General features: G+C 60.3%; 104 protein-coding genes, 1 tRNA gene, 1 rRNA gene and 1 pseudogene (1 of these 107 running past the window's edge). 77 read left to right on the top strand and 30 right to left on the bottom strand.

The genetic code is table 11. From position 1 onward, the window contains the following. The first annotated feature begins 1 nt into the window (after position 1). Positions 2-117 (top strand): 5S ribosomal RNA (gene rrf, locus ACP7EW_RS18825). 283 nt (positions 118-400) lie between these two features. Continuing rightward, positions 401-2281: a methyl-accepting chemotaxis protein gene (locus ACP7EW_RS18830; RefSeq protein WP_426218894.1), complete on the top strand. Its 1881-nt coding sequence runs from the start codon at positions 401-403 to the stop codon at positions 2279-2281. 45 nt (positions 2282-2326) lie between these two features. Here the strand turns inward: ACP7EW_RS18830 and ACP7EW_RS18835 are convergent, their stop codons facing one another. The 5 genes from ACP7EW_RS18835 to ACP7EW_RS18855 form a co-directional block, all read right to left on the bottom strand. After that, on the bottom strand, positions 2327-2785 hold the full coding sequence (locus ACP7EW_RS18835) for an SRPBCC family protein (protein ID WP_426218896.1): 459 nt from the start codon (positions 2783-2785) through the stop codon (positions 2327-2329). Positions 2786-2803: 18 nt separating this feature from the next. Next, positions 2804-6181: an amino acid adenylation domain-containing protein gene (locus ACP7EW_RS18840; protein ID WP_426218898.1), complete on the bottom strand. Its 3378-nt coding sequence runs from the start codon at positions 6179-6181 to the stop codon at positions 2804-2806. Continuing rightward, the gene (locus ACP7EW_RS18845) at positions 6178-7125 is read right to left on the bottom strand and encodes a diiron oxygenase (protein WP_426218900.1); all 948 of its coding nucleotides are present in this window, start codon (positions 7123-7125) and stop codon (positions 6178-6180) included. Before ACP7EW_RS18845 ends, ACP7EW_RS18840 begins: the two co-directional genes overlap by 4 nt. Beyond that, a complete protein-coding gene (locus ACP7EW_RS18850; RefSeq protein ID WP_426218902.1) occupies positions 7122-7880 on the bottom strand; it encodes a DUF3050 domain-containing protein in 759 nt (252 codons plus the stop codon). Before ACP7EW_RS18850 ends, ACP7EW_RS18845 begins: the two co-directional genes overlap by 4 nt. 315 nt (positions 7881-8195) lie before the next feature. After that, positions 8196-8906 (bottom strand): GntR family transcriptional regulator, encoded by a 711-nt coding sequence (locus ACP7EW_RS18855; protein ID WP_033900080.1) that lies wholly within the window; start codon positions 8904-8906, stop codon positions 8196-8198. Between the two features lie 366 nt (positions 8907-9272). On the opposite strand from ACP7EW_RS18855, the gene ACP7EW_RS18860 reads away from it, so the two are divergent. The 13 genes from ACP7EW_RS18860 (at position 9273) to ACP7EW_RS18920 (ending at position 23544) form a co-directional block, all read left to right on the top strand. Further along, on the top strand, positions 9273-10166 hold the full coding sequence (locus ACP7EW_RS18860) for a TauD/TfdA dioxygenase family protein (RefSeq protein ID WP_269132446.1): 894 nt from the start codon (positions 9273-9275) through the stop codon (positions 10164-10166). Positions 10167-10180: 14 nt separating this feature from the next. After that, on the top strand, positions 10181-11206 hold the full coding sequence (locus ACP7EW_RS18865) for an ABC transporter substrate-binding protein (protein WP_426218905.1): 1026 nt from the start codon (positions 10181-10183) through the stop codon (positions 11204-11206). A 1-nt stretch (position 11207) separates the two neighbouring features. Next, positions 11208-12059, top strand: a complete 852-nt coding sequence (locus ACP7EW_RS18870) for an ABC transporter ATP-binding protein (RefSeq protein WP_426218907.1) — start codon at positions 11208-11210, stop codon at positions 12057-12059. Positions 12060-12070: 11 nt separating this feature from the next. Further along, entirely contained in the window at positions 12071-12919 is an 849-nt protein-coding gene (locus ACP7EW_RS18875; protein WP_133076601.1) for an ABC transporter permease subunit, read from the top strand. A gap of 131 nt (positions 12920-13050) precedes the next feature. Then, positions 13051-13677 carry an energy transducer TonB gene (locus tag ACP7EW_RS18880; protein ID WP_177074385.1) on the top strand — a complete coding sequence of 209 codons (627 nt, stop codon included), beginning with the start codon at positions 13051-13053 and terminating at the stop codon, positions 13675-13677. Positions 13678-13729: 52 nt separating this feature from the next. Then, entirely contained in the window at positions 13730-14650 is a 921-nt protein-coding gene (locus ACP7EW_RS18885; RefSeq protein WP_033900092.1) for a LysR family transcriptional regulator, read from the top strand. A gap of 102 nt (positions 14651-14752) precedes the next feature. Further along, positions 14753-16288 (top strand): MFS transporter, encoded by a 1536-nt coding sequence (locus tag ACP7EW_RS18890; protein ID WP_426218911.1) that lies wholly within the window; start codon positions 14753-14755, stop codon positions 16286-16288. Between the two features lie 15 nt (positions 16289-16303). After that, positions 16304-17362: an HlyD family secretion protein gene (locus tag ACP7EW_RS18895; protein WP_033900096.1), complete on the top strand. Its 1059-nt coding sequence runs from the start codon at positions 16304-16306 to the stop codon at positions 17360-17362. After that, positions 17359-18804, top strand: coding sequence for an efflux transporter outer membrane subunit (locus ACP7EW_RS18900; RefSeq protein WP_426218913.1), 1446 nt, complete (start codon positions 17359-17361; stop codon positions 18802-18804). The genes ACP7EW_RS18895 and ACP7EW_RS18900 overlap by 4 nt, the downstream gene beginning before the upstream one ends. 74 nt (positions 18805-18878) lie before the next feature. Then, entirely contained in the window at positions 18879-19388 is a 510-nt protein-coding gene (locus tag ACP7EW_RS18905; RefSeq protein WP_038842405.1) for a sigma-70 family RNA polymerase sigma factor, read from the top strand. After that, a complete protein-coding gene (locus ACP7EW_RS18910) occupies positions 19385-20335 on the top strand; it encodes a FecR domain-containing protein (protein WP_426218915.1) in 951 nt (316 codons plus the stop codon). The genes ACP7EW_RS18905 and ACP7EW_RS18910 overlap by 4 nt, the downstream gene beginning before the upstream one ends. 92 nt (positions 20336-20427) lie before the next feature. Further along, positions 20428-22881: a TonB-dependent siderophore receptor gene (locus ACP7EW_RS18915; RefSeq protein WP_426218917.1), complete on the top strand. Its 2454-nt coding sequence runs from the start codon at positions 20428-20430 to the stop codon at positions 22879-22881. 99 nt (positions 22882-22980) lie between these two features. Beyond that, positions 22981-23544, top strand: coding sequence for a hypothetical protein (locus ACP7EW_RS18920; RefSeq protein ID WP_426218919.1), 564 nt, complete (start codon positions 22981-22983; stop codon positions 23542-23544). Between the two features lie 12 nt (positions 23545-23556). Here ACP7EW_RS18920 and ACP7EW_RS18925 read toward each other — a convergent pair whose 3' ends face one another. Both ACP7EW_RS18925 and ACP7EW_RS18930 read right to left on the bottom strand, forming a co-directional pair. Further along, positions 23557-24261 carry a DUF3142 domain-containing protein gene (locus tag ACP7EW_RS18925; protein ID WP_426218921.1) on the bottom strand — a complete coding sequence of 235 codons (705 nt, stop codon included), beginning with the start codon at positions 24259-24261 and terminating at the stop codon, positions 23557-23559. Beyond that, complete coding sequence (locus ACP7EW_RS18930; protein WP_426218923.1) at positions 24258-26426, bottom strand: outer membrane assembly lipoprotein YfiO; 2169 nt, start codon at positions 26424-26426, stop codon at positions 24258-24260. Before ACP7EW_RS18930 ends, ACP7EW_RS18925 begins: the two co-directional genes overlap by 4 nt. A 168-nt stretch (positions 26427-26594) precedes the next feature. Between ACP7EW_RS18930 and ACP7EW_RS18935 the strand changes: the two genes are divergently transcribed. From ACP7EW_RS18935 to ACP7EW_RS18945, 3 genes are all read left to right on the top strand, one after another. Beyond that, positions 26595-28199 carry a glycosyltransferase family 39 protein gene (locus ACP7EW_RS18935; protein WP_426218926.1) on the top strand — a complete coding sequence of 535 codons (1605 nt, stop codon included), beginning with the start codon at positions 26595-26597 and terminating at the stop codon, positions 28197-28199. Positions 28200-28232: 33 nt separating this feature from the next. Then, positions 28233-28478, top strand: a complete 246-nt coding sequence (locus ACP7EW_RS18940) for a DUF2789 domain-containing protein (protein ID WP_033900115.1) — start codon at positions 28233-28235, stop codon at positions 28476-28478. 97 nt (positions 28479-28575) lie between these two features. Then, positions 28576-30072: a Fic family protein gene (locus ACP7EW_RS18945; RefSeq protein ID WP_426218928.1), complete on the top strand. Its 1497-nt coding sequence runs from the start codon at positions 28576-28578 to the stop codon at positions 30070-30072. Positions 30073-30076: 4 nt separating this feature from the next. Here the strand turns inward: ACP7EW_RS18945 and ACP7EW_RS18950 are convergent, their stop codons facing one another. Continuing rightward, a complete protein-coding gene (locus ACP7EW_RS18950; protein ID WP_426218930.1) occupies positions 30077-30370 on the bottom strand; it encodes a type II toxin-antitoxin system RelE/ParE family toxin in 294 nt (97 codons plus the stop codon). After that, the gene (locus tag ACP7EW_RS18955; protein WP_426218932.1) at positions 30367-30645 is read right to left on the bottom strand and encodes an antitoxin of toxin-antitoxin stability system; all 279 of its coding nucleotides are present in this window, start codon (positions 30643-30645) and stop codon (positions 30367-30369) included. The genes ACP7EW_RS18950 and ACP7EW_RS18955 overlap by 4 nt, the downstream gene beginning before the upstream one ends. A 295-nt stretch (positions 30646-30940) precedes the next feature. Between ACP7EW_RS18955 and ACP7EW_RS18960 the strand changes: the two genes are divergently transcribed. The 32 genes from ACP7EW_RS18960 (at position 30941) to ACP7EW_RS19115 (ending at position 68417) form a co-directional block, all read left to right on the top strand. Continuing rightward, positions 30941-31351 carry a MarR family winged helix-turn-helix transcriptional regulator gene (locus tag ACP7EW_RS18960; protein ID WP_033900120.1) on the top strand — a complete coding sequence of 137 codons (411 nt, stop codon included), beginning with the start codon at positions 30941-30943 and terminating at the stop codon, positions 31349-31351. Then, entirely contained in the window at positions 31348-33426 is a 2079-nt protein-coding gene (locus ACP7EW_RS18965) for an FUSC family protein (protein WP_426218935.1), read from the top strand. The genes ACP7EW_RS18960 and ACP7EW_RS18965 overlap by 4 nt, the downstream gene beginning before the upstream one ends. Further along, positions 33423-33632: a DUF1656 domain-containing protein gene (locus tag ACP7EW_RS18970; RefSeq protein WP_010214247.1), complete on the top strand. Its 210-nt coding sequence runs from the start codon at positions 33423-33425 to the stop codon at positions 33630-33632. The genes ACP7EW_RS18965 and ACP7EW_RS18970 overlap by 4 nt, the downstream gene beginning before the upstream one ends. After that, on the top strand, positions 33629-34519 hold the full coding sequence (locus ACP7EW_RS18975; RefSeq protein WP_038842430.1) for an efflux RND transporter periplasmic adaptor subunit: 891 nt from the start codon (positions 33629-33631) through the stop codon (positions 34517-34519). Before ACP7EW_RS18970 ends, ACP7EW_RS18975 begins: the two co-directional genes overlap by 4 nt. After that, the gene (locus tag ACP7EW_RS18980) at positions 34516-35958 is read left to right on the top strand and encodes an efflux transporter outer membrane subunit (protein WP_426218937.1); all 1443 of its coding nucleotides are present in this window, start codon (positions 34516-34518) and stop codon (positions 35956-35958) included. The genes ACP7EW_RS18975 and ACP7EW_RS18980 overlap by 4 nt, the downstream gene beginning before the upstream one ends. An 81-nt stretch (positions 35959-36039) precedes the next feature. After that, complete coding sequence (locus ACP7EW_RS18985; RefSeq protein WP_426218939.1) at positions 36040-36672, top strand: NADH:ubiquinone oxidoreductase subunit N; 633 nt, start codon at positions 36040-36042, stop codon at positions 36670-36672. Between the two features lie 145 nt (positions 36673-36817). Then, entirely contained in the window at positions 36818-38314 is a 1497-nt protein-coding gene (locus ACP7EW_RS18990; protein ID WP_426218941.1) for a YdgA family protein, read from the top strand. Between the two features lie 300 nt (positions 38315-38614). Continuing rightward, the gene (gene pgaA, locus ACP7EW_RS18995; RefSeq protein WP_426218943.1) at positions 38615-41095 is read left to right on the top strand and encodes a poly-beta-1,6 N-acetyl-D-glucosamine export porin PgaA; all 2481 of its coding nucleotides are present in this window, start codon (positions 38615-38617) and stop codon (positions 41093-41095) included. A gap of 12 nt (positions 41096-41107) precedes the next feature. Next, entirely contained in the window at positions 41108-43105 is a 1998-nt protein-coding gene (gene pgaB, locus ACP7EW_RS19000; protein ID WP_426218945.1) for a poly-beta-1,6-N-acetyl-D-glucosamine N-deacetylase PgaB, read from the top strand. Between the two features lie 2 nt (positions 43106-43107). Beyond that, the gene (gene pgaC / locus ACP7EW_RS19005) at positions 43108-44448 is read left to right on the top strand and encodes a poly-beta-1,6-N-acetyl-D-glucosamine synthase (protein ID WP_426218947.1); all 1341 of its coding nucleotides are present in this window, start codon (positions 43108-43110) and stop codon (positions 44446-44448) included. Between the two features lie 2 nt (positions 44449-44450). Next, a complete protein-coding gene (gene pgaD / locus ACP7EW_RS19010) occupies positions 44451-44933 on the top strand; it encodes a poly-beta-1,6-N-acetyl-D-glucosamine biosynthesis protein PgaD (RefSeq protein ID WP_426218949.1) in 483 nt (160 codons plus the stop codon). 366 nt (positions 44934-45299) lie between these two features. Then, positions 45300-47024, top strand: coding sequence for a ShlB/FhaC/HecB family hemolysin secretion/activation protein (locus ACP7EW_RS19015; RefSeq protein WP_426218951.1), 1725 nt, complete (start codon positions 45300-45302; stop codon positions 47022-47024). A 30-nt stretch (positions 47025-47054) separates the two neighbouring features. Further along, positions 47055-55577, top strand: a complete 8523-nt coding sequence (locus tag ACP7EW_RS19020) for a hemagglutinin repeat-containing protein (protein WP_426218953.1) — start codon at positions 47055-47057, stop codon at positions 55575-55577. Continuing rightward, complete coding sequence (locus tag ACP7EW_RS19025) at positions 55565-56083, top strand: hypothetical protein (protein ID WP_426218955.1); 519 nt, start codon at positions 55565-55567, stop codon at positions 56081-56083. The genes ACP7EW_RS19020 and ACP7EW_RS19025 overlap by 13 nt, the downstream gene beginning before the upstream one ends. A 120-nt stretch (positions 56084-56203) precedes the next feature. Beyond that, complete coding sequence (locus tag ACP7EW_RS19030; protein ID WP_426218956.1) at positions 56204-56398, top strand: hypothetical protein; 195 nt, start codon at positions 56204-56206, stop codon at positions 56396-56398. After that, on the top strand, positions 56395-56757 hold the full coding sequence (locus ACP7EW_RS19035; protein WP_426218958.1) for a hypothetical protein: 363 nt from the start codon (positions 56395-56397) through the stop codon (positions 56755-56757). Before ACP7EW_RS19030 ends, ACP7EW_RS19035 begins: the two co-directional genes overlap by 4 nt. 36 nt (positions 56758-56793) lie before the next feature. Further along, positions 56794-57048: a hypothetical protein gene (locus ACP7EW_RS19040; RefSeq protein ID WP_082461618.1), complete on the top strand. Its 255-nt coding sequence runs from the start codon at positions 56794-56796 to the stop codon at positions 57046-57048. 308 nt (positions 57049-57356) lie between these two features. Then, entirely contained in the window at positions 57357-58031 is a 675-nt protein-coding gene (locus tag ACP7EW_RS19045; protein WP_033900135.1) for a hypothetical protein, read from the top strand. Positions 58032-58684: 653 nt separating this feature from the next. Continuing rightward, positions 58685-58957 carry a transposase gene (locus ACP7EW_RS19050; RefSeq protein ID WP_237142538.1) on the top strand — a complete coding sequence of 91 codons (273 nt, stop codon included), beginning with the start codon at positions 58685-58687 and terminating at the stop codon, positions 58955-58957. Between the two features lie 361 nt (positions 58958-59318). Next, the gene (locus ACP7EW_RS19055) at positions 59319-59714 is read left to right on the top strand and encodes an SMI1/KNR4 family protein (protein ID WP_426218960.1); all 396 of its coding nucleotides are present in this window, start codon (positions 59319-59321) and stop codon (positions 59712-59714) included. Positions 59715-60361: 647 nt separating this feature from the next. Continuing rightward, positions 60362-61147: a signal peptidase I gene (gene lepB / locus ACP7EW_RS19060; RefSeq protein WP_426218962.1), complete on the top strand. Its 786-nt coding sequence runs from the start codon at positions 60362-60364 to the stop codon at positions 61145-61147. After that, positions 61144-61554, top strand: a complete 411-nt coding sequence (locus tag ACP7EW_RS19065; protein ID WP_426218964.1) for a hypothetical protein — start codon at positions 61144-61146, stop codon at positions 61552-61554. The genes lepB and ACP7EW_RS19065 overlap by 4 nt, the downstream gene beginning before the upstream one ends. Before the next feature lie 69 nt (positions 61555-61623). Continuing rightward, a complete protein-coding gene (locus tag ACP7EW_RS19070) occupies positions 61624-61932 on the top strand; it encodes a hypothetical protein (RefSeq protein WP_426218966.1) in 309 nt (102 codons plus the stop codon). 17 nt (positions 61933-61949) lie between these two features. Then, complete coding sequence (locus ACP7EW_RS19075; RefSeq protein WP_426130720.1) at positions 61950-62423, top strand: RDD family protein; 474 nt, start codon at positions 61950-61952, stop codon at positions 62421-62423. 7 nt (positions 62424-62430) lie between these two features. Then, positions 62431-62865 (top strand): RDD family protein, encoded by a 435-nt coding sequence (locus ACP7EW_RS19080; RefSeq protein WP_426218968.1) that lies wholly within the window; start codon positions 62431-62433, stop codon positions 62863-62865. 260 nt (positions 62866-63125) lie between these two features. Beyond that, positions 63126-63707 (top strand): hypothetical protein, encoded by a 582-nt coding sequence (locus ACP7EW_RS19085; RefSeq protein WP_133076580.1) that lies wholly within the window; start codon positions 63126-63128, stop codon positions 63705-63707. A 40-nt stretch (positions 63708-63747) separates the two neighbouring features. Beyond that, positions 63748-64428, top strand: coding sequence for a CsgG/HfaB family protein (locus ACP7EW_RS19090; RefSeq protein WP_010214228.1), 681 nt, complete (start codon positions 63748-63750; stop codon positions 64426-64428). A gap of 29 nt (positions 64429-64457) precedes the next feature. After that, positions 64458-64820, top strand: coding sequence for a DUF4810 domain-containing protein (locus ACP7EW_RS19095; RefSeq protein ID WP_025855472.1), 363 nt, complete (start codon positions 64458-64460; stop codon positions 64818-64820). Then, positions 64817-65467 carry a DUF799 domain-containing protein gene (locus ACP7EW_RS19100; RefSeq protein ID WP_012721604.1) on the top strand — a complete coding sequence of 217 codons (651 nt, stop codon included), beginning with the start codon at positions 64817-64819 and terminating at the stop codon, positions 65465-65467. The genes ACP7EW_RS19095 and ACP7EW_RS19100 overlap by 4 nt, the downstream gene beginning before the upstream one ends. 112 nt (positions 65468-65579) lie before the next feature. Beyond that, on the top strand, positions 65580-67232 hold the full coding sequence (locus ACP7EW_RS19105; protein WP_426218970.1) for a vWA domain-containing protein: 1653 nt from the start codon (positions 65580-65582) through the stop codon (positions 67230-67232). Positions 67233-67254: 22 nt separating this feature from the next. After that, complete coding sequence (locus ACP7EW_RS19110; RefSeq protein ID WP_016976659.1) at positions 67255-67827, top strand: RNA polymerase sigma factor; 573 nt, start codon at positions 67255-67257, stop codon at positions 67825-67827. Then, on the top strand, positions 67824-68417 hold the full coding sequence (locus ACP7EW_RS19115) for a hypothetical protein (RefSeq protein ID WP_426218973.1): 594 nt from the start codon (positions 67824-67826) through the stop codon (positions 68415-68417). The genes ACP7EW_RS19110 and ACP7EW_RS19115 overlap by 4 nt, the downstream gene beginning before the upstream one ends. Before the next feature lie 56 nt (positions 68418-68473). Here ACP7EW_RS19115 and ACP7EW_RS19120 read toward each other — a convergent pair. Beyond that, positions 68474-68550, bottom strand: a tRNA-Arg gene (locus ACP7EW_RS19120). 371 nt (positions 68551-68921) lie between these two features. Here ACP7EW_RS19120 and gabD point away from each other — a divergent pair. The 3 genes from gabD (at position 68922) to ACP7EW_RS19135 (ending at position 73175) form a co-directional block, all read left to right on the top strand. After that, a complete protein-coding gene (gene gabD / locus ACP7EW_RS19125) occupies positions 68922-70364 on the top strand; it encodes an NADP-dependent succinate-semialdehyde dehydrogenase (protein ID WP_338573956.1) in 1443 nt (480 codons plus the stop codon). Between the two features lie 185 nt (positions 70365-70549). Beyond that, positions 70550-71827: a 4-aminobutyrate--2-oxoglutarate transaminase gene (gene gabT, locus ACP7EW_RS19130; RefSeq protein ID WP_033898922.1), complete on the top strand. Its 1278-nt coding sequence runs from the start codon at positions 70550-70552 to the stop codon at positions 71825-71827. Between the two features lie 139 nt (positions 71828-71966). Further along, entirely contained in the window at positions 71967-73175 is a 1209-nt protein-coding gene (locus ACP7EW_RS19135; protein WP_426218976.1) for an HDOD domain-containing protein, read from the top strand. Positions 73176-73177: 2 nt separating this feature from the next. On the opposite strand, the gene ACP7EW_RS19140 is transcribed toward ACP7EW_RS19135, so the two are convergent. Both ACP7EW_RS19140 and desA read right to left on the bottom strand, forming a co-directional pair. After that, positions 73178-74179, bottom strand: coding sequence for a sensor domain-containing diguanylate cyclase (locus ACP7EW_RS19140; protein WP_426218979.1), 1002 nt, complete (start codon positions 74177-74179; stop codon positions 73178-73180). Between the two features lie 188 nt (positions 74180-74367). Beyond that, a complete protein-coding gene (gene desA, locus ACP7EW_RS19145; protein WP_426218981.1) occupies positions 74368-75552 on the bottom strand; it encodes a delta-9 fatty acid desaturase DesA in 1185 nt (394 codons plus the stop codon). Positions 75553-75718: 166 nt separating this feature from the next. On the opposite strand from desA, the gene dibA reads away from it, so the two are divergent. From dibA to ACP7EW_RS19175, 6 genes are all read left to right on the top strand, one after another. After that, the gene (gene dibA, locus ACP7EW_RS19150; RefSeq protein ID WP_426218983.1) at positions 75719-77635 is read left to right on the top strand and encodes a phosphodiesterase DibA; all 1917 of its coding nucleotides are present in this window, start codon (positions 75719-75721) and stop codon (positions 77633-77635) included. 235 nt (positions 77636-77870) lie between these two features. Then, positions 77871-78053 carry a sulfur starvation response protein OscA gene (oscA, locus tag ACP7EW_RS19155; RefSeq protein WP_003170956.1) on the top strand — a complete coding sequence of 61 codons (183 nt, stop codon included), beginning with the start codon at positions 77871-77873 and terminating at the stop codon, positions 78051-78053. A 69-nt stretch (positions 78054-78122) separates the two neighbouring features. Continuing rightward, entirely contained in the window at positions 78123-79133 is a 1011-nt protein-coding gene (locus ACP7EW_RS19160; protein ID WP_426218985.1) for a sulfate ABC transporter substrate-binding protein, read from the top strand. Positions 79134-79210: 77 nt separating this feature from the next. Beyond that, positions 79211-80029 carry a sulfate ABC transporter permease subunit CysT gene (gene cysT / locus ACP7EW_RS19165; RefSeq protein WP_016975029.1) on the top strand — a complete coding sequence of 273 codons (819 nt, stop codon included), beginning with the start codon at positions 79211-79213 and terminating at the stop codon, positions 80027-80029. Positions 80030-80042: 13 nt separating this feature from the next. Beyond that, on the top strand, positions 80043-80915 hold the full coding sequence (gene cysW / locus ACP7EW_RS19170) for a sulfate ABC transporter permease subunit CysW (protein ID WP_178950417.1): 873 nt from the start codon (positions 80043-80045) through the stop codon (positions 80913-80915). Between the two features lie 3 nt (positions 80916-80918). Next, complete coding sequence (locus ACP7EW_RS19175; protein ID WP_314524277.1) at positions 80919-81899, top strand: sulfate ABC transporter ATP-binding protein; 981 nt, start codon at positions 80919-80921, stop codon at positions 81897-81899. A gap of 126 nt (positions 81900-82025) precedes the next feature. On the opposite strand, the gene ACP7EW_RS19180 is transcribed toward ACP7EW_RS19175, so the two are convergent. Further along, positions 82026-82550 carry a DUF962 domain-containing protein gene (locus ACP7EW_RS19180; RefSeq protein ID WP_426218987.1) on the bottom strand — a complete coding sequence of 175 codons (525 nt, stop codon included), beginning with the start codon at positions 82548-82550 and terminating at the stop codon, positions 82026-82028. An 83-nt stretch (positions 82551-82633) separates the two neighbouring features. Here ACP7EW_RS19180 and ACP7EW_RS19185 point away from each other — a divergent pair, with 83 nt between their 5' ends. Continuing rightward, entirely contained in the window at positions 82634-83326 is a 693-nt protein-coding gene (locus ACP7EW_RS19185) for a Crp/Fnr family transcriptional regulator (RefSeq protein WP_426218988.1), read from the top strand. A gap of 1 nt (position 83327) precedes the next feature. Here ACP7EW_RS19185 and uraH read toward each other — a convergent pair whose 3' ends face one another. Further along, the gene (gene uraH / locus ACP7EW_RS19190) at positions 83328-83738 is read right to left on the bottom strand and encodes a hydroxyisourate hydrolase (protein ID WP_426218990.1); all 411 of its coding nucleotides are present in this window, start codon (positions 83736-83738) and stop codon (positions 83328-83330) included. A 10-nt stretch (positions 83739-83748) separates the two neighbouring features. Further along, complete coding sequence (locus ACP7EW_RS19195; protein WP_426218992.1) at positions 83749-84222, bottom strand: GlcG/HbpS family heme-binding protein; 474 nt, start codon at positions 84220-84222, stop codon at positions 83749-83751. Positions 84223-84320: 98 nt separating this feature from the next. Here ACP7EW_RS19195 and ACP7EW_RS19200 point away from each other — a divergent pair, with 98 nt between their 5' ends. Next, complete coding sequence (locus ACP7EW_RS19200; RefSeq protein WP_426219576.1) at positions 84321-84686, top strand: response regulator; 366 nt, start codon at positions 84321-84323, stop codon at positions 84684-84686. Between the two features lie 128 nt (positions 84687-84814). On the opposite strand, the gene ACP7EW_RS19205 is transcribed toward ACP7EW_RS19200, so the two are convergent. Continuing rightward, entirely contained in the window at positions 84815-85819 is a 1005-nt protein-coding gene (locus ACP7EW_RS19205; RefSeq protein ID WP_426218994.1) for an AraC family transcriptional regulator, read from the bottom strand. Between the two features lie 101 nt (positions 85820-85920). Here ACP7EW_RS19205 and ACP7EW_RS19210 point away from each other — a divergent pair, with 101 nt between their 5' ends. After that, complete coding sequence (locus tag ACP7EW_RS19210; RefSeq protein ID WP_426218996.1) at positions 85921-87015, top strand: fatty acid desaturase; 1095 nt, start codon at positions 85921-85923, stop codon at positions 87013-87015. Here the strand turns inward: ACP7EW_RS19210 and ACP7EW_RS19215 are convergent. The 3 genes from ACP7EW_RS19215 to ACP7EW_RS19225 all read right to left on the bottom strand — a co-directional run bounded on the left by ACP7EW_RS19215 (position 86906) and on the right by ACP7EW_RS19225 (position 89553). Beyond that, positions 86906-87841 (bottom strand): LysR family transcriptional regulator, encoded by a 936-nt coding sequence (locus ACP7EW_RS19215; protein WP_426218998.1) that lies wholly within the window; start codon positions 87839-87841, stop codon positions 86906-86908. The two genes, ACP7EW_RS19210 and ACP7EW_RS19215, sit on opposite strands and share 110 nt — an antisense overlap. Before the next feature lie 97 nt (positions 87842-87938). Next, the gene (locus tag ACP7EW_RS19220) at positions 87939-89108 is read right to left on the bottom strand and encodes a CynX/NimT family MFS transporter (RefSeq protein WP_426219000.1); all 1170 of its coding nucleotides are present in this window, start codon (positions 89106-89108) and stop codon (positions 87939-87941) included. After that, positions 89095-89553: a nucleoside deaminase gene (locus ACP7EW_RS19225; RefSeq protein ID WP_038850320.1), complete on the bottom strand. Its 459-nt coding sequence runs from the start codon at positions 89551-89553 to the stop codon at positions 89095-89097. The genes ACP7EW_RS19220 and ACP7EW_RS19225 overlap by 14 nt, the downstream gene beginning before the upstream one ends. Positions 89554-89659: 106 nt before the next feature. On the opposite strand from ACP7EW_RS19225, the gene ACP7EW_RS19230 reads away from it, so the two are divergent. The 11 genes from ACP7EW_RS19230 to ACP7EW_RS19280 all read left to right on the top strand — a co-directional run bounded on the left by ACP7EW_RS19230 (position 89660) and on the right by ACP7EW_RS19280 (position 98794). Continuing rightward, positions 89660-90511 carry a LysR family transcriptional regulator gene (locus ACP7EW_RS19230; RefSeq protein ID WP_426219003.1) on the top strand — a complete coding sequence of 284 codons (852 nt, stop codon included), beginning with the start codon at positions 89660-89662 and terminating at the stop codon, positions 90509-90511. A gap of 240 nt (positions 90512-90751) precedes the next feature. Further along, positions 90752-91564: an energy transducer TonB gene (locus ACP7EW_RS19235; protein WP_426219005.1), complete on the top strand. Its 813-nt coding sequence runs from the start codon at positions 90752-90754 to the stop codon at positions 91562-91564. 54 nt (positions 91565-91618) lie between these two features. Then, positions 91619-92338, top strand: coding sequence for a MotA/TolQ/ExbB proton channel family protein (locus tag ACP7EW_RS19240; protein WP_426219007.1), 720 nt, complete (start codon positions 91619-91621; stop codon positions 92336-92338). Between the two features lies 1 nt (position 92339). Then, on the top strand, positions 92340-92741 hold the full coding sequence (locus ACP7EW_RS19245) for an ExbD/TolR family protein (protein ID WP_010565408.1): 402 nt from the start codon (positions 92340-92342) through the stop codon (positions 92739-92741). A gap of 173 nt (positions 92742-92914) precedes the next feature. Then, on the top strand, positions 92915-93496 hold the full coding sequence (locus ACP7EW_RS19250) for an alpha/beta hydrolase (RefSeq protein WP_426219009.1): 582 nt from the start codon (positions 92915-92917) through the stop codon (positions 93494-93496). Positions 93497-93546: 50 nt separating this feature from the next. Then, the gene (locus tag ACP7EW_RS19255) at positions 93547-94473 is read left to right on the top strand and encodes a sigma 54-interacting transcriptional regulator (protein ID WP_426219011.1); all 927 of its coding nucleotides are present in this window, start codon (positions 93547-93549) and stop codon (positions 94471-94473) included. Between the two features lie 126 nt (positions 94474-94599). Further along, a complete protein-coding gene (locus tag ACP7EW_RS19260) occupies positions 94600-95382 on the top strand; it encodes a MetQ/NlpA family ABC transporter substrate-binding protein (RefSeq protein ID WP_033898862.1) in 783 nt (260 codons plus the stop codon). A gap of 488 nt (positions 95383-95870) precedes the next feature. After that, complete coding sequence (locus tag ACP7EW_RS19265) at positions 95871-96536, top strand: amino acid ABC transporter permease (protein WP_426219013.1); 666 nt, start codon at positions 95871-95873, stop codon at positions 96534-96536. Continuing rightward, positions 96517-97176 (top strand): amino acid ABC transporter permease, encoded by a 660-nt coding sequence (locus tag ACP7EW_RS19270; protein ID WP_426219015.1) that lies wholly within the window; start codon positions 96517-96519, stop codon positions 97174-97176. The genes ACP7EW_RS19265 and ACP7EW_RS19270 overlap by 20 nt, the downstream gene beginning before the upstream one ends. After that, positions 97173-97949, top strand: a complete 777-nt coding sequence (locus tag ACP7EW_RS19275) for an amino acid ABC transporter ATP-binding protein (RefSeq protein WP_426219017.1) — start codon at positions 97173-97175, stop codon at positions 97947-97949. The genes ACP7EW_RS19270 and ACP7EW_RS19275 overlap by 4 nt, the downstream gene beginning before the upstream one ends. Continuing rightward, a complete protein-coding gene (locus ACP7EW_RS19280; RefSeq protein ID WP_426219020.1) occupies positions 97946-98794 on the top strand; it encodes a transporter substrate-binding domain-containing protein in 849 nt (282 codons plus the stop codon). Before ACP7EW_RS19275 ends, ACP7EW_RS19280 begins: the two co-directional genes overlap by 4 nt. Before the next feature lie 127 nt (positions 98795-98921). On the opposite strand, the pseudogene ACP7EW_RS19285 reads toward ACP7EW_RS19280, so the two are convergent. Further along, a pseudogene (locus ACP7EW_RS19285) lies at positions 98922-99098 on the bottom strand (AAA family ATPase); the annotation flags it as partial. After that, positions 99083-99235 carry a hypothetical protein gene (locus tag ACP7EW_RS19290; RefSeq protein WP_426219022.1) on the bottom strand — a complete coding sequence of 51 codons (153 nt, stop codon included), beginning with the start codon at positions 99233-99235 and terminating at the stop codon, positions 99083-99085. The pseudogene ACP7EW_RS19285 and the gene ACP7EW_RS19290, both read right to left, overlap by 16 nt. A gap of 95 nt (positions 99236-99330) precedes the next feature. On the opposite strand from ACP7EW_RS19290, the gene ACP7EW_RS19295 reads away from it, so the two are divergent. The 4 genes from ACP7EW_RS19295 to ACP7EW_RS19310 are packed head-to-tail and all read left to right on the top strand — an operon-like array spanning position 99331 to position 106716. Next, a complete protein-coding gene (locus ACP7EW_RS19295; RefSeq protein ID WP_426219024.1) occupies positions 99331-100413 on the top strand; it encodes an efflux RND transporter periplasmic adaptor subunit in 1083 nt (360 codons plus the stop codon). Then, on the top strand, positions 100410-101480 hold the full coding sequence (locus ACP7EW_RS19300) for an efflux RND transporter periplasmic adaptor subunit (RefSeq protein ID WP_426219026.1): 1071 nt from the start codon (positions 100410-100412) through the stop codon (positions 101478-101480). The genes ACP7EW_RS19295 and ACP7EW_RS19300 overlap by 4 nt, the downstream gene beginning before the upstream one ends. Further along, entirely contained in the window at positions 101477-104530 is a 3054-nt protein-coding gene (locus ACP7EW_RS19305) for an efflux RND transporter permease subunit (RefSeq protein WP_033898837.1), read from the top strand. The genes ACP7EW_RS19300 and ACP7EW_RS19305 overlap by 4 nt, the downstream gene beginning before the upstream one ends. A gap of 2 nt (positions 104531-104532) precedes the next feature. Continuing rightward, positions 104533-106716, top strand: coding sequence for a glycoside hydrolase (locus tag ACP7EW_RS19310; protein ID WP_426219028.1), 2184 nt, complete (start codon positions 104533-104535; stop codon positions 106714-106716). Between the two features lie 40 nt (positions 106717-106756). On the opposite strand, the gene ACP7EW_RS19315 is transcribed toward ACP7EW_RS19310, so the two are convergent. From ACP7EW_RS19315 to tcyN, 9 genes are all read right to left on the bottom strand, one after another. Continuing rightward, positions 106757-107383 (bottom strand): class I SAM-dependent methyltransferase, encoded by a 627-nt coding sequence (locus tag ACP7EW_RS19315; protein ID WP_426219030.1) that lies wholly within the window; start codon positions 107381-107383, stop codon positions 106757-106759. Between the two features lie 39 nt (positions 107384-107422). Further along, positions 107423-108067 (bottom strand): methionine ABC transporter permease, encoded by a 645-nt coding sequence (locus ACP7EW_RS19320; RefSeq protein ID WP_033898824.1) that lies wholly within the window; start codon positions 108065-108067, stop codon positions 107423-107425. Further along, positions 108057-109172 carry a methionine ABC transporter ATP-binding protein gene (locus tag ACP7EW_RS19325; RefSeq protein WP_426219032.1) on the bottom strand — a complete coding sequence of 372 codons (1116 nt, stop codon included), beginning with the start codon at positions 109170-109172 and terminating at the stop codon, positions 108057-108059. Before ACP7EW_RS19325 ends, ACP7EW_RS19320 begins: the two co-directional genes overlap by 11 nt. Then, entirely contained in the window at positions 109169-109984 is an 816-nt protein-coding gene (locus tag ACP7EW_RS19330; RefSeq protein WP_016974992.1) for a MetQ/NlpA family ABC transporter substrate-binding protein, read from the bottom strand. The genes ACP7EW_RS19325 and ACP7EW_RS19330 overlap by 4 nt, the downstream gene beginning before the upstream one ends. Beyond that, complete coding sequence (locus ACP7EW_RS19335) at positions 109981-111360, bottom strand: LLM class flavin-dependent oxidoreductase (protein WP_426219034.1); 1380 nt, start codon at positions 111358-111360, stop codon at positions 109981-109983. Before ACP7EW_RS19335 ends, ACP7EW_RS19330 begins: the two co-directional genes overlap by 4 nt. After that, complete coding sequence (locus tag ACP7EW_RS19340) at positions 111360-112553, bottom strand: SfnB family sulfur acquisition oxidoreductase (protein WP_426219037.1); 1194 nt, start codon at positions 112551-112553, stop codon at positions 111360-111362. Before ACP7EW_RS19340 ends, ACP7EW_RS19335 begins: the two co-directional genes overlap by 1 nt. Positions 112554-112579: 26 nt before the next feature. Continuing rightward, a complete protein-coding gene (locus ACP7EW_RS19345; RefSeq protein ID WP_426219038.1) occupies positions 112580-113821 on the bottom strand; it encodes an SfnB family sulfur acquisition oxidoreductase in 1242 nt (413 codons plus the stop codon). A 187-nt stretch (positions 113822-114008) separates the two neighbouring features. After that, positions 114009-114773, bottom strand: coding sequence for a hypothetical protein (locus ACP7EW_RS19350; protein ID WP_426219040.1), 765 nt, complete (start codon positions 114771-114773; stop codon positions 114009-114011). Between the two features lie 313 nt (positions 114774-115086). Next, on the bottom strand, positions 115087-115343 hold the 3' end of the coding sequence (gene tcyN, locus ACP7EW_RS19355; RefSeq protein ID WP_133076547.1) for an L-cystine ABC transporter ATP-binding protein TcyN. It continues 490 nt past the right edge of the window; only the last 257 of its 747 coding nucleotides appear in the window; its start codon lies beyond the right edge, outside the window; the stop codon is at positions 115087-115089.

Genomic DNA, 115343 nt, shown 5'->3' on the forward strand with positions numbered 1-115343 from the left:
TCTTGACGACCATAGAGCATTGGAACCACCTGATCCCATCCCGAACTCAGCAGTGAAACGATGCATCGCCGATGGTAGTGTGGGGTTTCCCCATGTGAGAGTAGGTCATCGTCAAGATTGAATTCCGAAACCCCTGTCTGCTAACGCAGACAGGGGTTTTGTCGTTTAGGGCCAGAAATAACTACGCTTGGTAACCCCGTTGCTTAGGTGTACCGCTGGTCGGTTTCCTACATAAAAACAGGAAATGACTCACAAATCCCTAAGATTTGCCAAAGCGTGGCCGAAAGCCTGACGAGCCATGCGTGCACCGAAATAGAGCGGCCAGAGAAGCCGCCTATACCGCTACATGGAATGTTCCACTCGGCACGCTCACCCCCCTTTGGCAAAAGAAGTCGATGAAATGAATCTCAAGTTCAGTCATAAAATTCTGTTGGCCGCGTCAGGCGTCGTGGTTCTGGCCTTCGCGTTATTCACCCTCTACAACGACTACCTGCAACGCAGCACTATCAAGCAGAACCTGGAGTCGTCCATCCAACAATCCGGTGAGCTCACCGCCAGCAGTGTGCAGAACTGGCTAAGTGGTCGAATACTGGTGCTTGAAAGTCTCACGCAAAACGTCGCTCATCAGGGCAATAGTGCTGATCTGCCTGGCCTGGTCGATCAATCGGCATTTACCTCGAATTTCCAATTCACCTACGTTGGCCAAACCAACGGTGTGTTCACCCAGCGTCCGGACGCAAAAATGCCTGACGGCTACGACCCCCGTCAGCGTCCTTGGTACAAGCAGGCAGTGGCAGCCGACAAACCCATGCTCACTCCGCCCTACATGGCAGCAGTGGGTGGGCAGATCGTGACGATTGCCATGCCGGTGAAAAAGAACGGCGAATTGCTCGGCGTAGTCGGTGGCGACCTGAGCCTGCAGACCCTGGTGAAGATCATCAACTCGGTGGACTTCGGCGGTATCGGACATGCGTTCCTGGTCAGTGGCGATGGCCAAGTCATCGTCAGTCCTGATCAGGACCAGGTGATGAAGAACCTCAAGGACATCTACCCCGGCACCCAGGTACGCATCGAGAAGGTGAACCAGGACGTCGTCCTCAATGGCCAGGACCGCATCCTGTCGTTCACTCCTATCAGTGGGTTACCCGGCGCAGATTGGTACATCGGTCTGTCGATTGATAAAGACAAAGCCTACGCACCGTTAGGCAAGTTCCGCACGTCTGCACTGATTGCCATGCTGATAGCCGTGGTCGCGATTGCAGTGCTTTTGAGCTTACTGATTCAAGTCTTGCTGCGCCCGCTCACCACCATGGGTGTAGCGATGCAAGACATTGCCCAGGGTGAGGGCGACCTGACCCGTCGCCTCGCTGTGACTAGCAAGGACGAGTTCGGCGAAGTCGGCAGTGCCTTCAATCAGTTCGTAGAACGCATCCACGCTTCGATCTCGGAAGTGTCTTCCGCAACCCGTCAGGTCCACGATTTGTCCCAACGCGTAATGGCCTCGTCCAATGCCTCGATTATTGGTTCTGACGAGCAAAGCGCGCGTACCAATAGTGTGGCTGCCGCGATCAACGAACTGGGCGCTGCCACCCAGGAAATCGCACGTAACGCCGCTGATGCTTCACAGCACGCCAGCGGCGCCAGTGAGCAAGCCGACGACGGGCGCAAAGTGGTGGAGCAAACCATCCTTGCAATGTCGGAGCTGTCGCAGAAAATCAGCCTGTCCTGCACCCAGATCGAGACGCTCAACGCCAGCACCGACAACATCGGCCATATCCTTGATGTGATCAAAGGTATCTCGCAGCAAACCAACCTGCTGGCACTCAACGCCGCCATCGAGGCGGCCCGTGCCGGTGAGGCGGGTCGAGGTTTCGCAGTGGTCGCTGACGAGGTTCGTAACCTGGCTCACCGCACCCAGGAGTCGGCCGAGGAGATCCACAAAATGATTACTTCGCTGCAAGTGGGCTCGCGTGAAGCGGTCACCACCATGAATGCCAGCCAGGCCTCCAGCGAAGAAAGCGTACAGGTCGCGAACCAGGCCGGTGAGCGCCTGGTCAGCGTGACACAGCGGATTGTTGAGATCGACGGCATGAACCAGTCCGTAGCTGCAGCTACTGAAGAACAGACGGCCGTGGTGGAAACCCTCAATGTGGATATCAACCAGATCAATCTGCTGAACCAGCAGGGCGTGACCAATCTCAATGAAACCCTGAAAGATTGCGATGCGTTGTCGCAACAGGCTAATCGATTGAAGCAATTGGTTGATAGCTTCAAGATCTGATCCGCTGATCAATCAGGCAGGAGCGAGTCATCTCGCACCTGCCACTTAGCCAAGTATCCGGCGGAGATTTTCCAGTGCGCTATCGGCGAAGTCCTGCACGAACTGTTCAAACCCTGTGTTTGCCCTGTCAACGGGCTCGGCAATGATTGTCCATGTCACCTTGGAACGCGCTTCTCCAAGAGCTTCCACACGGATCGCCGCCCACAATCTGGCCACACCGAGGGTGTTGTAGATCGTGGTCCAGGTCATTTGCATGGCCTGCTCGTCCCGGCTATTAAGTTGCTCCACCACACAGTTGCCATCGCGGAATAGCTTTGTACGCAAGGCGCCCACACCTGTGCCCCTCATTTCGATATGCGTCAGGTCAGGAATGAACACATCGAATCGGGCAAATTGTCCCACCATGTCCCACAGGCGAGGGGCAGGGCATTCGACCACGACGCATGCCACTATCGGCAGGCCGTTCGGGTTGCGAATTAACGTATCGGGTTGCAGCGCTTTCATAAGGTTGTCCTGAGGCGTTCAAAGAAAGCCGATGGCCTTGAGGTAGTTGCAGCCTTTACTCAACAGCGCCGGGTCTTTTTCGGGATAGTGGGCCCCCATCTGCTGCACACCCTGGCGCGCGTTGTCGTGACGAATCATTGAGGTGTCACCGATATCTTCGTCGAGACGGTCGAGATAAAAACCCAGCACGCCAAACAGTGCGTTGTCCCGGCTGATCGATCGTAGCGACTGTTGCCATTGCGCAACGCTCACCCGCCTGAAACGGTGCCCCGCCCGGCTAAAGGCATCCAAGTAATGCGCCCAGCTCAAAGGCTGTGGGTTGTGCAGGTTGAACACGCTCCGGCCGGCTTGAAAGCGATTGCAGTGGAACGCGATAAAACGAGTCAGGAAGTCCACTGGCATCAGGTCGAAGTTCAGCGCCAGTCTTGGTAGCAGGCCCAATTGCAGTGATCCCTTGAGCATCAGCATCAGGCGATTCTTCTGTGGCTGGCAGACGCCCGTAAGGCTGTTGAAACTGATATTGCCGGGACGATGGATGTTGACCCAGGCCCCGCGTTCCACCGCGCGCCCCAACTGCCGTTCGGCGACCCACTTGGACAAGTTGTAGCCATTCTTGATGTAAAGCGGCAGCGTGGTCGCGGCGGGCGCTTCGAGGACATAGCCCTGGGCGTCGATACTGCTAGAAGCTGACAGTGTTGAGATGAAGTTGAAGACCTTCTTACAGTGCGTCTCACACAGACGCAGGCATTCGAGTATGGGGTCAACGTTGTCCCTGGTCAGTGATGCGTAGTCCTTCACGTGGTTGACCTGTGCCGCGTTGTGCACCAGTACGCCAAAACGTTTAGCGAGGGTCTCATAGGTATCGTTGGCCAAACCCAATCGGGGCAGGCTGATATCAGCCGCGAGTACCTGCACTCTGCTCAAGTCCAGATGCTCCAGGCGATATTCGCGTAATGCTTGGGTGAATCGCGCCATTGCCGACTGTCCGGGTTCCTCTCGCACCAGGCACGCTATCTCAGTTGCTCCGGTGGCCAGCAATGCTTCGACGATATGGACACCCACAAAACTGTTAGCCCCTGTAACGATCATTTTATACGGATCGCCCACGCAAGCCTCGGGCAGTGTGTTGAATGGCCACTCTTGCTGAGCGTCGCGAATCGCGTGGTTGTAGGGGGCGTCGGGTGGTTCGCCGTTCTCCACCAATGTTGCAAGCGTACGAATTGTCGGCGCCTCAATGAAGTGACTGAGCGAGAAGCTACGGCCGAATTGTTCGCGAAAACGCAGTAACAGGGTGGACAGCAAAATCGAATGGCCGCCCAGGTCGAAGAAGCTTTCGTCGATAGAAAACTCTCCTACGGGCAACGCCAGCAGCTCGCCCCACAAGCGGGTCAATTGGATCTGATGCGAGGTTTGTGCGATGCTCCGGGCAGCCAGCAAATTAGGCTGGAGCGGTAGTGCCAGCAATGCCGAGCGGTCAATTTTGCCGTTGCTGGAACACGGCATGCGTGGCAAAACGTCCCAGAAACCGGGCTGCATATAGTCCGGCAGCCACTTTCGCGCGTGTTGCTGCAGGGCAGCCATGGTAGCCCCAGGTTGCGGTTGGGCAACAAAGCCACGGATCCTGCGGTTACGGTCGATCACCACCGCCACCTGGCGGTACAACCGGCTGTTGCGCAAGCACTGTTCAATCTCCTGCGGCTCGACCCGAAAACCACGAATTTTCACTTGATCATCACGCCGCCCCCCCATCACGATCCCATCGGCAGTCCACTGTGCCAGGTCGCCGCTACGGTAGGCACGCAAGGGCTGGCCACCTGGGATTGCCAGCTCCACGAAAGGGCTGCTGGCCTGTGGTGGCGCGTTTACATACCCAAGACTCACGCCAGGGCCGACGATATACACCTCGCCCATCACCTGTTCATCCACCGGTTGCCGGTGTTCATCAAGAATCAGAACCTGGCTGTTGGCGATGGGGTGGCCGAGATTGCGGTTGCTGTCACTGGGGCACAACGTCCGATGGGTGACCAGCACCGTGGCCTCCGTAGGCCCATAGAGGTTGTGAAGCTGGCACTGCTTCGCCAGATGCTCGATCACATGAGGCTCGCACACATCACCTCCGGTCAGCAGGTGCGTCAGGCCCAACGGTTGACCGAGCGGCAGAATGCTCAGCAGCGCAGGCGGCAGAAAGGCGTGAGTGACGCGCTGCCGATGGAGAAGATCCAGCAGTTGCTGAGGGTCTTGTCGTTGTTCTGCGCTGGGGACAATCAACGTGGCACCCGCTATCAGGGCGGGGAAAATATCGATCAGTGATGAATCGAAGCTCAGCGGCGAGAACTGCAAGACGCGCCCCTGTTCATCCAGGCTCACGCAGGACCTGAACCATGCTGTGAAATGTGCCAGGTTGGCTTGGCTGAGCAACACGCCTTTGGGTTGGCCGGTGGTGCCTGATGTAAAAAACATCATGCAGGGCGCATCGATATGAGGGTGAACGTGTACCAAGGGGCGTGCGATGGCGGCGTCGTGGTGGTCGTTGCTGCTGACATCCAATGAAGTCAAACGCCCGCGTAATGGGTGCTGGCCGGTATCCAGCAATACCCGAGCGCCTGCGATGTCGAGCATGGTCTGCTGGCGATGAGTCGGGTGCTCCGGATCCAGGGGGAGGTACACTGCACCACAGCCCAGCACCGCAAGAATGCTGGCATACAGTTCGATAGATTTTTCCAGGCACACCCCCACCACTGCTGGCGTCTGCGCAGTCTCCAGCAAGGGACGTAATTGTTGCTGGATTGCTGAGGCCCGAGCATGCAGGTGACGATAGGTCACTTCGCTGGCACCTATGTTCAAGGCGGCCCGGTCTGCGAAAGTGTAAAAACTTGCCTGCAACCGATTGATCAACGGCAACCTGGCTTCCTCTATCACAGCAGGGTCTGCGGTGTGGTTGAAGCGGTGGGTGAATGCCAGCGCTTCCAGTACTTCCAGACCTTGTTCAGGCCAGTCATTGGCGACGCCACTCAGCGTGAACTGCCCAGGGTCCCGTGCGAAACCACTGACGTGCAGCGCAACCCATTCCACCAGCGCATGCGTTACCTGCTGGCGGAGCCGCTGGCCATTACCACTAGGCTCGTCGGCGATGTTCAGTACCGCCACGAACTGTCGGTCGGGTCCATAGGCGCGCAGCTGCAGAGCGGGCAGCCCATAGCCGGTTAACGGGCCAACCCCAAGGCGTAGACTTAAGCCTGGCGTGTGATGATTTTGGTCTCGCAGCGACTGACTGCCGTCTTCGATCCACAGGTCGATGCCTTCATCACTCGAGATATGCCCATACTGTTCCAACTCCTGCCTGACAGCGCGCAAGGCGTTGCTGGCGCCGGCAAAGCTGATGGTCAGTCGCCTCATGCCACCCTCCCGGACGCTGGCAAGTAGTCGTTCAACGCTTGCGCCACACTCGGCGTTTGCAGTAAACCGCTGTGTTGGAGGAAGCCAAGAATATTGGCCATCAATGGATGCTGACGTGTGATGGGGAAGGCCAGCGCCGCGACTTCATCGCGTAATTCGCTGCGCAGGTGGGTGCTGATGTCGAGATGTTCGATCACGTACAGGTCGAAGTCTTTTTGCAGGTCGTTCGTCAGGTACTGGGCCAGTAGAACCGGCAGCACCTTGGCAATGCTGTTGCGGTCGTCCGCGCTCGCGGCCTGCCAGTACAAGCGTACGAGCCGTACCCAGAATTGTGCGTGACGGCCTTCATCAAACAGGTGGTCGGCCATCAGGCCGCGGATGGAGGCTTTGACACTGGTGTCCTTGGAAAACGCGGCCACATCGTGAGTCACCGTGTTTTCGGCAATGGCCACCCCAATCAACGCGACGGCATCGCGCAGGTGAGCTGGCGCCTGTGCCTGTGCCGCCGGCAGCGCGCGGCTCAACTCGATTTCCCTCGGCAGTTCCAAGGGTTGTATACCGGTCATGGCCACGGTTTGCTGCAGGAAATCCAGCGCAACCAATGCGTGGTAGTCCTCGTCCACAACGACAGTCATTGCATCAACACGACAGGTCAGCGGGAAGTGCACCGAAAAGCGATTCTTGGCGATGCTGCGTGCAGTCTCGTCGACGATCTCGGTCTCGAATATCACCACGTCGTTGATGAATTTGTAGAAGCTCTGCACCAGTACAAAATCGCGCCACTGCGGGCAGTGTTCAAGAAAGGTCGCACTGAGTACCAAGGGCTGGCGGCACAGGGGATAGATCAGCTTGTCATCGCTCTCCAGCAAGCGGCGCGGGCGTGTGCGAATGGTTGCTCGACGTTCCCAGTCGTGGGCAATGGGTTGGTAGTCGGTGGCGTTCATGGGTGCACCTCCTGCAGTGAGGCGCGAACCTCATCCCACAACGCGATACGCCCCTCCACGGCAGCGAGCGCGGCGTCGTTGGCCTGTTGCGGGTATGCCGGGTCAGCGTTGGCCAGGCGTTCGAGCAACTGCTCTGCCGCCGGTCCATGATCCTGGGTGTCCAGTTCGATGTGACGCTTGAGATAGGCGCACAAGATAGGCGCCTGGCGATGGATGAACTCATCAGATTGCAGGATGCGCTCGAACATTCCTGGGATGACATGCTCGCGACCATGCAGGAAGGTGGCCGCCACACAATGGATAGGCGCATTTAGCGCAAGCTGCAATGTATCGCTGACTAAGCGAGCGACGCCGGGAAGGACCTCGATCGCCTGCAAGGCAGCAGTTGCTTCCAGGCCTTGACGTTGCAGCGCAACGAAGCGGTTGATCGACGAGGTATTGGCACCTACCTCCGCCATGGCCTCCAGATAGAGTTCGAAGTGGCTGCAATAGCCTGTCTCGGGATGCAGGTCTGATTCCTCACCCAGTATGACCTCATTGATCAAGCGCGCTGCGTGTGGGTCGGCAGGCGGTAGCCAGGGCAGGCGAGTGCAGGTCAGGTCCTGTTGCAGGCGTTTAGCGAGGGTCATGAAATCCCAGACAGAAAATACGTGGCTTTCCATAAAAAGTTGTAACTTCCGCAGGGAAGTTATTTCTGAAAATAACGAATGCCCGCATAACTGAAGTTTTGCTGTTTCAAGTAACGGTTGATGCATGGTTGGTGCCTATAAGTTGCCGCGTCTGCTGTGAAAACAGCGATGAGTATTTGTAGTTGGCAAGAGGTGAGTAGCAGTAGACCAGTTGCTGGCGTGCAGGAGGACTCGATATGGGCGCTGCAACGTCTAGCGAAGTGTCTGGTTTAGTAATAAAAGATAATAAGCGGATTAAACAACTTTGCGGGCATACAAATGTGTTAGAAGTTTTGCTAAATAATATTTGCTGTAATCTAGTTACTTTGTTGGAAGTGGGAAGTTTCTTCGGGGCGGGGCGCCAACCGTTACTTGGTTCGCCCCGCAATAGGAGATGACGCCTTAGTGCGTGCCTTTCTTGGCGGGGGCACCCAAGCCGTTGAGGTATGCCGTGATCACCTCCATGCCTCGCATCAAGTGGTTACGCAGGGTCAGGATGCTTTCCTGGGTTTTTTTCTGCGCCACGAGGTTCAGTAGTTCGCGGTGATCTTCCTGGGATGTCTCGCCCAGCCCCATGGCCTCAAGGTTGTAACGCAGGAAACGCTCCTCTTCGTTCAAACCGTGCTCCACCAATTTGAGCAGCCGCTGGTTCGGGGCCTTGCCATAAAGTGCCATGTGAAACAGGCGATTGAGGCGTCCTATCTCTGAGTAGTCTTTTTCTTGTTCGAGGGCACAAATAAAGGCCTCCGCTTCGACGATATCGGTGTCAGTGAGCAAGGGAATTGACAGGCGCAGCGCTTCAGACTCCAGCAACATCCGCAGTTCATAGGTCTCGGCCGAGTTGTCTTCGATCAACGGAGCAACGACGGCGCCCTTGTGCGTCACTACATGCAGCAGTGACTGGGCTTCCAGCTGGCGCAAGGCTTCACGCACCGGCATGCGGCTGACCCCGAACAGGCTGGCCAACTCCTGTTGGCGCATGGCAGTACCACAGGGCAATCGACCATCCAGGATGGCGTTGCGCAAGGTTTCTTCAATTACGGAACGCGCGAGATGGGCGGGAATAGGTCCGCTGATCTTGATGCTGTTCAAAGGGGTCGGCTTCTGCGTCACGGTTACGCTATCCTCCTTATTAGAATGGACGTGGCTAATTGGATCCAATGCACACTAGAGACTGCCCGTAAGCTTGTCAAACGGGCACAGTTTCGGCTTGTAAGCGTTTCAACATAGCGCTCCCAACGCCCACAGCCAGCATTTAAGGCGCCTTACGCATCCAAGTTCATCCCGCCTGCTTCAAGCGCCGACAATTGCAGCATAAGGTGTTTGAACTGAACACTTTACTGCGGTGATTTATTCCCCAGGGCCAAGCAGCATGAGGTTGAGCCGGAACATTCCCGCATATCGATATTCATTAACGGTATTTAAATAGCCGTTCTTATATCTATAAAGTCAATCTCCTGTCTGACCGGGAGTGACCTCATGTCCGCCACCTCTACTGTTCCAACAGCGAACGCTACCGCCCAAACCTTCGAGATTCGTCCATTGCCCGGCAGCGTCGGCGCCGAGATCATAGGCTTGGACTTGTCGAGACCGGTCAACGACCAGGATTTTGCACGTATCCACCGCACGCACCTGGACCATCACGTCGTGGTGTTCCGCGACCAGCGCATCACCCCCGAACAGCAGATCGCTTTCAGCCGCCGCTTCGGTGTGCTGCAGATCCACGTGCTCAAGCAATTCCTGCTGGCCAACCACCCGGAAATCCTGATCGTCTCCAACATCATCGAAAACGGTCAATCCATCGGACTGGGAGACGCTGGAAAATTCTGGCATTCGGATCTGTCCTATAAAGAACTGCCCAGCCTAGGCTCGATGCTTCACGCCCAAGAGCTGCCCTCTGAAGGTGGCGACACCCTGTTCGCCGACATGCACAAAGCCTGGGACCAACTGCCCGCGCATCTGCGCACCGCCGTTGAAGGCCGCAGTGCCGCGCATTCCTACACCGCGCGCTACAGCGAAACCAAATTCGAAGGCAATTGGCGCCCCACACTGACCCCCGAGCAGCTTGCCCAGGTCGCGGAAGTTGTGCACCCCATCGTGCGTACCCACCCGGAAAACGGCCGCAAGGCGCTGTTCGTCAGTGAGGGTTTCACCACACGCATCGTCGGTCTGCCGGAAGACGAAAGTCGCGACCTGCTGGCCCAGCTTTACGCCCACAGCGTGTTGCCGCAAAACATCTACCGCCACCCATGGCAGCCCCACGACCTAGTGTTCTGGGACAACCGCTCGCTGATTCACCTGGCTGCCGGTTGCCCTAGTCATCTGCGCCGCAAGCTGTTTCGCACCACCATCCAGGGCGACGCGCCTTTCTGATTCGGAGCATGACCATGTCCAGGAAAATACCCTTCGCACGGCTGGCCGCGACTGTCGGCCTGGGCGTCAGCCTGCTGGCTGGCAGCCTTGTTGCACCGACAGCCGCGCAGGCCGAAGGTGAGATTCGTATCGCCGAACAGTTTGGCATCGTTTACCTGTTGCTCAACGTGGTGCGCGATCAGAACCTGATCGAAAAATACGGCAAGCAGGAAGGCATCGACATCAAGGTCGACTGGACTCAGCTGTCCGGCGGCGCCGCCGTCAATGACGCGCTGCTCTCCGGCTCCATCGATATCGCCGGTGCCGGCGTCGGCCCCCTGCTGACCATCTGGGACCGCACCCACGGCAAGCAGAACGTCAAGGCCGTCGCGTCCCTGGGTAACTTCCCGTACTACCTGGTGAGCAACAATCCCAAGGTCAAGACCATCGCCGATTTCACTGAGAAGGACCGCATTGCGGTGCCTGCGGTCGGCGTTTCTGTGCAGTCGCGCTTCCTGCAATACGCCGCCGCCAAACAGTGGGGCGACAAGGAATTCAATCGCCTCGACAAATACACCGTCGCCGTCCCGCACCCGGATGCAACCGCCGCCCTGATCGCTGGTGGCACCGAGCTGACCGGGCACTTCTCCAACCCGCCGTTCCAGGACCAGGCCCTGGCCAACCCGAATGTGCATGTGGTGCTGAACACCTACGACCTGCTCGGCCCGAACTCGCCGACGGTGCTGTTCGCCACCGAGAAATTCCGCAATGACAATCCGAAAACCTACAAGGCATTCGTCGAGGCGTTGACCGAAGCCGCGCAGTTCGCCCAGAACGACAAAGGGGCTGCGGCCGACACCTATATCCGCGTGACCAAGGCCAAGATTGACCGTGCCGAACTGCTGAAAATCATCGACAACCCGCAGTTCGAATTCAGCGTCACGCCCAAGAATACTTATCCGCTGGCGGAATTCCTCTACCGCGTCGGCGCTATCAAGAACAAGCCTGAATCGTGGAAGGACTACTTCTTCCAGGATGCCAAGCCCCTGCAAGGAAGTTGAGATGAACGCGCCCTTGCAAGGCCACACGGCCAGCAACCTGAACACCGCCTTGCCGTTACTGGCGGTGGATAACGTCAGCCTGGAATACCGCACCCCCGAGCGCGTGGTGCGGGCCACCCATCAGGTGAGTTTCGAGATCGATCCCGCCGACCGCTATGTGCTGCTCGGTCCGTCGGGCTGTGGCAAATCCACCTTGCTCAAGTCCATCGCCGGGTTTATCAAGCCCTGCGAAGGTGAGATCCGTCTGCTCGGGCAAAAGGTCGAGCAACCGGGCCCGGACCGCATCGTGGTGTTTCAGGAGTTCGACCAGTTGCCGCCGTGGAAAACCGTCAAACAGAACGTGATGTTTCCACTGCTGGCCTCGAAAACCTTGAAGCGCGCCGAAGCCGAAGAGCGCGCGCGGCACTACCTCGACAAAGTTGGCCTCACGGCGTTTGCCGACGCCTATCCCCACACGCTTTCCGGCGGGATGAAGGCCCGTGTCGCCATCGCCCGTGCCTTGGCCATGCAGCCGAAAATCCTGTTGATGGATGAGCCCTTCGCCGCCCTCGACGCCCTGACCCGGCGCAAGATGCAGGAAGAACTGCTGCTGCTTTGGGAAGAAGTGCGCTTCACCTTGTTGTTCGTGACTCACTCCATCGAAGAAGCGCTGGTGGTGGGCAACCGTATCCTGTTGCTGTCGCCTCATCCGGGTCGCGTGCGCGCGGAAATCCACAGCCATCAATACGACCTGCACAGCCTCGGTGGCGTGGAGTTCCAGGCGTCGGCGCGACGCATTCATCGCCTGTTGTTCGATGAAGCGCCAGAGGCCGAACGTGAGTTGGGTTTCGCTGATATCCGCATCGCGTATTAAGGGGAATATCCATGCGCCAGGAATATGAAATCACGCTCGAACCGCTGCTCAGCGTCCCCGTGGAGCGCGAACTGCCTCTGCGTCAACGCCTGTGGCAACAAGGCTGGCTGCGCAAGGGCCTGATCCTGATCGTGCTCGCGATCCTCTGGGAAGCGGTTGCGCGTTATCAGAACAATGACCTGCTGTTGCCGAGCTTCTTGCAGACATCGGCCGCACTTTATGACGGCCTGCTCAGCGGCGAACTGCTGAGCAAGGTAAGCATTTCGCTGGTGGTGCTGATCAAGGGTTACCTGATTGGCATCGTGCTGGCGTTCGCCCTGACCACCTTGGCGGTGTCGACCCAACTGGGCCGCGATCTGCTGAGCACCCTGACCTCGATGTTCAACCCGCTGCCCGCCATCGCGTTGTTGCCGCTGGCGCTGCTGTGGTTCGGCCTGGGGCAGAACAGCCTGATCTTTGTGCTGGTGCACTCGGTGTTGTGGGCGCTGGCGCTCAACACCTATTCCGGGTTCCTCGGCGTGTCCGAAACCTTACGCATGGCCGGGCGCAACTATGGCCTCAAGGGCATGCGTTTTGTGCTGTTCATCCTGATCCCGGCGGCACTGCCGTCGATCCTCGCAGGCCTCAAGATCGGTTGGGCATTTGCCTGGCGCACGTTGATCGCCGCCGAGTTGGTGTTCGGGGCCACCAGTGGCAAGGGCGGCCTGGGGTGGTACATCTTCCAGAACCGCAACGAGCTGTATACCGACAAGGTGTTTGCCGGGCTGGCGGTGGTGATCCTGATCGGCCTGTTGGTGGAAAACCTGGTGTTTGATACCTTCGAGCGTCTGACAGTGAAGCGCTGGGGCATGCAGCGTTGATTACGCGGAATCGTAAGAATCGTCGTTTTTAAATAGGAATGGTTGCTCTTTGCCCTGTCCGGCTTTGATAATCCCGCCCGAATTCGGCGCCGCGATGGCGTCGAACCGGTTTAGTAAAGGGATTTACGACTATGCGTTTTTTTGTCTTGGCAGCGGCTTTGTTGTTATCGACCTCAGTGTTGGCCGAGTTCGTCCCCGAAGCGGTGTCCATGCCAAAGCCCACCTACCCCTCTTACTTGATCAGCCTCCCGGGGCACGCACGCATTAACTTGAACATCCACAGCGACGGTTCGGTCAGCGACGTAAAAGCGCTTAGCGCTACCAAGCCTGAGTTCGGCGCAGCCGCCGTGGAGGCGGCCAAGCAATGGCGTTTCAAACCCTGGACAGTGAATGCCGACCAGCCAGCGGTGATCAACGCGCTGAATGAGATGATTTTTACGCCTGAAGCGCCCAGAACGAAAAGCTCCCAGCTTTCGTTCATGGAAACGACCTATCAATCCTGCAGCGCACTGAACGAAGAATTCAGTGCGTTCCGCCGCGACCACCCCTCCCGTCCGCTCGTACAAATGAAGAGTTTTGCGATCACCCGTGTAGCAGTGATGTTCCCGGCGTTGAGCGGTAAAAGTGACTACAACGAAGGCCTGGTCAGAGCCGACGAGCTGGAAAACGCCTTGCCGGATATCGTGCGCAAGTGCCAGGCTCACCCTAAATCCACCTACGCGAAATACCTGCCCCGCAACCTGAGGCGCTACCTGTAAAGCCTGCTACGATTGCGCTCAATTCACGCCCCGTTGATCACGAGTGCTTGGCATGCAACTACCGGACATGAACCTGCTGGTCGCCCTCGACGCTTTGCTCGACGAAGGCAGCGTGGTCGGCGCCGCGCGCCGCATGAACCTCAGCCCGGCGGCCATGAGCCGCACCCTTACGCGGATCCGCGAAGCGGTGGGTGACCCGATCCTGGTGCGCGCCGGTCGCGGCCTGGTGCCGACGCCCAAGGCCCTGCAGTTGCAAGGCCAGGTACGCAACGTGGTGGAACAGGCGGCGCTGCTGTTCCGTTCGGCGGACCAAGTGGATTTGAGTACATTGCGCCGTCGTTTCAGCGTACGCGCCAATGACTTTTTCATCGGCGTGTATGGCGGTCGCCTGTTCGACACCATGGAGCGCATGGCCCCGCTGTGCGAGCTGTGCTTCGTGCCCGAAGGCGACACCGACGACGAAGCCCTGCGTGAAGGCCGCCTGGATTTGCGCGTGAGCAACACCATGCCGGTCACCCCAGAAGTGAAGGTGCAGAACCTGTTCTCCACCACCTTTGTCGGCCTGGCGCGGGAAGACCATCCGTTATTCGACGAAGAAATCACCGCCGCCCGCTTTGCCAGCTATTCCCATATCAGCATCTCGCGGCGCGGCATTGCCCGTGGGCCGATCGACACTGCGCTGAATGCCCAGGGCCTGGAGCGCCGCGTGGCGATGATCGCGCCTGGCTTTCACGGCGCGATGTTCATGCTGCCCGATTCCGACCTGCTGCTGCCGGTACCCAAGGAAGCGCTGTTGAGCGCCAATCGCCTAAAACTGCCCCTGCGCTCGTTCGCGTTGCCGATCTCCCTGCCGACGCTGGTCTTGGCCCAATCCTGGCACCCGCGATTCGACAAAGACCCTGCTCACAAATGGCTGCGCGAGACCATGCGCGAGAGTTGCCACGCCACCTGGCTTGAAGCGCAGCCAGTCTAATCATTGCGTCTGGCGCACTTATATCCTTCCAACAAGTAACTTTTTGTCATGTGTGTGCCTGATTAAACTGCTCAGGTATTTAACATTCCGAGTTACCTGTTCATGACGTCCCTCGCTGCCCCCACCCTTGCGGCCGCAGCCACACCCACTGCCATGACCCCACCCGTATTCGGCCCGCGCATCATCATCGGGCTGATCGGCGTGTTGCTGGCGGTGCTGGTTTCCGGCCTCAACGAGATGGTCACCAAAGTGGCCCTCGCGGATATCCGCGGTGCGCTGTACATCGGTTTTGACGAAGGCACCTGGCTGGTTGCGGCTTACACCGCGACTTCCGTGGCGGCCATGGCGTTTGCGCCCTGGTGTTCGGTGACCTTTTCGCTGCGCCGCTTCACGCTGTGCGCCATCGGACTGTTCACCGTGCTCGGCATCCTGTGTCCGTTCGCGCCGAACTACGAAAGCCTGTTGCTGCTGCGTACCGTGCAAGGCCTGGCCGGCGGCGCGTTGCCGCCGATGCTGATGACCGTGGCCCTGCGTTTCCTTCCGGCCAACGTCAAGCTGTACGGCTTGGCCGGTTACGCGCTCACAGCCACCTTCGGCCCGAGCCTCGGCACGCCCCTGGCGGCGCTGTGGACCGAGTACGTCGGCTGGCAGTGGGCGTTCTGGCAAATCGTCGCGCCGTGCCTGCTGGCCATGGTTGCCGTGGCCTACGGCCTGCCGCAGGATCCGCTGCGCCTGGAGCGCTTCAAGCCGTTCAACTGGCGTGGCTTGCTGCTGGGCTTCCCGGCGATCTGCATGCTGGTCATCGGCATCCTGCAAGGCAATCGGCTGGACTGGTTCGAGTCGGGCCTGATCACCTTCCTGCTGTGTGGCGGCAGCCTATTGCTGGTGCTGTTCATGGTGAATGAATGGTCGCAGCCGATACCGTTCTTCAAATTGCAGATGCTCGGCCTGCGCAACCTGTCGTTCGCGTTGATTGTGCTGGCGGGCGTGCTGATGGTGCTGACCTCGGTGATCATCATCCCATCAAGCTTCCTCGCCCAGGTCCAGGGTTACCGTCCGCTGCAAACCGCGCCGGTGATGCTGCTGATGGCGATCCCACAGTTGATCGCGCTGCCGCTGGTGGCGGCGCTGTGCAACCTGCGCTGGGTCGATTGCCGTTGGGTGCTGGGGATCGGACTGGGCATGTTGGTGCTGTGCTGCGTGGGCAGTGCGCACCTGACCTCGGAGTGGATTCGCGACGATTTCTACGGCCTGTACCTGCTGCAAATATTCGGGCAACCGATGGCCGTGTTGCCGCTGCTGATGCTTTCTACCGGCAGCATCCAGCCCATGGACGGGCCGTTCGCGTCCGCCTGGTTCAACACCATCAAGGGCCTGGCTGCCGTGATTGCTACTGGCGTGCTCGACACGCTCACCACCCAACGCCTGCACTTCCACTCGACCATGTTGGTGGACCGCCTGGGTAACTCACCCCTGGCTGAAGGCGACGCGCCGGGCCTGGCACACCGCCTGCACGAGCAGGCCGTGGTGCTGACTTCTTCGGATCTGTATTACGTCATGGCTGCGGTCGCAGTGGCGTTGATCCTGCTGATTTTCTGGATGCCCACGCGGATCTTTCCGCCTCGCGCACCGACTTGATAGAAAGGACTGTTCATGAAACGCAAAGACAAAATTGCCGTCTCCGTCATCGCCGTATTTGCGGTCGGCGTGTTGGTGTACCTGGTCGCGCCGGGCGTGCTGGGCAGCAAGCGCCAGACCACCAACGACGCCTTCGTCGCCGCTGACTTCACCCTGGTCGCGCCGCGCGTGGCCGGCTTTATCAAGGAGGTGTTGGTGGAAGACAACCAGCGCGTCAAGGCCGGGCAACTGCTGGCGCTGATCGACGATCGCGATTTCCGCGCTGCCGCCCAGGCGGCCGACGCCGATACCTTGGTGGCGCAGGCCCAACTGAAAAACGCCACGGCGACCCTGGAGCGGCAAAGTTCGGTCATTGCCCAGGCCCAGGCCACCGTCGCGGCGGATCGCGCCGAAATGGCTTTCGCCGAACACGAACTCAATCGCTACAACCACCTCGCCGGAGTCGGCGCTGGCACTGTACAGAACGCTCAGCAAGCCAAGACCCGAATCGACCAGGCCACCGCGCGCCTGGCCAATGCCACGGCCGTGCTGGCGGCGGAACGCAAGCAAGTGGAAATCCTCACCGCCCAGCGTGATGCCGCCGAAGGTGGGCTCAAACGCGCCCAAGCCGCGCTGGAACTGGCCAGTTTTCAACTGTCGTACACGCGCATCGTCGCGCCGGTGGATGGCATGGTCGGCGAGCGTGCAGTGCGGGTGGGCGCCTATGTGACGCCGGGCAGCAAGATCCTCGCGGTCGTGCCGCTGGAAGAGGCTTACGTGGTCGCCAACTTCCAGGAAACCCAGCTCTCCCATATGCATGCCGGCCAAGCCGTGCAGGTGCGTGTCGACAGCCTCGACGGTGAATTGCTCAACGGCCATCTGGAGAGCCTCGCGCCCGCGACGGGCGTGACGTTTGCCTCGGTCAAGCCGGACAACGCCACCGGTAACTTCACCAAGGTGGTGCAACGCATTCCGGTGAAGATCGTCCTCGAACCCAACCAGGCGCACATTGAGCGTCTGCGGGTCGGCATGTCGGTGGAAGCCAGCGTCGACACCTCGCCGGCCGCGCAGCAGCGCGAGGTGGCTCAGCAATGAAACGAGTGGCCTGGCTCACCTTGAGCCTCATCAGCCTGAGCGCCTGCACGGTCGGTCCGGACTTCCACACGCCCCAGAACCCGCAAGTGACCCAATGGAGCGAGCCCCAGGGCCGCCAGGCGGCCAGCCGTGCGGTCAGTGATCCGTTGCAGGAACGCTGGTGGGATGTGTTCCAGGACGCGCAACTCTCGGCGCTTACACGCCGCGCGCTCACCGATAACCTCGACCTGAAACTCGCCAGCAGCCGCCTGCAACAAAGCCGCGCGGTGCGCCAGGTGACCACCGCCGAGCGTTATCCGAACGTCAATGCCAACGGTGATTACCTGCGACAACGCAACAGCGGCAAAGGCTTGAGCGACCCGTCCGGCAACAATGGCCGTTCGGCGTTCAATCAGTGGGACATGGGCTTCTCCGCTTCCTGGGAGCTGGACTTCTGGGGCCGCGTCAAACGCGAAACCGAAGCCGCCGACGCCACCCTGCAAGTGGCCGAAAACGATCGTCGCGCGGTGCTGTTGTCAGTGTTGGCCGAGACCGCCCAGGACTACATCCAACTGCGCGGCGTGCAAAACACCCGCGCCGTCACCGAGCAAAACCTTGATGTCGCCCGCCACAGCCTCAAGCTGTCGCAGTTGCGCTTGGCGGACGGCGTGGCGACGGACCTGGACGTCGCCGAAGCCGCCGCCCAAGTCGCCGCCATCGAGGCGCGCCTGCCGGATCTGCAACAGCGTCAGGATCAGCTCATCAACGCCCTCAGCCTGTTGATGGGCGAGCCGCCGCAAGCCCTGCACGCGCAATTGTCCAAGGACGCCGCGGTGCCGCAAACCCAGCGCCAGGTCGCGATTGGTCTGCCGTCGGAGCTGGCCGAACGCCGCCCGGATATCCGCCAGGCCGAGGCGCGTTTGCATGCCGCCACTGCGAGTATCGGTGTGGCCAAGGGCGATTTCTACCCACGCATTACCTTGTCCGGCAGCCTCGGCTCCCAGGCTATGCAACTGTCGGATTTTGGCTCCTGGGGATCTCGCGCTTTTGCCTTCGGCCCGCAGTTCAGCTTGCCGCTGTTCAACGGTGGGCGCCTGCAAGGCATGTTGAGCCTGCGTGAAGCCCAGCAACAGGAAGCGGCGCTGGCGTACCAACAAACCGTGCTGCGCGCTTGGCATGAAATCGATGACCAACTGACCCGCTACAACGCCAGCCAACTGCGCCGCGACAGCCTTGCCGAAGCCGTGCGCCAGAACCAGATTGCCCTGCGCACCGCGCAGCAGCAGTACGTTGAAGGCGTGGTGGATTTCGTCAACGTACTCACCGTGCAAAGCGCGCTGCTGGCCACGCAAGAGCAGTGGGTGGAAAGCTCGACGGGCGTGTCGCTGGCGATGGTCGGCTTGTACAAAGCGTTGGGCGGCGGCTGGGAATCGGTGTACCCGCTGCAAACCGCCGGGCGCTAAGTACAAAGAGTTTTTGTCAGTCGCTAAATAAACTGTAATGATAATTGCTCTCAATAGTGTATCTGAGCTTTTTCATGGACAGCGCGACTGACGGCCAGCAACAGCTTCACCTCCTGTACCGCGACCATCACGGCTGGCTGCAAGGCTGGCTGCGCAAGCGCCTGGGCGATCGCGAGCATGCGGCTGACGTGGCGCAGGACACCTTCCTGCGCCTGCTGGTGTCCGGGCGCTTTCCCGGCGACAAGGAAAGCCGCAGCTACCTGGCGCAGATCGCGCGCAACCTGGTGATCGACCAGTGGCGCCGCCTGCGCATCGAGCGCGCCTACCTGGAAAGCATCGCGCACCTGCCCGAGCCGGAATCGCCGTCCCTGGAAACCCGCGCACTGATCCTCGAAACCCTGATGCAGATCGACGCCATGCTCGACCGCATGCCCGACAACGTACGCCAGGCGTTTTTGCTGTCGCAGTTCGAAGGCCTGAGTTATGCACAGGTCGCTGAGCGCTTGGATGTCTCCATTAGCTCGGTGCAGAAGTACATGACTCGCGCCATCGTCGCCTGCTACCAAGTGGCCTACGCCGAATGAGACACGACGCACCTATCGCCCCGGCGATTGTCGAGCAGGCCAGCGAATGGCTGATGCTGCAATGGGGCGGCGACCTGCAAGGCGAACAACGCCAGGCTTTTGCCCGATGGCAGGCTGCCGATCCGGAACATCGTCGGGCCTGGCAGCGTTTGCAGCAGCTGCAGCACACCCTCGGCAGCGTGCCTACCGACAGCGCCCGCGCGGTGTTGCGTGACACGCCGGATACGCAGCGCCGCGCTGCGCTCAAGCTGCTCGGCCTGCTGCTGGTCGCCGGCGGCAGTGGTTACCTGGTGCAACGCAGCGAACCCTGGCAAGCCGCCTTCGCGCAATACCGCACCCGCACCGGCGAGATTCGCCACCTCACCCTCAGCGATGGCACGCGCCTGGACCTCAACAGCGACAGCGCGGTCGACCTGCGTTTTAGCGCCAGTGAGCGGCGTATTCGCCTTATCCGCGGCGAGATCCTGCTGACCAGCGGCCACGATCCCTTCCGCCCGTTGATCGTCGAAACCCCAGCGGGCGATGTGCAGGCGCTGGGCACTCGTTTTGCCGTGTGCGAACTGGCCGATGGCAGCCGTGTCGACCTGTACGAAGGTCGCTTGCGAGTGACCCCGGTACATGGCGTAGCCGTGCAGATGAACGCCGGTGATAGCCTGTGGTTCGACCCGCATCAAAGTTCGGCGCTGGCGGCGGTGAGCGCCAATGCCAGCAGTTGGACCGAGCACCGCCTGATCGCCGAGCGCCAGCCGCTGGGCGAGTTCGTGGCGCAACTGAGCCGTTATCGTCCGGGGCTGCTGCGGTGTGATCAGGCGGTGGCCGGTCTGCTGCTGACGGGCGTGTTTCCGCTGAGCGATACCGACGCCATCCTCGCCGCGCTGGAGCGCTCATTGCCGGTCCAGGTGCAGGCGGTCACGCGCTACTGGGTCACGATCAAGGCGCGGGCCTGAAAATTTTTTCACTTGTGCTTGTCGGTTTTTGCGTCCCGTTCGGGATACCTCTTGAAAGCCAATCAAGAAGCGATCTCACGGGGAGTCCTGCAATGCCGCACCACCCAATCCAACCCTTGGCCCGCGCCCTGCGCCGTGGCGTGTTTGTCAGCCTGTTGGCGACGGTGCCGATGGTGCCGACGCTGGTCCATGCCGAAGAAAGTACCGAGGCGCAGCGTAGCTACAACATCCCGGCCGGCAGCCTCGACCAGGCACTGAATCGCTTTGCCAGTGCGTCGGGCATTTTGCTGTCGGTCGACGCGACGCTGACCGAAGGCAAGCGCAGTGCGGGCCTGCAAGGGCGCTATGGCGTCGGGTCGGGTCTGGAGCGGCTGCTGGCGGGCAGCGGCCTAATGGCGATGCAATCCCAGGGTGGTTGGTCATTGCAGGCGGTTTCCAATGGCGGACCTTTGCAACTGGGCGCCACCCAGATCAGCGGCCAGCAAGCCCAGGAAAGTGCCTGGGGCCCGGTGGACGGGATTGTCGCCACGCGCAGTGCGTCCGGCAGCAAGACCGATTCGGCACTGGTGGAAATTCCGCAGACCATCAACGTGATCACCGCCGCCGAGATCAAGGCGCGCGGCGCGCAAAGCGTCACCCAGGCGTTGCTCTATACGCCGGGCATGAGTGCGGGTGGTTTCGCCGACCGGGTGAAGCTGTTCGATGAGCCGACCTCCCGGGGCTTCTCGCCTACGCCGCTTTATCTGGACGGTCTGCACTTGCCTTATGGCGGCGGCAGCACCGGCGGTGCGTTGCAGATCGAGCCGTATTCCCTGGAGCGCATCGAAGTGCTCAAGGGCCCGGCCTCGGTGCTGTACGGGCAGAACCAGCCTGGCGGCATCGTCAACATGGTCAGCAAGCGCCCCAGCGAAACGCCGATCCACCAAGTGGTACTGGAAGCGGGCACCTACGAGCACAAAAGCGCGGCCATCGACCTGAGCGGTCCCCTGGATGAGCAAGGGCAGTTTCTGTATCGCCTGACCGGCTTGGCCAATGACGGCCAGGACGAGATCAACTACGTCGAAAACAAACGCCAGTTCATCGCCCCCAGCTTTACCTGGCTGCCCGACGATGACACCCGCGTGACGGTGTTCGCCCAGTACCAAAAAGACAAAGGCGTGCCCGAAGCCCAGGGGTTGCCGGCGTCCGGCACGCTGTGGGCCAACCCAAACGGCAAGATCAAGCGCGACCTGTTTATCGGCGAGCCTGGCGTCAACCAGTACAACCGCGAGCAATACGCGCTGGGCTACGAGATTTCCCATCGCTTGAACGACACCTGGACGCTCAAGCAAAACGCGCGTTACGCCGAGGTCGACGACCGCTACACCGCGCCGTTGCACGGCTACCGTTTCGTCGCCAACCCGACCACTGGCGTACAGGATCAACGCTACCTGCAACGCTTTGGTGTGGACTGGGCGCAGAACAACAAAGTGTTTGGCGTGGACAGCATCGCCCAGGCGGAATTTGATACCGGTGCCTTCTCTCATACGATGATCTTCGGCCTGGACTACTACCATTCCAATTCGCAGTTCCACGGCTTGTACGACCGCAATCCGCCGATCATCGACCTGTTCAAGCCGGTCTACGGCCAGCGCTTGAATTTCGGCCAACCATACCGCTGGGACCGCACCATCACCCAGACCGGCCTGTACGTGCAGGACCAGATCAAGTGGGACAAATGGGCATTGGTACTGGGCGGGCGCTACGACTGGGCCAACGTCGTCAACAAAGAGCCCCTGGCCGACACCCGGTTCGCCAGCAAAGACCAGGCCTTCACGGGCCGTGCGGGCCTGGTGTATCTGTTTGATAACGGCCTGGCGCCGTTTGTCAGCTACACGGAATCCTTCCTGCCGCTGGCCGGCACTGACGCTAACCAGAAGCCCTTCGAGCCGTCTACCGGCAACCAATACGAAGTCGGTGTGAAGTACCAACCGCCTGGGCAGAAGAGTTTCGTGCAGGTCTCGGTCTATCAACTGGACCAGGAAAACGTGCTCACCACCAACCCGGTCGACACCACGTTCAGCACCCAAAGCGGCGCTATGCGTTCACGCGGCGTGGAAGTGGAAGCCAAGGCCGTCCTCAGCGATGCCTGGGACATCGTCGCGTCGGCTTCGCGCAACGACATCAAATACACCAAGGACAACGACGGCCGCGAAGGCCGCCATCCCGCCGGTATCTCACCGCTGACCGCGTCGATGTGGGTCAACTACAGCGTAATCGGCGACACCCCGCTGGCCGGCCTCGGCGCAGGCCTGAGTGTGCGCTACGCCCGCCAGAGCCTGGGTGATTACTACGAAGGTGCCTTTACTGTGCCCTCCTACAGCGTCTACGACGCCAGCCTGAGCTACGACCTGAGCCGCTCGCCGCTGAAACTCAAGGGCGTGAAATTGGCGATGAACGTGCAGAACCTCACCAACAAGACCTATGTGTCGCAGTGCACCAGTGACCTGGATTGCTACTACGGCGAAGGGCGTACGGTGGTGTCGAGCCTGACCTACGACTGGTAGGCAGTCGGTTGTAGGACACGTCCTGATTGAGTCGGGTGTGAACTTTAAACGTCTCGCGAGCGTTAGCTTTTGGCTGGCCACCCTCGCGAGATACGGCCTATGTCTGTCGCTGAAGATCCCTATGCCACACCACGTTCCCGCCTGAGCTGGATGCCGGTTCGCGAACCGGTATTCCTGGTGGTCGCCCCGCGCAAACTCCTCGTCTTGGTGCTGCTGACCCTGGGCGGCTACTTTGCCTACTGGCTCTACCAGCAATGGACGCTTCACCAGCAAGCCAGCGGCAAGACGCTGTGGCCCTGGGTTCGGGTGATGTTTCCGGCGTGCTACTTCTGTTCGCTGATCCTCAGCGTGATGCGTGAACTGGAGCAGGGCGAGTCGGCCTACCATTGGTGGCCGCGCTGGCTGGCGGCGGTGATCTTTGTGGGAGGGTGCTTGCCGTTCACCGTGCTGTGGCTGTTGTCGCCGTTTGCCGCACTGGCTGTCGTTGCCTGCATCGCCGTGTTGCAGGTGGCGTTGGCGTTGCAGCTGCAGTGCGCGATCAATCACTTGGAGCGAGATCCCGAGGGAGAGGCGAATGCACGCCTGACGCGCGCCGAATGGCTGGGAGTAGGAGTCGGGCTACTGGGATGGGGCTTGCTTGTTACCGTCTGGGGCGCCGGATAAGGGAACGGCGTTTCAAGGGTTTTGTAAAAACACCACATACCCTCGAAACCACTCGCTCGTTTGCAAATACTCCGGTTCCTCCCACGTCCCGCCTTGAATCAAGCCGATCTTGAACGGCAACCCCAACCGATTCATCCGTGGCAAATACGCCGCGTAATCGGGGATGCTGTGGCGCCCCTGGTACGTCTGCACCACCACTTCATCCACCACGCCCCTGAGCTGGGCGATGGCGGTGGGGTCGGCATTGCTGCTCCAGTCCATCAGGCCGGTGATGCTCAGGCGCAGGTCGGCGGGCAGGCGCTGGCGCAGGTCGCGCAGGAAGTCGGCGTATTCGTGCAGGTACTGGGTACGGGCGTCGAAGTCGATCTGAATGCCGACCACCGGGTTGCCTGCGTCGCGCCAGCGTTGTACCTGGCCAAGCAGTTGGGTGTAGACCTGTTCGGGCCAGCGCAGGGTATGGGCGCGGTAGACGATCCAGATGTCGCCCTGGGTCAGGCGCGGCACGCTGATGCCTTGGGCGATCATCTGCACCCCGCGCCCTGGCGCGCGGCGCGTGGAATTGATCTGGCCCTGGAGGATGTACAGGCTTTTCGCCTGCTTGATCACCGGCTGTGGCGTGACCCCGCTCCACAGCCAGAAAGCGTCATAGTCGCGGGCGTCGACGGCGCCGAAGGCCGGACTTGCCAGCAACAGCAAGCCGAGCCACAGCTGCTTCACCAGTAGTACTGCAGCGATTTGCCCCACTGGGTGTCGGCGTAACTGGTTTTCAGCTGGCGGAACCAGGCTTTGCGCACGGCCGGTTCCACGTCCACACCGCCGCAACTGTTGTAGCCCGACGGTCCGTAGCAGTTGATGGCGCGGAACAGTGCGTAGGCCTTGTCATTCTTGGGGGCCTTGGCGTTGCCGATCACCTGTTTGTAGCCGTCCAGGCGCGAGAAGGTTTCACCCTTGAAGTCCGATGCACTGCTGCCCAGGCTGCCGGCGGCGCGCGCCTGTTCCAGTGGCATGCCGTCCAGGCCATTGCGCAGGATGAATTCCCCCAGGCAGTTCAGGCCCTGTGGGTTCTTGGCATCGGCCTGCAAGGTCGCGGCGATTTGCGTGATGCTCGGGCAGGCGTAGCCGGACTCGGCTTTGTCACCGTTCCACTGGAACAGCTTCAAGGTCTGGCTGGCGCTGTAGACATAACCCAGGCTGGTGCCCAGTTTGTCGTCCGGGGCCGCGGCTGGCAGTTGCTTGAGGTCGTCGGCGAACGTTGCGTACTGGCCGCGCAGCAGGTCTTTGTAGAGCAACACGAATTGCGCGGTCTGGCGTTCCAGGGGGTCGCTGGCCCCGGCGATCTGCTGGCGCAACAACTCGGGACCGGCGACGTTGCGCAGCAGGATGTAACGCACCGGCTTGGCGCTGATCGGTGAATCGGCGGCAAACACCTTGGCCAACTGGCCGCTGCGCTCGTAGTTCAGGGCCAACGCCAGCTCAAGCTGGTCGCGTTGCAACGGCAGTTTCGCCAGTGGCAGCAGTTGCAGCCAGAGCGCTTCGGCGCCTTTCCAGTCTTGCTTGGCTTCCAGGGCCAGGGCGCGCAGGGTCTGCTGGCTGAAGGCGAAGTAATTCAAGCTCGACGGAACGCTCTGGGGCAATTGTTTCAGCGCAGCGTCCGGCTGATGCTCGGTATACAGCGCAGACACCGCGAGCAAGTAGTCATACAGCTCCGGCGCGCCGGCGAACGCCGCTTTCTGCTTTTCCAGGTCGGCGCGAGAGAGGGCGGGCTGGTTGCCTCCGCGCATCACCATCAGGTCACTGACAAACTGGATCATCGGCGTGGTGACGGTCTCGCTATTGACCATCAACAGCTTGAGGTCGGCTTCCTCCACCAGATCATCCAGCGACACATTGCGCTGCGCGTCAGTCGCTTCGGTCATCGCCCAGCCGAAGGCCTCGGCGAGTTTGGTGTTGTCACCGGCCAGCCAATAGACGCGACGCAACAGGCCACGGGCGGAGGCCAGGTAGTCGCCCTGTGGATAAGTTTTCAGGTAACCGAGGAAGCCTTCTTCGGCATCACTCAGGGCGGACTTATCCACATGCTCAAGCTGCGGCATGCCGTACTCGTCAAAGGCTTCAGCCTGGGCCTGGTTCAAGGAGGTACGTGCGGTCATGTACAGCGCGGTTTCCTTCAGCCAAGGCACCTGGCTGGTGCTGGCGGCGGCAAAACCGCGCTCAGCGTCACCGAAGCGGCCGCTGTAGAAGTCGGCGGCGGCTTGCAGGTAGGTACGGAACAGTTGGCCGTCGTTGGACTGGATCTGCTGGGCGTCCACCACCTGGCCTTCCCACGAACAGGCCTTGAGCAGTTGCAAGCGCGCCTTTACCAGCAACTCACGCTCGGCTGCCGGCATGTCGGCCTTGATCACCTGGCTGATGAAGGCCGTGGCGCTGTCATCATCGTTGCTGCGGCAACGGCTGCCTTCGCCAGTCAGGAACGCTTCGCCTGCGGTCTTGTACTCGTCGCGCTGGATGCCCAGGGGCTTGAGCAGGGTGTCGAGTTCGGCGGTGCGCGAGTCGTCCGGCTTGTTTTCGGGCTCATCGTTTGTCGCGGGAATAGGCGCCAGACGATAGACCGGGAAGGGCACCAGGCCGAAGCCTTGGGACAGATCGTCTTCGCTCAGGGCGTTGGGCGTGAGCGGTTCGGCCTTTTTGTCCGCCAGCAGCAGGCGCAGGTTGACGCGACTGTCGTTGCCGGGGCTCAGGAAGGGCAGGTTGCTGCAGGAATCGAGGCTGTCACGCGAGACACGCCAATCGGGGTAGCACGAGTCGTCAGAGCTGGCCTGGGCCTGTTGGGTGATGCCGGCAAGCAGTGCCAGTGCCAGAGGTGACAGAAAACCGATGCGCATGACGTGTCCTTGATCCTGAGTCCTTGGAGGGGGGCAATAATAGCGTGTTCCTACGGTTGCTTCGGAGAAGCCCTGCACAAATTGCTGATTTGTCTGATTCCAGCAGCCAGCCTGGATCTTTTGTCCTAGAGTGGCGGTGTTTGCGCTTGGGCAATCAGGGGAATCGAGGTGCGTCGGTCTGTGGTAGAGCAAAACGAAAAGGTCGGGACGTTACCCGCACTCAATCGCCTCAGTTGGGAAGGTGCCGGCTGGATCAGCCGTCTCTGGTGGGTGCCGATCCTGGCGCTGGCCATGGCCCTGCGTTTTTACAACCTGACGTCGGCGGCGATTTGGGGTGACGAGGGTTCAAGCCTGTTGCTCAGCGAATACGCCTTGGGCGACTTGTGGTTCCATGCGGCGCATGATGTGCACCCGCCGCTGTATTTCTTCCTGCTGCGCGGCTGGATCGAACTGTTCGGCGACAGCATCTGGTCGATTCGCGGCATGAGTGCCATTCCCGGTGTCATCGCCGTGGGCCTGGGCGTTTGGCTCACGCGGCAACTGTCCACCCGCCGTGCGGCGGTGCTGGCGGGGATCCTGCTCGCGCTGTTGCCGACGGCGGTGCGCTACAGCCAGGAAGTGCGCATGTATTCGCTGCTGGGCGTGTGGCTGCTGGGCGCCACGCTGGCGCTGGTGTACTGGGTGCGCCAACCCGAGCGCACGCGGTATCTGGCGGCGTATGTCGTCTTGATGACGGCCGGTTTCTACACCCATTATTTCACTGCACTGTGCGTGTTGGTGCACTGGGCCTATCTGAGTGTGCTGGCTGGCACGATGCCGCGTGACCAGCGGCTTATCACACGCCCGGCCTGGTGGGTGGCCAACGCCGCGATTGTGTTGCTGTACCTGCCGTGGCTGCCGAACCTGCTGGACCTGGTGCAGCATGTCGAACAGCTCAAGGTGGGCGGTGATATTGGCTGGGAAGAGCCGGTCAGCCTGTTCTCCCTGCCGTCGATGATGTGGCAGTTTGTGCTTCAAGACGAAGGTGTCGGTTTCTGGTCGCCGCTGTTCTGGCTGTTCCCGTTGCTACTGGTGGCTGTCGTGTTTGCCACTGCTTGGCGTGACCGTGAGCGCTATCGGCCGGCCAGCCTGTTGGCGCTGTTTTTCCTGTTGCCACTGCTGTTGGTCTACGGGGTGTCATTTATTTCCCCGGTGTTTATCGAACGTTACCTGACGGTGTATGCCCTGGGTTTGCCGATCCTGCTGGCAGTGGCCATCGATCGTCTGCCATCGCGGTTTTCACTGCTGGGGGCGGCGCTGTTCGTGCTGTTTGTCGGCGTGGAACTGGTGGGGTTGAAAAACAATTTCACCGTGGACGAACACGACCAATTCAACGTACCGGTGGAGTTCGTCAACCGCAATTACCAGGAAGACGACCGCATCGTCCTCAGCGACATGATGTGGTACCTCAGCTACGTGTATTACGACCAGACCGACGCCCAGTTGCAGCTCTACACACCGCCCAAACCCGACGGCACGCCCACCCGGCCGAATGCCTACGGCTTTGGCACGTTGGTGGACCAGGACGGCGGGCGCATCTACCTCGACCACCTGTCGGCACTCCCCGCCGAGACCCGTCGCGTGTGGCTGATCAGCAGCAACGAAGCCCCCGACGACTTCGCCCCGCTGCCCGAAGGCTGGCGCGAACTCAGTCGCCAGGATGGCGGCGGCGCGCGTGCGCGGTTGTTCGTGCTGTGCAACGTACCGTCGGCACAACCCGAGGGCTGCCGCTAGACTGGGTTGATACTTTTCTATCAGGAGCCCGCCATGGAATCGCCCGTGCATAGCTTGCCGTCATTGTTTAAACAGCTGGGTTTGCCGGATGACCCGGTGAGTATCGAGAAGTTTGTGGCGGTTCACTCGCCGCTCAAGCCGGAGCTGAAACTGGCGGATGCGTTTTTCTGGACGGACAGCCAGAAGGCGTTTTTACGCGAGGAGATTCTGGAGGATGCGGATTGGGCTGAGGTGGTGGATGAGCTGAATTTGATGTTGCGGGGTGGGCGAGGGGTGTAAAAAACTTAGTAAAAATGGCAAAACTTGAAAAAATCTGATGAGGGTTGAAAAAAACTAGGCTTTAATCGCGTGAGTGAACTTTTTCTGAGGTTGCGCGATGTCTCTGGTTGGTTATGCCCATCTGCACCAATCTCTCGGATTGAAAGCTATCGCGCCTGGCCGTATCGCGATGATAAAGCCAGTCACCCGCCTCTCGATGATCGGCGGTTGCCTGGCGGTTCCTCACGCCGTTGCGCCTTCCGCGGACTCAGTACTCGACCATATTCTTTTTGCCCTAAAGCACGAAGGCATCAATCTTGGCATCCTGGCTCAGGCGCTTGAAGTCGTTACAGCAGACCAATTGCTGCGAGAGCTTGAAAAAGCCCCCAACGGCGTGTTCATCCGAAAAGTCTGCTACCTCTGGGAGGGGCTGACCCTCCAACGCCTGGATTACAGCAAGGCGATCAACAGTCGTGTTGCTCCGTTGTTTGACCCGCAGCGCTACGTGACAGGACCTTCGACGCGAAACTCCCGTTGGCGTATCGACTTCAATGGCCTGGGTTCCCTGTCGTATTGTGCGACGGTAGAGCGTAAACCTGAAATTGACGCTCTACTGAGTCTCGACATCTTGGGTCGCGCCAAATCCTTCATGGCCACGCTCCCACCCGAAATGATGGACCGCGCGATCCAGTGGGCCTATCTCCACGAAACTCGCGATTCGTTCGCCATCGAAAGAGAACAACCCAGCGAAGAAAAGTCCCGTCGATTCGTCCAACTTTTGCGTCAGGCTCACGAAGGGCGCCTGCTGACCGAGGACTACTTGGCCGAGCTGCAAAATAGCACCGTTTCCAATGCGTTCGACAAAGCCGTCGCATTCCGCCATGAACAAAACCACCTGCACAACGGCTTGCGTGGCGCAGCGGGTGTCAGCTATGTGCCGCCTGCTCCGGCACTCTGTCAGGAACTGATGGAAGAGTTGATGGCATTCGCCAATCAGCCTGTCAGAGAGGTTGACCCATTGGTGGCGGCTGCCGTCACGGCTTTCGGGTTTGTGTTCCTGCACCCGTTCATGGACGGTAACGGGCGCCTGTCCCGCTTCCTGATCCACCAGACACTCTGCCACTACGGCGCACTGGAGAACGGGCTGTTGTTGCCTGTTTCCGTTGCGATGAAGCACGAAGAGGCGGCCTATCTGGAAGCGCTCAAGGCGTTCTCCCAACCCACGCGGGAATTCTGGAACGTCACGTGGCTGGATGGCGATGAAATGGCCTTCGAGTTCATCGGCCACCCGTCGATTTACCGCTACTGGGACGCCACCCGCTGTGTCGAATTCACCCTGCAAATGGCTCGACGCGCATTGGAAGTGGAACTGCGTGAAGAAACCGAATTCCTCGACCGCTACGACCGCGTGATCAAGGCCGTGAACCAGCGTTATGACGTGCGCGGCAGTGATCTGTCGAAGCTGGTGATGATGTGCCTGGACAACGAGGGCAAGGTTTCGAAGCATCGGCGCAAGCAGTTTCAGTACAGCGTGGCGGAGGAGGTGTTTGAGTTTATCGAGGAGGAGGCGGGACGGGTAAACGAGGATGAAAGTGCTCAGCCTCCGTTCGCTTGAGGCATCAATGGGGTACGCCACTTTCTGGAGGCCACTGGCGAGCGGTATGCACCAGAGCCACAATCCTCACCACGTTTGGCTCAAGTTGGTAAACGAGCCGGTAACTCGGATGGGGAATGACCTCGCGCGTTCCAGAGATTCGACCTGAGGGGCCAATTTCCGGGTTTTGGGCCAAGCCAGCTGCTGCGATGCTAAAACGCCGGTCCATGTCGGCAGCGGCCTGCGGAATTTTATCGAATAGAAAATCCCAGATTTCTCGACGATCCTGCCCGGCCTCGGGCGTCCAGGTAACCCTCATTCAAGGTTATCTACTTGAGCGCGCCTCGCTGCAAATTCGGCCTCCAGGTCTTCGTTGGAAATCTCTCGGCTTGCCCGAATGGACGCGCGCGAGGCATCTACTTTGCGTTGTAAGAATTCGTCATATTCCCGTGTCTCCTGTTGAGACTGCACAAACTGACGCATCATTTCCCGCACGATTTGCGACGCCGGGCGATGCGAGGCTTCGCACTCTGCCATGAATTGGTCGCGCAACTCTGATTCCAGTTTCATAGTGAAGACGGCTAATTTGGTCACAGTTGAGGTCTCGAAATGGTATGTACAAAGTATATACATCGTAATTACCAATAGAAGTGAGGTCAGGCAGTAGGCGACTAACGGTTTAGAGCAATTCGGCCGATTGCACCCTCGTCGCTTCTCATCAAAATCCGGCACCCGCGCCCAAACCCGCTTTACTTACCCCAACCCCCCCACCACCCATCCGCTAAATTGTTTCAAAACTTGACGCATTTGGATCCATCCACCATATTGATAGTTAGCAAACTAACTGTATGCGAACTATCCATTGCCTCAATCCCTCGAACAACTCCAGATGAACCTCAGCAGCAGCATGGTGGTGGGCGCCCGTAACTGGCGCAAAATCTGCCAGACCACGCTGGTGAGCTATGGCATCTCCGAAGCCTGCGCCGTGCCGTTGTTGATGATCGGTCGCTTGGGCGATGGTGTGCATCAGGTCAAAGTCGCCCAGGCGTCGGGGATGGAAAGCCCGTCGCTGGTGCGCCTGCTCGACCGCTTGTGCACCGACGGTTATGTGTGCCGTACCGAAGACGTGCATGACCGTCGCGCCAAGGCCTTGAGCCTGACCGAGCGCGGCCGCGAGCTGGTGCAAGCGGTGGAAGTGCAACTGGTGCGCCTGCGTAAGGAAGTGCTGGCCGATATTCCCCACAGCGATATGGAAGCCGCGCTGCGAGTGCTGCGCGCCTTCGAGGCGGCGTCGCTTTGAACGGATTTTTTACCGGTTTCCCGCCTGCCCGTGATTGGTTCTACGGGGTACGTACCTTTGCAGCCTCGATGATCGCGTTGTACATCGCCATGCTCATGCAAATGCCGCGTCCGTACTGGGCGATGGCCACGGTGTACATCGTTTCCAGCCCATTTGTCGGCCCTACCAGTTCAAAGGCGTTGTACCGCGCCATCGGCACGTTCATGGGCGCCGCGGCGGCGGTGATTTTTGTGCCGATGTTCGTGCAATCTCCCTACCTGCTGGTGGTGGTGATTGCCTTGTGGACCGGCACGTTGTTGTTTCTGTCCATGCACCTGCGCACCGCCAACAACTACGCGCTGATGCTGGCCGGGTACACCTTGCCGCTGATCGCCTTGCCGGTGGTGGATAACCCGCTGGCGGTGTGGGATGTGGCCGAGGCGCGCACCGAAGAAATCTTCCTGGGTATCGCAGTGGCAGCGGTAGTGGGCGCGATGTTCTGGCCGCGCCGCCTGATGCCGGTATTCGATGGCTCGGTGGCCAAGTGGTTTGCCGACGCTCAGGTCTACAGCCAACGCTTTCTGACGCGCCAGGTTGAGCCTGAAGAAATCAGCTCCTTGCGCGGCGGCATGGTCACTACCTTCAACACCCTCGAATTGATGATCGGCCAGTTGCCCCACGAAGGCGCCCGGCCGCAGACGGTGCGCAACACCAAGGAACTGCGCGGGCGCATGATCCACCTGTTGCCGGTCATCGATGCGCTGGATGATGCCGTGTACGCCATCGAGCATCGCGCACCGGAGTTTCTTGATCAGCTCAAGCCTTTGTTGGAAGAAGCCAGCGCTTGGCTGGAAAGCACTACCGAGCAAGCGCCCCTGGAACGCTGGCGCGTGCTGCGCGACAAGGTCGACGCCGCTCAACCCCAGGGCGAAGCGCTGGATGACCGGCACACGCTGCTGTTCTCCAACGCGCTCTACCGCCTCGCAGAGTGGATCGACCTGTGGCAAGACTGCCGCAGCCTGCAAACCGCCATCCAGTGCGAAAGCCAGGACACCTGGCGCGCTGTGTACCGCCATTGGCGCCTGGGTCGGCTCACGCCGTTCCTCGACCGTGGGCTGATGTTCTACTCGGCGTTTTCGACGGTCACCGCGATCATCGTTGCCTCGGTGCTGTGGATCCTGCTCGGTTGGACCGACGGCGGCAGCGCGGTGATCCTGGCCGCCGTCGCCTGCAGTTTCTTTGCCTCGATGGACGATCCGGCGCCGCAGATCTACCGGTTCTTTTTCTGGACCTCCATGTCGGTGCTGTTCGCCAGTCTTTATCTGTTTTTGGTACTGCCGAACCTGCATGACTTTCCGATGCTGGTGCTGGCGTTTGCCGTGCCGTTTATCTGCATCGGCACGCTCACCGTGCAACCGCGTTTTTACCTGGGCATGCTGCTGACGCTGGTGAACACCTCGTCATTTATCAGCATCCAGGGCGCCTATGACGCCGACTTCCTCAACTTCGCCAACGTCAACCTGGCGGGGCCGGTGGGCCTGCTGTTCGCCTTTGTGTGGACGCTGATCGCGCGGCCCTTCGGCGCTGAGCTGGCGGCCAAGCGCCTGACGCGTTTCAGCTGGCGCGACATCGTCAGCCTCACCGAGCCCGCGACCCTGGCCGAACACCGGCACATGGCCGCGCAGATGCTCGACCGCCTGATGCAGCACCTGCCGCGCCTGGCCTTGATCAATCAGGACACCGGCACTGCCCTGCGCGATTTGCGCGTGGCGCTGAACCTGCTTGATCTGCTCGCCTATTCACCGCGCATCCTCGGCGTGCCACGGGTGCTGCTCAACCAAGTCGTCGAAGGTGTGGGCGGTTACTTCAAGGCGTGCCTCAAGGCCGGTGAACGCTTGCCCGCGCCGAGCGGTCTGCTGATGACCCTGGACCGCACGCGCCGCGCCCTCAACGGCCAGGGCCTGCAAGACGAAGACGACACCCGCCTGCATCTGCTGCATGCGCTGGCGGGCTTGCGCCTGTCGCTGCTGCCGGGCGTGGAATTTATTGGCGGCACCGAGATGGAAGCGCCGCTGCCTGATGGAGCGCCTTTATGATCGGTGATCTGGATATCAGCGGGGTGTTCCTGCCCACGCTGCTGGTGCTGATGGGCATTACGTACGTGTTGTTCCTGGTGGTGCACGGGTTGTTGACCCGTCTCCACTTCTATCGTCTGGTCTGGCACCGGGCATTATTCAATGTGGGGCTCTACGCGCTGTTGCTGGGCGCGGTGGACTCACTCAGTCGATACCTGATGACATGAAAAAACCTTTTTTGACCATCGGCCGTGTAGTCCTCACGCTGTTGATCGTGACGTTTGCGGTCGTCGTGGTGTGGCGCATGGTCATGTACTACATGTTTGCCCCCTGGACCCGTGACGGCCACATCCGTGCCGACATCGTGCAGATCGCGCCGGATGTGTCCGGGCTGATCCAGCGCGTGGACGTGCGCGACAACCAGTTGGTGACCAAGGGCCAAGTGCTCTTTGCTGTCGACCAGGACCGCTTCAAGCTGGCGTTGCGCCAAGCCCAGGCCGCCGTGGCCGACCGCCAGGAAACCCTGGCCCAGGCCCAGCGCGAGTACAAACGTAACCGCGGTCTCGGCAACCTGGTGCCCAGCGAGCAACTGGAAGAAAGCCAGTCCCGCGTAGCCCGTGCCCAATCGGCCCTGGCCGAAGCCCAGGTGACGGTGGATTCCGCCCAGCTCAACCTCGACCGCTCGGTGATCCGCAGCCCCGTGGACGGCTACGTCAACGACCGGGCGCCGCGTACCCAGGAGTTCGTCACCGCCGGGCGCCCGGTGTTGTCGGTGGTGGACAGCAATTCCTTCCATATCGATGGTTATTTCGAAGAGACCAAGCTCGACGGCATTCACGTCGGCATGGCGGTGGACATCCGTGTTATTGGTGACAACGCCCGCCTGCGTGGCCATGTGCAGAGCATCGTTGCCGGTATCGAAGACCGCGACCGCAGCAGTGGCTCCAACCTGTTGCCCAACGTCAACCCGGCGTTCAGCTGGGTACGCCTGGCCCAGCGGATTCCGGTGCGCATCGCCTTTGATGATGTGCCGGCGGACTTCCGCATGATCGCCGGGCGTACGGCCACCGTCTCGATCATCGGCGATAAGGTTAAAGACGGAGACCAGCCATGAAGCAGCTGTTGGCCACCGCCGCGCTGGGTTTGCTGCTGTCGGCCTGCCAGGCGGTAGGCCCGGATTACTCGCTGCCGGATAAAGCCGCGGTCAATCGTGGCGACCTGCAAGGGACGATCGCCGGTGAAGGCAACAACGTGGTGTCGGCACCGGTGCCGGCGGATTGGTGGCGGTTGTACAAGGACCCGCGCCTGGATGAGCTGGTGCGCCAGGCGATGGCCTCCAACACGGATCTGCGCGTCGCCGCTGCCAACCTGCAACGCTCGCGGTATCAGGTGCAGCAGGCCGAATCCGCTGGCGGCTGGAGTGCCGGTGCCAAGGCTGAGGCCCAGCGCCTGCAGGAATCCGGCGAGGCATTTTTGCTCGCGGACAAGGTGCCGGTCGCCAATATCGGTAGTGTGGGTATCAGCACCTCGTATCAGTTCGACCTGTTCGGCACCCTGCAACGCGGCATCGAAAGCGCCCAGGCCAGTGCTGACGCTGCGCAAGCTGCGGCGGATATCGTGCGTATCACCCTGGTGGCCGACGTGGTGCGTTCCTACACCCAGGTGTGCGCCGCCAATGAAGAAAAGGCCATCGCCCAGCATTCGCTCGACCTGCAAGCCGAAGGCACACGCCTGACCCAGCGCCTGCGCGACGCCGGCCGTGGCGACGAAACCCAGGTCACCCGTTCGCAAACCCAATTCAAGTCGTTGCGCGCCGATATGCCGCGTTATGACGCCGCGCGCCAGGCCGGGCTGTTTCGCTTGTCGATGTTGCTGGCCAAACCGGTGGATCAATTGCCCGCCGGCACCAGCAGCTGCGCGGAGTTACCGCACATCGTCCAATTGTTGCCGGTGGGGGATGGCGCCGCCTTGCTCAAGCGCCGTCCCGATGTGCGCCAGGCCGAGCGCCAACTGGCCGCCGCTACGGCGCGGATCGGCGTGGCCACTGGCGCGTTGTACCCCGACATCAGCATCGGCGCCACGGTGGGTACGGTCGGTATCCTCGACAACCTTGGCGAACCCGCTACCAACCGCTGGGGCTTTGGCCCGCTGATCAGTTGGACGGTGCCGACCAACGGCGCCCGTGCCCGTATCCATGAAGCCGAAGCCGCGACCCAGGGCGCCCTGGCGCACTTCGATGGGGTGGTGCTCAACGCCATTCGCGAAACGCAGACCGGGCTGGCGCAGTACACCGCGTTGCTACAGCGGCGCGAGGCGCTGGCCGAAGCCGAAGCCTCGTCGCAAGAAGCTGCCGACCAGACGCACCGCTTCTACCAGGCCGGCCGCGCGTCGTTCCTGGCCGATCTGCAAGCCACCGGCACCCACACCAGCATGCGCGCGCAACTGGCCGCCGCCAACACCCAGGTTGCCATGAGCCAGATCGATCTGTTCCTGGCCCTGGGCGGCGGCTGGGAAAGCGGACGAACGCAACCTGCGCCGGCCAGCAAACCCTGAGCAAATAGCTATGCTTTGACAGGCGGATCGCCGTGACGATTCGCCTGACACTGCTCGCGTTTGCTCATGGGGATTCCAATAATGAAAAACCCTTATGCTCCCGCTTTCTGGTGCGTGCTCTTCGCACTGGTGCTGTTATCGGCTGCTTATTTCTACGGCGTCATGCTGGCTCACCAACTCGACAAGGCGATGGTGTTTCTCGACAGCGCCTGCCTGGTGATCGGCACCCTGTCCATCGGCGTCGTGGCCTGGGCCTCCTACCAGAACCAACGGCTGAAGAAAAAACTCCTCGAACAAGGCAAGACCCGCGTGGCGATCTGGGACACCAAGGTCGCGTTGCGCCGCGTTGAGACCGTGTTCGACCGCTACTTCTGGGGCAGCTACTGGCAACCGGGGCGCACCTTTCAGGAGGTCATGGGCGACCTGACCGGCACGCCCCTGGAAAAAAGCCTCGAAGTCCTGAAAAAACAGTGCGTGGCACTCGATCAGCAAGTCGCGGACGGTAGGCACTGGCTGAATAACGCGCGGGAATTGTCCGATGTAGCCACGCAAATGGCCCGCGAGCGCTACCAACTGGACTTCTGTGACCCCAAGGCCGACACCCCCGGCAATGCCGTGATACACCGCGAGTTTGAGGTGCTGGTGTACACCTGGACGGCACGCCTGAAGAGTTTCGACCATCAATTGGATGAAATTGAGCTGGAGTATTCCTGAACTCCTGCTGAACTGATCCCTCTGAAAAGCTGGGCCGTTCGCGGCCGCCAGTGCTAATCTTCCCCCGCTTTTGGCGGGCTTGAGCCAACCCTTATGGGTTCAAGGAAGACAGCCCACTTCTCACAGGATTTGATCAGGTCACTTCATGAATAAGCCAGCCGTTGTTCTTTTGGGTTTCGTTGTCGCCGTCGGCGTTGTCAGTGCAGGCGGTGCCTGGTACACCGGTAAGCAGCTGGAGCCGGTGCTGCAAACGGCGGTGCAGGACGCCAACAAGGAACTGCAACGTTCCATGGCTGGCGTCGACGGCACCGTTGCCCTGGAGCTGGTGTCCCTGGACCGTGGCCTGTTCAGCAGCACCGCGCACTACCGCCTCAAGGGCCAGGGCTCATTCTTCGGCGAGCAGAACCCGAACCCCGAGCTGCTGTTTGTCGACCATATCGAACACGGCCCGTTGCCGTTCTCGCGCCTGGTGTCGCTGAAGTGGCTGCCGGTCATGGCCACCAGTCACTATGAACTGGAAAAGAACGCCACCACCGAAAAATGGTTCGCCGCCGCCAAAGACGTGTCGCCGCTCAAGGGCGTGGCCAATATCGGCTACAGCCGTTCGGTCACCGGCAACCTCGAATTGCTGCCGCTGGAATTCAAGGACGAGACCTCCTCGGTGAGCTTCTCCGGCCTGAACCTGGACTTCGACAGCACCGCCGAGGGCAAGAAGGTCAAGGTGGATGGCTACATGAACAGCCTCAAGCTGTATGTAGTCGACGCCAATGGCGCGCCGTTCAACGCCGAACTCGCCGGCCTGACCGTGGCCAGCAACCTGGAAAAATCCACCTTCGGCTTCTACACCGGGCAGAACACCGTAGAACTGAGCGATACCAAGCTCACCTTCGGCCCGCAGAAAGCCGTGCTGACCCTCAAGGGCTTCGAGCAGAAAGACACCAGCGAAATCAAGGACAACAACATGTCCGGTCGCGTCGACTACAAGATCGACGAGATCGGCTACCAGGGCAAGCCAGTGGGCTCTGCTGCCATGGCCCTGAGCTTGAAGAACATCGACGTGCCGTCCGGCCTGGTGCTGACCAAGCTGTATCAAGACAAAATGCAGCCGGTGCAGGCCGCTGCCGCCGCCGGTCAACCGGTGCCTGAGCTGCAACTGACCGAAGCCGAGCAGACCCTGGCAGAAGCCAACGTCAACCAATTGCTGGCCGCCAAGCCGCATCTGGCGCTGGAAAACCTGTCGCTGAAAACCACCCACGGCGAAAGCAAATTCAACTTGGTGCTGGACCTGGCCAAGCCGACCTCCATGGAGCTGCCACCGGTTGAGTTGGGCAAGCAAATGGTCTCGCTGCTGGACGCCAATCTCACCCTGTCCAAGCCAATGATCGCTGACGTTGCCGCCCTGCAAGCGCAGGTCGGTGGGGTGACCGACCCTAAAGCCATCGAGCAGCAATCCCAGATGGCCAGCGAGATGGTCAGCGGCATGGCGGTCGGCACACAGCTGGCAACCCTGGTTGGCAGCGACGTGGTGTCCAAGCTGCATTACGCCAACAATGAAGTGACCTTCAACGGCCAGAAGATGACCGTCGAGCAGTTCATCGGTTTCGTGATGTCCAAGGTCGGTGCGGTCAGCGGCGCGCAGTAACGGTTTCGTCATCGCCCAGAAATAATTAATGGGGGAGCGGGGTTGCCCGCGATAAGGGTCAAAAGGCCGGCACTCATGTCGATTAGCCACCCTTCATCGCAGGCAAGGCCGCTCCCCCATTGGTTTTTCAGATTTGTAGGGCAATTCTGAACAATTGTTATGAATTGTCCTTTTTCATACAGGCGTCGGGGATAGTTCATACAGGAAAGCTAGGTCGGGTCACGAGACGCCGACACCCTGAGGCAAATTGCTCAGGACCACCTATCGTTACAGCTTTCCGTGTGTAAGGAAGCTCACGATATGCTGCGAAACCTCCCACTCAGTGCCTCAGGCCGGTTACGGCTGCTCATCGGGGTAACCTTGTGCAGCCAGTTGCTGATGCCCACCTTCGCCATGGCCGACCCGGCTTATGACGCCCTGATCATCCAGGCGCGCAACGGCAACTTCACACCCGCCTTGACTCAATTGCGCCAACTGCCTGCCGAGCGCCAGACGCCAGGCCAGATCAGCGACCACCTGGTGATTGCCGGTTGGGCCGGCCAGGATGCCGAAGTGCTCAAGGTGTATGAGGCACAGGGTCAGAATCGCAACTTGACCGCCCAGGCCCTGGCCACGGTCGCGCGCACCTATCGCAACCAGAAGCAGTGGGCGCAGGCCGAGGCGGTCTATCGCAAGGCGTTGCTGCGGGAGCCGAGCAATGTCGACCTGCAACTGGGCCTGGCCCTTACCCAGGCTGACGGCGGCAAAGCCAGCGAAGCGGTGCAACGCGCTCGCGCGCTGGTGGCTGCCAAACCGGATGATCCGAATCGACGCATGGCCCTGGGCTATGCGCTGACCCGCGCGGGCTTGCAGTACGACGCGCTGCACGAATTCGACCAGGCGTTTGTCCGCGCAGGCGACAAGCCGGAAGTAGCCCGCGAATACGTCGTTGCCTTGCAAAAGGCACGTCTGCCCGAACCTGCGTTGCGCCTGTCGGCCCAACGCCCCGGTCTTGTCGACCCGGTGACCCAACGTCGCCTGGAAGGCGACCTGGCCGCCGAGCGCGTGCGCATGGCCGAGTTCGCCACGCGCACCGAGAAAGAACGCTACGTCATCGCCGATCGCGCCTTGCAGGGCTATGACCAACTCCTCGCCCGCTGGACCCCGGACCCCACGGCCAAAGACGACGTGGTGCGCTGGCGTATCGATCGCCTGGGTGCGCTCAAGGCGCGGGCGCGCACCGCCGAGGTGATCCGCGATTACGAAACCCTCCAGGCCGAAGGTGTGCAGTTGCCCACCTATGCGGTGCGTTGGGTGGCCGCGTCCTACCTCGACCAGCGCCTGCCGGAAAAGGCGGCGCCGTTGTATCGCCAAGCGCTGAGCGCGCCCGATGCGGACGTGGGCGACCGCGTTGAAGACAGCACCGCTTTGTTCTATGCCTTGCTCGAAAACGACCAGGTGGACGAAGCGCGGGCCGTCGCCAAGAACCTGGCCGACAGCCAGAAACCCCGGGTTGAACTCAAGGGGCTGCCCATCGGCAACCCTAACGATGAGTGGATGGACGCCCAACAATTGGCCGCCCAGGCCGGCACCTATGGTTCCGACCTGCCGTCCAGCGAAAAGGCTCTGGAAGAACTGGTCGGCAAGGCGCCTGGCAGCATCGGCCTGCGCCTGGCGCAAGCCGAGATGTACCGCGCCCGCGACTGGCCACGGCGCGCCGAGCAATCGCTCAAGGAAACCGAAGCGCAAAGCCCGCGTGACATCGGCCTGGAAATGTCCCAAGGCTTCACCGCCCTGGACCTGCAGGAATGGCGTCAACTCGACATCCTCACCGACGACGTGGTCGCCCGTAATCCCGACAACCGCCAAGTGCAGCGCCTCAGTCGCCTGCGCGATGTGCACGACATGGCCGAGTTGCGGGTCGAGGCCTACACCGGTAAAAGCTTCGGCGGCGGCAACAACGGCGATGCCGGTGCCGTCTCGGGTAGCCGTGACTGGGGCATTGAAAGCCGGATCTACACGCCGCCCATCGACGAAGACTGGCGCGTGTTCGCCGGTGCCGGCTATGCCACTGCCGACTTTGAAGAAGGCACCGGTCACCACCGTTGGCAAGTCGTGGGCGTAGAGCGGCGTACCCGCGACATGACCATTGAAGCCGAGGTCTCCAACCACTCCTACGGCGATGGCTCCAAACAAGGCGCTGCCGTGTCGATTGCCCGCGACATCAACGACAACTGGCAATACGGCGGCAGCCTCGGCTACCTGCTGTCCACCACGCCGCTGCGGGCGTTGAATGAAGGGATCACGGCCAACGGCGGCAGCGGTTTTATCCGCTGGCGCGCCAATGAAAGCCGCGAGTGGAAACTGACCCTCAGCCCGTCCCATTTCAGCGATGGCAACGACCGTTTCGAGGCCTTGCTCAGCGGCCGCGAAGGCCTCTACAGCTCGCCCAAGGTGCAAGTAGACCTGGGCCTGGAAGTGGGTGCCAGCCGCAACAGCAAGGAGGACACGATCTACTTCAATCCGAAGTCAGACTTCACCGTGTTGCCTGTCCTCAACATCAATCATGTGCTCTATCACCGCTACGAGACCCAGTGGAGTCAGCAGTTCCAGGTCGGTGCGGGTACGTATAGCCAGCAGGATTATTCCACCGGTGGCATCGGTCTGGTGGGCTACGGCCAACGCTATCGCTGGAACGATGTGCTGGAAGCCGGCGCCAACCTGAGCCTGATCAGCCGACCTTACGACGGTGATCGCGAACGCGATCTGCGTCTGCTCGTCGACCTCACTTACCGTTTCTAGAAGAGCCTGACCATGACCGTCCTCAGCCGTTGCTTGTTGATTCTGGGCGTAATGCTGGCCAGTGCCTGTGCCCAGCAACCCGCGCCTTTCACTCCACCCGCCGAGCGGCCGACTCCGGCCAACGAAGCGCCGTGGCCGAAAAACCATTTCCTGGGCATTGCCTACCATGACGTCGAAGATCGCGACCCCGATCAGGCGGTGGTGGCGGTGCGCACCGAGCGTTTGATCGAGCAGTTGGCCTGGCTGCGCGAGAACGGCTACAAGGCGGTCAGCGTCGACCAGATCCTGGCAGCCCGCAACGGTGGGCCTGAGTTGCCGCCCAAAGCGATCATGCTCAGTTTCGACGATGGCTATTCCAGCTTCTACACCCGCGTGATGCCGATCCTGCGTGCCTATCGCTGGCCGGCCCTGCTGGCGCCGGTGGGCTACTGGATCGACACGCCGATGAACCAACCGGTGGACTTCGCCGGCCAGCCACGGCCGCGTGGCGAATTCCTGACCTGGCAGCAGATCCGCGAAGTGTCCCAATCGGGCCTGGTGGAAATCGCCGCGCACACCGACAACAACCACAAGGGCATCCTGGCCAACCCCCAGGGCAACCTGGAGCCGGCGGCGACCTCGCTGCGTTTTGATCCGGCCACCGGGCGCTATGAAAGTCAGGCGCAGTTCGATGCGCGGATGCGTGCCGATGTGGTGGCGATCTCCAACAAGATCCAAAGCGTCACCGGTAAGAAACCACGGGTGTGGGTATGGCCTTACGGTGCCGCCAAAGGCACCTCGCTGGCGATCATTGGCGAGCAGGGTTACCAGATGGCCCTGACCCTGGAAGATGGCCTCGACAGCTCCAGCGACTTGATGAACAGCCCGCGCTTCCTGGTGGCCTCCGACCCGGATGGCGAGCATTTCGCCAACAGCATGGTCGCGGTGCAAACCAAGGCGCCGATGCGCGTGTTGCATGTGGACCTGGATAACGTCTACGACCCGGACCCGGCTCAACAGGCGCGCAACCTTGACCAGCTTGTGCAACGGGTGGTGGACATGGGCGCGGGCACCGTGTTCCTGCAAGCCTTCGCCGATCCCAAGGGTGACGGCCTGGTGCATTCGGTGTACTTCCCCAACCGCCACTTGCCGGTACGCGCCGACCTGTTCAACCGCGTCTCCTGGCAGTTGCACACCCGTGCCCATGCCAGCGTGTATGCGTGGATGCCAGTGCTCAGTTTCGCCCTTGATCCCAAGCTGCCCCGCGTGACGCGCTGGGACCCGAAAACCGGCCAGGTCGGCCTCGACCCGGACCAGTACAAACGCCTGTCGCCGTTCGACCCGCAGGTGCGCAAGATCATCGGTGAGATCTACGAGGACCTGGCGCGCAACAATGCCATCGACGGCGTGCTGTACCACGACGATGCGGTGTTCAACGATTTCGAAGATGCCAGCCCCGCCGCGCTCAAGGCCTATGCCGCTGCGGGCCTGCCGGACACCATTGAGGCGCTGCGTGCCGATCCGGCGGTGATGCAACGCTGGACCCGCTTCAAGAGCCGCTACCTGATCGACTTCACCAAGGAGCTGACTGCCAAGGTTCGCGCCATCGGTGGGCCGCAGATACTGACCGCGCGCAATATCTTCGCCGAGCCGATGCTCAACCCCGGCAGCGAAGCCTGGTTTGCGCAGAACCTAGATGATTTCCTGCAGACCTACGACTGGACCGCGCCCATGGCCATGCCGCTGATGGAAGGCCAGGAGTACAGCAACTCCAATGCCTGGCTGGAGAAGCTGGTCGCCACGGTCAAGGCACGCCCCGGTGCCATGGAGCGTACCGTGTTCGAACTGCAAGCCAAAGACTGGCGCACCCAGGCCGCACCGGACGTCAACGCCAAGCAGATGGCTGAATGGATGGGTGTACTCAAGCGCCAGGGTGTCACGAGTTTTGGCTACTACCCGGACAACTTCCTGGAAAACTCCCCGGACCTGAAGACTGTGCGTCCGGCCCTTTCCAACCAATGGAACCCTTGACCATGTTCGACAGACTCTTGGCTTTATTCGTGCTGGCATTGGTATTGGGTGTGCCCCTGGGCCTGATCTTCCTGGTCACCGGGCAGTTCCTGATGGACTTTGTGTTTTTCTACCCGCTGTTCATGTCGGCGTTGTGGATCGCAGGCGGCCTGTATTTCTGGCTGCACTGGGAGCGCCATTGGCCCTGGAAAGAGGACACGCCGGCCCCCGAGCTTGCCGGTAACCCGCTGATCTCGATCATCATTCCTTGCTACAACGAAGGGGATAATGCCGCCGACACCATCCATGCGGCACTGGGTCAGCTCTACCCGAACATCGAAGTGATCGCGGTAAACGACGGTTCCAAGGACAACACCGCCGCCGTTCTCGACGCCCTGGCGCTGGAGAACCCGCGCCTGCGCGTGCTGCACCTGGCGCAGAACCAAGGCAAGGCCGTGGCCTTGCGCATGGGCGCCGTGGCGGCGCGCAGCGAGTTCCTGGTGTGCATCGATGGCGACGCGTTGCTGGATAAAAACGCAGCGGCCTACATGGTGGCGCCGATGCTGGATAACCCACGCCTGGGTGCTGTGACCGGCAACCCGCGCATCCGCACACGCTCGACCTTGATCGGCCGCGTGCAGGTCGGTGAATTCTCTTCGATCATCGGTTTGATCAAGCGCACGCAACGGGTGTTCGGGCGGATCTTCACGGTGTCGGGTGTAGTGGTCGCGTTCCGTAAAAAGGCGCTGGACCGCATCGACTACTGGAGCACCGACATGATCACCGAGGACATCGATGTCAGTTGGAAGCTGCAGCTCGATCACTGGAGCATCTTCTACGAGCCCCGCGCCCTGTGCTGGATCCTGATGCCCGAAACCGTCGGCGGCCTGTGGAAACAACGCCTGCGTTGGGCCCAGGGTGGCGCCGAGGTGCTGTTCAAGAATATCCGTGGCATCTGGCAATGGCGTCATCGCTACCTGTGGCCGCTGTTGTTCGAATACTGCCTGTCCACCGGTTGGGCGTTCACCTTCCTGTTGTCGGTGATCTTCTGGGGCGTGGGTAAATTTATCCCGCTGCCTCAAGCGATTGCGGTCGACTCCCTGATGCCACCGGCGTTCACCGGCTTGGTATTGGCCATGGTGTGTCTGTTGCAGTTTGCCGTGAGCATCATCATCGACCGCCGCTACGAGAAGGACCTGTGGAAAACCCTGTTCTGGACCGTGTGGTACCCGATGGTGTTCTGGCTGGTCAGCCTGTTTACCACCCTGGTCAGTTTCCCCAAGGTGTTGTTCAACCAGCATCAGAAGCGTGCGCGCTGGGTCAGCCCGGATCGCGGTATCAAACCCACTGAAGAGGAGGCGTGATCATGAAACTGGTCAGAACTCGCCAACGGCTGGTGATGTGGATCATCGACGTGCTGTTGACCCTGATGGCCTGGGCCGGCCTGATTTGGTTGCTGGCACGTGGGATCAGCTCGATGTTGGAGACCCACGATGGCCCGCGTATCGACGCGCCGATCTTTGCCGCGCTCAATACCTTGCAGGTGTACCTGTGGATTGCATTGTTCAACGCCGTGATCCTGGTCACCTGGGCGCGCTACCAGCAACGCAAAGGGCGCAAGTTTGCCCAGCGTCGCGCCGAGGCCAAGGCGCTCACCGATAAGAACCTGAGCGAGAGCTTCAGTCTGGGCGAAGGTGACTTGGAGCAACTGCGTCGGCCTGGGGTGCTGGTGATCCACAACGATGAGGACGGTGGTGTGGCGCAGGTCAAATCCCATGTTTCCCGTGATGTGGAAAAGCCCGGGCTGAGCCTGGTGCCTGGCAAGGACCAGAATAAAGACGCTGGCTAAGAAACACGCAGGAAGATCGTTCCCACGCAAGGTGGGAACGATCCGGTTTAATCCCGACAAATGGGATCCAATTCACAAAACCTCCGCGAACTTTTCTGCTTTTTCCGGTACTAACCTATCTCGGCAATAACTTGATGGCCAACTAATGGCAATTTATAAGTTATCCGACGAATCGCGATCAATAGTGCTGCCGCTTGTCGGAATAATAATTCCAGTGACAGGCCATGTATCTCTTTGATTATTTTTAGTTGTTATTAATCAACAGCTTGTATAAGTAACTAGTACGAATGTGCAACTAACTCTTGTTTTTGAGTTGGCACAAGTTCGATGTTAGTTTGCCGGCCCTTGATTTTCGATGGATCGAACATGTCTTTGTTACTGCCACGGACTCGGTATCTGCTGTGCACTTTCCTGCTCGCCTATTTGAGCCTGAACAGCGCCACGGCCGCCCCTACGCCGGGAGATCAGGACCTGATCCGCGACCGCCAGAACCGCCTCCTCGAAGAGCAGCGCCGGCGCCTGGAAGAGCTCCAGGACCTGCCCGGCAAAGGCACCCAGCCCCAGGCCCCGGCGCTGCCAGCGGACACCCGTTGCTTTCCCATCCAGGACATCGAACTCAAGGGCGCCGACAGCCTGTCCGGCGGCGACCGCAGACTGCTGCTCAAACCCTATGTCGGCCAGTGCTTGGGCGTTGCACAGCTCAATGAACTGCTCAAAGTCATCACTGACTACTACATCGCCAAGGGCTGGGTCACCAGCCGTGCCTACCTGCCGCAACAAGACCTCTCCAGCGGTCATCTCCAGGTGCTGGTGGTCGAAGGCAAACTCGAAGGTTTGAAGGGCGCACAGGGCAGCAATGTGACTGATCGCGAACTGGCGATGGCGTTTCCCGGCAAGGTCGGCGAGGCGCTGAACCTGCGGGAAGTCGAACAGTTGGTGGACCAACTCAGCCGCTTGCCCTCCAAGCAGGCACAGATGGAACTGACCCCTGGCAGCCAGGTCGGCGGCAGTGAAGTGCGGGTCAAGAACACGCCACAAAAGCCCTGGCGCGCCAGCCTGTCGCGCAACAACGACGGCCAGAAAAGTACCGGAGAACAGCAATGGGGCGCGGGCCTGGAATGGGACAGCCCGTTAGGCCTGGCCGATCAGCTGATTCTGCGCGGCGGCCACGACGCCCTCAGCGACCACCAGAAAACCTCGAAAAGCAGCATGTTCTATTACAACCTGCCGTGGGGCTGGTGGAACTTCAGCTACAGCTACAGCGAGAGTGAATACCGCACCTTCGGCAGGCTCGATGACTTCAAGTTCAAGCAGAACGGCGACAGCCAGAACCACCAACTGCGCGCCGAACGCGTGATCCATCGTGACGATGTGAGCAAGACCTCGGTCAACGTCGGCCTGACGCACCTGCGCACCAACAACTACGTGCTCGACGCACGCCTGCCGACCAGCAGCAACCGCCTCAGCGAGTTCCAGGTCGGCCTCACCCACGGCCGGCGAATCGGCAGTGCCTTCGTCAACCTGGATGTGGGCATGCAAAACGGTATCGGTGCGTTTGATGCGCAAAGCAATCGGCAAGAACGGGACGCCCAGGGCAACCTCACGGCGACGCCGCGCTATCGCAAATACACCGCCACCATGAGCTACCTGCAACCCTTTACGTTGTGGGGCGAGTCGTTGAGTTTTTCCAGCCTCGCCACCGGGCAACGCAGTGAAGACGTCCTGTATTCACCGCAACGCATGAGCCTGGGAGGGTCCTACTCGGTGCGCGGCTTCAAGGACCAGCAACTGAACGGCGACAGCGGTGGCTACTGGCGCAACGAAGTGCGCTGGGCGCGACCGGTCACCCTGGACTGGATGCGTCCGGCCTTCGCCGAATACGGCGCCAGTGTCGGATATGACCAGGGCGTGATTCGCAACGATCGCTACAACGATGACGAGCATGGGCGCGTATCGAGTAATTCCGTCGAGCTGTTCGCCCGCGGCAAATACGTCAGCACCAGTGTGACCTTTGCCCATTCCCTGGAGCGACCTGGCGTGGTGACCGAGCGCGAAGCGCCGATCTATTTCCGCCTGGATTTCTTCCTGTAATTCAACGCCGCTGCCTTGAGATTTAAGAATATGGATGTTCGCCCTGCTTCTGCCCTGAAAAGCCTGTCCCAACGCGGCCTTGCGCTGGTCCTGGCCAACGCGCTGTTCTGGCAGCCGCTGCTGGCCAATGCTGACGGCATCGTGGTCAGCGGCCCGGGCACCAGCGTCGGCCAGGCGGGCAACGGCGTACCGGTGGTGAACATCGCCACGCCCAATGGCAGCGGCTTGTCCCATAACCAGTTCAAGGACTACAACGTCGGCCCCAATGGCGTGATCCTCAACAACGCCACGGGTGCGCTGCAGAACACCCAACTGGGCGGGATCATCGTCGGCAACCCGAACCTCAAGGGCGGCGCGGCGAACGTCATCCTCAACGAAGTCAACGGCGGCAGCCCCAGCCAGTTGCGTGGCTATACCGAAGTGGCGGGGCAGTCGGCCAAGGTCATCGTGGCCAACCCTTATGGCATCAGTTGCAACGGCTGCGGGTTTATCAACACCCCCAACGTCACGCTGACTACCGGCAAACCGGTGATCGATAAAGTCGGTCGCCTGGACCATTACCAGGTGGATGGCGGCGCCGTGACCATCGACGGCAAAGGCCTGAACGCCAGCAACGTCGACCGTTTCGAGATCATCACCCGTTCGGCCAAGATCAACGCGCAGATCAACGCACGCGAACTCACCGTGATTGCCGGTCGTAACGACGTCGATGCGCAAAGCCTTAAAACCACCGCACGTGCCGATGACGGCAGCGCCAAACCGGAACTGGCGATCGACTCCTCGGCGCTTGGCGGCATGTACGCTGGCGCCATCAAGCTGGTGGGCACCGAAGCCGGCGTGGGCGTGAAGCTCGACGGTACGCTGGCGGCCAGTGGCGGCGATATCCAACTGGATGCCAACGGCCACTTGAGCATGGCCCAGGCCGCCGCCAGCGGCGCGGTGGATATCAAGGCGGCCAGCCTCGACGCGAACGGGCCGGTCTACGCTGGCACCACGCTCAAGGCTAAAACCAAAGGCGAGCTGAAAAACCGCAAAAGCCTCGCTGCGCGTGACAGCATCACCCTGGCCAGCAACGGGCGGTTGACCAACAGCGGCATCATCGAAGCCGGCGTCAACGCCGATAACACGCGCAATGCCGGTGGCGACGTCACGCTCGACAGCCAGAACATCACCAACACCGGCCGGGTGATCGCCAATCGCAGCCTCACCGCCACCGCCGCACAAACACTGGAAAACCAGGGCGCCACGATGAGTGCCAAGCAGGCGCTGAACGTTACCGCCGCCAGCGTCGACAACCGCAACAAGGGCCAACTGCTCAGCGACGGCGCACAAACCCTCAACGTCAGCGGCCTGCTGGACAACAGCCAGGGCGGCATCATCGATAGCACGGGTGCATTCACCCTGTACGGCAACCGACTGGACAACAGTGCCGGTAACCTCACGGGCGCAAGCTCCATCACCCTGGATTTGCTCGGCGACCTGATCAACCGCAACGGCAAGCTGGCGAGCGTCGGCCCGCTGCTGGTTCAACGCGCCGCCCATGTGGATAACCAGGGCGGCAAGCTCGCCAGCCAGGGCCTGCTGACCCTGTTCGCCAACAGTGTCGATAATCAGAGCAGCGGGACGCTGGCCGCCAACGATGGCCTGGCGCTTACCACCACCGGCTTGCTGCAAAACGGCGGCAACGGGCTGATCCACAGTGAAAAGGCCGGTGTGACGATCACCGCCGGCACCCTCGCCAACAACGGCGGGCGCATCGCTGCCAAAGCCGGCGATGCGGTGATCGATGCCACCGATTTCAACAACGGCAGCGGCGCGCTGTTGGCCCGTGATCGCATTCGCCTCAGCGGCCTGAATGTGGATAACGGCGGCGAGATCGCGGCCAACCAGATTGACCTGAAACTGCAAGGCGCCCTGACCAACCGTGGCTTGATCGAGAGCGCCACGACCCTGGATGTCGACACCGCCAGCCTGACCAACAGCGGCCAGATGCGTGCAGTGGGCCAGGCAGGTAAAACCCGCTACGCCATCGGCGGCTTGCTGAACAACAGCGGCAGCCTGGAAACCGCCAACGACCAGTTGAGCCTCGCCGCCGGCACCTTCCAGAACACCGGCGGCAAAGTGCTGCACGTGGGCACTGGCGTGCTGGATCTGAGCGGCATCAGCCTCGACGATGTCGGCGGTAGCCTAGTGACCAATGGCGACCTGACGCTCGACAAAACCCACTGGACCAACAGCACCGCAATTCAGGCCGGACGCTTGACCGTCAATGTCGACAACCTGCAACAGACCTCCAGCGGCAAACTGCTCGGCACCCGTGCACTGGTCGGCAAAGGCCTGGACTGGACAGTTGGCGGCGCCGTCGCCAGCCAAGGCAGCCTCGACCTGTCCGTGGGCAACCTGCTCAATGACCATGGCCTGATCTTCAGCGGCGGCGATATGAACCTGCGCGTCGAGCGCCTGAAAAACCTCGGCGCCAACATTTCCGCCATGGGCAACCTGCGTATCGACCGCGACGGTCAGGGTGGGCTGGCGACCAGCATCATCAACAGCTCAGGGACCATCGAGAGCGAGCGCAACCTGACCCTGGCCGCCAGCACGATCCAGAACATTCGCACTGTGCTCACCACCGAGTCGGGCATCTACAGCGCGTCCATCACCCCCGTTGCCTGTGTCGAGGGCGTGACCGGTGGCGACTGTGAGGGCGGTAAGCAGAACCGTCCGTTCCAGATCACCCAGCGCGAACACCTGATCGTCAAGGAGGCTTCAGCCGCCTCCAGTATCACCTCGGCCGGCAACATGCTGTTGACCGGCGGTGATCTGCTCAACAGCAGCAGTAGCATCGCCGCCGGCGGTAACCTGAGCGTGCGCGTCAACCAGTTGAGCAACATCGGCCTGGTGACCCACGACACCCAGCACGACCGTTTCTTCATGTCTGAACGCGAGCGCAAGCCGCAAGGCTGGTACCTCTACGCGGCGAATTTCACCCGCCAGTATTCCGTTGACGGTGCTGGCTACGACGCCAACAACCTCGGTGGTCTTGAAGCAGGCATGGCCGCCTTTATCGGCATGATGCAAAAGGAGCTGGTCGACCTTGGCAAGACCACCGAACTGTCGCCCACCGACCAACGCTACGCCGCGGTCATCCAGGCAGGCGGCGCTGTGGATGTGGTGGCCCAGGCCGGTATCGACAACACCGTGGTACGCGGCGGCTACACCTACGTGGGCAGCGGCGCCAATACCCAGGCGCCGGGCTACTCGACTCAGGTCAGCCTCAACCCGCAACTGCCGCCGGACGTTGCCCAACAACAGGTCAACCCACTCGGCCTGCCGGGCTTCGACCTGCCGACCGGCGAGAACGGCCTGTTCCACCTCAACGACGGTAAGGGCGTGAATGGCCTGCCGACCAGTCAGTTCGCGGCTAACCCGCACAAATACCTGATCGAAACCAACCCGCTGTTTACCGACATGCGTCAGTTCCTGGGCTCGGATTACATGCTGACCAAGCTCGGCTACGACCCCGACACGGCGCAGCGCCGCCTCGGTGATGGCTTCTACGAGCAGCGCCTGATCCAGCAAGCCGTGCTCGCCCGCACCGGCCAGCGTTTCATCGACGGCCAGACCAGCGATGCCGACCTGTTCAAGCACCTGATGGACAACGCCATCAGCAGCAAAAGCGCGTTGAACCTGTCGGTCGGCGTGAGCCTCACCGCCGAGCAGGTTGCGGCGCTGACTCACGATATCGTGTGGCTGGAAAACACTACCGTCGCCGGGCAACAGGTGCTGGTGCCGGTGCTTTACCTTGCCCAGGCCAGCAACCGCCTGGCGCCGAATGGCGCGTTGATTTCCGGCAGCGACGTCCGGCTGATCACCGGCAGCAACCTCAATAACGCCGGCACCTTGCGCGCCACCGGCAGCCTGTTGGCAAACGCCGGCGGCAACCTCACCAACAGCGGTCTGATGCAAGCCGGTGGGCGCCTCGACCTGCTCAGCGGCGACACCCTGAGCAACCGTGGCGGCGGCGTGATTGCCGGTGGCGACGTCAACCTCGTGGCCGGTGCCGACCTGCTCAATGAGCGCAGCGTGACCACTCATGAAAGCGCGAGTGCCTATCGCACTGAGCGCAGCGACTTTATCGACAGTGCCGCGCGCATCGAATCTGCTGATGCACTGGCGTTGAAAGCCGGTGCCAACCTCTACAACGTCGGCGGCGTGCTCAAAAGTGCTGCGGATACCACGGCACAAGCCGCTGGCGACGTGAATATCATCGCTGCGCAAACGGTTAACAGCAGCGCCGTCGGCACCCGTTCGAGCTTCAAAAACATTGCACAGCAGGGCTCCGTGGTCGAAGCCGGCCGCGATTTGCACGTGATCGCCGGTCGCGACATCAGCGCCGTTGCCAGCCAGGTGGAAGCCAAGCGCGATGTGAACCTTGTCGCCACCCGCGACCTCAACGCCATCGCGGCGGCCAACGAGCAACATTCGTCATTCAATTCGAAAAAAGTCACCCGCATCGAAGACCACGTCCAGCAAGTCTCCAGCGTGATCAAGGCCGGTGGCGACGCCACCCTGAGTGCCGGGCAAGACCTGCAACTGGTGGCCAGCCAGGTGAATGCCGGTAGCGAGGCTTACCTGGTGTCCGGTAAAAACCTCAGCCTGCGCACCGCCGAAGACCAGGACTACAGCTTCTACAGCAAGACCAAGAAAACGTCCCAGGGCAAGAAATTCCGCCTCGACGAAACGGACGTTGTGAACAACGTCGGCAGTCTCGTCAGTGCAGGTACTCAAAGCACCGTCGTAGCCGGTGCAGACCTGCTGCTGGCCGGCAGCGCGGTCACCGCCGAGAACGGCGCGACGCAATTGGTCGCGGGCCAGGACGTGAACATCCTGGCCGTGAGCAATTCCGACAGCGCCCGCCATGAGCGCAAGGAAAGCAAAAGCAGCTGGGGCGGGCTCAAGTCGAGCAAGGTCCAGGACAAGGTCGACGAAAAACGCACCACCGCGATGGGCAGCATGGTCTCCGGCGAAACCGTCACGGTTGCCGCCAAGCGCGACGCTACCGTCACCGGTTCCAACCTGGTCAGCACCGGCGACCTCGCCGTGCAAGCCGGTCGCGACCTGACCATCGACGCGGCGCAAAACACCTTCGCCCGCACCGACATGCACAAGGAAAAAAATCGCGACCTGACCGGTGTGCTGACCGGCAACAAGCTCGGTCTGGATGACATGACCGGCAACCAGAAGCTGTATATCAACAGCTCCAAGCACAACGGCACGGCCAATGAGATGACCTTGACCGGCAGCACTATTGGCTCGAGTGCGGGCAATGTGTCGTTGACGGCGGGGCGTGAGTTGACGGTGGTGGCCAGTGATCTGGTGAGCACCAAGAACATGGAGTTGAGTGGTGCCAATGTCACCGTCACCTCGGGTGTGGAGACTGCCAGTCAGACCAGTAAGGACAGTTCGAAAAGTCTGGCAGTAGGCCGTGTTGTCGCGGGCTCTGTCGTCGATACCGCCAACAGCATTCGCGACGCCGCAGAGGCCGCTCGCAGTGCCGACGACCCGCGCCTCAAAGCGGTAAAAATCGCCCAGGCGGCGCTGTCGCTCTACAACCTCAATAACCAGGGCGGCGAGCTCAATAAGCAGAGCACCGGCTTCAAGAACAAAACCGGTGGCTCCGCCGGCAACGGTTCGCTGATCAAGATCGGCACCGAACTGGCTAACACGCGTACCAAGAGCAGCAGCGAATACGCGGCGCAGACCGTTCACCAGAGCAACCTCAACGTCGGGGGCAAACTGTCGATCATTGCTGCGGGCGACGCGCCGGGCACGTTGGGTGACCTGACGATTACCGGCAGTACGTTGAAAGCCGACAGCACGTTGCTGTCCGCGAAAAACAACATCCTGATGCAAAGCGCGCAGAACACCACCGACCGCAAAAACGATGGCTCACGCAATCGCACTGCCATCGGCGCCAGCTTCAACATCGGCGAGCAAAATGGCTTCACCCTCGACCTTGGCGCACAAACCGCCAAAAACTTGGGTTCGGGTGGCTCGGTTACCCAGGTCAACACCACGTTGGACAGCGGCTCGCTGGTACTGCGCAGCGGCCAGGACACCAGCCTGATCGGGGCACAGGTACGGGCTGATCGTATCGATGCCGACATCGGCGGCAACCTCAACATCCTGTCGCGCCAGGACACCGATACATCCAAGAGCAAGCAGGACAGCGCGGGCTTTGGTGCGAGCATCTGCGTTCCACCGTTCTGCTACGGCTCAACCGTGGCAGCGTCCGCCAACCTGGCGGCGTCGAAGATGAACAGCGACTACCAGGCTGTCACCGACCAGAGCGGTTTCTATGCCGGCAAAGGTGGCTACACCATCGACGTGGCCAAGAACACCACTTTGCAAGGTGCAGTGATTGCGAGTGAAGCCACCGCCGATAGAAACCTGTTGCTGACAGATCGACTGCTGGTCAGCGACATCAAGAACAAAAGCGAGATTGAGAGCAAATCGGCGGGCGTGAGCGTCTCCGGTTCATACAGTGGCGGCGTGGGCACGCTGACTCCAGGTGCCCTGTATGGCATGGCGCTTAATGATTCGGATCACAGCTATACGCGCAGCGCTGTCAGCGAAGGCGCGATCCTAGTGCGCAACCCCGAGGGCGCTAACGACCTCGTCGGTTTGAACCGCGACACAGCGAATGCTAACCAGCGCCTCGACAAGCCTGATGAAAAGGCCATGCAAGAGCGCATGGACTTGGTCAAAAGCTCGATGGAGTTGACCAAGGGGATTGGCGACGCGATTGCTGCGGCGAGGATCAAGGCCGCTGACGACCCTAATAGCGACGTCAACAAAGCGACCCGAGAAAAGCTCGTGCAGGAAGGGGTTGCTAACCCGACGCGGGATCAGATCAACCAACGTGCCCAGCAGGATTATGGCGTAGGGAGCAGCTTCCAGAAGGCCAGCCAGGCGGTAACGGCTGTGGTGCAAGCGGCCATGGGCGGTAGCGTCGGGGGCGCGTTGGCGGGGGCGGCGGCGCCGTATCTGGCAGAAACAATCAGGGACAGGACCAAGGGCGACCCCACAGCCAATCTGATGGCCCATGCGGTACTGGGTGCTGTGCTCGCCAAGGCTGGCGGTAACTCAGCACTTGCTGGCGCAGCCGGTGCTGTGGCGGCGGAAGAAACCGCCAGGCTGATCAAGGAGCATCTGTATGGCGTCGTCAGTAATGAAAGCCTGACCCAAGAGCAAAAACAGACAATCGCCAGTCTTTCGACCTTGGCGGGTGGCCTTTCTGGATCGCTGACCGGCAAGGGCGCGCTGGATGCGGTGGCAGCGGCGCAGGTTGGGAAAAACGCGGTTGAAAATAACCTGTTGAGCCCGGCTAACGAGTCTTTGCTACAAAAGGCTCGCGACGCGATCAAGCACAAAAAGTACACCATCGAGGACGCAAAGACGCTTATCGCGCTCGATCAGCAAGATCAGATTTCAGATGCCTTGGTTGAGCGCCTGCGCCGCAATTCAGACTCGATGTCGGCTGCCGATAAAGCCGCAGCACAGGCGTACCTCACGGATTACGCAAACGCACTCGTTGCGGCGTATGGACAGGGTGAGGCTGATCGCCGCATCTACGCGCTTATGCGGCCCGGTCCTCTGCGACAAAGCAACGATGTGGCGTACGCGGCTGGGAGCTTCAATAAAGACGCTTCGCTAGAACGGCTCTATCCCGGCGATTTGTTGGCGCAGATGAACCGCTTTCCTAGCGAAAACGAACAGCTTTACCGCGACGCGCAACAGAAAATGCTCATTAACCAGCACTACGAAGGGGAGGCTGCAATTGGCACGCCTGCTTTGTATGTGCTGGGCGGGGGCGTGGGGTTGGCTGTACGGTTGGTGACCGCTGAGAGCGGCGTATTGCAGATCACTTATGGTGGCGTGCAGGCCTATAACGGTGACTCAAGCGACGGCGCCAAGAACATTTTCCTTGGGGCTTTGAACGCATCGGCTGCCGGTTTGCCGAGCGTGTTTAAAGGACAGTCGGTCGCCGGGTCTACTAAAGGTGTGGTAGCCAAGAATGAGAATGCTTTTGGGGGGCAGGGTGACTGGGAAACGAGTGTTCTGGTCGAAAGAAATGTTATACCGGCGACCCCAAAACCAATGGTTGATGCCGATGTTGTCACCCTCGCCAACGTTAACTATGGGCGTAGTCCTTTCTCAGAACTGAACGGCGCAATCGGCGAAGCGCGTGGATGGCACCAGACATTGGACTCCGGCCAGATAGGCGTCTCCGGTCCCGGAAAAGCATCGCTACCCGGTGCAGATTTCATTACGTATGATCCGTCGATTCGTTCACTGATTGTTTGGGACGCTAAGTATCGAGCGGAAGGGGGACGTTATCCTTCATCGGTGCCGGCTTCAAAACTGCAGGCCTGGCAAACCGAGATCGTAAATTCGGTCAAAAATATGCCAGAGGGACCGCATAAAACGGCAGCTGAAAATGCACTCAAGGCTGGCAGGGTCGAAGGCAAAATATTCAAATGGCCGCAATAATTCTGGAGGGTGTGGTGATGATTCCTTGGTCGTTGTTGCTTGAGCAAAAAGCAGGTGATGTCCTTGATACATCCGGAGCGGCACTTTCACTCATCGATGAGGGTGTTTATGGAACTTGCGATAATCAATTTTGCTTGGCCGACACCGTTAACGAGGATGGTCAGGACAAACTCCGATTAGTTTCTTTTTACTGGGCAACCAGCGAGGCAGCGTTTCGTCGAGCCTATTTCAGAGAAGTTGAACGTGATGACATGGCTGTCAGTAGTCCCCCTGCGGAATTGATACCAAAGACGGCAGGCACGACCTATGGTCAAATCAAGCAAGCGTTGAAGGCCGTGGGGGACGTTATGGAACATGCCTCTTACCGCATAATGTCCGATGGTGCCTTTGTTCACAAAAGCCTCGAGAACTCGTCAGTGGTCTACTATTTTCGCTCGACAGACATATTGGATGACGAGCTGCCCTATGCCATTTTGTGGAAATGTCGCGGGCTTGGTAACTATTAAAAAGCAGCAGGGGAAAATAGGGGGCAGAACACGATTACTGCTAAAACTTATATTGGTGGTCTGACCCCTATTTTCCACATTGACCTTGCGAATAGTAAGCCCGTTATTGCAGCTGGTGAGGTGAAAATTGTGCGCGGGGAAGTTAAATATATAGATAATACTTCTGAGCATTATGAACCTTCCGGTCGCGCTGTACAGATCGCAGCAGAAAATGCGTTCTCTCAAAAAGGACTTGATGTGACTGGTAAATACATAGAAAAAGTCTGGGTGCCAGATCTTGGTAATCCAAGAAAAGTTGCTTGGGTGCCAAAATGAATGACATTATTAAACAGTTTGATATTCTTTGTGATGTGGCTATGGCCGCTTTTAGTGAAGAGCTGGAAATTTCCTATGAGATGTCATTGTTAAATATTTTAGAGTTTGTAAAAAAACATCCGGACTATAGAGAGTGGTTTATAGATAGATTTGAACTGATTTTAACATCTAGGAACTCGCCATTTGAAGCTGTGGCATTTTGCATGCGTGAGTTGCAGTGGCCTGAAATAAAAGAATTTGTAATTTCAAAAATGAACCCTTCAGAAGATCCTCGTAGTGAGGCCCTTCGAAGTATATTGACCGCATATGATGAGTTTTGGCCGGATTCGGATCTTTATAGTTATTATAGTATGAGTTAGTTTGTGTAAAGATAAAGGGGGCGGATTTATTTAAATGTGACGCTGATCGGTAGGCTATTAATAAATCTGTCTCCTTTAATTCTGATACCTTTGCAGGCCGTGTTGAAGGCCTACGACAATATGCCAAAAGTACCATGTGCCGACTCTGATCCTGCTTTACGCGATGCTTTGCAAGCGGCGTTGGATTCAGGAAAAGCCAAGGTTCAAGGTGTAACAGTCAAAGTCGGTGTTCCCGCTTCCAGTAAAACAGGTATAGCAGAATTTAAGGTGGAACCATGGACCAAGAAGTAATTCAGTGCGAGCGTTCGGGCGTAAACTCGGAATGGCCCTCCTACAAAAGTGTGCTGGGGCGCATAGTCAAGGGGCCACACGTCTCAGATGAATACGAGTTGAATGGCATCCGTGAATATGTTGAGCGCGGCGATGCATTTGCGAAGCCATCAATGCCTGTACCGAATAGTGACAACGTTACGCGTAGTAGCTCCGAATGGATGGCCGTCACACGAGCCCACAAGGTATTGGCAAACGCACCAGATAATCCGCGATGGCTTCTGGAATTGGCCCATTGGCTGCGCTATTACCAAGTAGGAATTTGGCAGTTGTTCTTCTGGGCGGGCCAGTTCGACATTATTGCCAAAGCGGCAGGCAATGATCGACGCCGCCAAAACTACAGCATCCAAACCGCCACCAATATGATGGCCGCCATGGCGGTCCTAGGCTGGAAGGATGCCGTCATCCATCAGGGCTATCTCACCCATGCGGCTCTCAACCGTGGGCATCAATTAGTGATTGAGTACGAAGAGCAACACCGCCGCGCCCAAGCCTTTATGCTGCGCATGTTTGCCGATTGGGTGGGCGATGTCTCGCATCAATGGCCTGCTTATGCTTACGACGAACCCATCTACGAAGCCTTGTTGACCAAGTGGCGCACTCCAAGCCCCGACGATCTGATGCCCTGCCTGTTGGCCGCGTGTGACCGCCACACTTGGCAAACCGGCAAAGAGAGCCAGAAGAATTCCTACGACTTCAATCGGGACTGGCACTTGGAGCGCGTGCCAGTGGAAATTCTCTATATTCTGCGCCTGCGCCAGTGGGAAGGTTTAGCCAATCCGCAGAAGATTGATCATCCGCTGCTGGCCGCGCCCTTTGACCAATTGCCGCCCGAGCAACCAGTGCCTGAGTTGGACGAGTTGATGCGAGGTGTGCTCAAACGCGCGAGGGAAGACTGGCCAAAGTACGATGAAGTGTTGTCGTTGCCAGCATTGAGGAGTTGAATGGTGCAAAAGGTTGAGGCTCAGGCTAAAGCTTTCATTCGGTCCAATGGTTTCGATAGCATTGTTAGTACTGGGACAAGAACCCCATGAGTGCAGCAGATATAGAATTATAGTTTTACGCGTGTCCTGATAAAATGCTATCTATAAATCAGCGACATGCTGAAGTCATGGATAGGATGTCTCGGAATGGTGCTCCTTTAGGCTTTGCAGGTCTTTAGCTTCCGGCTACCCCGAGTTGTGGCGACGGGTTAGTCGCTACTTATACGGTTAAAATTCCCATCACAGGGGGATCGGGGTCAGACCACGTTTTCAGCGAAATCCATACAAGGGTTTAACTTTTTTTGTGATGTTTAATTAACGTATATAATGGTTTTCGCTATTTATAACGACTTGTGCTCTTTAAAAATTTTATTTAATTGAAATCATTATTTTTCTTTGCTTTTGTTGCAGGCGACTAAGCTGACCTCTTTCAGAAATCAAGGGGTTGTTATGGCTCGTTGTCCTCGGTTGTTGGTACCAGGTCTTCCGCTGCATTCAGCGCGGAAGTAATCGTTCGGTTTGTTTCTATTCAGAAGATGATTAAATTTTTTTAGATCCACCTCTTATAGCTTTTGTCGGAAACTCATGATTGCAAAATTCACGCGTGGTGTCTCATGACGAATCACGTGCATGTATTACTGACTCCAACTACCCATCTTGGTGCTGGTTCGTTAATGAAAGGGCTTGGTCAGCGTTATGTCCAAAATATAAATCGTACTTATCAACGCACAGGTACTCTGTGGGAAGGTCGTTATCTTTCTTGTATCGTGCAGCACGAAAGCTATTTGATGGCCTGTTATCGGTATATAGAAATGAATCCCGTCAGAGCGGGAATGGTGGATCATCCCGCTGAGTATCGTTGGATGAGCTACCGTGCAAATGCATAGCTGGAACCTTCAGCCCTTATAACGCCTCATGATTGTTATAAAGAATTGGGTAGTAATGTCGATCAGAGAACTGAGGCGTATCGTCGTCTCTTCAAGGATGAGCTTCAGCAAGAAGTAATCGACCAAATCAGAGGTGCTACAAATAGACATTACGTGTTCGGAACGGGAAAGTATTCGTCGCAGATAGCACAAGCTTTGGGTAAGCGAACCGTTAGAGGATTCGCTGGTCGCCCAAAGAGATGACTTTCAAATGTCAATGGTGGTCTGACCTCTATTTCCCCGGATCAACACCAAGGTGGCATCCACCGCGCCGGAAGCGTAGCGCGAGAAATTTTCTCAGACAAAAAATAGAGAGGTGGTGATGGAGAACTTTGAAGCGCTGATGCGCAAGAAAAAAGATGAGCATTTTTTAGATGGGCTCGTTGTTGTGGAGGATGCTGTTTTACGTGCGATCCAAGCAGCTTTTCAGGATGTCCCCGAAGATTATTTGGCATTCTTAAGAACGTTCGGAGCTGGGGAGATTGACGAGGCGGGCATCATGCTTTATAGCGGCTTTTTAGAGGCTGAAGAAATTTTTGATGCAGGTACAGCGATAGCTCTACGGGATATTCGATTTTTCGGAGATGACATGCAGGGACGGTGTTTCGGCTTCGATGTGAGCGAGAACTGGGCTGTGGTAGAGGTAGATTCTTCGGACATGAGTGTTAGAAAGTTATGTGATAAGTTTTCTTATTTTTTATATGGTTTGCTAAGTTGAGCTGGTGTGCATAGGAAAGCCGAAAATCTGACTTTGAAAAAATGATAAAAAAGGCGGCGATCCCCCGCAGATAAATTAGTCGGATTGTTGGAGGTTGCGGGCTCGTAGCGGAGAGCAATTAGACGTGGACTATTCGAGAATAATTGATCTTATTGAAGAGTCGGATTTCGTTGGGTTTGCTGATTATGGTGACGGGATTGCTGATGAGTGGATTTGTAAAGCTGAAACTCGTCTTGGGTTGAAAATGCCAATATGGCTTGCAGTTGATTAATGAATATGAAGAAAAGCGCGGTCTGTAAAGTGGGTAAAGTGTAAAGAGGACGGACTTATTTATTTTAATAAGTCTGTTCCTTGTTTTCGAAGAAAAGAGACGGTAATGAGAAGAAATGAACCTTGGTGGCTCGCTGTCTATCTTTCTTGCGTCTGTGCGTTCGGCCTATTGTTCATGTGTGTGTTCTTTCAGGTTGCCGGGTATTGGTTGAGTGGTGGCGAGGACGTTGCCGTGCTTATAAAGGAGAATGTGCCGCTTTATCTCAAGATGGCTGGAGCTGGCTTTATTCTAGGTTTTGTCTTGTGGTTGTCTAATGTTCGTTGAACGTCGCATTTACTTGTTTTATAGATGCTTTTTACCTCTTTAAGGATGATCAATGAAATCCGCAAAATTCCCGCTCCTGGCCTTCCTCATGTCCTGCCTGGTGGCCGGCTGGGGCCTGGTGTATGTCGGCCGTATCAAGTGGGGTATCGGGGTCGCCATATTGCTGTACGGCGGTTTCGCGTTGCTGGGCGCGCTGGGGCTGGTCGCTACCCCCATTGGGCTGTATGGGCTATTCGCCTTCTTGATCATCGTCAAGCTGGGCTCAGCCATCCTGTCCGCCGTGCTCGCGCGTCGCTACAACGGACCGCCCAATGTGCCACGCAAGCGTTTCCACGTCCTTTACGTCGGAGTGATGGTGATTGCGGTACTGATGCTCGATGTATTGCGGGTACCCGTGCTGGGGTTTAAAAATTACTACATCCCATCCGGATCGATGGTGCCGACGCTGTCCATTGGCGACTACATCCTGACGGACCTGCGCGCCGGTCCGCCCAAGGTGGGGGATATCGTGGTGTACCGCTGGAATGGCACTGAAGCGGTCAAGCGCGTGGCGGGTGTTGCTGGGGACACGTTAGCCCTGGTGAACGGTGAACTGATCCACAACGGCGAAAACCTCGGGTTGTTTCACGCACCGGCCGACCGTGTAAAAGGGCCTGAATCCCTTGAAATGGCACCGGTCACGGTCGAGCCAGGGCACCTCTTTTTGCTGGGCGACAACCGCTGGAGCAGCAACGACAGCCGCTTCATGGGCCAGGTCGCGGTTGAGGACGTGGTGGGCAAGGTGACGGGCATCTGGTTCTCAAATGACCGGGCGCGTATCGGGACGACGTTCCCATGAGCCTTTCGAGTGGGACGTGTCGGGTTGTGCAGTGGTTGTGCCTGCTGGTGATGTGCGGCAGCGCCAGCGTATTCATATTGGCCTGGCTCTACCTCGACCGCAGCTCGTCAGCGCTGGGCGTGGCGGCCGGCGTCTTTGTGTGGTGCGGCATTGGCCTGTTGTTCGCGTTTGTGTTTGAGCGGTCTCGCACTGCCGCAGCCACGCTCCGGTTTATGTTGACTCGGACAGTGGCGCTGCTGATGCTTGCGGCGGGTGCGGCCTATCTGGTTGGCCTGCTGTGGGTCGAGCCGGAACGCGATTTTATGGAGTCTCAGTTAAAAGGGGCATCGTGCGGCAAGTACACGGGTGTGATTGAAAAAGGGTGGGAGCAAATCTGCGCTGATTCAAAGCAGCCGCAAACGCCTTGAAGCTGGCTGGGCTTGGATAGGCAGTCGGTTTGGTCCTTTTGATTTTTCAATGTTCGTTGAGCGTTTTTGATGATGAATCGATATGCAGGAAAGCCCTTTCTCCGTCTTCTTGAATGCTATGTCCTGTCGGCCATTGGTGCGCTGTCCGACCAGCAACGCGCCGATTTGACGGCACTCGAACCCAAGTTGCACGAACTGTATGGGACGCAGGGCAGTTGGTCTGATGTCGTCGCTTCTCAGATGGAGTTTCCGACCTCCTTGGAGGAAAAAATCCGTGCTGTTTGGCGCACAAATTCGGCAAAATTCGCCCAGGCCGGTGTGCCAATCAACGCCGAAGACTTTGCCAAAAACTTTGTCGACACCAATTTTCCTTCTTAAAGCTGGAGCAACACCGCATGGACGCAAGCAACACCGCTAAACGCCCGACCATCCTGGCCAGCATCGGACGCCGCCTGGCCGCGCGCCTCATCGATTGCGCCCTCGCGGTGCTGATCTTTTTCGTCGTCAAATTCGCCGCCGGGGCGCTGTCTGTCTACGTTCCTGCGGTGACGCCCAAGGCGGGTTTTCTTTCCGCGTTTTTTGCGGCCTTCGCCTACTTCCTGCTGGCTGATGCGCTCCCCAACGGCCAGAGCCTGGGCAAGCGCCTGCTGAGCATTGCCACCGTCGACCGCAAGACCCGAAAAGGCTGCAGTATTTCCCAGTCATTCACGCGTAATTCCGGCGCGCTGGTGGTCATCGATTGGGTGTGGATCTTCATGGAATCCAGGACGCGCCTGGGCGACATGTTCGCCAAGACCATCGTGATCCAGACAGGCAACCTGACGAGCGTGCGCGGCCTGGCGGATATTTATGACAATGGCCGGGGATAAGCACGTTATGCACGATTCAGTATCGGCTGCACAAACCTGGGACCTAGCCAGCCCGTTCCGGCGGTTGCTCGGCTATTTCATCGATATGGCCGTGGTGTTTTTCCTGCTGTTTTTGATGCGCAACCTGGACTACGCCTATCTCTATTTGCACTCGCTGGCGGGCCCGATGTTGTTTACTGGCTTGCGCTATGTGCTGATGTTCTCAGCCTTCGGGTACCTTTTGTTTTGCGATGCGTTACCCAACGGCCAGAGCCTGGGTAAACGGGTATGCCGCACGGCGGTGGTGGGTTACCCGTATCCAATGAACTGCACGCTGTTCCAGTCGTTTCTGCGCAATGTGCCGAAGCTGCTGTTCAGTGTTCTGGACGGTCTTTTTGCACTGTTCGGTTTGCGCCGTCGCTTGGGCGATATGTTGGCCAAGACGATTGTGATCAACACGTGAGCAGAACAGGGAGGGTGCAGCCGTGGCCGGTTAGTAGAATGAGGCCGGTTGGCAAACCTTTTTATTTATCGAGTAAAGGCCAATAGCCACTATTGTTTTTGTTTTCCTGACAAAGCCTTAGGAGATTTCGCCAGAGGCTTGCGTGCAAGCGCCAGTAAAACGGCGTTGCCAGGACGTCAAAACAGCTTGAGAACGCCTTTCAACTCCGTAAAATGCCGCGATTGTTTAAGGCTCGATACTTTTCAGGGACGAATTCATACATGCGTGTGTTTGCCGTATTGCTCGCGGCCTGCCTTATGGCGGGCTGTGCTTCCAAGCCGGATTACTACATCTCCCCGGCGCCAGTGACCATCCCCAAGACTGCGACCTACTGGCTCGACACCTTCGACGTCGAGGTGGTGGGCAAGAACGAGCGCTTCCTGCCGGATGACAAAGTGCGCCAGCAACTCGGTGTCGATCTGGTCGACCGCCTGCTCAAGTCCAAGCGCTATGCCAGCAGCAAGGACAAGGCCGATTACCTGCTGGATGTGAACGTCATCTATACCCGGCGCATACAAGACACCCAAGGCGGTTTCATGACGGCCATCGTCGATGACAAGACCATCCTCGCCAGTGTCGACTTCAACTACCAGGTCAAGATCAAGAAAGCCGGCGCCGAGGTGCTGCATTTTTCTCAGGCTCGCCAAGGGCTGATGCCTGGCGGGTACAAGGGCGACTGGCAGAACATGAAAACGATGGCCGGGGTGCTGACCAACTCCGGCAACTCCAGCGTCGAGACCTTTTACACCGGTTTGTTGAGCCGATTTATTGTTGACGACCTGCGTGGCATTCCGTCCCGCTAGCGTTAGCTGCCGCACCCGTTTTCCCACTTAGGAGCACCCTGTGAAAACACTGTCCAAAATCCTGCTGTCCGGCCTCACCGCCGCAGCGCTGCTGACCGTGGCCGGTTGCGCCACGGAGAGCAACCGCGCCATGCCGGTGGAACAAGTCGCCAGCGCCAACGTCGCCTATTCCGGCGTACGGGTACCGATTGCCGTGGGCAAGTTCGACAACCGCTCCAGCTACATGCGTGGCATCTTCTCCGACGGCGTTGACCGCCTCGGCGGCCAGGCCAAGACCATCCTGATCACCCACCTGCAGCAGACCAACCGCTTCAGCGTGCTGGACCGCGACAACATGGGCGAGATCTCCCAGGAAGCCGCGATCAAAGGCACCGTGCAGAAGCTTAAAGGCGCTGACTACGTAGTGACGGGCGACGTGACCGAGTTCGGCCGCAAAGAAACCGGCGACCGCCAGCTGTTCGGCATCCTTGGCCGTGGCAAGACCCAAGTGGCCTACGCCAAAGTCGCGTTGAATATCGTCAACATCAGCACCTCCGAAGTGGTGTATTCCACCCAGGGCGCAGGTGAGTACGCGCTGTCCAACCGCGAAGTGATCGGCTTCGGCGGCACCGCCAGCTACGACTCCACCCTCAATGGCAAGGTCCTCGACCTGGCCATGCGTGAAGCCATCAACCGCCTTGTCGACGGCATCAACGCCGGCGCCTGGAACCCACGCAACTGATCAGCAGCACCTCAAGGAGCAGTACAAGGATGAGCAAGGCAGTCAAGTTGGCGCTGATGCTGACAGCAGTGGCGACGGTCGCCGGGTGCCAGACGGCGCCCCAGCCGCTGTACCAATGGGAAAGCTACCAGCCGCAGGTTTACGAGTACTTCAAGGGCGAGCCCAAGGAGGCGCAGGTCGAGGCGCTGGAGCGGGATCTGCAGAAGATCAACGCCAGTGGCCGCAAGGCCCCGCCGGGTTACCACGCCCACCTGGGCATGCTTTACCTGAGCATGGGCAAGGATGACCAGATGGTGCAGGAATTCCGCACCGAGAAGGCACTGTTCCCTGAGTCTGCCTCGTACATGGACTTTTTGCTGAAAAACGCCAAGACCGGAGTCGCCACTAAATGAGCCTGTTGAAACTCACTGGCGCCTTGCTGGCCCTGGCCTTGCTCGGCGGTTGCGCAGCCCCCAAGACCATTGATTACACAGCCTATAAACAGGCACGACCGAAGTCGATCCTGGTCCTGCCGCCGATCAATGAATCGCCGGAAGTGCAGGCGTCCTACAGCATGGTCTCGCAAGTGACCTACCCGTTGGCCGAAGCCGGCTACTACGTGTTGCCGATTGCCCTGGTGGACGAAACCTTCCGCCAGAACGGCCTGACCACCGCCAACGATATCCAGGCGGTGCCACCGGCGAAGCTGCATGACATCTTTGGTGCGGATTCGGCGCTGTACATCACCGTGACCAATTACGGCACCAAGTACATGCTGATCTCCAGCGACACCTCCGTGACGGCCTCGGCCAAACTGGTCGACCTGCGCACCGGCACCACCCTGTGGACCGGCTCGGCGCATGCGTCCAGCGAGGAAGGCAACAACAACGGCGGCGGCCTCGTCGGCATGCTGATCACGGCGGCGGTCAAGCAAGTGATCAACAGCTCTACCGACGCGGCGCATCCGATTGCCGGTATCACCAGCGCGCGCCTGCTGTCGCCGGGCCAGCGCGCGGGGATCCTGTACGGTCCGCGTAACCCGAAATACGGCACTGACTGATTGAACGGTTCGGCGGGGGAGGTGTTTCTGTCCCGCCGAACGGTTTAACCCGAACAGCCAGCGCCTTGCGTCTGACCTTGTGAACGGATCATTCATTCACGAGGTTCAGCCCATGTCCCGTCCTCTGCTCTTCCTGCGTCCTGCTGCCCAGGGCTTTGCCGTTACCTTGCTGGTGACGCTGGCCGGTTGTGGGCTGTCCTCTTCCCACGATGTGGCCCAGCCTGACGAAGCGGCGCCGGTCTCCGAGCTGCAAAGCGCTCCAGTGCAAGGCGCGCTGGTTAAACGCATGCCGATGCCTGCCCCCATGAGCGCACGAAGGGTGATGCAGGAGTCCGTGGCGATGGACTACCGCAGCGAACCCCGCGAACAGTACGAAAACCTACCGGACAACCCGGTGCATCGCGTGGCTGAAACGCCGGTTTCAACCTTCAGCGTGGATGTCGACACCGGCAGCTACGCCAACGTAAAACGCTTCCTCAACCAAGGCAGCCTGCCGCCCGAAGGCGCTGTACGACTGGAGGAAATGGTCAACTACTTCCCCTACCACTACGCGCTGCCCACCGACGGTTCGCCCTTTGGCGTAACCACCGAAGTGGCCGCCACACCGTGGAACCCTCACACCCAGTTGCTGCGCATAGGCATCAAGGCCTCCGACCGCGCCGTGGCGCAATTGGCGCCGGCCAACCTGGTGTTCCTGGTGGACGTGTCCGGCTCCATGGACCGCCGCGAAGGTTTGCCGCTGGTCAAAAGCACCCTGAAATTGCTGGTTGATCAATTGCGCGATCAAGACCGTGTTTCTTTGGTGGTCTACGCCGGGGAATCCCGCGTAGTGCTCAAGCCTACTTCGGGTCGTGACAAAGAGAAGATCCGCAACGCCATCGATCAACTCACTGCCGGCGGCTCCACGGCGGGCGCGTCGGGTATTGAGCTGGCCTACCAGATGGCCCGCGAAGGGTTTATCGACAAGGGCATCAACCGCATCCTGCTGGCCACCGACGGTGACTTCAACGTGGGCATCAGCGACTTCGACAGCCTCAAGCAAATGGCGGTAGAGCAGCGCAAAAGTGGCGTTTCCCTGACCACCCTCGGCTTTGGTGTGGATAACTACAACGAACACCTGATGGAGCAACTGGCCGACGCGGGTGATGGAAACTACGCCTACATCGACAACCTGCGCGAAGCGCGCAAAGTACTGGTGGACCAACTCAGTTCGACCCTGGCGATCGTGGCCCGTGACGTGAAATTGCAGGTGGAATTCAACCCGGCGCGCGTCAGCGAATATCGCCTGCTGGGCTATGAAAACCGCGCCTTGAAGCGTGAGGACTTCAACAACGACAAGGTCGACGCGGTTGAAATCGGGGCCGGGCATACGGTCACTGCGCTGTACGAAATTGTGCCCAAGGGCCAGAAGGGTTGGCTGGAGCCCTTGCGCTACGTTGCTGCGCCGGCCGCCGAGGGAAAATCCACTGAGCTGGCGATGCTGCGTGTGCGCTACAAGCCGGCGGCGGGTGGCGACAGCCGGTTGATCGAGCGGCCCATCAGCACTGTGTCGAGCAGGGCCAGCGACGACCTGCGTTTCGCGGCAGCAGTGGCCGCCTTCGCCCAACAGCTCAAGGGCGATGGCCGCTACACTGGCAGCATGAGCCTGCAGGACACCGCTGCACTGGCCCGCTCGGCCCGAGGCGACGATCCCTTCGGGCTGCGTAATGAGTTTGTGCAACTGGTGGAATTGGCGCAGAGCCTTAAACCTGCGGCCAAACCGTGAATAAAGGGAGTTAGCCGTCGATATGCCCGCTCCAGACGTCCTACCCAGCGACGAATCACTGCTGGCCCGCTACCGAACCGGCGACAGCGCCGCGTTCGAAGCCCTGTACGCCCGGCACCGCCAGGGCCTGTACCGATTCCTCGTGTCCTTGAGTAACAAGACCGAACTGGCCGAGGAAATCTATCAGGAAACCTGGCTCAGCCTGATCCGCAGCGCAACCCAGCCACAAGGCCGGGCGAGTTTTCGTACATGGTTGTTCCAGATCGCCCGCAACCGCTTGATCGATTACTGGCGCAAGCACGGCATCCACAACCCGCTGCACGACAGCTACGACGAGCAACTGCACGCCCAGGCCGACGACAGCGCCGGCCCCGAGCAGCAGCTGAGCCTGAGCCGCGACCAGGCGCGGCTCGACGCTGCGCTGCAAGACCTGCCCGAGGACCAGCGCGAAGTCTTCCTGCTGCGCCTGCACGGCGACCTCGAAGTCCCGCAAATCGCCGCCCTCACCGGTACCCCGCTGGAAACCGTCAAAAGCCGCCTGCGTTACGCCCAGCAGAAACTGCGCCGCCTGCTGGCCGAGGAGATACCCGCATGACCGACTCCCGACACACCCCGGACCCCGACGACATGCTGCTCCAGCACATGCGTCAACACAGCACCGGCGAGCCGCCCGCGTCCCTCGACGCCTTCATCCTCAACACCGCCCGCCGCGAAGCTCCGGCGCCGCAGCCGAACCTGTGGCAACGCTGGCTGCAAGCCTGCCAACGGCCACGCTGGCAAATGGCATTCGCCACGGTTGCAGGCTTGGCGCTCATGATCGGCGTGGTAATGCGCTCACCTGTACCGCAACCCGAAATTTCCACGGCGACCTTCTCCGCGCTGCATGAGCAAGCCGCGCCTGCCGCTGCGCCGCCAATGTCCGCGCCGGCACCCGTGGCCCGACTGGCCATCGCGCCCAATGCCGAACGTGCGCAAGTCATGGGCTCGATGGCGGATGAGTCGAGCGCCAAGCTCAGCAAGCGCGCGCCGGTAGCGTTGCCTTCGTTGGAGGAGGGGCTGCAGGAAATCATCAACCTGCGTGACGTTGGGGAGACCAGAGCGGCAGATGAGAAGCTGTTGGCCTTGCATCAGCGCTTTCCTGAAGTGGACTTGCCAGCGCGGTTGGAGGCGTTGCAGAAACACTGAATCGTCGCCCACAAAAAAGCCCCAGGCCTTTCGACCTGGGGCTTTCTCATCATATCTGGTGCACCCGGCGGGATTCGAACCCACGACCCCTGCCTTCGGAGGGCAGTACTCTATCCAGCTGAGCTACGGATGCTTGTGCGGGCGACATCATACCCATGTCGACCTTGGGCGTCCATGCTGGTCTTTGGGCGTTCGCGTGTAGGAATTTGCCGTACAGAGGCCCTAAGCCGGGCGCCACCGATCAGGGCGCAGGAACCCGACCCATCTACGCTGATCAGATAAATCCGATAGATGTGTCGTTTTCGTTCTTTTTTTCGAACAGACTATTGCCCTGTACCCCCATTGATCCTAGGATTCGTTTGAGATTTCAAACGCTCTGTCTCCCGCGTGCGCTTTCACTCCTTTTGCGCGCTGGGGCTGATTTCCCTGACGGCAGCCCACAAGGCGCCTTTCAACAACTCTAATTCGCTCCGCGTGCGCGCGGTGCTGTTAAGGAAAGCCGACATGCAGCTTAAAGATGCCCAGTTGTTCCGCCAGCAAGCCTTTATCGATGGCGCTTGGGTCGATGCGGACAACGGTCAAACGATCAAGGTCAACAACCCTGCCACGGGCGAGATTCTCGGCACCGTGCCAAAGATGGGCGCCGCTGAAACCCGCCGCGCCATCGAAGCCGCCGACAAGGCGTTGCCGGCTTGGCGTGCACTGACCGCCAAGGAGCGCGCCAACAAGCTGCGCCGCTGGTTTGAACTGCTGATCGAAAACCAGGACGACCTCGGTCGCCTGATGACCCTCGAACAAGGCAAGCCACTGGCCGAAGCCAAGGGCGAAATCGTCTACGCCGCCTCCTTTATCGAGTGGTTTGCCGAAGAAGCCAAACGCATCTATGGCGACGTAATCCCTGGCCACCAGCCCGACAAACGCCTGATCGTGATCAAGCAGCCGATCGGCGTGACCGCTGCGATCACCCCGTGGAACTTCCCGGCCGCGATGATCACCCGTAAAGCCGGCCCGGCCCTGGCCGCCGGTTGCACCATGGTGATCAAGCCGGCTTCGCAAACTCCGTTCTCGGCCCTGGCCTTGGTTGAGCTGGCGCACCGTGCCGGTATCCCGAAAGGCGTCCTGAGCGTGGTGACCGGCAGCGCCGGCGACATCGGCGGCGAGCTGACCAGCAACCCGATCGTGCGTAAATTGTCCTTCACCGGCTCGACGGAAATCGGTCGCCAGTTGATGGCCGAGTGCGCCAAGGACATCAAGAAAGTCTCCCTGGAGCTGGGCGGCAACGCGCCGTTCATCGTGTTTGACGACGCGGACCTGGATAAGGCCGTCGAAGGCGCGATCATTTCCAAGTACCGCAACAACGGCCAGACCTGCGTCTGCGCCAACCGTCTGTACATCCAGGATTCGGTGTACGACGCCTTTGCTGAAAAACTCAAGGTTGCAGTGGCCAAGCTCAAGATCGGCAACGGTCTGGAGGAAGGCACCACCACCGGCCCGCTGATCGACGAAAAAGCCGTGGCCAAGGTGCAGGAACACATTGCCGATGCGCTGAGCAAAGGCGCCAAGCTGTTGGCCGGGGGCAAGGTGATGGAAGGCAATTTCTTCGAGCCGACTATCCTGGTCGACGTGCCGAAAGACGCAGCCGTCGCCAAGGAAGAGACCTTTGGCCCGCTGGCGCCACTGTTCCGTTTCAAGGACGAAGCCGAAGTGATCGCGATGTCCAACGACACCGAGTTCGGCCTGGCCTCCTACTTCTATGCCCGCGACCTGGGCCGTGTGTTCCGTGTGGCCGAAGCCCTGGAATACGGCATGGTCGGCGTGAACACTGGGTTGATCTCCAACGAAGTGGCGCCGTTCGGCGGCATCAAGGCCTCGGGCCTGGGCCGTGAAGGCTCCAAGTACGGGATCGAGGATTACCTGGAGATCAAATACCTCTGCCTGGGCATCTAATCCGTCCGGCAAGGCATTGCAGCAAACGCAGAGGGCACGAGAGCGCTGACCCTTTGCGTGTTTCACCCCGTTATTCGTAGTGGCCGGGAACGCTGTGGCAGTCGATCATCGCATGCTGCCGCAGTTGCCTCCCCGCCACGTATTCCTTGGACCACGCCACCCGATGAGTGGCGAATGAGGACTTTATGAGCAAGACCAACGCATCCCTGATGAAACGCCGCGAAGCCGCTGTACCCCGCGGTGTTGGCCAGATTCACCCGATCTTCGCCGAATCCGCGAAGAACGCCACCGTGACCGACGTTGAAGGTCGCGAGTTCATCGACTTCGCCGGCGGTATCGCCGTGCTGAACACCGGCCATGTGCACCCGAAAATCATCGCGGCCGTGACCGAGCAACTGAACAAGCTGACGCACACCTGCTTCCAGGTACTGGCCTACGAGCCTTACGTGGAACTGTGCGAAAAAATCAACGCCAAGGTCCCAGGTGATTTCGCCAAGAAAACCCTGCTGGTCACCACCGGTTCCGAAGCCGTCGAAAACGCCGTGAAAATCGCCCGTGCCGCTACTGGCCGTGCTGGCGTGATTGCCTTCACTGGCGCCTACCACGGTCGTACCATGATGACCCTGGGCCTGACCGGTAAAGTCGTGCCTTACTCGGCCGGCATGGGCCTGATGCCAGGCGGCGTGTTCCGCGCGCTGTTCCCGAACGAACTGCACGGCGTGAGCGACGACGACTCCATCGCCAGCATCGAACGCATCTTCAAGAACGATGCCGAGCCGCGTGATATCGCTGCCATCATCATCGAGCCGGTGCAGGGCGAAGGCGGTTTCTACGTCGCGCCTAAATCCTTCATGAAGCGCCTGCGTGAACTGTGCGACAAGCACGGCATCCTGCTGATCGCTGACGAAGTGCAAACCGGTGCGGGTCGTACGGGTACTTTCTTCGCGATGGAGCAGATGGGCGTTGCCGCCGACCTGACCACCTTCGCCAAGTCCATCGCTGGTGGTTTCCCGCTGGCGGGTGTGTGCGGCAAGGCTGAGTACATGGACGCTATCGCGCCAGGCGGCCTGGGCGGCACCTACGCCGGTAGCCCGATCGCTTGCGCGGCGGCCCTGGCCGTGATGGAAGTGTTCGAAGAAGAGCACCTGCTGGACCGCTGCAAGGCTGTGGGCGAGCGTCTGGTCACTGGCCTCAAGGCTATCCAGGCCAAGTACCCGGTGATTGGCGAAGTGCGTGCTTTGGGCGCGATGATCGCGGTCGAGCTGTTCGAAGGTGGCGACAGCCACAAGCCAAACGCCGCTGCCGTTGCCGCCGTGGTGGCCAAGGCGCGTGACAAGGGCCTGATCCTGCTGAGCTGCGGCACCTACGGCAACGTGTTGCGCGTGCTGGTCCCGCTGACCTCGCCGGACGAGCAGTTGGATAAAGGCCTGGCGATCATCGAAGAGTGCTTCTCCGAGCTGTAAGCGGAGGCTGACCTGATCGACAGGAAAAACCCGCTTCGGCGGGTTTTTTTATGCCCATCGCCGCACATTCAGGCCGTGTTCATTGTACGTAGGCGTCTGCATTGTCTAAGGTGCAAGCATTGCCGATGGAGCGTGCAGGATGACTGCTGTTGATTTACCCGCTGTACCCCGCGTGTTGATTGCCGAGGCGGACCCTTGGTCGCGGGACCTGCTCAAGCAAGTGTTGTTGAATGTGCGCTGCGACGCACGGCTGGATGTGTGTGCCGATGGTCAACAGGCGGCGACGTTGTTGCGAGAGAAAGCCTACGACCTGATCCTGGCCGATTGGGAACTGCCGGGCATTGACGGCTTGAGCCTGCTGCGTAATGTGCGCCAGAAGCGCCGCTCGCCTGCGCTGCCGTTCATTCTGCTGAGCAGTCGCAATGACAGCGCCAGCGTGCGTGAAGCCTTGCCCCTGGCGCCCACGGCGTACCTGACCAAACCCCTGAACATGGAAGGCCTGACCCAGCGCCTGCAAGACCTGCTGCTCAATGAAGGCGAAACGGTGTACTGCGAGATTGCGCCGCTGTCACCGGGCATAACCTTGCCGGTGTTCCTTGAGCGCCGCCGCGAAGCGTCCGATGGCGCACCCTTGCGCGTCGATGTGAAAGACGCCGTGCAACACAGCCTCGGGCCCGAAGGCCTGGACCTCAAGCGCCTGGAAGACCAGGTACGCATGGACCCGCAAATCACCGCCGTGCTGATCGCCGCCGCCAACAGCGCCGGCCATCACGGCAACCCTGTGCAAACCCTGCCTGCTGCCTTGCAAAAGCTGGCGCCGGGGCAAAGCATGAACCTGATCCTCGGCCTGGCGCTCAAGCACAACGTGGTGCTGGGCGACCCGGCTCTGGTGGCCTATGCCGAGCGCCACTGGCAATTGTCCCAGGACACCGCCGACTACGCTCGGCGGTTGGCACGCATGTTGGAGCTGGACCACGAACGCTGTTACAGCGCCGGCATCCTCCACCGACTCGGTGACCTGGCGTTGTTGCGCTGCCTGGAAGACTGGCGCCAGGGCGGCGGTGCGCTGGATGACGAAGCGATTGGTGAATCGCTCTACACCTTTGGTGCCGCCTACGGTTCGGCACTGCGCGCGCGTTGGCGTTTGCCGCTGGAACTGCGCCAATTGATCGCGGCGATTTATTCGTTGGAGGGCGGTGTGTATGCCAGGGATGCATTGGTGGTGAACCTGGCGGCGCAGATGGCGCGTTTGACGGAACATCAGGGCTTGGAAGAGCTGGCCAGGGGCAAGACTGCGCGATTGCTCAAGGTCGGCTTGGCGGAGCTGACGCGGATCCGTAAGGCATAGCGTCAGCCCGCTATGACGCGATTTTTGCCCAGGCGCTTGGCCTCGTACATCGCCGCATCGGCGCGGGCAAAAAGGCTGTCCAGGGTCGAGTCTTGCTCCGTGAGGCTGGCCAGGCCCTGACTGATGGTCACGCTGAACGCCTGGCTCTCATAGCTGAAACTCAGTTCCTGGATCTCCCTGCCCAGCCGCTCCGCCACTTGCAAGGCCATCTCCGGCGCGCAGCCGGGCAATACGGCAGCGAACTCTTCGCCGCCAATGCGCCCAAACAGGTCGCCACGGCGTAATACCCCGCGACCGCTCTCGGCGATACGGCGCAACACCTGATCACCTTCCAGGTGGCCATAGCTGTCGTTGACATCCTTGAAGTCGTCGATGTCCAGCAGCAGGAAGGCCAGCGGCGCACCTTGCGCACAGGCCGTATCGAAGGCCTGGTTGGCGCATTCGAAGAAGTGCCGGCGGTTGCTGCTCTGGGTCAACACATCGGTGGTGGCCAGGCGGTGCAACTCCAGCTCCAGTTGTTTCTTATCGGTGATGTCTTCGGCCATGCCCACCACGATCAACGGCTCGCCGGGCTCGACCTGCTGGTTGATGTAGCACTTGTCGCTCAGCCAGCGGATCTGCCCATCGGCGGTGATGATACGGTACTCGCGGTCCTCCACGGCGCCTTGTTCCAGCACGCGGGCCAGGCTGTGCTCGGCGTAGTCGAGGTCTTCGGGGTGAATGCTGTTGCGCCATTCACGATGGTCGGCCAGCAGCAGGCCCGCGGAACGGCCGAAAACGCGTTCATAGGCCGGGCTCACATACAGCACACGGCGAGTTTCCCAATCGATGGCCCATAGCACGGCGTTCACGCTCACCAGCATCGAACTCAACAGCTGCTCACGCTCGCTCAACCGCTCGACTTCACCCTGGGCATGCACCAGCGCCAACAGGGTCGCGGCGGCAGCCGGACGCGGATGTTCAGCGGTGGGGGGATCGGGCAAGTAGGGATTTTCGTGAACCATCGGCACAACTCTCTCTGGGCGCGCCGCAGGCTGGAGCAGCGGTCACTACAAGGGGCCACCATGATGGCGAAGTGTTCATTGAGAGAGGGGAATTGCAGTGAAGTTCCGTCAACAGGACCGATTGCCGGTGCCCGGTAAATGACGCCAAAAAGCTGATAGGTGGGAGAGCAAGCCCTCCCACCGCACCATCAGACCGCCGCAGGACGCAGCGAATAAGTCTTCAATTGGTGAGCAAAATCCCGCAGGGACTGGATGCCGCTGGCCTCGGCCTCATGCACCCATTCCTTGATCGCCGCGAGCATATCGTGGCCATTGGAACTGGTCTTGAGCCAGATCTGCTGCAGCGCCAGGCGCTTTTCGTAGATCACTTTCAGGGCCTGGCTGTGTTCCAGCATGCTCTGGATGCGCAGGTGATGGCGGTCATCGAGCAAACTGGTTTCCCGCGACAGCAGGCGCTTGGCACGGTGGAATTGGTGGCGAACGGAGTGATCGACCTTTTCCAGCTCCTGCTTGACCAGTGGGCCGATCACCAACTTGCGGTACTGGGCCATGATCTGGAAGCGGTTGTTGAGGATCGCCATGGCGGTGTCCATGTCCAGGTGGCCCTTGCCTTCCACGCGGTGGGCGATGGGCGCGACGCGTTGCACCTTGGCCAGGCGCAGGAAGCTGAAGACCTTGATCCAGGCCCAGCCCATGTCGAATTCCCACTTCTTCACCGACAGCTTGGCGGAGTTGGGGTAGGTGTGATGGTTGTTATGCAGCTCTTCGCCACCGACGATGATGCCCCATGGCACCAGGTTGGTCGCCGCGTCACGGCATTCGAAATTACGATAACCCACGGCATGGCCCAGGCCGTTGATCACACCAGCAGCCCAGAACGGAATCCACATCATCTGGATCGCCCAGATGGTGATGCCGATGGTGCCGAACAGCAGCAGGTCGATCACGCCCATGATTGCCACGCCCAGCAGCGGGTAGGGCGTGTAGATTTTACGTTCGATCCAGTCTTCCGGGCAGTTCTTGCCGTAGATGCGCAGCGTCTCGGGGTTTTCGGCCTCGGCGCGGTACAGCTCGGCGCCTTTGCGCATCACAGTGGACAGGCCCTTGATGACCGGGCTGTGCGGGTCGTCGACGGTTTCGCACTTGGCGTGGTGCTTGCGGTGGATGGCGGTCCACTCGCGGGTGTTCTGCGCCGTGGTCAACCACAGCCAGAAGCGGAAAAAGTGTTTCAGGCCGGCATTGAGCTCCAGGGAGCGATGGGCTGAATAGCGATGCAGATAGACTGTGACCGCAACGATGGTCACGTGGGTCATCAACAGAGTGACCGCCACCAGTTGCCAGGCTGACAGGTCAAGAAAACCGTTGTACCACATAGGCTGTATGGCCCTCAGATAAAGAAAAGAACAGCTCACGCATTATCACTAAGCCTACAGAGAAAACCAGCCGACCTTTCAGATAGGAGTGACTGGATGTTTCTTATTCTATAATCCGCAGCCTTTGTAGGGCGATTCTGTTTTTTGGGTAAGGATTACTGACCATATGCTGTTTTCATACCGAGGTGCCCTGCGTGCGGGGCTGGTATACCTGCTGGTTTCCGTTCTGTGGATCGGCGTAACCCAGCGCCTATTGATCGAGTTTCTCGATAACCCGAGTGAGCTGAACCACTGGCTGCAGGTGCGCGGCTATGTATGGGTGGCGCTCAGCGCTCTGGCGATTTACCTGATCTGCGCTCGGTTTGTCCGAGCCAACCAGCTGCAACAACCCCTGAAAGAAAACCGCGAACGCCTGCGTCAAGCCGCCGCCGTGTTCGATTGCACCCGCGAAGGCGTGTTGGTGACGGATGCACAGGGGCTGATCGTGCACGTCAACCGGGCCTTCATGGAGATCACCGGCTACAGCCGCGAAGACGTCATGGGGCATCAGCCCAGCCTCTTTAAATCCGGTCGCCATTCGTCGAATTTCTATCAACAGATGTTCCAAAGCCTGGAGCGCACCGGCGAATGGAGCGGTGAAATCTGGAACCGCCGCAAAAGCGGTGAGATTTATCCACAGTGGCAGACCATTCGGGTCATTCACGATGACCAAGGGCAGGTCAGCCATTACGTCGCGGTGTTTTCCGACATCAGCGCCATCAAGGACTCCGAGCACGAACTGGCCCACCTCGCGCACCACGATCCGCTGACCGACCTGCCCAACCGCCTGCTGTTCACCGACCGCGCCGAGCAGGCGCTGGCCTCGGCGCAGATCCACAAGCGCGGTTGCGCCCTGCTGTTGCTGGACCTGGACCACTTCAAGATCATCAACGACAGCCTGGGCCATAACGTCGGGGACCAGTTGCTCAAGCTGGTGGGCGAACGCCTCAAGGCGCTGTTTGGCCCTGGCGTTACGCTGGCGCGCCTGGGGGGAGATGAGTTCGCGGTGCTGGCGGAAAGTTGTCCACAGGTGGCCCAGGCGGCGGGCCTGGCGCAGCGCATGCTGGACGCGATGAAACAGCCCTTTATCTTCGACGGCCACCAGCTGTTTATCAGCGCCAGTATCGGGATCAGCCTGTTCCCCAACGATGCCCTGAGCGCCGAGCAGTTGCTGCGTAACGCCGATTCCGCGCTGTTCAAGGCCAAGAGCGCCGGCCGCGAAGGCTACGCCTTGTACACGGAGGAGCTGACCGCCCACGCGCAGAATCGCGTGGAAGTCGCCAGCGAGCTGCGCCGCGCACTCGAACAGCAGGAGCTCTGCGTCTATTACCAACCCGTGCACGACCTGCACAGCAGCCGTCTGATCGGCGTCGAAGCGCTGGTGCGCTGGCTGCACCCGGAGCGCGGCCTGGTGCCGCCGGGGGAATTTATCCCGATCGCCGAGCGCACCGGGTTGATTGCCGAGATCGATGCGTGGGTGATGGATCAGGCGTGTCGGCAAATGTGCCAATGGCTGGCCGACGGCACACCGCTGAGTTTTATCGCCATCAATGTGTCCAGCCGTCTGTTTGCGCGGCGTGAACTGTACGAGCAGGTTGCCCAGGTGCTGCATGACACGGGCCTGGATCCGGCCTTTTTGGAGCTGGAAGTTACCGAAAGCGCCGTGATGGAGGACCCCGAGGTCGCGCTGGAGCAGATGCACCGCCTCCGGGAGCTGGGTTTGCGCCTGGCCATTGATGACTTTGGTACGGGTTATTCGTCACTGCTGCGCCTCAAGCGGCTGCCAGTGCAGAAGCTCAAGATCGACCAGGGCTTTGTTGCCGGTTTGCCCTGGGACGAAGATGACGCGGCCATCGTGCGCGTGGTGATCGCCCTGGCTAAAAGCATGGGCATGCAGGTGCATGCCGAGGGGATCGAGCAGGTCGAACAGGCGCGGTTTCTGTTGGATCAGGACTGCGATATGGGGCAGGGGTATTGGTTTGGCCGGCCGATGCCAGCGCAGGAAATTGATTGGTCGCGGGCCCCCGTAATCGGACAGGCATAACGCGGTCAATGTGGGAGCCGGGCTTGCCCGGCTCCCACAGGGTTCAGTGGCACCCATAAAGAAGTATTTTCGAGCTGAAAGCTGTTGCAACCCCACGCCCCACCAGAAAATTCTTTCTGGTTATATAAACATTCTTAAATAGTATTTTTAAGAATATCCGCGCTTATCTACTATCGCTCTCACGCCGCAAGCAGTGCCGCCACTGCGAGGCACTATTCATTTCAGGAGCGAGACCATGAGCGCATCTCTACGTAGCGTCGACGGCCAGGACGAAGCAGCCATTTTGCGTGAGATCCAGAGCGCCTTGCGCGATCTGCGGTTTGGCGCGGTGGAAATCACTGTGCACAACGCTCAAGTGGTACAGATCGAACGCAAAGAAAAATTCCGTTTGCAGAACCCGGGTAACAAACCGAGCTAAGCACTGACGGCGATAGACCCGCACTTAATATAAGAAAAAGCCAACACCCCAGAATTTTCAGGAGCTTCTATGTCGTCGATTCGCCGTTATGCCCTGGCCGCCCTGGCCAGCGCCGTGTTTGCAGGTTCCGCCGTTGCCAAGGACTATGAGTTGCTCAACGTCTCGTACGACCCGACCCGTGAGCTGTACCAGGACTACAACGCTGAGTTCACCAACTTCTGGAAACAGTCCCACCCCGGCGACAACGTCAAAATCCAGCAATCCCACGGTGGTTCGGGCAAGCAGGGCCGCGCGGTGATCGACGGCCTGCGCGCCGACGTGGTCACCCTGGCCCTGGCCGGTGACATCGACGAAATCGCCAAGCTGGGCAAGACCCTGCCGGAAAACTGGCAGACCCGCCTGCCGGACGCCAGCACCCCGTACACCTCGACCATCGTGTTCCTGGTGCGCAAGGGCAACCCTAAAGGTATCAAGGACTGGGGCGACCTGATCAAGAAAGACGTGTCGGTGATCACCCCGAACCCGAAAACCTCCGGCGGCGCGCGCTGGAACTTCCTCGCCGCCTGGGCCTACGGCCTGAAAGCCGGTGGCAGCGAAGCCAAGTCCCAGGAATACGTGAAAGAACTGTTCAAGCACGTACCTGTGCTGGACACCGGCGCTCGCGGTTCAACCATCACTTTCGTCAACAACGGTCAGGGTGACGTGTTGCTGGCCTGGGAAAACGAGGCGTTCCTGGCTCTGAAAGAAGATGGTGGCGCTGACAAGTTCGATATCGTCGTGCCGTCCCTGTCGATCCTCGCGGAGCCGCCAGTGGCCGTGGTCGACAAGAACGCCGAGAAAAAGGGCAACACCGAAATCGCCACTGAATACCTGAAACACCTGTACAGCCCGGCTGGCCAGGAGATTGCGGCGAAGAACTTCTACCGCCCACGCGATGCGAAAGTGGCCGCCAAATACGCCCAGCAGTTCCCGAAACTGGACCTGGTGACTATCGACAAAGACTTCGGCGGCTGGAAAACTGCCCAACCGAAATTCTTTAACGACGGTGGCGTGTTCGACCAGATTTACACCGCGCAGTAAGCCGAGCAACAACCCGCCCACAGAGCCCGCATTCACCTGCGGGTTTTGTGTGTCAGTTCCCCTAACCAAGGACTCTTATGTCGCGTCGTATCTCCCCCGTCATACCCGGCTTCGGGCTGACGCTGGGCTACACCGTGGTGTACCTCAGCCTGATCGTACTCATCCCCCTCGCGGCGATGTTTGTACACGCCGCTCAACTCACCTGGGATCAGTTCTGGAACATCATCTCCGCACCGCGCGTGCTGGCGGCGTTGCAACTGAGCTTCAGCACCGCGCTGTACGCCGCGTTGATCAACGGCGTGATCGGTACGCTGCTGGCCTGGGTGCTGGTGCGCTACACCTTCCCCGGCCGCAAGGTCATCGATGCGATGATCGACCTGCCATTCGCCTTGCCCACCGCTGTCGCCGGTATCGCGCTGACCGCGCTGTACACGCCTAACGGCCTGGTTGGTCAGTTCGCTGCCGACCTGGGCTTCAAGATCGCCTACACCCCGTTGGGTATCACCCTGGCGCTGACCTTTGTCACGCTGCCGTTCGTGGTGCGCACGGTGCAGCCGGTACTGGCCGATATCCCCCGGGAAGTCGAAGAAGCCGCCGCCTGCCTGGGCGCCAAGCCGTTGCAGGTATTCCGTCACATCCTGGTGCCCGCGTTGCTGCCGGCCTGGTTGACCGGTTTCGCCCTGGCGTTTGCCCGTGGTGTCGGTGAGTACGGTTCGGTGATCTTCATCGCTGGCAACATGCCGATGAAAACCGAGATCCTGCCGCTGCTGATCATGGTCAAGCTCGACCAATACGACTACCGCGGCGCCACGTCCATCGGCGTGTTGATGCTGGTGGTTTCGTTTGTCCTGCTGCTGCTGATCAACTTGTTGCAGCGGCGCATCGAACGTCCATAAGGAGGCGCGGAACATGTCCCAATCGTCTATTTCCGCCGCGTCCTCGGCCAACGCCGCCCGTCGTGGCAGTGCTGCATCGCGACGTATCCTGATCGGCCTTGGCTGGCTGGTGTTTGCGCTGTTTTTGCTGTTGCCGCTGTTTATCGTAGTGACCCAAGGCCTGAAGAACGGCCTCGGCGCGTTTTTTACCGCGATCCTTGAGCCCGACGCGTTGTCGGCGCTGAAGCTCACGGTGATCGCCGTGGCAATTTCGGTGCCGCTCAACCTGGTATTCGGCGTCAGCGCCGCGTGGTGCGTGAGTAAGTACTCGTTCCGTGGCAAAAGCATCCTGGTGACGCTCATCGATTTGCCGTTCTCGGTGTCGCCGGTCATCGCCGGCCTGGTCTATGTGCTGATGTTCGGCGCCCAGGGCTTCTTTGGCCCGTGGCTGCAGGACCATGACATCCAGATCGTGTTCGCCTTGCCCGGCATTGTGCTGGCAACCATCTTCGTCACCGTGCCCTTCGTGGCCCGTGAACTGATCCCGCTGATGCAGGAGCAGGGCACCCAGGAGGAAGAGGCTGCACGCCTGCTCGGTGCCAATGGCTGGCAGATGTTCTGGCATGTGACCGTGCCGAACATCAAATGGGGTTTGATCTACGGCGTGGTGCTGTGTACCGCGCGGGCCATGGGTGAGTTCGGCGCGGTGTCGGTGGTGTCCGGCCACATTCGCGGCGTGACCAACACCTTGCCGCTGCACGTCGAGATTCTCTACAACGAATACAACCACGTTGCCGCGTTTGCGGTGGCGAGTCTGTTGCTGATCCTGGCGCTCTTCATCCTGCTGCTCAAGCAGTGGAGCGAGAACCGTATAAACCGCCTGCGCGCCGGTGCGGCTGAGGAATAAGTCATGTCGATCGAAGTCCGTAATGTCAGCAAGAACTTCAACGCCTTCAAGGCCCTGAACAGCATCAATCTGGACATCCAGAGTGGCGAGCTGGTGGCGTTGCTTGGCCCGTCCGGCTGCGGCAAGACCACCTTGCTGCGTATCATCGCCGGCCTGGAAACCCCGGATGACGGCAGCATCGTGTTCCACGGTGAAGACGTCTCCGGCCACGACGTGCGTGATCGCAATGTCGGCTTTGTATTCCAGCACTACGCGCTGTTCCGCCACATGACCGTGTTCGACAACGTGGCGTTCGGCCTGCGCATGAAGCCGAAGAACCAGCGCCCGAGCGAAAGCCAGATCGCGGTCAAGGTGCATGAGCTGCTGAACATGGTGCAGCTGGATTGGCTGTCGGATCGCTACCCGGAGCAGCTGTCCGGTGGCCAGCGCCAGCGTATCGCCCTGGCCCGCGCCTTGGCGGTGGAACCCAAAGTGCTGCTGCTGGATGAACCTTTCGGCGCTCTCGACGCCAAGGTGCGTAAAGAACTGCGCCGCTGGCTGGCGCGCCTGCACGAAGACATCAACCTGACCTCGGTGTTCGTGACCCACGACCAGGAAGAGGCCATGGAAGTCGCTGACCGCATCGTGGTGATGAACAAGGGGGTGATTGAGCAGATCGGTTCACCGGGTGACGTCTACGAAAACCCGGCCAGCGATTTCGTTTATCACTTCCTGGGTGATTCGAACCGCCTGCACCTGGGCGAAGACAAACACGTGCTGTTCCGCCCGCACGAAGTGTCGCTGTCGCGGCATGAGCTGGAAGACCATCACGCGGCTGAAGTGCGTGATATTCGCCCGCTGGGCGCGACCACGCGTGTGACCTTGAAGGTCGAAGGCCAGAACGAACTGATCGAAGCCGAAGTGGTGAAAGACCACGATAGCCTGACCAATCTTGCACGCGGCGAGACCCTGTTCTTCAAACCCAAGGTCTGGCAAAAAGCCTAAATATTGCGCAACACCCAATGTGGGAGCGGGCTTGCTCGCGAATGCGGTCTACCAGTTGATGAATGCGTCGACTGGTACTCCGTATTCGCGAGCAAGCCCGCTCCCACATTCAGACCTCTCTCGGCTTCAGACCGTGGCGCGTTTTCCTCTAACGGCCACCGGCCCCGAACGCTCCTCGATCTGCTGCTTGAGGTCATGGCGCAGCCCCAGCAAAAACGCCAGCTCCGCCACTACAAACAACGGCCCCACGATCAGCCCCGACACATCATCCACAAACGCCGGTTTCCTGCCTTCGTAGTAATGCCCGACAAACTGAATCACCCAGCCCACCACGAACATGCCGATACCGCTGCTGAGCCACACCATCGTGCTCTGCGCCGCCAGCATATGCCCGGCCCACACCGACAAGCCCATCAACACCGTCATCAGTACACCCAGCGCCAGTTCCAGTCGCAGGTAAAACCATGCCGACAGCAATGCGACGATCACTGCCGGTGAAATCCACACCCCGCCTATCGCCCATTCCGGGCGTGACAGCAGCACGGCCACCGCGACGACAATCAGCGGAATGCCGATAAAGTGGCTGGCGATGTTGCGCGGGTCGCGGTGGTAGGCCGCGTATTGACTGAGGTGGTCGACGAGGCTTTTCATTGTTGTTCCTCCTGTAGGATGCTTGATCATGCCCTGTCAGCCGGTGGCGAACTGTCAGTTGGGCGACAATCTTAGGAGTTCACATGGACGCGGAACACTGGCGCTCGCGGTTGGCCACCGGTCATTGGTTCAGCCACCTGCCCGCGCCCTTTCAGAATAGCTTGCTGGCTAATTCCCGCGTCAGACAGCTCGCGGCGGGAGAGTACCTGTTCAAACGCGGCGATTCGCCCTGTGGCTTGTATGCCGTGCTGGAAGGTGCCGTGCGGATCAGCGCGGTCAATGTCCAAGGCAAAGAAGCAGTACTGAGCTTGGTCGAATCGCCTTACTGGTTCGGTGAGATATGCCTGTTTGACAGCTTGCCGCGTACGCACGATGCGCTGGCAATGGGCCCGTGCACACTGCTGCAGATCCCGCAGGGACTGATGCTCGGAATTCTCGACGATCACCCGGCGTACTGGCGGGACGTGGCGCTGCTGATGAGCCACAAACTGCGCCTGTCGTTGATCAATATCGAACAGATAAGCCTGATGCCCACGCCGGTGCGCCTGGCTCATCGGTTGCTGATGATCGCCGAAGGCTACGGTGAAATAGCCCAGACGCGCCGGATCCTGCAGTTGCCGCAGGAAGATTTGGCGGCGATGTTGGGCCTGTCGCGACAGACCATCAACAGTCTACTCAAGGCGCTGGAGCAGCAGGGCGTCATCGGTTTGAGTTACGGTGCGATTGAAGTGCTCGACCTGCAACGCCTGCGGCATGCCGCAGGCGTTGACGGTTGAACTAGGAGCCGCGATACGTGGAGAAACCGTAAGGGCTAAGTAACAACGGGATGTGGTAATGCTGGTCGGCCTGCTTGACCTCGAATATCACCGGGACTTCCGGGAAAAACGTCTCGCGATTGGCTTTCTTGTAGTAGTCGCCGGTCTTGAATACCACGCGATACTCGCCCGGTTTCATGGCTTGGTTGGCCGGGAACAGTTCGGCGATGCGTCCTTGCTGGTTGGTGACACCTTCGGACAGCGATTGCCAGTGATCGCCTACGTGCTGCTCCAGAGTGACGCTGACGCCGGCAGACGGCAGGCCGTTTTCCAGGTTCAGGACGTGCACGCTCAAGGGGTTTCCGGCCGCCAGGGCCAGACCGCTCAGGCCGCTCAGGCTGAGGGCGGCGAGGGTCATAGTCAGGGTTTTCATCGAAGTTTCCTCAAGGGGTGATTGTCAGGCCAAGTTGATTGGCTGCCTTTACCGCGCAGGCTTCGTCCTGCTCGGCGCCGCCGGCACCGGCAATGCCCAGCGCGCCCACCAGTTCAGCGTCGGCAAACAGCGGGATACCGCCGCCGAGCAACAGCAATTCGGGCAAGCTGTTAAGGTTGGCGGCCTCGGGGTTGTTGCGCGCACGCTCGGCAAACAGCCGGGTGGGGGTTTTAGTCGACAACGCCGTGTACGCTTTGCGTTGGCTGGCGATGCTGTTGTGCGGACCCACGCCGTCGGCCCGCAGGCTCAACAATGGATTGCCGCCCCGGTCGAGTACGGTAAGTGCCGCCGTGCATTGCGCCAGGCTGGCGTCTGCCAGTTGGCGTGCGGTGTGCAAATCCAGGTCGGCGTGGCGCGGCAGGGTGGGTGCTGCCAGGACGCTGGCGCTGATGGCGAAGCTCAAGAACAAGGCGTTGCGGTACATGGGAACGGCTCCAGAAAGCAGGCCGCTACCTTAGCCAGTGATCTCGGTCAAAAGCCGAACAATTCGATTACAGGTTTGTAATGAACCAAGAGGTAGGCATGCAGGTGTTGTTAGTGGAAGACCAGCCGAAATTAGCGCAACTCATGGCCCAAGGCTTGAGTGAGGCCGGCTTCGCGGTGGAAGTCGCAGCCAATGGCATGGCAGCCCAGCGGTTTGTGGAAAGCACTGACTATGACTTGGTGATCCTCGATGTAATGTTGCCGGGTTTGAATGCCTGGAAGTTGCAGCAGGCGATTCGCAAGAAGGGTGAGACGCCGGTGTTGTTCTTGACGACCCCGGAAGGGATCGAGGATCGTCTGCGCGGGTTGGAATTGCACGAGGATGATTACTTGCTCAAGCCGTTTGAAGCCAAAACCTTGGTGGCGCGGGTAAAGAGGTTGTTGCGGCGTGACCGTGGGCGCTGATTGATCCGGCATCTTCAATACCTGGACCACCGCCATCGCAGGCAAGCCCGCTCCCACATTTGGAATGCATTCCCCTGTGGGAGCCGGGCTTGCCCGCGATGGGGCCATCACGAACACCGCAAGTCCACCTACCGTAACCCGTCCCTGAACTGCCCCGGCGTCATCCCCGTCCAGCGTTTGAACGCGCGGTTGAAACTGCTGGTGTCGGCAAAGCCGAGCAAGTGACTGATCTCGGCCAATGAACATTGCGGGTCCCGCAGATGCAGCAATGCCAGGTTCTCCCGGCATTCATTGAGCAGCGCATCGAATCGGCAGCCTTCATCCGCCAGGTGTCGCTGCAAGCTGCGCAAGCTCAGGTGCAGCGCTTGGGCGACGCGCTCGGCGCTCGGTTCGCCGTCGGGCAACTGCGCTTCAATCACGCGGCGTACCTTGCGCTCCCAGGTCAGCGGTTGCAGTTGGGCGAGGGTGCGCTTGAGCACAGTTTCGTTGTGCTCGGCCAGTTCGGGGTTGGCATCGTCCAGGTGGCTGTCGAAATCCTGCGCGGCGAACTCCAGGCGGTCCTCCTCCGCGCCGAAAAACACCGGCGCGCGAAATACTGTGTGCCATGGCTTGGGATCGGCGGGTTCCGGCCTTCGCAGGTACACCGCCAGCGGCGCGTATTCGCGCCCCAGGCGATTGCGGCAGGTACGCACATAGATCGCCGCAAACGCATCGATGGCCTCGAACGCCGGTGCCGGGCTCTGGGCCGGTCGCAGCAAGCGAAAGCGGTAACGTTCTCCCTCCCGACTCAGTTCCAGCGTCAAAGCATCACTGACCACCTGGTGATATCGCACGATGCGCTCGAATACTTCCCGCAAGCTGCCGCTGGCCACCAGCGCATACCCCAACGCATGAAAGGTGGTGGGGCTGACAAATCGCGACACCCGCAGCCCAATCGCCGGATCACCACTGGCCTGCACCGCCAATTCCCACAGACGCGTGGTGGCCGACAGCGGGTAGCGGGCATTGGGATCGTCCATCTGCTGTGGGTCGAGCCCGGCTTGCTGGCACAACCCGGCGCTGTCGAGGCCCAGGGCATCGAGCTGCTTGCGCAGGGCGCGGGTCCAGCTGGCGAGGGAAGTGGGTTCGGTCATGACGATTGGCGCTTGCGGTCAACAGGTTGGCGTCCGGGGCTAGCGTCCTGCCAGATCGCTTGGGGCAGGATGGGCGCATCAATACACAAGAGGATGGGAGCATGGACGGTACTTCTGCAAGTCCCCAACAGATGAACGCACAACAGCGTTCGGCGCATATCCGTGAAGTGGTGCTGGCCGAAGGTGTGCGCCTGCGCCAGCAGTACCCCTGGCTGTTGCATCAGGACGCGCTGGGCGCGGGCATCCTGGCGTTTGCGCTGCTCGGTATGCTGGGCTCGGCGGCGCTCTACATCACGGGCCATATGGCCTGGTGGGTGTGCCTGCTGCTTAATGCCTTCCTGGCTTCGCTGACCCACGAGCTGGAACACGACCTGATCCACAGCATGTACTTTCGCAAGCAGCGCCTGCCCCACAACCTGATGATGGGCCTGGTGTGGCTGGCGCGGCCGAGCACCATCAACCCGTGGGTGCGTCGGCACCTGCACCTCAACCATCACAAGGTCTCCGGCACCGAGACCGATATGGAAGAGCGCGCCATCACCAACGGTGAGCCCTGGGGCTTTGCGCGGTTGTTGATGGTGGGGGATAACGTGATGTCGGCCTTCATCCGCATCCTGCGGGCCAGGACCTGGAAGCATAAACTGGCGATCCTCAAGCGCTCGCTGCTGGTGTATGCGCCGCTGGCGCTGCTGCATTGGGGCGCGTGGTATGTGTTCCTCGGTTTTCATGCGGCCAATGGCGTCGCCAGTCTGTTCGGTGCGCCCATCGCGTGGTCTGCCGGCACCTTGCAGATGATGCAAGTGATCGATATCGCCGCCGTGGTGATCATCGGTCCTAACGTATTGCGCACCTTTTGCCTGCACTTTGTCAGCTCTAACATGCACTACTACGGCGATGTGGAACTGGGCAACGTGATCCAGCAGACCCAGGTATTGAACCCCTGGTGGATGTGGCCGCTGCAGGCGTTCTGCTTTAACTTCGGCAGTACCCACGGCATCCACCATTTTGTGGTGAAGGAACCGTTCTACATCCGCCAGATGACGGCCAAGGTGGCGCACAAGGTGATGGCGGAGATGGGCGTGCGCTTCAATGATTTCGGGACGTTTGCGCGGGCCAATCGGCTGGGTTTTCCACCGCCAGCAGGGTTTCGATCAGCGCCTTCGCCGCAGGCGACAAACGCACCCCAGCGCGGCTGATCACCCCGCAACGGTTGCTGAGGCTGTCCAACGCGTGCGGCAGATTGCGCCAATGCAGCGCCTGCAATTGGCCGCTGGCGAATGCGTCGACGAAGGCTTCCTCGGCACCCAGGCCGATGGCGTCGGATTGCTTCACGATGGTGGCCAATGCGGCAAATTGTTCAAGCTCGATGGCGGGCGCAAAGTCGATGCGCCCACTGAGGTTGGCCAGCAGTTTGCGAATGCCGGGCGCGATCAGGGGTGTGGCCAGCGGGTAGCTGAACAGGTCGTTGGTGGACAGGCTGTCCTTGGCCAGCAGCGGGTGCCCGGCGCGGCAGAAAAACACGCTGCGCCGAGGCGTCAGGGCCTGGGTCTGGAAGTTCGGGTCAGCCTCGAAGTGACGCACGTCGGCAATAAAGAATTCGATCTCTTCACGGTTCAGGCTGCGTCCGAGCTTTTCCCAATTATCCACCTGCAGCGCAGTGCGCACCTTGGGGTAGGTGGAGACAAAGCGCGCCATCGCCTGGGGCACCAGGTTCACGGCGGCCACGGCGTCGCTGCCCAAGCGCACTTCGCCCGCATCGAGTTTGGTCATGCGCGTGACTTCATGGCTCAGCAACGCCGCGCCTTGCACCAGGCTCAATGCGTGTTGCAGCACCACCTGGCCTTCGGGGGTGGGACGCAGGTCTTTGTTCGCGCGGTCCACCAACACGCAGCCGAACTCCTGTTCCAGGCCCTGGATGCTGCGGCTGAACGCCGGCTGCGTGATGCCCATGGCATCCGCCGCGCGCACGAAACTGCGGTGCTCGTTGAGCGCGATGAAGTAGCGCAGTTGGCGAAGGTCCATGGTGTGCCCGGCATCCTTTGGGGGAACCGGGATTTTAAGGGGGTTGCTTATTCCGTCAATTAAGCATTCTTGTTTTATCTAGATCTTAAATGCATATCTATAGAGCGGGCGCCGTGCGGTAAGTGGCGGGGCTGAATACGCGGGTCACCACCAGCATCGCCACCGCTGTCACCGTCAGCACCACCCAGGCACTGACAAAACTGCCGGTGAGTTCACGCAGCCAGCCGGTCAGCCACGGCGAAATCGCATTGATCAAAAAGCCTACGCCCTGCACGAACGCTGCCAGTTGCCCGGCTTGGCGCGGGTCGCGGTGGTGGTCGAGGGTCAGTAACAGGCTCAGGGCAAAACACGCGCCCAGGCCGAAGCCACACAGCGCCACCCACAGATGGGGAAACTGCAACGGCGCCATCAGCAGGCCGAGATAGCCAATGGTTTGGGCCAGCAGGCTGATCCACAGCAGTGGCCGCCGATCAATCCCACGTTGCGCCAGCACGGGCATCAACAGCGCGGCGATTACCTGGAAGATGGTCATGAAGGCCAGCAACGAGCCACTGGGCAACACGTCCCAACCCAGTTGCTGATAGTAGGCCGGCAGCCACGCCACCATGCTCATATAGCCGCAATTTACCAGGCCGAAATACAGCGCCAGCAGCCAGGCGCGGCGATTGCGCAGGCCCTTGAAGGCGGGGATTACGTTCGCGCTTTTTGCCGCGCCCAGTGGCAACAAGACCCACAACAGCAGCGCGGCCAAGGCCGGCAGCAACCACACACCGAGCCCGGCTTCCCACCGCTGAAAATGCGTGGCCACCACTGGGCTGATCAGCGCCGCCAGCCCACCGCCGGCCATCAGCGAGGCCGAATACACGCCCATGGCCACCGGCACACGGTGGTGAAATTCGCGCTTGATCATCGCCGGCACCAACGCCTGGATCAGTGCGACGCCAGCACCGCCGAGCAACGCGGTCACCAGCAGCGTCGAACCCTGGCCCATCAGCCAGCGGGCCAGGCACGCCAGCAGGATCATCATCAAGCCCAGGGCAATGCCACGGCGTTCACCCAGTTGCGCTTCAACCCGCACGCCCACCAGCGCCACCAGGCCCATGCACACCACGGGCAGGCTGGTGAGCAGGGCGCTGCTCTGGAAGCTCAAGCCGGTGGCCAGGCGAATCTCACCGAGCAACGGGCTGATGGAACTGAGGATCGGCCGCAGGTTGAGGCCCAGGACCACCAACAGGCCCCAGCCAGCGAGGGATTTATTCAGGGGCATGCAGGTTTTTCCAGTGCTGGTACAGCGTGGTCATGGCCGCATCCGGCAGATGCTGGATCGGCAGGCGCTGCTCGCTCACTGGCAGGCCCACCTGCTGCCCGATCGCCGCTGTCGACAGGCCAAAGGGCTCGGCCATTTCGTTGCTGGCGGCAAACACCACCCGTTCCACACCGCACAGATACATGGCGCTCAGGCACATCGGGCAGGGTTGGCCGCTGGCGTAGATCACGCAGCCATCCAAGCGTGTACCGAGTTGCTGGCTGGCAGCGCGGATCGCTAACAATTCGGCGTGGGCGGTGGGGTCTTGGCTCAGGTGGATCTCGTTGACCGCCTCAATCAGCACGTTGCCGTTTTGCGTCAATACCGCGCCGAACGGCCGGCCGCCGTTGGCAACGTTGGTCCGGGCGAGTTGGATGGCGCGCTGCAGGTGTTGATCGTCGCTCATGGAGATCCCTCTGGGCAGGATGGAGGGTGAAGTATGGGCAGCCGTCAGGGTATTCTGAAATTAAATATAACCATACCAACCAGTGGCAAATGCAATGGTGACTGCCATGTTCGATCCTGTGTTGTTGCGCAGTTTTGTCGCCGTAGTGGATTGCGGCAATTTCACCCGCGCCGCCGAGCGTCTGCACCTGACCCAATCCACGGTCAGCCAGCAGATCCGCCGCCTGGAAGAGGCGGTGGCGTGTCAGTTGCTCGACCGCGATCAGCGCCGCGTGGTCGCTACGGCGGAAGGCGAGCGCTTGCTGGCCTATGCGCGGCGCATCCTGGCGCTGCATGAAGAAGCCGCCGATGTGTTGATCAGCCAGCAAAGCGACGGCGTGTTGCGCCTGGGTGTGCCGGAGGACTTTGCATCCGAACGCCTCATGCCGCTGCTCTCGGCCTTTGTACTGGCGTTTCCAAGGGTGCGCCTGGAAGTCACCAGCGGCCTGGGCCCCGAGTTGCAGCGCCAGTACCGTAGCGGAGAGTTCGACGTGTTGTTGGTCAAGCAGATGGGCGACAGCGACGACTGCCTGGCCTCATGGCCGGAGCCCTTGTGCTGGGTGGACAGCCTCAGCACGCCGTCCCTGGGGCGCGATCCTTTGCCGTTGGTGGCATTTCCCGTAGGCGGCCTGTACCGCAATGAAATGCTGCAACACCTGGAAGTGGGCGGCTGGCGCTGGCGCATCGGGTACTCCAGCGCGAGCCTGGCGAGTGTGTGTTCGGCGGTGGCGGCGGGGTTGGGCATCAGTTTGTTACCCCGTCGCGTCGTACAAGCAGGGCATAGCGTGCTGGGCCCGGACAGCGGCTTGCCGAGGGTGCAAGGCGTGCGTCTGGCGTTGTATGGCCGCAGTGGCTTGGGCGCGGCTGGGCAAAGCCTACAACGCCAACTGCTTGATTTGTGTGCAAACAGCCCCGCCTGATCAATGCCTTTACTGAATATTTCTTATGCCTGAAAGGCATTCAAAAACAACGCCTTTGCGCCAGCCCACGCAGGACGGGGCTTTGCCGTATCCAAGTGTTTCATTTATTCAATTTAGATCTATGTATAACTTTAAAGATTACTTTAAGAGATAAGCGTCTGGCCCCGATGATTCAACCCTCGACGGCCTTCCACGCAGGCCTGTCGGTTTTTTTGTTTCAAAACCGTAGGGAGTGAATCAATGGGCAATGTCCAGACCGCCGCCAGTGCACATGAGGCGCAATGGCGCCAGGCACAGGGTGGTGAGTTGGTCGACCTTGGCCGGCCGCACCGCGCGCCGTTGGGGCAGTTGCGCACGCAGAAAACGCCGAAGCGTTTCTCCAGCCGTCGCGAAGGGATCTTGCTGGGTTTGCTGGTGCTGGCCCTGCACGGCGCGGTGATCTACTGGGTGAGCCAGAAGCCGACCCCGGTGTTGCCGATCGTGCCGCCGGAAATTCCGCCGATGACGATCGAGTTTTCCCAACCGGCACCTCCCGTGGTGGAACCGCCGCCTCCCGTGCCGCCGCCACCACCGCCGCCTGTTGTCGAGCCACCGCCGCCGGTGGTGGATGAATTGGCCGCCAAGCCAGCGCCGCCTAAACCGATTCCGAAACCCAAGCCTAAGCCGGTTCCAAAGCCTGAGCCCAAGCCCGCACCGAAGCCCGTCGAGCAGCCGCCCGCGCCACCGACACCGGCACCACCTGCGCCTCCAGCACCACCGGCGCCGGCCCCGGTAACACCCGCTTCGGCCAACGCCGCGTACCTGAAGAACCCGGCGCCGGAGTACCCGTCACTGGCGCAGCGGCGCGGTTGGGAAGGTACGGTGTTGCTCAGGGTGCAGGTACTGGCCAGTGGCAAGCCGGGTGAGATCCAGATTCAGAAAAGCAGCGGTCGCCAGCAACTCGACGACGCCGCCCTGGCAGCGGTGAAGCGCTGGAGTTTTGTACCGGCCAAGCAGGGCGATGTGGCCCAGAACGGCTGGGTCAGCGTACCGATCGATTTCAAGATTCACTAACTATTCGGCTGCGGTGTGTTGCACACGCCGCGACCTGCACAGAGGGAAAACATCATGGCATTAGCATCTCCACTTGAATCCATCGAAAGCGCGGTGATCTGGCTGCTGGTGGTTTTTTCGGTCGCTACCTGGGGCCTGGCCCTGCTCAAGGGCGTGCAGTTCGGTCGCCTCAAGGCGCAGGATCGCAAGTTCCACAAACAGTTCTGGGCGGCGTCGAGTCTCGACTCGGCCGCCGAACTGGCGCAAACCCAGCCGGGTGCCGCAGCCCGCGTGGCCCAGGCCGGTTACGCCGCGATCCAGGTGGGCGAAGCCCCGCACGCGGCCGACCTTAGCCAGGCGATCAACCACCAGGACCGCCTCGAACGCGCCTTGCGCCAGCAGATCGTGCGTGAACGCCGCTCCCTGGAAACCGGCCTGGCCGTGGTCGCCAGTATCGGCAGCACCTCGCCGTTCATCGGCCTGTTCGGCACCGTGTGGGGCATCATGGAAGCGCTCAAGGGTATCAGCGCTGCGGGCTCCGCCAGCCTCGAAACCGTGGCCGGCCCGATCGGTGCGGCGCTGGTCGCGACCGGTGTGGGTATCGCCGTCGCGGTGCCTGCGGTGCTGGTCTACAACTATTTCCTGCGTCGCCTGAAGCTGACCGCTGCCGACCTGGACGACTTTGCCCACGACTTCTACAGCCTGGCCCAGAAGAACTCCTTCCGCGTGCTGCTGCACCCGGCCCTGAACAAAACCACTGCCGGCAACCCGCAGAAAGTGAAGGAGGCGTCCTGAGATGGCCTTTTCCACGCAAGACAGCGATGAGGTGCTGAGCGAGATCAACGTGACGCCGTTGGTGGACGTGATGCTGGTGCTGCTGGTGGTGTTTATCGTCACCGCGCCGCTCTTGACCAACGCGATCCCGATCAACCTGCCCAAGACCGAGGCGGTCGCGCCGGTGGAGCAGAAAGACCCGCTCGTGGTGAGTATCGACGGCGCCGGCAAACTGTTTATCAACAAGGATGAAATCCAGCCGGACCTGCTGGAATTCAATCTGCAGGCGGCCAAGGCCAAGGACCCCGATGTGCGGGTGCAACTGCAGGCTGACGATGGTGTGAACTACGGCGAAGTGGCGCGAGCCATGGCGTCTATCGAGCGCGCGGGGATTACCAAGCTGTCGGTGATTACCGCACGTTAATTGCAAAAGCCTCGACAATTTTTTGGCCGTCTCCTTGGCAGGGTGCGGCCTTTTTTTTGCGTAAAATCCTTTTGTGATTTTGGTTATTAATAAATAGCTTCTTATTCCTTAACGAATATAACCCCCGTCCCTATACTGTTCAGCAACGTTAAACGCTGCAGGAGGGCACACCCATGCACAGCGAGTCAATTCGTTATCTGATCGTGCCGGGCTGGCAAGGATCGCCAGAAGATCATTGGCAAAGTCACTGGCAGAACAACCTGCCCAACAGCGCCCGTGTGGAGCAAGATGACTGGCTGACGCCCCGTCGCGAAGACTGGGTCGCCGCGCTGGCCGAGGCCATCGCGGCCGACAGCACGCCGGTGATCTTGATCGCCCATAGCCTGGGCTGCATCACCGTGGCGCATTGGGCGGCCACAGCGCCGGTGCAGTTCCTGCGCCAGGTACGCGGCGCCTTGCTGGTGGCACCGGCCGATGTCGAGCGTCCTGCCTGTGCGCCCGCCTTGCGTAATTTCGCGCCCATCCCCACCGACCTGCTGCCGTTTCCGAGCCAGGTGGTCAGCTCCGACAACGACAGTGCCGTCAGCGCGCCTCGGGCCCTTGAGCTGGCCCGTCACTGGGGCGCTGAAGCCGGGATTCTGTCCGGCGCCGGGCATATCAATGTGAAGTCCGGTCACCAACGCTGGGAGCAGGGGTTTGCTTACCTGTACCGCCTGCAAAGCCGCCTTGAGCATCACGCCCGGCGCACTGCCTGAACACTTTTCAACGCCCCGTCCCTTAAGTGGATTGGGGGCGGGAGCCTGCCATGAGTCTGCATGAAACCTTCGGTCAGCCGTTGCTGACCTTCCCCGACGCCGAAAAAAGCCCGTTGAGCATTCGCGCCAAGGCGCTGGTGTTTGTCGACCCCCGTTCGCGCCAATTGCGCGAAGACCTCGAAAGCCTCGCACCACGCGCCTTGCCCGTGTTGATTCGCGGCGAAACCGGCAGTGGTAAAGAGCTGCTGGCGCGCCACATTCACCGTGGCAGCGACCGTACCGGTTTGTTTGTCTCGGTCAATTGCGGCGCCATCAGCCCGACCTACGCCGATGCCGAATTGTTCGGCTACGCCGCCGGCAGCCACAGTGGCGCCGCCAGCAGCCGGGCCGGTTGGTTCGGTTCGGCGAATGGCGGCACGTTGTACCTGGATGAGATCGGCGATTTGCCGCTGCCGATCCAGGTAAAACTGCTGGCCGCCCTGGAAAACCACGAAGTCACCCGCGTCGGCGCCCATCAGCCCAGCCCGGTGGATGTGCGGCTGGTCGCCGCCACTAGCATCGACTTGGCCCAGGCTGTTGCGGCTGGCAAGTTCCATGAGCGCTTGTTCCATTACTTGAGCGAAGGGCGGCTGGACTTGCCCGCACTGCGCGAGCGCGTGGGTGACATTCTGTCCTTGGCCGAGTACTTCCTGGGTATCTACAGCCAGCGTCTGGACCTGCCGGTGCCGCTGATCAGCGATGCCGCCCAGCACGTGCTGGAGCTCCATAGCTGGCCGGGCAATACCCGCGAGCTGGAAAACGTCATTCACTTCGCGTTGCTGGTGAGCAGCGGCGATGAGATTTTGCCCGAGCATTTGAACCTGCCGGTCGCAGGTTCACCGTTGGAGCAGGTGCGGCGGATTTTCAACACCGCCAGCCCCGCCGAGCAGGAAACCCTGCTTAAATTCCTACATGAGCAAAATGGAATATCAACGTGAATAAAAGATATTGTTCGGGAATAAAAAATCTAGGTATTGTCCCTTCCACGCCGCGATAGCATTTCGCTGGCACACCTCATAAAAACGGTCGTCAGAGACGCCCCGGAATTCCGATAAGGACACTGCATGAAAAAGGTTCTGTTGTTTACCGCACTGGCGGCTGCCCTGACTGCAAGCTTCGCTCAAGCCAACGAAAAACTGGTGGTTGCCGCGACCCCGATCCCCCACGCCGAGATCCTCGAGCTGATCAAGCCGACCCTGGCCAAAGAAGGCGTGGACCTGCAGATCAAAGTCTTCACCGACTATGTGCAGCCCAACACGCAGGTGGCCGAAAAACGCCTGGATGCCAACTACTTCCAGACCCTGCCGTACCTGGAAAACTTCAACAAGGGTAAGGGCACCAACCTGGTGACCGTGGTCGGTGTGCACGTTGAACCCATCGGCGGCTACTCGAAAAAGATCAAGAACATCTCTGAGCTCAAGGATGGCGCCACTGTGGCCATCCCGAACGAAGGCTCCAACAGCGGCCGTGCCCTGTTGCTGCTGCAAAAGAATGGCCTGATCACGCTGAAAGATCCGACCAATGCCCTGTCCACGCCGAAAGACATTGCCAGCAACCCGAAAAACCTGAAGTTCAAGGAACTGGAATCAGCGCTCCTGCCACGCGTGCTCGACCAGGTTGACCTTGACGTTATCAATACCAACTACGCCCTGGAAGCTGGCCTGAACCCAGCCAAAGACGCGCTGATCATCGAAGACGCCAAGTCGCCGTACGTGAACTTCCTGGTGGCTCGCCCGGACAACAAGGACAGCGACGCTATCCAGAAACTGTCCAAGGCCCTGACCAGCCCGGAAGTCAAAGCCTTCATCGAGAAGAAGTACAACGGCGCGGTCGTGCCTGCGTTCTGATGTAACTCAAAACCCCCTTCAAGGTTTGAACGCCGACGGCTGTTACAGCGTCGGCGTTTTTTTATGGCTGGAACACAATCAAAACTGTGGGAGCGGGCTTGCTCGCGAAAGCGGTCTGTCAGCAACAGATGTGTTGACTGATCCACCGCATTCGCGAGCAAGCCCGCTCCCACATTTTGGTCTTCATTGGATTAAAGAGCGCGACTGTTGATCGCCCTGCGCAGCGCCATCAACCACTTCACCAACTCCTGCGGATCCATCGGTTTCACTTCCTGCATGGTTCAATCCCTCGAATCTCAGACCCCCCAACCATAGCTGCCACCCGCCAAACCCGCGAACCCGGCGGTTATCTTTTTGGGTGATATCAATATGCTATTTGGGTATTTAAATTTTCTTTTTTATACCTTTAAAGTTCGCGCTACCCGGCCTTACCCACACCGGATCGGATTGCGCTCGCTGCATTACCCTTGCGGCGTCATGGACTGGAAATGACCTTCGATTTCGCTTTTATCCTCAGCACGCTCCCGGCGTTTCTTAAAGCCGTGGGCGTGACGCTGCAAGTGGGCCTGATCGCCATTGCCACCTCGTTGCTGGTGGCGCTGATCAATGCGGCGCTGCTGGCGTTTCGCACGCCGTACCTGTCGCGCTTGGTGGCGTTGTATGTGGAGCTGGCGCGCAATACGCCGCTGCTGATCCAACTGTTCTTCGTATACTTCGCGCTGCCGGCCCTGGGCTTCAATATTTCCGGGTTCTGGGCGGCGATCATCACCATGACTTTCCTCGGCGGTGCCTACCTCACCGAAGTGCTGCGCGCGGGCGTGGAAGCGGTGCCGCTGGCGCAGATCGAGTCGGGCAAGTCCATCGGCCTGTCCGACTGGCAGCTGTTGCGCCATGTGATCCTGCCCCAGGCCGGCATCCTCAGCCTGCCGGCGCTGTTCGCCAATTTCATCTTCCTGCTCAAGGAGACCACCGTGGTCTCCGCCGTGGCGGTGCCGGAGATTCTCTACACCACCAAGAGCTATATCGCCCTCTACTACAAGACCTACGAAATGCTCGCCGTGCTGACGCTGATTTGCGTGTTGCTGTTCTTGCCGCTGTCGCTGTTGCTCAGCCGCCTGGAAAGGAGGCTCCAGCATGGCCAGTTCGGGTCTTGAGTTGTTGTGGGTGTCGTTGCCGCAACTGGGCAAGGGCGCTGCGCAAACCTTGTCGATTTCATTCTTGAGCATCGCTTTCAGCACGGTGGGCGGGGTGCTGTACGGCGTGCTGCGCACCTTGAACAACCGGCTGATCAACTCGGTGCTGCGGGTGTACCTGGAGCTGTTCCGCGCGATCCCGGTGCTGGTGTGGTTGTACCTGCTGTTTTTCGGCCTGCCGATTTTCTTCGGTTTGAGCATCCCGAGCTTCTGGTGTGCAGTGCTGGTGCTGTCGCTGTGGGGCGCCAGTGAAGTCGGCGAAGTGGTGCGTGGCGCCTTGCATTCGCTGCCACGCGGGCAACGTGAAGCGGGGTTGTCGATTGGCCTCTCGGACCCGCAACTCTACGGCTATGTGCTGCTGCCCCAAGCCCTGAAACGCATGACCCCGCCGACCATCAACGTCTACACGCGCATTATCAAGACCAGCTCCCTGGCGGTGCTGATCGGCGTGGTCGACGTGATCAAGGTTGGCCAGCAAATCATCGAACGCACCTATGAGTCGGTATTGATCTACGGGGTGCTGTTCCTGTTTTTCTTCTTTATCTGCTACCCGTTGTCGGCCGCCTCCAAGGTGCTGGAACGGCGCTGGGCCCAAGCATGAGCGCATTGATCGAGTTCCAGAGTTTCAACAAATTCTTCGGCGAGGCGCAGGTGCTCAAGGGCATCGACTTGAGCGTGCAAAGCGGCGAAGTGGTGGTGATCCTCGGCCCCAGCGGTTGCGGCAAAAGCACCTTGCTGCGTTGTCTGAACGGCCTGGAAGTGGCCCACAGCGGCAGCCTGCGGTTTGCCGGCAAGGAGTTGTTGGGCAAACAAACCGACTGGCGGCAGGTGCGCCAAGACATCGGAATGGTGTTCCAGAGCTACCACCTGTTCCCGCACATGAGCGTGCTCGACAACATCCTGCTCGGCCCGTTGAAAGTGCAAAAGCGCGACCCGCGCGAAGCCCGCGAACAGGCCGAGAAACTGCTGGAACGCGTGGGCCTGGCCGACAAGCGCGACGCCTTCCCGCGCCAGCTCTCCGGCGGCCAGCAGCAACGCATCGCTATCGTCCGTTCACTGTGCATGAACCCTCAGGTCATGCTCTTTGATGAGGTCACCGCCGCCCTCGACCCGGAAATGGTCAAAGAAGTGCTGGAAGTGATCCAGGGCCTGGCCCGCGATGGCATGACCCTGCTGATCGTTACCCACGAAATGGCCTTCGCCCGCGCCGTCGCTGACCGCGTGGTGTTTATGGAAGCCGGTCGCATCCTCGAACAGAACACCCCCGAGGCATTCTTTACGAACCCGCAAACCGCACGCGCGCAGCAGTTCCTGGAGAAGTTCTCCTTTGTTTCAACACTGCCCAAAAAACCTAAGGAACTTGCGCTGATATGAAAAAGTTACTGCTGCCACTGTTTGCCGTCGCTTTACTGGTCGGCTGCGATAAAAAGGCCGAAGAGCCTGTAAAACCTGCCGCTGTCAGTTACATCGACAAGATCAAGGCTCGCGACAAGCTGATCGTCGGCGTGTTCACCGACAAACCGCCGTTTGGTTTCGTCAACGAAGCTGGCCGTTACGTCGGCTTCGATACCGACATCGGCCGCCAATTCGCCAAGGACCTGCTGGGCGATGAAAACAAAGTCGAGTTCGTTGCTGTTGAGCCCGCCAGCCGCATTCCGTTCCTGCAAAGCGACAAGGTCGACCTGATCCTCGCCAACATGACCGTGACCCCGGAACGCAAGGAAGCGGTGGACTTCACCAACCCCAACCTGAAAGTCGCGGTGCAGGCCCTGGTGCCGAACGACAGCACCGTAAAAAGCCTGAATGACCTGGCTACCCGCACCACCATCGTCACCACCGGCACCACCGCCGATATTTGGCTGACCAAAAACCACCCGGACTGGAAACTGCTCAAGTTCGAGAAAAACTCCGAGTCGCTGCAGGCGCTGTCCGCCGGCCGTGGTGATGCCTACGCCCAGGACAACCTGGTGCTGTTCAGCTGGGCCAAGCAGAACCCGGGTTACCGTGTGCTGGAAGAAAAACTGGGTGATGAAGCGCCGATTGCACCGGCCGTGAAGAAGGGCAACATCGAATTGCGCGACTGGGTGAATGCCGAACTGGCCAAGTTGGGCGAGGAGAAATTCCTGCTCAAGCTGTACGACCAATATGTGCGTAAAGAGCTGAGCGATGACACCAAGCCGGAAAGTGTGATTGTTGAAGGCGGGAAGTGGCAGGGCTGATCAGCTAGTTACTGAGTGACTGATCTACCGCTATCGCAGGCAAGCCTGCTCCCACATTTGAAATGTATTCACAAATCAAAACTGTGGGAGCCGGGCTTGCCTGCGATGAGGCCCTGAAGGACACCGCCTATTCCGGCCAATGCCAAGCCGGCGCATCCAGAATCCCCTGCCCGACGATTCGGGTCTCCCCCAACACCTTCTCCAACACAATCGAATTGCACCCCTGGTCTTGTTGCTACGCCGGCAGCAGGTCTGGATGCAAAGTGGTTTCCGGTTCGTTCAGTACAATCATGGTTGGCTGCCGACCTGATCGAACAGGCTGTGGTAGTTAGGCGTGTGCTGGGCCAGTACATCCCAGTTGCGCCCGTCGCTGGGGCCCGAGCGATGCACCAGCAGGCTGGCCGGTCTTGAGCATGGGCATTCAGTCGGCGTGGGAACCATTGGAGTATGGGAGCCTCCATGCAGATAAGGAACCCTGAACTAAGCTCACAGTCGCATACACACTGGCACGTCGGCATCACGCACAAGGAGCCTGCATGGGCGGTCGCATTTGCACCTTTATTTTCGGACTTGGCCTACTGGCGCTGTTAAGCGGCTGTGGCGAGGAAAAGGCTGAGCCCAAGCAGCATTCGCGGGTATTTGTGCAGACCGTGCAGCCGGCGGACTTTGCCGCAGCGGTCACGCTGACGGGCGATATCCAGGCCCGTGTGCAAACCGACCTGTCCTTCCGCGTCGGCGGTAAGATCATCCAGCGCATGGTGGACGTCGGTGATCGTGTCAGTGCCAAGCAAGTGCTGGCCAAGCTCGATCCCAAGGACTTGCAGACCAACGTCGATTCCGCCCAGGCCCAGGTTGTGGCCGAACAGGCGCGGGTCAAGCAGACCGCTGCCGCCTTCGTGCGCCAGGAAAAGCTCCTGCCCAAGGGCTACACCAGCCGCAGTGAATACGACTCCGCCCAGGCCGCGTTGCGCAGCAGCCAAAGCGCCTTGGCCGCCGCTCAGGCCCAGCTGGCCAACGCCCGCGAACAGCTCGGCTACACCTCGCTCATCGCCGAAGCCCCCGGCGTGATCACTGCTCGACAGGCCGAAGTCGGCCAGGTGGTGCAGGCCACCGTGCCGATTTTCAGCCTGGCGCGGGACGGCGAGCGCGATGCGGTGTTCAACGTCTATGAGTCGCTGCTGGTAGAGCCACCGCCGGAGGCGCCGATCACCGTCAGCCTCTTGGATAACCCGAGCATCAAGGCCGTGGGCAAGGTGCGTGAAGTCACGCCCGCCGTGGCCGCTAACACCGGCACCGTGCAGGTGAAAATCGCCCTGCAAGTGTTGCCCAAAGGCATGGAATTGGGCTCGGTGGTCAGCGCCACCGCCAACGGCCCGGCCAAGGCCAGCATCGAATTGCCTTGGGCCGCGCTGACCAAGGACCTCAGCGAACCTGCTGTATGGCTGATCGACAGCGACGGCAAGGCGCAATTGCACAAGGTCACGGTGGCGCGTTATCTCACCGGCAAAGTCATCATTGGCGATGGCCTCAAAGGTGGCGAAAAAGTCGTGGTGGCCGGCGGGCAATTGCTGCACCCCGGCATGATTGTCGAGATCGCCCAGCAGGGAGCCCAGCCATGAAGCGCCTGACGGGAATACTCGCCGCCAGCCTGTTGCTGGTGGCTTGTTCGAAGGAGGAGCCGCCACCCGAACCGGTGCGCCCCGTGCTGTCCATGGAAGTGAAAGCCGAGGATCAGGAAAACCTCGGCCGTTTCGCCGGCACCATCCAGGCCCGTTATGAAAGCAACCTGGGCTTCCGCGTGCCCGGCCGCATTGCCCGCCGCGCCGTGGACGTGGGCGCCGAGGTGGAGAAGGGCGCCTTGCTTGCCGTCCTCGACCCCACCGACCAACAGAACCAATTGCGCGCCGCCCAGGGCGATCTGGCTCGCGTGCAGGCGCAATTCATCAACGCCCAGGCCAATGCCCGCCGTCAGCAGGAATTGTTCAACCGTGGCGTCGGCGCGCAGGCCCAGCTGGATATTGCCCAGACCGACCTTAAAACCACCCAGGCCTCTCTTGACCAGGCACAAGCCTCGGTCAACCAAGCCAAGGACCAACTCAACTACGCCGAACTGCGTACCGACCACGCTGGCATTGTCACCGCGTGGAATGCCGAAGCCGGCCAGGTGGTCAGTGCCGGTCAGCAGGTGGTGACCCTGGCCCGCCCGGATATCAAGGAAGCGGTGATCGACCTGCCCGCCGGCCTGGCCGAGCGCCTGCCCCATGACGTGGTGTTCCTGGTCGCCGGGCAACTCGACCCAAGTGTCAACACCACCGCCATCGTGCGCGAGATCGAACCCCAGGCCCAGAGCGCCACGCGCACCCGGCGCGCGCGGCTGACCCTGGCGGAAACACCGCCTGCGTTCCGCCTCGGCACGGCGATCAGCGTGACCTTGAGCACCGCCATTGCGCCACGCATCGAAGTGCCTTTGAGTGCCTTGCAGGAGGTCGACGGCAAGACCCGCATCTGGCTGCTCGACACCCAAAGCCAGACCGTGCAACCGCGCGACATCAGCCTGATCAGCCGTGACGCCAACAGCGCCTTGCTTAATGGCGGCGTCAAACCCGGTGAGCGTATCGTCACTGCTGGCGTGAACAGCCTGAAACCTGGGCAAAAAGTCAAAATCGACGAGGACAGCCCGCGATGAAAGGGAGCTTCAACTTATCCGACTGGGCCCTCAAGCATCAGTCCTTCGTCTGGTACCTGATGTTCGTCGCGCTGCTGATGGGCGTGTTCTCCTACATGAACCTGGGCCGCGAGGAAGACCCTTCGTTCACCATCAAGACCATGGTGATCCAGACCCGCTGGCCAGGCGCGACCCAGGAAGAAACCCTCAAGCAGGTCACCGACCGCATCGAGAAAAAACTCGAAGAGCTCGACTCCCTCGACTACGTGAAAAGCTACACGCGGCCAGGCGAGTCCACGGTGTTCGTGTTCCTCAAGGACACCACCAGCGCCAAGGCCATCCCGGAGATCTGGTACCAGGTCCGCAAGAAGATCGACGACATTCGCGGCACCTTCCCCCAGGGCTTGCAGGGCCCATCGTTCAACGATGAGTTCGGTGACGTGTTCGGCTCGGTGTATGCCTTTACGGGCGACGGCCTGTCGATGCGCCAGCTGCGTGACTACGTGGAGCAGGTGCGCGCCGAGATCCGTTCGGTGCCGGGGCTGGGCAAGGTCGAGATGATCGGCCAGCAGGACGAAGTGATTTACCTGAATTTTTCCACGCGCAAACTGGCGGCCCTGGGGATTGACCAGCGCCAGGTGGTGCAGAGCCTGCAATCGCAGAACGCGGTGACGCCGGCCGGGGTGATCGAGGCCGGGCCCGAGCGGATTTCCGTGCGCACGTCGGGGCAGTTCGCTTCGGAGAAAGACCTGGCCAATGTGAACCTGCGGCTCAATGACCGTTTCTATCGCCTGGCGGACATTGCCGATATCAGTCGTGGCTATGTGGACCCGGCGCGGCCGATGTTCCGCTTCAACGGCAAGCCGGCCATCGGCTTGGCGATTGCCATGCAGAAGGGCGGCAATATCCAGTCGTTCGGCAAGGCCCTGCACACACGTATGGACGAATTGACCGCCGACCTGCCGGTGGGCGTCGGCGTGCACAAGGTGTCCGACCAGGCGGAAGTGGTGGAAGAGGCCGTCGGCGGCTTTACCAGTGCGCTGTTCGAGGCGGTGATCATCGTGCTGGTGGTGAGCTTTATCAGCTTGGGCATGCGCGCCGGCTTGGTGGTGGCGTGTTCGATTCCGTTGGTGCTGGCGTTGGTGTTCGTGTTCATGGAATACAGCGGCATCACCATGCAGCGGGTGTCCCTGGGCGCGCTGATTATCGCCCTTGGCCTGCTGGTGGACGACGCGATGATCACCGTCGAAATGATGATCACGCGCCTGGAGAAAGGCGAAACCAAGGAGCAGGCGGCGACCTACGCTTACACCTCCACAGCGTTCCCGATGCTTACCGGTACGCTGGTGACGGTCGCCGGGTTTGTACCGATCGGCCTCAACGCCAGTTCGGCGGGCGAGTACACCTTCACCCTGTTCGCGGTGATTGCCGTGGCGATGCTGGTGTCGTGGGTGGTGGCGGTGCTGTTTGCGCCGGTAATCGGCGTGCATATCCTCAGTGCCAAGGTGAAGCCTCACGATGCCGAGCCGGGGCGAATTGGCCGGGCGTTCAATGGCGGCATGCTCTGGGCCATGCGTAACCGTTGGTGGGCGATTGGCATCACCGTGGCGCTGTTTGTGGCGTCGGTGTTCTCCATGCAGTTTGTGCAGAACCAGTTCTTCCCGTCGTCGGACCGCCCGGAAATTCTGGTTGACTTGAACCTGCCGCAAAACGCCTCGATCAACGAGACGCGCAAGGCCGTCGACCGCCTGGAAGCGATCATCAAGGACGACCCGGACATCGCGCGTTGGAGCACCTATATCGGTCAGGGCGCGATCCGGTTCTACCTGCCGTTGGACCAGCAATTGGAAAATCCCTACTACGCGCAGTTGGTCATTGTGAGCAAGGGCCTGGAAGAGCGCGGCGAGTTGATCGCACGCCTGCAAAAGCGCCTACGCGATGACTTCGTCGGCATTGGCAGCTTTGTGCAGCCGCTGGAAATGGGCCCGCCGGTAGGTAGGCCGATTCAGTATCGCGTGTCGGGCAAAGACACCGACCAAGTACGCAAACACGCCATCGAACTGGCGACCTTGCTCGACAAGAACACCCACCTGGGCGAGATCATCTACGACTGGAACGAGCCGGGCAAAGTGCTGCGCATCGACATCGCCCAGGACAAGGCGCGCCAGCTGGGACTGTCGTCGGAAGACGTGGCGCAGTTGATGAACAGCGTGGTCAGCGGTGCCTCGGTGACCCAAGTGCATGACGATATCTACCTGATCAACGTGGTCGGCCGCGCCGAAGATGCCGAACGCGGCACGCCGGAAACCTTGCAGAACCTGCAGATCGTCACACCCAACGGCACTTCGATTCCGCTGCTGGCGTTCGCAACGGTGCGCTACGAGCTGGAGCAGCCGCTGGTGTGGCGCCGCGACCGTAAACCGACGATCACCATCAAGGCGTCGGTGCGTGATGAGATGCAGCCGACGGACCTGGTGAAACAGCTCAAGCCGGAGATCGATAAGTTCAGTGCCGGCTTGCCGGTGGGCTACAAGGTCGCCACCGGCGGCACCGTGGAAGAAAGCGGCAAGGCCCAGGGCCCGATTGCCAGCGTGGTGCCGTTGATGCTGTTCCTCATGGCGACCTTCCTGATGATCCAACTGCACAGTGTGCAGAAGATGTTTCTGGTGGCGAGTGTCGCGCCGCTCGGTTTGATTGGCGTGGTGCTGGCGTTGATCCCCACGGGCACGCCGATGGGCTTTGTGGCGATCCTGGGGATTTTGGCGCTGATCGGCATCATCATCCGTAACTCGGTGATTCTGGTGACGCAGATTCACGAGTATGAAGTGGCAGGTTATTCACCGTGGGATGCGGTGGTGGAGGCTACCGAGCACAGGCGCCGGCCGATCCTGCTCACGGCAGCCGCTGCAAGCCTGGGCATGATCCCCATCGCGCGCGAGGTGTTCTGGGGGCCAATGGCCTACGCGATGATTGGCGGGATCATCATTGCGACTTTGCTTACACTTTTGTTTTTGCCTGCGTTGTATGTGGCTTGGTACAAGATCCGCGAGCCCAAACACGAACAGAGCTGAACATGCCCCACTTCCTGCGCCACGGTTTGTTGATCTGCACGCTGTTGCTGTCACCCGTGGCTTTGGCCGGCACCGTTCTGGAAAACGCGCTGTGGCGGGTCGAACTCGACCCGGCCACCCTTGCGATCCGCGTGACCCCCAGCGGGCAACCGACGATACAAGCCTCCACCGGCGTAGCGGCACGTGCCGTCAGCCAGCTTGCCCACAGCGATCAGCAGGCCGATTGGCAATGGGATGATGGCGCCTTTCGTGTGAGCGCTACCCTTGAGCAGCGCGACCTGGCGTTGTCCATCCGTGCGCGTGCGCCGGGTGAAATCCCCATTCTTCAACAACCGGCCAGTGCCTTGGGCCAAGGCTTTATGTGGCCTTTGGCTGAAGGGCATTACGTACCCGCCGATAACGCCATCTGGAAGGCGTTCCTGCTGGAGCAAGGCGACCTCAACACCACCCAGGATCTCAGCCTGCCGCTGTGGGGTGTCGACCACGGCGCGTTTACGCTCAACTGGTTGCTGACCAACCCCTACAACAATCGCCTGCGTTGGCAACCGGACCAGGCCCTGTCCTTGGCCCATGAATTCACCTCGCTTGACCCTGATGCGCCGATGACGTTGCGGTTGCACCTGGGCGATGGCGATCCCTTGGCCGGCGCCAAGCGCTATCGCCAGTGGTTGGTCGAGCAGGGGCGGTACGAGCCTTTGGCGGACAAACTGCGACAGACGCCTGAAGCGCAGAAGTTGCTGGGCGCCAGTCATGTCTACCTGTGGGGCAATGACCTGTTGGCGCTGGAGGATGTGCGGGATTGGCCGCTGTTGCTCAAGCGCCTGCGTGGGCATGAACTCAACGGCTTGCTGGACAAGGAGTCTGCCAAGGTGCTGGCGCAGGCCACGGCGTTGAACCGCTATGAGCAGACGGTGCTGCTGCGAGGGCTGAACGCGGCGATCAACAAGAAGGCCCGGCAGAGCTGGCAGGTAACAGAGCCCGACATGACACGGCTCGCTGCGCGCTACGGCGAATTGCGTGGCGAGTTGGCCGTGGACTTTGCCGGCGCCCTCGGTGAAAACCCGGCAGTCTGGGGCAACCCGGTGATTCAATCGCTGAGCAACGCCCGCCTGCCCCGTGTGTTGCTGACCCTGGGCGAAGGCTGGGAAGGCGGGCTCTGGCACCCCGAGGCGATTCGCGCCGGGGTCGATGCGGGCTTCCTGATGGCGCCCTACGACTCCTATGAAACCGCGTTATCCGCCACGGAAAACCCCGACTGGACCACCGCCCACCTTGGCAGCAATGCCTACCGCGACTGCGCGATTGTGTTGAAGGGCGGCAAGCTCAAGACCGGTTTTCAACAGTCCGGGCACTACACCGACCCGCGCTGTGTACGGCCGTTGCTGGAAGCGCGGGTGCAGGCCGTACAAGCCAAGGCTGGCTTCAACGCCTGGTTCCTGGATGCCTACGCCACCAGCATGGTGTTCGACAGCTACCGCGGCAGTGCACCGATGACCCAGGCGCAAAACGCCGAAGGTAACATCGACGCCTCCCGCTGGATCAATACCGCGCGCAAGTTGCCCACCGGTTCTGAAGACGGCAACGCCATCACGGCCCAGGGCATTCTGTTTGCTCATGGCATGCAGACGCCCGTGATGGGCTGGGGTGATCACGCGATGACCAAGGACAAGCAGTCACCCTATTACGTCGGTAGCTGGTTCCCACCGGAGCAGCCGGCGGTGTTCTTCAAGCCAGTGCCATTGAAGGAGCCGTTTCGCACGGTGTATGTCGAACCGACGATGCGCCTGCCGTTGTATCAGGCGGTGTTCCATGGCTCGGTGATCACGACCCATCACTGGTTGTTCGACAGCCTGAAGCTGAGCAATGTGCAGGTTGAAAACGAGCTGACCCAACTGCTCTACAACGTACCGCCGCTGTACCACTTGAGTGCTGCGACCTTGAAGCAGCGACTGCCATTGATCCAACGCCAGGACGCCTTTTTCCGCCCGTTGCACCAGCGTTTGGCCATGCAGGAAATGACTGGTTTTCGGTGGCTGACAGCGGATCGGCGGGTGCAGGAGACCACGTTTGCCGATGGGACGCGGTTGGTGGCGAATTTTTCCAGTGAGGAAAAGGCAGGGTATGTCGCTCGGAGTGTGACGGCGCTACTGAAGGGTGAAGAAGCCCAGGTTTATCAGGTGAAATAACCTGTGGCGAGGGAGCAAGCTCCCTCGCCACAAAAAGCCGTCAGAGTTTGCGCCACACGCTGGCCAGCCAAGGCTGCTGCTCACGCGGCAGTCCGGCGGGGCGGTAGTAGTGTTCCAATTCCACAAAACCTGCGTGGGTGAGCAACGTTTGCCACGCCGCCAAGTCGTGATAAGACCCATAGCGCGGCCCATTCCAGCCTTCCTGATTCTCACCCCGAGGATTGGAGCTGAACAACACGCCCCTAGGCTTCAACGTCCCCTGCAACTGCTTGAGCACTCGCGGCAGTTCCTGCTTGGGAATATGAAACAGCACAGCATTGGCAAAAATCCCATCGAAGCGCTCGGCAGGCAGGTCCAGCTTAAGGAAGTCCTGCTGCAACACCTCGCAACCACTGTCTTCCCGCGCCATCTGCGCAAACCGCTCCGAGCCATCCAGGCCTACGGCGACGTGCCCCATACGCGTGAACGTCTGCAAATCCCGCCCCGGTCCGCAGCCAAAATCCAGCACGGTAAACGGCCCTGTGCCCTGGATATGCCTCAGCAAGGCGTCGATGTTCTGGCTCACATCATGATCGCGGGTGCCTTCACGGAAGTCCTCGGCCACCTTGTTGTAGTGGCCAAGGGTGGTGGAGGTGATCTGGTCGAGGTCGTCGGGCTTGAGGGGCATGGCAAGTAATACCGGGCACTGAGATGCCCCGACTATACCTCACCTCTTGTTGAGCACCCGCGCCAGGCGATCACCTCCCAACTGAATCACCGCCACCAGCATCACCAGCAACACGATCACCGTCAGCATGATCTGCGTATCAAAGCGCTGATAACCATAACGGTAGGCAATGTCGCCCAAGCCGCCCGCGCCAATCGCACCGGCCATGGCCGACGAGTTGATCATGGTGACCAAGGTGATGGTGAACCCGCCGACAATCCCCGGCAGCGCTTCCGGCAGCAGCACATGCCAGATGATGTGCCAGCGACGGCAGCCCATGGCTTGCGCAGCCTCGATCAGACCGTGGTCGACCTCGCGCAGGCTCACTTCGGCGATCCGTGCAAAAAACGGCGTGGCGGCAATGGTCAGCGGCACGACGGCGGCCCATACGCCATAGGTGGTGCCGACGATCAGCCGGGTGAACGGGATCAACGCCACCATCAGGATCAGGAATGGAATCGAGCGGAACAGATTGACGAACGCCCCCAGCACGCGGTTAAGCGCCGGGGCTTGATAGATGCCGCCTTTGTCGCTGGTCACCAGGAACACCGCCAGCGGAATGCCCACCAGCAGCGCGATCAATGACGACACGCCGACCATCAACAAGGTGTCGATGGCGCCCTGCACTAAACGATCAAACCACATAGCCCAGCACCTCTGCCTGTTGTGCCCAATTGCCGGCGCGGTTGCGCAACTCGCTAGCGTCGTGGGTCGATCCACTCACGGCCAGCAGCAGTTGCCCCAGGGCATGCCCTTGGATGCTTTCCACGCCACCCTGCAGCAAGCGCACGCGCCCGCCGAGTGCGCTGAACAGCGCGGCCAAGTCCGGCTCGTCGGTGTCGCTGCCGGTGAACTGCAAGCGCAGCACCACGGCGGCGTCGGCGGATGCCGGTGTGGCTTGCAAACGGCTCTGCAACTCGTCCGGCAGCCCGTGTTGCAGCGGTGCCAGCAGGGTTTTGCTGACGTCATGCTGCGGGTTGCCGAACACCTGCCACACCGGGCCTTGCTCAACGATGCGCCCGTGTTCCAGCACCACCACGCGGTCGCAGATTTCGCGGATCACCGCCATCTCATGGGTGATCAATACGATGGTCAAACCCAGGCGCTTGTTGATCTCACGCAGCAGGCCGAGGATCGACTGGGTGGTTTCCGGATCCAGGGCCGACGTGGCCTCGTCGCACAGCAGGATCTGCGGGTCATGCACCAGCGATCGGGCGATGCCCACCCGCTGTTTCTGCCCGCCGGACAGCTGCGCCGGGTAAGACTTGTGCTTGTCCTGCAAACCCACCAGTTCCAGCAGCTCGCGTACTTTCTGCTCGCGTTGCAGCTTCGGTACGCCTGCCACTTTCAACGGCAACTCGACGTTCTGCCACACCGTCTTGGCCGACATCAGGTTGAAGTGCTGGAAGATCATGCCGATGCGCCGACGCAGCTCCACCAGACGGTCTTCATCGAAGTCACCGATGTCGACCTGATCGATCAGCACGCGCCCGCTGCTGGGTTGCTCCAGGCGGTTGATGGTGCGGATCAGCGACGACTTGCCGGCACCGCTGCGGCCGATGATGCCGAACACTTCACCGCGCTGGATCGCCAGGTCGATGCCTTGCAAGGCATGCACGGTGCCGTCGTAGGTCTTGCCCAGGTTGATAAAGCGCACATGGGCGCGGTTCAGGTCAGGGTGCAGTTCGGTCTGCTCGGCGTCCCTGGGCGGCAGGCCCAGGTCGCGCAGCTGGGCGTTGGCGGCGGTCATTTTTTATCTTCCCAGCCGACTTGGTAGAGCTTGCCCAGGGATTTATCCAACGCAGCGCGCACGACTGGCGAATGTTGGTAGATGTCGACGAACTTGATCACCCGTGGGTCGGTTTTGCTTTTCGGCTGGATCACGAACTGGATCACGTATTCCGGGTGGTCAAGGCCGTCGAACAGCAGTGCCGACTCGGCATCGAAGGTCTTGGACAGGCGGATGTATGCCGGGTAGCCCTGCACCAGGTCGGCGTCGTCGTAGGCGCGTACCAGTTGCACGGCTTCGACCTGCAGGATCTTGATCTTCTTCGGATTGGAAACGATGTCCTCTTCGGTGGCCTTGTAGCCCACGCCCGGCTTGAGGGTGATCAGCCCGGCCTTGGCCAGCAGTTGCAGGCCGCGACCGCTGTTGATCGGGTCGTTGGCAATCGCCACGCTGGCGCCTTGGGGCAGGTCGTTGATGCTCTTGTACTTCTTCGAATACAGGCCGACGTTGTTGATGATCCCCGGCGCGTACGGCACCAGGTCAAAACCGGCGGCGGCCTTGGCGTTTTCCAGGAACGGGATGTGCTGGAAATAGTTCACGTCGATATCGCCGGCCGCGAGGCTTACGTTCGGCGCGATCCAGTCGGTGAATTCCACCAGTTCGACTTTCAGGCCTTGCTTGCCGGCTTCGGCGACGGCGGCTTCAAGGGGAATCGCAAAGGCCGCCGTGGTGCCGATTTTCAGCGGCGCATCGGCGGCGAATACCGCCGAGCTGAACAGTCCGAAAGCCAGGGCCAGTGCTTTGACTGGGTGAGCGAGTAGTGTCTTTTTCATAGGGTATTTCCAGTCAGAGAAGTCGTTTGGCGGTAGGTGGAGCCGGTGTGTTGTTCGGGAAGGCGGGCGTTGCCGTGGAAGACTTTTTCGCGCAGCGTGCCGGTCTCGTACGCGGTCTTGTAGGACCCACGCTTTTGCAGCTCCGGCACCACCAGGTCGATGAAGTCCACATAGCTTTCCGGGGTGACGATGCGCGTGAGGTTGAAGCCGTCCAGGCCGGTTTCGCTGATCCAGGATTCCAGCTCGTCGGCGACCTGCTCTGGTGAGCCGACCAAGGTGATGTAGCGGCCACCGAGGGCGTGCTGTTCCATCAACTTGCGCCGGGTCCAGTCGTTGTTCTGCAGGTTTTTGGTGGCGGACTGGATCGCGTTGCTCTTCACGTACTGGATAGGTTCGTCCAGCGCGTACTGGGCGAAGTCAATCGCAGTAGACGCCGAGAAATGCGCCACACCCGCCTCCGGACTGGCATAGCTCAGGTACTCGGCGTGCTTCTCCCAGGCCAGCGCTTCGGTGGCGCCCACGATCACGTTGAGACCCATGAACACCTTGATGTCATCCGGGTTGCGCCCGGCTGCCACGGCGCTGGCGCGTACCTTGTCCACCTGCACCTTGGTCGCCGCCTTGTTCTGCCCGCTGATAAACACGCACTCGGCATGCCGGCCGGCGAACAGCAAACCCCGATCGGAACTGCCGGCCTGGAACAGCACCGGCGTGCGTTGCGGCGAGGGCTCGCACAGGTGATAACCCTCCACCTGATAGAACTCGCCGTGGTGCTCGACCTTGTGCACCTTGCCCGGCTGCGCATACACCCGCGCTTGTGGATCGTTGAGCACCGCGTCGTCTTCCCAGCTACCTTCCCAGAGTTTGTAGAGCACCTCCAGATACTCATCGGCCTGGTCGTAGCGACGGTCATGCTCGACCTGCTCGGTCAGGCCCATGGCATTGGCGGCGCTGTCGAGGTAGCCGGTGACGATGTTCCAGCCGACCCGGCCACGGCTCAGGTGGTCCAGCGTGGACATGCGTCGGGCGAACAGGTACGGCGGCTCGTAGGTGAGGTTGGCGGTGAGGCCAAAGCCGAGGTTTTTAGTGACGGCCGCCATGGCCGAGACCAGCAGCAACGGGTCATTCACCGGCAACTGGATCGACTCCTTGAGCGGTACGTCGATCGAGTTCTGATAGACGTCATAGACACCGACGATATCGGCGATGAACAAACCATCGAACAGCCCGCGCTCAAGTGTTTGCGCCAAATCTGTCCAGTACTCAATGGACTTGTACTGGGTTGATGTATCCCGTGGATGGGTCCACAGGCCGTGGTTGATGTGCCCGATGCAGTTCATGTTGAAGGCATTGAGCAGGATTTTCTTCTTGGCCATCAGATGGTCCCCCGCAGTGGCGGGTTTTCATCGTTGAGGTAGTAATTGCCCACCGCGTGGTACTTCCAACGCACCGGGTCGTGCAGCGTATGCACGCGGGCGTTGCGCCAGTGGCGGTCCAGGCCGTGCTCGGCCAGGGTCGCCTGGCTGCCGGCGAGTTCGAACAAGGTGCTGCCGGCGACCAGGGAAATCTCGGTACTCAAGGCGCGGACTTCAGCGACGGCGATGGAGGCGGCGGCGACGGTCTCGGCATTGGTGTCAACCTGGGCGCGGTCGAGGCATTCACCCGAGCGTTCCAGCAGCGCCTCGGCGGCGTGCAGGCGGATGCTCAGGTGACCGAAGCTTTTCAGGGTCAGTGGGTCTTCGGTGGCTTTGTCGTTGCCGGAATCGATCCATGGGCGGGTCTTGGTGCGCACAAAGTGCAACGCATCCTCAAAGGCCGCGCGGGCGATGCCCGTGTCGATGGCGGCGTGGAGGATCTGCGCCAGCGGACCGACGGTTGTGGGGCGTTCAAAGGCGCTCTGGAACGGGATCACGTCTTGCGCGGCGACCCACACGTTATCGAACACCACCGAACCGCTGCCGGTGGTGCGCTGGCCGAAGCCGCTCCAGTCGTCGATCACGCTCAGGCCTTCGCTGTCGCGCGGCACAAAAGCGAGTTGCTGTACGCCCTGTTCATCCACCACCGACGTGGGGATGCGTTGGGCGTAGATCGCGCCGGTGGAGTAGAACTTGCGGCCGCTGATTCGAAACCCGTCGCCGTCACGGGTGATTTTGGTGACGCGGTCATGAGCCGTTTTTGTGCCCAACTCTGCCAGGGCGTTGCCGAAGCGTTGGCCTGCAAGAACTTCGGCGTACAGGCGTTTTTGCTGCGCCGGGCTGCCGTTTACGCGCAGCACTTCCAGGGCATAAAAATGGTTCTGCGGGATCTGGCCCAGGGAAGCATCCGCCTGGGCGATCAGCGCAATGACCTTGGCCAGGGTGACGTTGGACACGCCCGCGCCACCGTACTCCTTGGGCACGCTGATACCCCACAGGCCGGAGCGCGAGAATACATCCAGCTCAGGCAGCGGCAGGCGGCGTTCACGATCGCGCTGGGCGCTGTCGCGACGGAAGTCTTCGGCCAGGTCGCTGGCGACAATAAGGGCTTGTTCGTCGCTGGTGATAACCGCGACGTGGTGAGAAAGGGTCATGCGTATTTCTCCAGAGGTCTGGTCGGTTAAATCCAGGAGTGACGAGCCGGCAACGTGCCGTTCAAGCGATACGCGCCGATGGCGTGATACTTCCAACGCACGGGGTCGTGCAGGGTGTGCACGCGGGCGTTGCGCCAATGACGGTCGAGGTTGAATTCGGCGAGGGTGGCGCGGCTGCCGGCCAGTTCGAAGAGCTTTTCGCTGACCAGCAGCGATACCTCGGTGGTCAGCACCTTGGCTTCAGCCACGGCAATCGACGCACGGGCCGCGGACTGCGCGGTGATCGGCGCAGCGTTGACCTGGTCCAGCACCTGGCCAGCCTTGCGCAGCAGGGCTTCGGCGGCGTGCAGTTCGATCTTCAGCTTGCCGATATCGGCGATCACATACAGGTCATCACTGGCGCGTTCGACCTTGGCATCGATCCATGGGCGTGAACGTTCACGTACGAACGCGATGGTGTCGTCGAGCGCGCCGCGTGCGATGCCGGCGTCGATGGCCGCCTGGATCAATTGTGAAACGGCGCCCTGGATATTCGGGGTTTCGCCGATGCGCCAGTTTTCCACGACCAACTCGGCATCCACCGGCACTTGGTCCAGCAACACGGTGCCGCTGGCGGTGGTGCGTTGGCCAAAGCCGGACCAGTCATCGACGATGCGCAGGCCTTCGGTGCCACGGCGCACAAACGCCATGACCTGTTTACCGTCATCGTTGAGTGCCTTGACGGCAACCCAGTGGGCGAAGAGCGCGCCGGTGGAGTAGAACTTCTGGCCGCTGATCACATAGCCGTCACCCTCAGCGGTGATGCGCGCCTTGAGTTCCAGGGTGTTTTTGGTGCCGCGTTCCGGGCCGCCATTGCCGATGCGCCAGCCGTCGAGGACGCTCTGGAACAGCTGTTTTTTCTGGCGCTCGGTGGCGGCACCTTGCAACAGGTGCAGGATGCCGAAATGGTTCTGCGGAATCTGCCCGAGGGCCGGGTCTGCCGCACTGATGATCGCGAACACGTCGGCCAGGGTCACGAAAGACACCTGCGGGCCGCCGTATTCACGGGGAATGGAAATACTGCCCAACCCACTGCGGGTGAACTGTTCGAGCTGTGCCCATGGCAGCTTGCGCTGCTGGTCGCGCGTGGCGGCTTGCAGGCGCGCAGCCTGGGCGAGTTCATGGGCAGCCTTCAGCGCCTCTGCATCGTTGCGCAGCACGGCGGCTGGCAACAGCAGGGGGGCAATGTCCAGATCGCTCTGGGGGGGTGTTTGAGCCAAGTTAGACATCAGCGCCGCTCCTTGGCTGCACGTAATGCCCTGGCGTTGTGCACCGGGGTAATCCTGACCATACCGACCTCGCATTCAATGAAATAAAAACAGAAAAATCAGCGATGTCCGGTGGTCCGGTGCATATACCCTAAGCGTGTTAAATATATAAATAAACTAACTTTTGGGAATATGCATAGAAGGTCTGTCACCCAGGTGCGCAGGGCGATCCCAGTGGGCGCGGTTGATAGATCAGCGCCGCCCCGGCCAGACGGGGCGGCGCCTCGGCGGCAATGCGTAACATGCGGGCGGGTGCCCAGCGTGAGTTGTTGCCGACGCGATCCAGAATGCAGTACGTCACTTCCAGCCGACAGTCGTCGCCGGCCTCGATAATCACCGTCGAGGGTACCCACACTTGCACAGCGAAGCCGATTTCCTTGGCTTGGATTTTCGGTAGATCAAGGCGCACATCGCCCCAACGCAGGGTGATGGCATCGCCGGTGGTCATGTTGAGATACGGCTCGATGGTGAGCGGGATACCGCGCCTTACCTGGCAGGCGTTGACGCCGTAGCGACGAATGGTTTCGGGCAAGCCCACGGGGGCGAGATTCTGGTTTTCGTTGCCGCACAGCGACGAGGGCTGGCCACCCGGAAAGAGCGTCTTCACCTGCACGCGCGTCACGGCCGAACGGGCAGGGGCGTGGCCCACTTGCATGACCTGGTAATGCACTTGGGTCGGGCCGTCCAGCACAAAACTCTCCGGCACCCGTAGATGGGTAAGTGTGCCGATCTTGCAGGCGGTCACCCGACGCGAAGCGGCAAAGCAATTGTTCCAGAACAGCTCGATCAGGTCGCCTTCATCCATGCCGGGATACGGCGCGATGTCGACCTGCAGGTGGGCGGCGGCGAGGGCATTGATGCCATTGCCGATGGCCTGGGGCAGCGTCGGGGCGGTGAGCAGGGGGGGCGTCATAAATAATCTCCTTGATGCAGCCAGCAGCAATCGCTCCGGCCCCTTGGCGCAGGCAAGCGCGGTGGGCCGAACAGAACGATTCAGTGAATAGCCGGGATAGGATCCAATCCTCTGGGCGCTAGATAAGAGGGTTGGGCGCGGAGCGTCAATGGCGGCAAAGGGCTAAACGGCGGGTTTGGAGATATTCAGAAGGGTCTGACTGGTGCGGGGATATTCGCGCGGGTGTGGTGGGGTGTTTTGCAGGTTGGAATGAGGACTTCGTGTAGGAACAGGCTTTGTATGGGAGCTGGCAAGCCAGCTCCCATACAAAGCTTCAGTGGGCGAGGAATTTGCTCAGAAACTGCTGGGTGCGCTCTTCCTTGGGGTTGGCAAACAACGCCTTGGCTTCACCTTGTTCCACGATCACGCCCTTGTCGAAGAAGATCACCCGGTTGGCCACATCCCGCGCAAAGCTCATCTCGTGGGTGACGATGACCATGGTACGGTTTTCTTCGGCGAGGCTGCGGATGGTTGCCAGTACTTCACCCACCAGTTCCGGGTCGAGGGCCGAGGTGGGCTCGTCGAACAGAA

The sequence above is a fragment of the Pseudomonas sp. DWRC2-2 genome (genome assembly GCF_049897885.1).
Classification (GTDB): Bacteria; Pseudomonadota; Gammaproteobacteria; order Pseudomonadales; family Pseudomonadaceae; genus Aquipseudomonas; species Aquipseudomonas azotoformans_A.

Excerpts from the sequence above, each read along its gene's own strand:
- ACP7EW_RS18830 (WP_426218894.1), top strand. The coding sequence starts at position 401 with ATGAATCTCAAGTTCAGTCATAAAATTCTGTTGGCCGCGTCAGGCGTC.
- ACP7EW_RS18835 (WP_426218896.1), bottom strand. The coding sequence starts at position 2,785 with ATGAAAGCGCTGCAACCCGATACGTTAATTCGCAACCCGAACGGCCTG.
- ACP7EW_RS18840 (WP_426218898.1), bottom strand. The coding sequence starts at position 6,181 with ATGAGGCGACTGACCATCAGCTTTGCCGGCGCCAGCAACGCCTTGCGC.
- ACP7EW_RS18845 (WP_426218900.1), bottom strand. The coding sequence starts at position 7,125 with ATGAACGCCACCGACTACCAACCCATTGCCCACGACTGGGAACGTCGA.
- ACP7EW_RS18850 (WP_426218902.1), bottom strand. The coding sequence starts at position 7,880 with ATGCATCAACCGTTACTTGAAACAGCAAAACTTCAGTTATGCGGGCAT.
- ACP7EW_RS18860 (WP_269132446.1), top strand. The coding sequence starts at position 9,273 with ATGTCCGCCACCTCTACTGTTCCAACAGCGAACGCTACCGCCCAAACC.
- ACP7EW_RS18865 (WP_426218905.1), top strand. The coding sequence starts at position 10,181 with ATGTCCAGGAAAATACCCTTCGCACGGCTGGCCGCGACTGTCGGCCTG.
- ACP7EW_RS18870 (WP_426218907.1), top strand. The coding sequence starts at position 11,208 with ATGAACGCGCCCTTGCAAGGCCACACGGCCAGCAACCTGAACACCGCC.
- ACP7EW_RS18875 (WP_133076601.1), top strand. The coding sequence starts at position 12,071 with ATGCGCCAGGAATATGAAATCACGCTCGAACCGCTGCTCAGCGTCCCC.
- ACP7EW_RS18880 (WP_177074385.1), top strand. The coding sequence starts at position 13,051 with ATGCGTTTTTTTGTCTTGGCAGCGGCTTTGTTGTTATCGACCTCAGTG.
- ACP7EW_RS18885 (WP_033900092.1), top strand. The coding sequence starts at position 13,730 with ATGCAACTACCGGACATGAACCTGCTGGTCGCCCTCGACGCTTTGCTC.
- ACP7EW_RS18890 (WP_426218911.1), top strand. The coding sequence starts at position 14,753 with ATGACGTCCCTCGCTGCCCCCACCCTTGCGGCCGCAGCCACACCCACT.
- ACP7EW_RS18895 (WP_033900096.1), top strand. The coding sequence starts at position 16,304 with ATGAAACGCAAAGACAAAATTGCCGTCTCCGTCATCGCCGTATTTGCG.
- ACP7EW_RS18900 (WP_426218913.1), top strand. The coding sequence starts at position 17,359 with ATGAAACGAGTGGCCTGGCTCACCTTGAGCCTCATCAGCCTGAGCGCC.
- ACP7EW_RS18905 (WP_038842405.1), top strand. The coding sequence starts at position 18,879 with ATGGACAGCGCGACTGACGGCCAGCAACAGCTTCACCTCCTGTACCGC.
- ACP7EW_RS18910 (WP_426218915.1), top strand. The coding sequence starts at position 19,385 with ATGAGACACGACGCACCTATCGCCCCGGCGATTGTCGAGCAGGCCAGC.
- ACP7EW_RS18915 (WP_426218917.1), top strand. The coding sequence starts at position 20,428 with ATGCCGCACCACCCAATCCAACCCTTGGCCCGCGCCCTGCGCCGTGGC.
- ACP7EW_RS18920 (WP_426218919.1), top strand. The coding sequence starts at position 22,981 with ATGTCTGTCGCTGAAGATCCCTATGCCACACCACGTTCCCGCCTGAGC.
- ACP7EW_RS18930 (WP_426218923.1), bottom strand. The coding sequence starts at position 26,426 with ATGCGCATCGGTTTTCTGTCACCTCTGGCACTGGCACTGCTTGCCGGC.
- ACP7EW_RS18940 (WP_033900115.1), top strand. The coding sequence starts at position 28,233 with ATGGAATCGCCCGTGCATAGCTTGCCGTCATTGTTTAAACAGCTGGGT.
- ACP7EW_RS18945 (WP_426218928.1), top strand. The coding sequence starts at position 28,576 with ATGTCTCTGGTTGGTTATGCCCATCTGCACCAATCTCTCGGATTGAAA.
- ACP7EW_RS18950 (WP_426218930.1), bottom strand. The coding sequence starts at position 30,370 with ATGAGGGTTACCTGGACGCCCGAGGCCGGGCAGGATCGTCGAGAAATC.
- ACP7EW_RS18960 (WP_033900120.1), top strand. The coding sequence starts at position 30,941 with ATGAACCTCAGCAGCAGCATGGTGGTGGGCGCCCGTAACTGGCGCAAA.
- ACP7EW_RS18970 (WP_010214247.1), top strand. The coding sequence starts at position 33,423 with ATGATCGGTGATCTGGATATCAGCGGGGTGTTCCTGCCCACGCTGCTG.
- ACP7EW_RS18975 (WP_038842430.1), top strand. The coding sequence starts at position 33,629 with ATGAAAAAACCTTTTTTGACCATCGGCCGTGTAGTCCTCACGCTGTTG.
- ACP7EW_RS18980 (WP_426218937.1), top strand. The coding sequence starts at position 34,516 with ATGAAGCAGCTGTTGGCCACCGCCGCGCTGGGTTTGCTGCTGTCGGCC.
- ACP7EW_RS18985 (WP_426218939.1), top strand. The coding sequence starts at position 36,040 with ATGAAAAACCCTTATGCTCCCGCTTTCTGGTGCGTGCTCTTCGCACTG.
- ACP7EW_RS18990 (WP_426218941.1), top strand. The coding sequence starts at position 36,818 with ATGAATAAGCCAGCCGTTGTTCTTTTGGGTTTCGTTGTCGCCGTCGGC.
- pgaA (WP_426218943.1), top strand. The coding sequence starts at position 38,615 with ATGCTGCGAAACCTCCCACTCAGTGCCTCAGGCCGGTTACGGCTGCTC.
- pgaB (WP_426218945.1), top strand. The coding sequence starts at position 41,108 with ATGACCGTCCTCAGCCGTTGCTTGTTGATTCTGGGCGTAATGCTGGCC.
- pgaC (WP_426218947.1), top strand. The coding sequence starts at position 43,108 with ATGTTCGACAGACTCTTGGCTTTATTCGTGCTGGCATTGGTATTGGGT.
- pgaD (WP_426218949.1), top strand. The coding sequence starts at position 44,451 with ATGAAACTGGTCAGAACTCGCCAACGGCTGGTGATGTGGATCATCGAC.
- ACP7EW_RS19015 (WP_426218951.1), top strand. The coding sequence starts at position 45,300 with ATGTCTTTGTTACTGCCACGGACTCGGTATCTGCTGTGCACTTTCCTG.
- ACP7EW_RS19020 (WP_426218953.1), top strand. The coding sequence starts at position 47,055 with ATGGATGTTCGCCCTGCTTCTGCCCTGAAAAGCCTGTCCCAACGCGGC.
- ACP7EW_RS19025 (WP_426218955.1), top strand. The coding sequence starts at position 55,565 with ATGGCCGCAATAATTCTGGAGGGTGTGGTGATGATTCCTTGGTCGTTG.
- ACP7EW_RS19035 (WP_426218958.1), top strand. The coding sequence starts at position 56,395 with ATGAATGACATTATTAAACAGTTTGATATTCTTTGTGATGTGGCTATG.
- ACP7EW_RS19050 (WP_237142538.1), top strand. The coding sequence starts at position 58,685 with ATGACGAATCACGTGCATGTATTACTGACTCCAACTACCCATCTTGGT.
- ACP7EW_RS19055 (WP_426218960.1), top strand. The coding sequence starts at position 59,319 with ATGGAGAACTTTGAAGCGCTGATGCGCAAGAAAAAAGATGAGCATTTT.
- lepB (WP_426218962.1), top strand. The coding sequence starts at position 60,362 with ATGAAATCCGCAAAATTCCCGCTCCTGGCCTTCCTCATGTCCTGCCTG.
- ACP7EW_RS19065 (WP_426218964.1), top strand. The coding sequence starts at position 61,144 with ATGAGCCTTTCGAGTGGGACGTGTCGGGTTGTGCAGTGGTTGTGCCTG.
- ACP7EW_RS19070 (WP_426218966.1), top strand. The coding sequence starts at position 61,624 with ATGATGAATCGATATGCAGGAAAGCCCTTTCTCCGTCTTCTTGAATGC.
- ACP7EW_RS19075 (WP_426130720.1), top strand. The coding sequence starts at position 61,950 with ATGGACGCAAGCAACACCGCTAAACGCCCGACCATCCTGGCCAGCATC.
- ACP7EW_RS19080 (WP_426218968.1), top strand. The coding sequence starts at position 62,431 with ATGCACGATTCAGTATCGGCTGCACAAACCTGGGACCTAGCCAGCCCG.
- ACP7EW_RS19085 (WP_133076580.1), top strand. The coding sequence starts at position 63,126 with ATGCGTGTGTTTGCCGTATTGCTCGCGGCCTGCCTTATGGCGGGCTGT.
- ACP7EW_RS19095 (WP_025855472.1), top strand. The coding sequence starts at position 64,458 with ATGAGCAAGGCAGTCAAGTTGGCGCTGATGCTGACAGCAGTGGCGACG.
- ACP7EW_RS19100 (WP_012721604.1), top strand. The coding sequence starts at position 64,817 with ATGAGCCTGTTGAAACTCACTGGCGCCTTGCTGGCCCTGGCCTTGCTC.
- ACP7EW_RS19105 (WP_426218970.1), top strand. The coding sequence starts at position 65,580 with ATGTCCCGTCCTCTGCTCTTCCTGCGTCCTGCTGCCCAGGGCTTTGCC.
- ACP7EW_RS19110 (WP_016976659.1), top strand. The coding sequence starts at position 67,255 with ATGCCCGCTCCAGACGTCCTACCCAGCGACGAATCACTGCTGGCCCGC.
- ACP7EW_RS19115 (WP_426218973.1), top strand. The coding sequence starts at position 67,824 with ATGACCGACTCCCGACACACCCCGGACCCCGACGACATGCTGCTCCAG.
- gabD (WP_338573956.1), top strand. The coding sequence starts at position 68,922 with ATGCAGCTTAAAGATGCCCAGTTGTTCCGCCAGCAAGCCTTTATCGAT.
- gabT (WP_033898922.1), top strand. The coding sequence starts at position 70,550 with ATGAGCAAGACCAACGCATCCCTGATGAAACGCCGCGAAGCCGCTGTA.
- ACP7EW_RS19135 (WP_426218976.1), top strand. The coding sequence starts at position 71,967 with ATGACTGCTGTTGATTTACCCGCTGTACCCCGCGTGTTGATTGCCGAG.
- ACP7EW_RS19140 (WP_426218979.1), bottom strand. The coding sequence starts at position 74,179 with ATGGTTCACGAAAATCCCTACTTGCCCGATCCCCCCACCGCTGAACAT.
- desA (WP_426218981.1), bottom strand. The coding sequence starts at position 75,552 with ATGTGGTACAACGGTTTTCTTGACCTGTCAGCCTGGCAACTGGTGGCG.
- dibA (WP_426218983.1), top strand. The coding sequence starts at position 75,719 with ATGCTGTTTTCATACCGAGGTGCCCTGCGTGCGGGGCTGGTATACCTG.
- oscA (WP_003170956.1), top strand. The coding sequence starts at position 77,871 with ATGAGCGCATCTCTACGTAGCGTCGACGGCCAGGACGAAGCAGCCATT.
- ACP7EW_RS19160 (WP_426218985.1), top strand. The coding sequence starts at position 78,123 with ATGTCGTCGATTCGCCGTTATGCCCTGGCCGCCCTGGCCAGCGCCGTG.
- cysT (WP_016975029.1), top strand. The coding sequence starts at position 79,211 with ATGTCGCGTCGTATCTCCCCCGTCATACCCGGCTTCGGGCTGACGCTG.
- cysW (WP_178950417.1), top strand. The coding sequence starts at position 80,043 with ATGTCCCAATCGTCTATTTCCGCCGCGTCCTCGGCCAACGCCGCCCGT.
- ACP7EW_RS19175 (WP_314524277.1), top strand. The coding sequence starts at position 80,919 with ATGTCGATCGAAGTCCGTAATGTCAGCAAGAACTTCAACGCCTTCAAG.
- ACP7EW_RS19180 (WP_426218987.1), bottom strand. The coding sequence starts at position 82,550 with ATGAAAAGCCTCGTCGACCACCTCAGTCAATACGCGGCCTACCACCGC.
- ACP7EW_RS19185 (WP_426218988.1), top strand. The coding sequence starts at position 82,634 with ATGGACGCGGAACACTGGCGCTCGCGGTTGGCCACCGGTCATTGGTTC.
- uraH (WP_426218990.1), bottom strand. The coding sequence starts at position 83,738 with ATGAAAACCCTGACTATGACCCTCGCCGCCCTCAGCCTGAGCGGCCTG.
- ACP7EW_RS19195 (WP_426218992.1), bottom strand. The coding sequence starts at position 84,222 with ATGTACCGCAACGCCTTGTTCTTGAGCTTCGCCATCAGCGCCAGCGTC.
- ACP7EW_RS19200 (WP_426219576.1), top strand. The coding sequence starts at position 84,321 with ATGCAGGTGTTGTTAGTGGAAGACCAGCCGAAATTAGCGCAACTCATG.
- ACP7EW_RS19205 (WP_426218994.1), bottom strand. The coding sequence starts at position 85,819 with ATGACCGAACCCACTTCCCTCGCCAGCTGGACCCGCGCCCTGCGCAAG.
- ACP7EW_RS19210 (WP_426218996.1), top strand. The coding sequence starts at position 85,921 with ATGGACGGTACTTCTGCAAGTCCCCAACAGATGAACGCACAACAGCGT.
- ACP7EW_RS19215 (WP_426218998.1), bottom strand. The coding sequence starts at position 87,841 with ATGGACCTTCGCCAACTGCGCTACTTCATCGCGCTCAACGAGCACCGC.
- ACP7EW_RS19220 (WP_426219000.1), bottom strand. The coding sequence starts at position 89,108 with ATGCCCCTGAATAAATCCCTCGCTGGCTGGGGCCTGTTGGTGGTCCTG.
- ACP7EW_RS19225 (WP_038850320.1), bottom strand. The coding sequence starts at position 89,553 with ATGAGCGACGATCAACACCTGCAGCGCGCCATCCAACTCGCCCGGACC.
- ACP7EW_RS19230 (WP_426219003.1), top strand. The coding sequence starts at position 89,660 with ATGTTCGATCCTGTGTTGTTGCGCAGTTTTGTCGCCGTAGTGGATTGC.
- ACP7EW_RS19235 (WP_426219005.1), top strand. The coding sequence starts at position 90,752 with ATGGGCAATGTCCAGACCGCCGCCAGTGCACATGAGGCGCAATGGCGC.
- ACP7EW_RS19240 (WP_426219007.1), top strand. The coding sequence starts at position 91,619 with ATGGCATTAGCATCTCCACTTGAATCCATCGAAAGCGCGGTGATCTGG.
- ACP7EW_RS19245 (WP_010565408.1), top strand. The coding sequence starts at position 92,340 with ATGGCCTTTTCCACGCAAGACAGCGATGAGGTGCTGAGCGAGATCAAC.
- ACP7EW_RS19250 (WP_426219009.1), top strand. The coding sequence starts at position 92,915 with ATGCACAGCGAGTCAATTCGTTATCTGATCGTGCCGGGCTGGCAAGGA.
- ACP7EW_RS19255 (WP_426219011.1), top strand. The coding sequence starts at position 93,547 with ATGAGTCTGCATGAAACCTTCGGTCAGCCGTTGCTGACCTTCCCCGAC.
- ACP7EW_RS19260 (WP_033898862.1), top strand. The coding sequence starts at position 94,600 with ATGAAAAAGGTTCTGTTGTTTACCGCACTGGCGGCTGCCCTGACTGCA.
- ACP7EW_RS19265 (WP_426219013.1), top strand. The coding sequence starts at position 95,871 with ATGACCTTCGATTTCGCTTTTATCCTCAGCACGCTCCCGGCGTTTCTT.
- ACP7EW_RS19270 (WP_426219015.1), top strand. The coding sequence starts at position 96,517 with ATGGCCAGTTCGGGTCTTGAGTTGTTGTGGGTGTCGTTGCCGCAACTG.
- ACP7EW_RS19275 (WP_426219017.1), top strand. The coding sequence starts at position 97,173 with ATGAGCGCATTGATCGAGTTCCAGAGTTTCAACAAATTCTTCGGCGAG.
- ACP7EW_RS19280 (WP_426219020.1), top strand. The coding sequence starts at position 97,946 with ATGAAAAAGTTACTGCTGCCACTGTTTGCCGTCGCTTTACTGGTCGGC.
- ACP7EW_RS19290 (WP_426219022.1), bottom strand. The coding sequence starts at position 99,235 with ATGGTTCCCACGCCGACTGAATGCCCATGCTCAAGACCGGCCAGCCTG.
- ACP7EW_RS19295 (WP_426219024.1), top strand. The coding sequence starts at position 99,331 with ATGGGCGGTCGCATTTGCACCTTTATTTTCGGACTTGGCCTACTGGCG.
- ACP7EW_RS19300 (WP_426219026.1), top strand. The coding sequence starts at position 100,410 with ATGAAGCGCCTGACGGGAATACTCGCCGCCAGCCTGTTGCTGGTGGCT.
- ACP7EW_RS19305 (WP_033898837.1), top strand. The coding sequence starts at position 101,477 with ATGAAAGGGAGCTTCAACTTATCCGACTGGGCCCTCAAGCATCAGTCC.
- ACP7EW_RS19310 (WP_426219028.1), top strand. The coding sequence starts at position 104,533 with ATGCCCCACTTCCTGCGCCACGGTTTGTTGATCTGCACGCTGTTGCTG.
- ACP7EW_RS19315 (WP_426219030.1), bottom strand. The coding sequence starts at position 107,383 with ATGCCCCTCAAGCCCGACGACCTCGACCAGATCACCTCCACCACCCTT.
- ACP7EW_RS19320 (WP_033898824.1), bottom strand. The coding sequence starts at position 108,067 with ATGTGGTTTGATCGTTTAGTGCAGGGCGCCATCGACACCTTGTTGATG.
- ACP7EW_RS19325 (WP_426219032.1), bottom strand. The coding sequence starts at position 109,172 with ATGACCGCCGCCAACGCCCAGCTGCGCGACCTGGGCCTGCCGCCCAGG.
- ACP7EW_RS19330 (WP_016974992.1), bottom strand. The coding sequence starts at position 109,984 with ATGAAAAAGACACTACTCGCTCACCCAGTCAAAGCACTGGCCCTGGCT.
- ACP7EW_RS19335 (WP_426219034.1), bottom strand. The coding sequence starts at position 111,360 with ATGGCCAAGAAGAAAATCCTGCTCAATGCCTTCAACATGAACTGCATC.
- ACP7EW_RS19340 (WP_426219037.1), bottom strand. The coding sequence starts at position 112,553 with ATGACCCTTTCTCACCACGTCGCGGTTATCACCAGCGACGAACAAGCC.
- ACP7EW_RS19345 (WP_426219038.1), bottom strand. The coding sequence starts at position 113,821 with ATGTCTAACTTGGCTCAAACACCCCCCCAGAGCGATCTGGACATTGCC.
- ACP7EW_RS19350 (WP_426219040.1), bottom strand. The coding sequence starts at position 114,773 with ATGACGCCCCCCCTGCTCACCGCCCCGACGCTGCCCCAGGCCATCGGC.